101 protein-coding genes and 2 tRNA genes (2 of these 103 only partly in view) are annotated in these 114,498 nt (G+C 67.7%); 56 read left to right on the top strand and 47 right to left on the bottom strand.

Annotated features, from left to right (window positions below; translation table 11 throughout):
* Both C1704_RS03225 and C1704_RS03220 read left to right on the top strand, forming a co-directional pair.
* Positions 1-646: the 3' portion of a hybrid sensor histidine kinase/response regulator gene (locus C1704_RS03225; RefSeq protein WP_104300933.1), read on the top strand. 530 nt of this gene lie to the left of the window's left edge; the window shows 646 of its 1,176 coding nt (coding positions 531-1,176); the start codon falls outside the window, past its left edge; the stop codon is at positions 644-646.
* The gene (locus C1704_RS03220) at positions 643-1,272 is read left to right on the top strand and encodes a response regulator (protein WP_104300931.1); all 630 of its coding nucleotides are present in this window, start codon (positions 643-645) and stop codon (positions 1,270-1,272) included. Before C1704_RS03225 ends, C1704_RS03220 begins: the two co-directional genes overlap by 4 nt.
* Here C1704_RS03220 and C1704_RS03215 read toward each other — a convergent pair.
* The 15 genes from C1704_RS03215 to fliF form a co-directional block, all read right to left on the bottom strand.
* Complete coding sequence (locus C1704_RS03215; RefSeq protein ID WP_104300929.1) at positions 1,245-2,642, bottom strand: putative bifunctional diguanylate cyclase/phosphodiesterase; 1,398 nt, start codon at positions 2,640-2,642, stop codon at positions 1,245-1,247. The genes C1704_RS03220 and C1704_RS03215 overlap by 28 nt on opposite strands.
* Before the next feature lie 24 nt (positions 2,643-2,666).
* The gene (locus C1704_RS03210; RefSeq protein WP_104300927.1) at positions 2,667-3,092 is read right to left on the bottom strand and encodes a hypothetical protein; all 426 of its coding nucleotides are present in this window, start codon (positions 3,090-3,092) and stop codon (positions 2,667-2,669) included.
* Between the two features lie 83 nt (positions 3,093-3,175).
* Positions 3,176-3,937 (bottom strand): flagellar biosynthetic protein FliR, encoded by a 762-nt coding sequence (gene fliR, locus C1704_RS03205; RefSeq protein ID WP_104300925.1) that lies wholly within the window; start codon positions 3,935-3,937, stop codon positions 3,176-3,178.
* A 19-nt stretch (positions 3,938-3,956) separates the two neighbouring features.
* Positions 3,957-4,226 (bottom strand): flagellar biosynthesis protein FliQ, encoded by a 270-nt coding sequence (fliQ, locus tag C1704_RS03200; RefSeq protein WP_104300923.1) that lies wholly within the window; start codon positions 4,224-4,226, stop codon positions 3,957-3,959.
* 16 nt (positions 4,227-4,242) lie between these two features.
* Entirely contained in the window at positions 4,243-5,037 is a 795-nt protein-coding gene (fliP, locus tag C1704_RS03195; protein ID WP_104300921.1) for a flagellar type III secretion system pore protein FliP, read from the bottom strand.
* Positions 5,037-5,369, bottom strand: a complete 333-nt coding sequence (locus tag C1704_RS03190; protein WP_104300920.1) for a FliO/MopB family protein — start codon at positions 5,367-5,369, stop codon at positions 5,037-5,039. Before C1704_RS03190 ends, fliP begins: the two co-directional genes overlap by 1 nt.
* A gap of 140 nt (positions 5,370-5,509) precedes the next feature.
* A complete protein-coding gene (fliN, locus tag C1704_RS03185) occupies positions 5,510-5,959 on the bottom strand; it encodes a flagellar motor switch protein FliN (RefSeq protein ID WP_104300918.1) in 450 nt (149 codons plus the stop codon).
* Positions 5,949-6,953 (bottom strand): flagellar motor switch protein FliM, encoded by a 1,005-nt coding sequence (gene fliM, locus C1704_RS03180; protein WP_104300916.1) that lies wholly within the window; start codon positions 6,951-6,953, stop codon positions 5,949-5,951. Before fliM ends, fliN begins: the two co-directional genes overlap by 11 nt.
* A gap of 37 nt (positions 6,954-6,990) precedes the next feature.
* On the bottom strand, positions 6,991-7,554 hold the full coding sequence (locus C1704_RS03175) for a flagellar basal body-associated FliL family protein (RefSeq protein WP_104300914.1): 564 nt from the start codon (positions 7,552-7,554) through the stop codon (positions 6,991-6,993).
* 150 nt (positions 7,555-7,704) lie between these two features.
* The gene (locus C1704_RS03170; RefSeq protein WP_104300912.1) at positions 7,705-8,841 is read right to left on the bottom strand and encodes a flagellar hook-length control protein FliK; all 1,137 of its coding nucleotides are present in this window, start codon (positions 8,839-8,841) and stop codon (positions 7,705-7,707) included.
* 22 nt (positions 8,842-8,863) lie between these two features.
* Positions 8,864-9,337 (bottom strand): flagellar export protein FliJ, encoded by a 474-nt coding sequence (fliJ, locus tag C1704_RS03165; protein WP_104300910.1) that lies wholly within the window; start codon positions 9,335-9,337, stop codon positions 8,864-8,866.
* A gap of 27 nt (positions 9,338-9,364) precedes the next feature.
* Positions 9,365-10,783, bottom strand: coding sequence for a flagellar protein export ATPase FliI (gene fliI, locus C1704_RS03160; RefSeq protein WP_104300908.1), 1,419 nt, complete (start codon positions 10,781-10,783; stop codon positions 9,365-9,367).
* Positions 10,780-11,499, bottom strand: coding sequence for a FliH/SctL family protein (locus tag C1704_RS03155; protein WP_104300906.1), 720 nt, complete (start codon positions 11,497-11,499; stop codon positions 10,780-10,782). The genes fliI and C1704_RS03155 overlap by 4 nt, the downstream gene beginning before the upstream one ends.
* A 26-nt stretch (positions 11,500-11,525) precedes the next feature.
* Positions 11,526-12,521 carry a flagellar motor switch protein FliG gene (fliG, locus tag C1704_RS03150; protein WP_104300904.1) on the bottom strand — a complete coding sequence of 332 codons (996 nt, stop codon included), beginning with the start codon at positions 12,519-12,521 and terminating at the stop codon, positions 11,526-11,528.
* Positions 12,522-12,552: 31 nt separating this feature from the next.
* Positions 12,553-14,256, bottom strand: coding sequence for a flagellar basal-body MS-ring/collar protein FliF (fliF, locus tag C1704_RS03145; protein ID WP_104300902.1), 1,704 nt, complete (start codon positions 14,254-14,256; stop codon positions 12,553-12,555).
* Between the two features lie 277 nt (positions 14,257-14,533).
* Between fliF and fliE the strand changes: the two genes are divergently transcribed.
* Complete coding sequence (gene fliE, locus C1704_RS03140; protein WP_104300972.1) at positions 14,534-14,812, top strand: flagellar hook-basal body complex protein FliE; 279 nt, start codon at positions 14,534-14,536, stop codon at positions 14,810-14,812.
* 13 nt (positions 14,813-14,825) lie between these two features.
* Here the strand turns inward: fliE and C1704_RS03135 are convergent, their stop codons facing one another.
* The 7 genes from C1704_RS03135 to C1704_RS03105 form a co-directional block, all read right to left on the bottom strand.
* Positions 14,826-15,455, bottom strand: coding sequence for a protein phosphatase CheZ (locus C1704_RS03135; RefSeq protein ID WP_104300900.1), 630 nt, complete (start codon positions 15,453-15,455; stop codon positions 14,826-14,828).
* A gap of 10 nt (positions 15,456-15,465) precedes the next feature.
* The gene (gene cheY, locus C1704_RS03130) at positions 15,466-15,858 is read right to left on the bottom strand and encodes a chemotaxis response regulator CheY (protein WP_104300898.1); all 393 of its coding nucleotides are present in this window, start codon (positions 15,856-15,858) and stop codon (positions 15,466-15,468) included.
* Between the two features lie 39 nt (positions 15,859-15,897).
* The gene (motB, locus tag C1704_RS03125; RefSeq protein ID WP_104300896.1) at positions 15,898-16,872 is read right to left on the bottom strand and encodes a flagellar motor protein MotB; all 975 of its coding nucleotides are present in this window, start codon (positions 16,870-16,872) and stop codon (positions 15,898-15,900) included.
* Positions 16,873-16,884: 12 nt separating this feature from the next.
* A complete protein-coding gene (gene motA, locus C1704_RS03120) occupies positions 16,885-17,748 on the bottom strand; it encodes a flagellar motor stator protein MotA (RefSeq protein ID WP_104300894.1) in 864 nt (287 codons plus the stop codon).
* Between the two features lie 192 nt (positions 17,749-17,940).
* The gene (gene flhC, locus C1704_RS03115; RefSeq protein WP_104300892.1) at positions 17,941-18,477 is read right to left on the bottom strand and encodes a flagellar transcriptional regulator FlhC; all 537 of its coding nucleotides are present in this window, start codon (positions 18,475-18,477) and stop codon (positions 17,941-17,943) included.
* Positions 18,478-18,520: 43 nt separating this feature from the next.
* A complete protein-coding gene (flhD, locus tag C1704_RS03110) occupies positions 18,521-18,850 on the bottom strand; it encodes a flagellar transcriptional regulator FlhD (protein WP_104300890.1) in 330 nt (109 codons plus the stop codon).
* Positions 18,851-19,025: 175 nt separating this feature from the next.
* On the bottom strand, positions 19,026-24,179 hold the full coding sequence (locus C1704_RS03105) for a rhamnan synthesis F family protein (protein WP_170064607.1): 5,154 nt from the start codon (positions 24,177-24,179) through the stop codon (positions 19,026-19,028).
* 467 nt (positions 24,180-24,646) lie between these two features.
* Between C1704_RS03105 and C1704_RS03100 the strand changes: the two genes are divergently transcribed.
* From C1704_RS03100 to C1704_RS03020, 17 genes are all read left to right on the top strand, one after another.
* A complete protein-coding gene (locus tag C1704_RS03100) occupies positions 24,647-25,582 on the top strand; it encodes a flagellin N-terminal helical domain-containing protein (protein WP_104300887.1) in 936 nt (311 codons plus the stop codon).
* Positions 25,583-25,776: 194 nt separating this feature from the next.
* Positions 25,777-26,715: a flagellin N-terminal helical domain-containing protein gene (locus tag C1704_RS03095; protein ID WP_104300885.1), complete on the top strand. Its 939-nt coding sequence runs from the start codon at positions 25,777-25,779 to the stop codon at positions 26,713-26,715.
* 103 nt (positions 26,716-26,818) lie between these two features.
* The gene (gene fliD, locus C1704_RS03090) at positions 26,819-28,207 is read left to right on the top strand and encodes a flagellar filament capping protein FliD (protein ID WP_104300883.1); all 1,389 of its coding nucleotides are present in this window, start codon (positions 26,819-26,821) and stop codon (positions 28,205-28,207) included.
* A gap of 155 nt (positions 28,208-28,362) precedes the next feature.
* Positions 28,363-28,764 carry a flagellar export chaperone FliS gene (gene fliS, locus C1704_RS03085; RefSeq protein WP_336469930.1) on the top strand — a complete coding sequence of 134 codons (402 nt, stop codon included), beginning with the start codon at positions 28,363-28,365 and terminating at the stop codon, positions 28,762-28,764.
* 74 nt (positions 28,765-28,838) lie between these two features.
* Positions 28,839-29,141 carry a flagellar protein FliT gene (locus C1704_RS03080; protein WP_104300970.1) on the top strand — a complete coding sequence of 101 codons (303 nt, stop codon included), beginning with the start codon at positions 28,839-28,841 and terminating at the stop codon, positions 29,139-29,141.
* Positions 29,142-29,192: 51 nt separating this feature from the next.
* Positions 29,193-29,963 carry a flagellar brake protein gene (locus C1704_RS03075; RefSeq protein ID WP_104300879.1) on the top strand — a complete coding sequence of 257 codons (771 nt, stop codon included), beginning with the start codon at positions 29,193-29,195 and terminating at the stop codon, positions 29,961-29,963.
* 99 nt (positions 29,964-30,062) lie between these two features.
* Positions 30,063-31,226, top strand: coding sequence for an EscU/YscU/HrcU family type III secretion system export apparatus switch protein (locus tag C1704_RS03070; RefSeq protein ID WP_104300877.1), 1,164 nt, complete (start codon positions 30,063-30,065; stop codon positions 31,224-31,226).
* 23 nt (positions 31,227-31,249) lie between these two features.
* Positions 31,250-33,328, top strand: coding sequence for a flagellar biosynthesis protein FlhA (gene flhA / locus C1704_RS03065; RefSeq protein ID WP_104300968.1), 2,079 nt, complete (start codon positions 31,250-31,252; stop codon positions 33,326-33,328).
* Positions 33,325-34,908, top strand: a complete 1,584-nt coding sequence (flhF, locus tag C1704_RS03060; protein WP_104300875.1) for a flagellar biosynthesis GTPase FlhF — start codon at positions 33,325-33,327, stop codon at positions 34,906-34,908. Before flhA ends, flhF begins: the two co-directional genes overlap by 4 nt.
* Positions 34,901-35,710, top strand: a complete 810-nt coding sequence (locus tag C1704_RS03055; RefSeq protein WP_104300873.1) for a MinD/ParA family ATP-binding protein — start codon at positions 34,901-34,903, stop codon at positions 35,708-35,710. The genes flhF and C1704_RS03055 overlap by 8 nt, the downstream gene beginning before the upstream one ends.
* A gap of 17 nt (positions 35,711-35,727) precedes the next feature.
* Complete coding sequence (locus C1704_RS03050) at positions 35,728-36,441, top strand: RNA polymerase sigma factor FliA (RefSeq protein ID WP_104300871.1); 714 nt, start codon at positions 35,728-35,730, stop codon at positions 36,439-36,441.
* Between the two features lie 37 nt (positions 36,442-36,478).
* Positions 36,479-37,834: a methyl-accepting chemotaxis protein gene (locus tag C1704_RS03045; protein WP_104300869.1), complete on the top strand. Its 1,356-nt coding sequence runs from the start codon at positions 36,479-36,481 to the stop codon at positions 37,832-37,834.
* 162 nt (positions 37,835-37,996) lie between these two features.
* Complete coding sequence (locus C1704_RS03040; protein WP_104300867.1) at positions 37,997-39,391, top strand: TackOD1 domain-containing metal-binding protein; 1,395 nt, start codon at positions 37,997-37,999, stop codon at positions 39,389-39,391.
* Positions 39,392-39,393: 2 nt separating this feature from the next.
* Complete coding sequence (locus C1704_RS03035) at positions 39,394-40,719, top strand: glycosyltransferase family 2 protein (RefSeq protein WP_104300865.1); 1,326 nt, start codon at positions 39,394-39,396, stop codon at positions 40,717-40,719.
* A gap of 2 nt (positions 40,720-40,721) precedes the next feature.
* The gene (locus tag C1704_RS03030) at positions 40,722-42,833 is read left to right on the top strand and encodes a TolC family protein (RefSeq protein ID WP_104300863.1); all 2,112 of its coding nucleotides are present in this window, start codon (positions 40,722-40,724) and stop codon (positions 42,831-42,833) included.
* Positions 42,830-43,852: an HlyD family secretion protein gene (locus C1704_RS03025; protein ID WP_104300861.1), complete on the top strand. Its 1,023-nt coding sequence runs from the start codon at positions 42,830-42,832 to the stop codon at positions 43,850-43,852. Before C1704_RS03030 ends, C1704_RS03025 begins: the two co-directional genes overlap by 4 nt.
* Positions 43,853-43,953: 101 nt before the next feature.
* A complete protein-coding gene (locus tag C1704_RS03020; protein ID WP_104300859.1) occupies positions 43,954-49,947 on the top strand; it encodes a non-ribosomal peptide synthetase in 5,994 nt (1,997 codons plus the stop codon).
* Between the two features lie 50 nt (positions 49,948-49,997).
* On the opposite strand, the gene C1704_RS03015 is transcribed toward C1704_RS03020, so the two are convergent.
* From C1704_RS03015 to flgA, 3 genes are all read right to left on the bottom strand, one after another.
* Positions 49,998-50,417: a hypothetical protein gene (locus C1704_RS03015; RefSeq protein WP_104300857.1), complete on the bottom strand. Its 420-nt coding sequence runs from the start codon at positions 50,415-50,417 to the stop codon at positions 49,998-50,000.
* Between the two features lie 49 nt (positions 50,418-50,466).
* The gene (flgM, locus tag C1704_RS03010) at positions 50,467-50,769 is read right to left on the bottom strand and encodes a flagellar biosynthesis anti-sigma factor FlgM (RefSeq protein WP_104300855.1); all 303 of its coding nucleotides are present in this window, start codon (positions 50,767-50,769) and stop codon (positions 50,467-50,469) included.
* Positions 50,770-50,863: 94 nt separating this feature from the next.
* On the bottom strand, positions 50,864-51,619 hold the full coding sequence (gene flgA / locus C1704_RS03005) for a flagellar basal body P-ring formation chaperone FlgA (protein WP_104300853.1): 756 nt from the start codon (positions 51,617-51,619) through the stop codon (positions 50,864-50,866).
* A gap of 201 nt (positions 51,620-51,820) precedes the next feature.
* On the opposite strand from flgA, the gene flgB reads away from it, so the two are divergent.
* The 14 genes from flgB (at position 51,821) to C1704_RS02935 (ending at position 67,824) form a co-directional block, all read left to right on the top strand.
* Positions 51,821-52,243, top strand: a complete 423-nt coding sequence (gene flgB / locus C1704_RS03000; RefSeq protein WP_104300852.1) for a flagellar basal body rod protein FlgB — start codon at positions 51,821-51,823, stop codon at positions 52,241-52,243.
* An 11-nt stretch (positions 52,244-52,254) separates the two neighbouring features.
* Positions 52,255-52,671 carry a flagellar basal body rod protein FlgC gene (gene flgC, locus C1704_RS02995; protein WP_104300850.1) on the top strand — a complete coding sequence of 139 codons (417 nt, stop codon included), beginning with the start codon at positions 52,255-52,257 and terminating at the stop codon, positions 52,669-52,671.
* A gap of 23 nt (positions 52,672-52,694) precedes the next feature.
* On the top strand, positions 52,695-53,342 hold the full coding sequence (locus C1704_RS02990; protein ID WP_104300848.1) for a flagellar hook assembly protein FlgD: 648 nt from the start codon (positions 52,695-52,697) through the stop codon (positions 53,340-53,342).
* 37 nt (positions 53,343-53,379) lie between these two features.
* Complete coding sequence (flgE, locus tag C1704_RS02985; RefSeq protein WP_104300846.1) at positions 53,380-54,735, top strand: flagellar hook protein FlgE; 1,356 nt, start codon at positions 53,380-53,382, stop codon at positions 54,733-54,735.
* Between the two features lie 29 nt (positions 54,736-54,764).
* A complete protein-coding gene (gene flgF / locus C1704_RS02980) occupies positions 54,765-55,496 on the top strand; it encodes a flagellar basal-body rod protein FlgF (protein WP_104300844.1) in 732 nt (243 codons plus the stop codon).
* Between the two features lie 14 nt (positions 55,497-55,510).
* Positions 55,511-56,293 (top strand): flagellar basal-body rod protein FlgG, encoded by a 783-nt coding sequence (gene flgG / locus C1704_RS02975; RefSeq protein ID WP_104300842.1) that lies wholly within the window; start codon positions 55,511-55,513, stop codon positions 56,291-56,293.
* Between the two features lie 18 nt (positions 56,294-56,311).
* Positions 56,312-56,986, top strand: a complete 675-nt coding sequence (locus C1704_RS02970) for a flagellar basal body L-ring protein FlgH (protein WP_104300840.1) — start codon at positions 56,312-56,314, stop codon at positions 56,984-56,986.
* Positions 56,987-57,027: 41 nt separating this feature from the next.
* Positions 57,028-58,161 (top strand): flagellar basal body P-ring protein FlgI, encoded by a 1,134-nt coding sequence (locus tag C1704_RS02965; protein WP_104300838.1) that lies wholly within the window; start codon positions 57,028-57,030, stop codon positions 58,159-58,161.
* A complete protein-coding gene (gene flgJ, locus C1704_RS02960; RefSeq protein WP_104300836.1) occupies positions 58,161-59,027 on the top strand; it encodes a flagellar assembly peptidoglycan hydrolase FlgJ in 867 nt (288 codons plus the stop codon). The genes C1704_RS02965 and flgJ overlap by 1 nt, the downstream gene beginning before the upstream one ends.
* 9 nt (positions 59,028-59,036) lie before the next feature.
* Positions 59,037-60,926, top strand: a complete 1,890-nt coding sequence (gene flgK, locus C1704_RS02955) for a flagellar hook-associated protein FlgK (RefSeq protein ID WP_104300834.1) — start codon at positions 59,037-59,039, stop codon at positions 60,924-60,926.
* A 28-nt stretch (positions 60,927-60,954) separates the two neighbouring features.
* Positions 60,955-62,163, top strand: coding sequence for a flagellar hook-associated protein FlgL (gene flgL / locus C1704_RS02950; RefSeq protein ID WP_104300832.1), 1,209 nt, complete (start codon positions 60,955-60,957; stop codon positions 62,161-62,163).
* 52 nt (positions 62,164-62,215) lie between these two features.
* Complete coding sequence (locus tag C1704_RS02945) at positions 62,216-63,421, top strand: EAL and HDOD domain-containing protein (RefSeq protein ID WP_104300830.1); 1,206 nt, start codon at positions 62,216-62,218, stop codon at positions 63,419-63,421.
* Positions 63,422-63,496: 75 nt separating this feature from the next.
* The gene (locus C1704_RS02940) at positions 63,497-67,150 is read left to right on the top strand and encodes a PAS domain-containing sensor histidine kinase (RefSeq protein ID WP_104300828.1); all 3,654 of its coding nucleotides are present in this window, start codon (positions 63,497-63,499) and stop codon (positions 67,148-67,150) included.
* A gap of 62 nt (positions 67,151-67,212) precedes the next feature.
* Positions 67,213-67,824 carry an ANTAR domain-containing response regulator gene (locus C1704_RS02935; RefSeq protein ID WP_245876358.1) on the top strand — a complete coding sequence of 204 codons (612 nt, stop codon included), beginning with the start codon at positions 67,213-67,215 and terminating at the stop codon, positions 67,822-67,824.
* Here C1704_RS02935 and C1704_RS02930 read toward each other — a convergent pair.
* Entirely contained in the window at positions 67,805-69,562 is a 1,758-nt protein-coding gene (locus tag C1704_RS02930) for a sensor histidine kinase (RefSeq protein WP_170064606.1), read from the bottom strand. The genes C1704_RS02935 and C1704_RS02930 overlap by 20 nt on opposite strands.
* Positions 69,563-69,729: 167 nt before the next feature.
* On the opposite strand from C1704_RS02930, the gene C1704_RS02925 reads away from it, so the two are divergent.
* The 5 genes from C1704_RS02925 (at position 69,730) to C1704_RS02905 (ending at position 78,405) form a co-directional block, all read left to right on the top strand.
* Positions 69,730-73,461 (top strand): response regulator, encoded by a 3,732-nt coding sequence (locus C1704_RS02925; RefSeq protein ID WP_104300822.1) that lies wholly within the window; start codon positions 69,730-69,732, stop codon positions 73,459-73,461.
* Positions 73,462-73,465: 4 nt separating this feature from the next.
* On the top strand, positions 73,466-75,706 hold the full coding sequence (locus C1704_RS02920) for an EAL domain-containing response regulator (protein WP_104300820.1): 2,241 nt from the start codon (positions 73,466-73,468) through the stop codon (positions 75,704-75,706).
* A 2-nt stretch (positions 75,707-75,708) separates the two neighbouring features.
* Positions 75,709-77,541 carry a sensor domain-containing diguanylate cyclase gene (locus C1704_RS02915; protein ID WP_104300818.1) on the top strand — a complete coding sequence of 611 codons (1,833 nt, stop codon included), beginning with the start codon at positions 75,709-75,711 and terminating at the stop codon, positions 77,539-77,541.
* A gap of 73 nt (positions 77,542-77,614) precedes the next feature.
* The gene (locus tag C1704_RS02910) at positions 77,615-77,905 is read left to right on the top strand and encodes a type II toxin-antitoxin system TacA family antitoxin (protein ID WP_104300816.1); all 291 of its coding nucleotides are present in this window, start codon (positions 77,615-77,617) and stop codon (positions 77,903-77,905) included.
* A 5-nt stretch (positions 77,906-77,910) separates the two neighbouring features.
* Positions 77,911-78,405, top strand: coding sequence for a GNAT family N-acetyltransferase (locus C1704_RS02905; RefSeq protein ID WP_104300814.1), 495 nt, complete (start codon positions 77,911-77,913; stop codon positions 78,403-78,405).
* Between the two features lie 28 nt (positions 78,406-78,433).
* Here C1704_RS02905 and C1704_RS02900 read toward each other — a convergent pair.
* Both C1704_RS02900 and C1704_RS02895 read right to left on the bottom strand, forming a co-directional pair.
* Positions 78,434-78,521: transfer RNA gene (locus C1704_RS02900), tRNA-Ser, on the bottom strand.
* 28 nt (positions 78,522-78,549) lie between these two features.
* Positions 78,550-79,371, bottom strand: a complete 822-nt coding sequence (locus C1704_RS02895) for a symmetrical bis(5'-nucleosyl)-tetraphosphatase (protein ID WP_104300812.1) — start codon at positions 79,369-79,371, stop codon at positions 78,550-78,552.
* 71 nt (positions 79,372-79,442) lie between these two features.
* Between C1704_RS02895 and C1704_RS02890 the strand changes: the two genes are divergently transcribed.
* Positions 79,443-80,777 carry a hemolysin family protein gene (locus C1704_RS02890; protein WP_104300810.1) on the top strand — a complete coding sequence of 445 codons (1,335 nt, stop codon included), beginning with the start codon at positions 79,443-79,445 and terminating at the stop codon, positions 80,775-80,777.
* Positions 80,778-80,840: 63 nt separating this feature from the next.
* Here C1704_RS02890 and C1704_RS02885 read toward each other — a convergent pair.
* The 7 genes from C1704_RS02885 to C1704_RS02855 form a co-directional block, all read right to left on the bottom strand.
* Positions 80,841-80,916: transfer RNA gene (locus C1704_RS02885), tRNA-Thr, on the bottom strand.
* A 43-nt stretch (positions 80,917-80,959) separates the two neighbouring features.
* Positions 80,960-81,871, bottom strand: a complete 912-nt coding sequence (locus C1704_RS02880; protein ID WP_104300808.1) for a ParA family protein — start codon at positions 81,869-81,871, stop codon at positions 80,960-80,962.
* A 158-nt stretch (positions 81,872-82,029) separates the two neighbouring features.
* Positions 82,030-83,037 carry a class 1 fructose-bisphosphatase gene (locus tag C1704_RS02875; protein ID WP_104300806.1) on the bottom strand — a complete coding sequence of 336 codons (1,008 nt, stop codon included), beginning with the start codon at positions 83,035-83,037 and terminating at the stop codon, positions 82,030-82,032.
* A gap of 26 nt (positions 83,038-83,063) precedes the next feature.
* Positions 83,064-85,736: an aminopeptidase N gene (pepN, locus tag C1704_RS02870; protein ID WP_104300804.1), complete on the bottom strand. Its 2,673-nt coding sequence runs from the start codon at positions 85,734-85,736 to the stop codon at positions 83,064-83,066.
* A gap of 11 nt (positions 85,737-85,747) precedes the next feature.
* A protein-coding gene (gene prfB, locus C1704_RS02865; protein ID WP_104300802.1) for a peptide chain release factor 2 occupies positions 85,748-86,852 on the bottom strand; the annotation gives its coding sequence in 2 pieces (ribosomal slippage) (positions 85,748-86,770 and positions 86,772-86,852; 1,104 coding nt in all).
* 105 nt (positions 86,853-86,957) lie between these two features.
* Positions 86,958-87,872 (bottom strand): alpha/beta fold hydrolase, encoded by a 915-nt coding sequence (locus C1704_RS02860; RefSeq protein WP_104300800.1) that lies wholly within the window; start codon positions 87,870-87,872, stop codon positions 86,958-86,960.
* Between the two features lie 2 nt (positions 87,873-87,874).
* Positions 87,875-89,605, bottom strand: coding sequence for an ABC transporter ATP-binding protein (locus tag C1704_RS02855; RefSeq protein WP_104300798.1), 1,731 nt, complete (start codon positions 89,603-89,605; stop codon positions 87,875-87,877).
* 130 nt (positions 89,606-89,735) lie between these two features.
* Here C1704_RS02855 and C1704_RS02850 point away from each other — a divergent pair, with 130 nt between their 5' ends.
* Together C1704_RS02850 and C1704_RS02845 are read left to right on the top strand one after the other, a co-directional pair.
* Positions 89,736-91,496, top strand: coding sequence for an acetate--CoA ligase (locus tag C1704_RS02850; protein WP_245876357.1), 1,761 nt, complete (start codon positions 89,736-89,738; stop codon positions 91,494-91,496).
* Between the two features lie 8 nt (positions 91,497-91,504).
* The gene (locus C1704_RS02845; RefSeq protein WP_104300796.1) at positions 91,505-92,182 is read left to right on the top strand and encodes an SGNH/GDSL hydrolase family protein; all 678 of its coding nucleotides are present in this window, start codon (positions 91,505-91,507) and stop codon (positions 92,180-92,182) included.
* On the opposite strand, the gene opgC is transcribed toward C1704_RS02845, so the two are convergent.
* Complete coding sequence (gene opgC, locus C1704_RS02840) at positions 92,170-93,297, bottom strand: OpgC domain-containing protein (protein ID WP_104300794.1); 1,128 nt, start codon at positions 93,295-93,297, stop codon at positions 92,170-92,172. The two genes, C1704_RS02845 and opgC, sit on opposite strands and share 13 nt — an antisense overlap.
* A gap of 218 nt (positions 93,298-93,515) precedes the next feature.
* Here opgC and C1704_RS02835 point away from each other — a divergent pair, with 218 nt between their 5' ends.
* Together C1704_RS02835 and C1704_RS02830 are read left to right on the top strand one after the other, a co-directional pair.
* The gene (locus C1704_RS02835) at positions 93,516-94,703 is read left to right on the top strand and encodes a GGDEF domain-containing protein (RefSeq protein ID WP_104300792.1); all 1,188 of its coding nucleotides are present in this window, start codon (positions 93,516-93,518) and stop codon (positions 94,701-94,703) included.
* Between the two features lie 68 nt (positions 94,704-94,771).
* A complete protein-coding gene (locus tag C1704_RS02830) occupies positions 94,772-95,302 on the top strand; it encodes a hypothetical protein (protein ID WP_104300790.1) in 531 nt (176 codons plus the stop codon).
* 13 nt (positions 95,303-95,315) lie between these two features.
* Here the strand turns inward: C1704_RS02830 and C1704_RS02825 are convergent, their stop codons facing one another.
* Both C1704_RS02825 and C1704_RS02820 read right to left on the bottom strand, forming a co-directional pair.
* Positions 95,316-96,143: a universal stress protein gene (locus C1704_RS02825; RefSeq protein ID WP_104300788.1), complete on the bottom strand. Its 828-nt coding sequence runs from the start codon at positions 96,141-96,143 to the stop codon at positions 95,316-95,318.
* 88 nt (positions 96,144-96,231) lie between these two features.
* A complete protein-coding gene (locus C1704_RS02820) occupies positions 96,232-97,050 on the bottom strand; it encodes an acyl-CoA thioesterase (RefSeq protein WP_104300786.1) in 819 nt (272 codons plus the stop codon).
* A 264-nt stretch (positions 97,051-97,314) separates the two neighbouring features.
* On the opposite strand from C1704_RS02820, the gene C1704_RS02815 reads away from it, so the two are divergent.
* Positions 97,315-97,752 carry a BON domain-containing protein gene (locus C1704_RS02815; RefSeq protein ID WP_104300784.1) on the top strand — a complete coding sequence of 146 codons (438 nt, stop codon included), beginning with the start codon at positions 97,315-97,317 and terminating at the stop codon, positions 97,750-97,752.
* 56 nt (positions 97,753-97,808) lie between these two features.
* Here C1704_RS02815 and C1704_RS02810 read toward each other — a convergent pair whose 3' ends face one another.
* From C1704_RS02810 to C1704_RS02800, 3 genes are all read right to left on the bottom strand, one after another.
* Positions 97,809-98,846 (bottom strand): NADP-dependent oxidoreductase, encoded by a 1,038-nt coding sequence (locus C1704_RS02810; protein ID WP_104300782.1) that lies wholly within the window; start codon positions 98,844-98,846, stop codon positions 97,809-97,811.
* A gap of 72 nt (positions 98,847-98,918) precedes the next feature.
* Positions 98,919-99,842, bottom strand: a complete 924-nt coding sequence (locus C1704_RS02805) for a gamma-glutamyl-gamma-aminobutyrate hydrolase family protein (protein ID WP_104300780.1) — start codon at positions 99,840-99,842, stop codon at positions 98,919-98,921.
* 112 nt (positions 99,843-99,954) lie between these two features.
* A complete protein-coding gene (locus C1704_RS02800; RefSeq protein WP_104300778.1) occupies positions 99,955-100,164 on the bottom strand; it encodes a cold-shock protein in 210 nt (69 codons plus the stop codon).
* A gap of 315 nt (positions 100,165-100,479) precedes the next feature.
* On the opposite strand from C1704_RS02800, the gene C1704_RS02795 reads away from it, so the two are divergent.
* The 4 genes from C1704_RS02795 (at position 100,480) to C1704_RS02780 (ending at position 103,771) form a co-directional block, all read left to right on the top strand.
* The gene (locus C1704_RS02795) at positions 100,480-101,502 is read left to right on the top strand and encodes a methionine synthase (RefSeq protein WP_104300776.1); all 1,023 of its coding nucleotides are present in this window, start codon (positions 100,480-100,482) and stop codon (positions 101,500-101,502) included.
* Between the two features lie 16 nt (positions 101,503-101,518).
* Positions 101,519-101,716 (top strand): hypothetical protein, encoded by a 198-nt coding sequence (locus tag C1704_RS02790; RefSeq protein ID WP_104300774.1) that lies wholly within the window; start codon positions 101,519-101,521, stop codon positions 101,714-101,716.
* Positions 101,717-101,785: 69 nt separating this feature from the next.
* Complete coding sequence (locus tag C1704_RS02785; RefSeq protein ID WP_170064605.1) at positions 101,786-102,979, top strand: glycerophosphodiester phosphodiesterase; 1,194 nt, start codon at positions 101,786-101,788, stop codon at positions 102,977-102,979.
* Between the two features lie 63 nt (positions 102,980-103,042).
* Positions 103,043-103,771: a 2OG-Fe dioxygenase family protein gene (locus tag C1704_RS02780; protein WP_104300771.1), complete on the top strand. Its 729-nt coding sequence runs from the start codon at positions 103,043-103,045 to the stop codon at positions 103,769-103,771.
* A gap of 5 nt (positions 103,772-103,776) precedes the next feature.
* Here C1704_RS02780 and C1704_RS02775 read toward each other — a convergent pair whose 3' ends face one another.
* From C1704_RS02775 to C1704_RS02765, 3 genes are all read right to left on the bottom strand, one after another.
* A complete protein-coding gene (locus C1704_RS02775) occupies positions 103,777-106,191 on the bottom strand; it encodes a sensor domain-containing protein (protein WP_245876356.1) in 2,415 nt (804 codons plus the stop codon).
* A gap of 128 nt (positions 106,192-106,319) precedes the next feature.
* On the bottom strand, positions 106,320-107,075 hold the full coding sequence (locus C1704_RS02770) for an SDR family NAD(P)-dependent oxidoreductase (protein ID WP_104300769.1): 756 nt from the start codon (positions 107,073-107,075) through the stop codon (positions 106,320-106,322).
* 17 nt (positions 107,076-107,092) lie between these two features.
* The gene (locus C1704_RS02765; RefSeq protein WP_104300767.1) at positions 107,093-107,566 is read right to left on the bottom strand and encodes a protein-tyrosine phosphatase family protein; all 474 of its coding nucleotides are present in this window, start codon (positions 107,564-107,566) and stop codon (positions 107,093-107,095) included.
* A 119-nt stretch (positions 107,567-107,685) separates the two neighbouring features.
* On the opposite strand from C1704_RS02765, the gene C1704_RS17535 reads away from it, so the two are divergent.
* On the top strand, positions 107,686-108,348 hold the full coding sequence (locus tag C1704_RS17535; protein ID WP_170064604.1) for a hypothetical protein: 663 nt from the start codon (positions 107,686-107,688) through the stop codon (positions 108,346-108,348).
* 63 nt (positions 108,349-108,411) lie between these two features.
* Here the strand turns inward: C1704_RS17535 and C1704_RS17895 are convergent, their stop codons facing one another.
* Positions 108,412-109,341, bottom strand: coding sequence for a Tim44 domain-containing protein (locus tag C1704_RS17895; RefSeq protein ID WP_211286805.1), 930 nt, complete (start codon positions 109,339-109,341; stop codon positions 108,412-108,414).
* Positions 109,342-109,584: 243 nt separating this feature from the next.
* Between C1704_RS17895 and C1704_RS02750 the strand changes: the two genes are divergently transcribed.
* From C1704_RS02750 to C1704_RS02730, 5 genes are all read left to right on the top strand, one after another.
* Entirely contained in the window at positions 109,585-110,445 is an 861-nt protein-coding gene (locus tag C1704_RS02750; protein WP_104300761.1) for a DUF3014 domain-containing protein, read from the top strand.
* A 28-nt stretch (positions 110,446-110,473) separates the two neighbouring features.
* Positions 110,474-111,217: a septum site-determining protein MinC gene (gene minC, locus C1704_RS02745; RefSeq protein WP_104300759.1), complete on the top strand. Its 744-nt coding sequence runs from the start codon at positions 110,474-110,476 to the stop codon at positions 111,215-111,217.
* Positions 111,218-111,263: 46 nt separating this feature from the next.
* Positions 111,264-112,079 carry a septum site-determining protein MinD gene (minD, locus tag C1704_RS02740; protein WP_104300757.1) on the top strand — a complete coding sequence of 272 codons (816 nt, stop codon included), beginning with the start codon at positions 111,264-111,266 and terminating at the stop codon, positions 112,077-112,079.
* 4 nt (positions 112,080-112,083) lie between these two features.
* Positions 112,084-112,344, top strand: a complete 261-nt coding sequence (minE, locus tag C1704_RS02735; protein ID WP_104300755.1) for a cell division topological specificity factor MinE — start codon at positions 112,084-112,086, stop codon at positions 112,342-112,344.
* 155 nt (positions 112,345-112,499) lie between these two features.
* Positions 112,500-112,799 (top strand): flagellar basal body protein, encoded by a 300-nt coding sequence (locus C1704_RS02730; protein ID WP_104300753.1) that lies wholly within the window; start codon positions 112,500-112,502, stop codon positions 112,797-112,799.
* Positions 112,800-112,804: 5 nt separating this feature from the next.
* On the opposite strand, the gene C1704_RS02725 is transcribed toward C1704_RS02730, so the two are convergent.
* Positions 112,805-113,266, bottom strand: coding sequence for a CopD family protein (locus C1704_RS02725; protein ID WP_104300751.1), 462 nt, complete (start codon positions 113,264-113,266; stop codon positions 112,805-112,807).
* 174 nt (positions 113,267-113,440) lie between these two features.
* On the opposite strand from C1704_RS02725, the gene C1704_RS02720 reads away from it, so the two are divergent.
* On the top strand, positions 113,441-113,656 hold the full coding sequence (locus C1704_RS02720) for a hypothetical protein (RefSeq protein WP_104300962.1): 216 nt from the start codon (positions 113,441-113,443) through the stop codon (positions 113,654-113,656).
* Positions 113,657-113,669: 13 nt separating this feature from the next.
* Here C1704_RS02720 and C1704_RS02715 read toward each other — a convergent pair whose 3' ends face one another.
* A protein-coding gene (locus C1704_RS02715) for a glutamine--tRNA ligase (RefSeq protein ID WP_104300749.1) crosses the window boundary here: on the bottom strand, positions 113,670-114,498 show its end. It continues 1,238 nt past the right edge of the window; 829 of the gene's 2,067 nt are visible here — the last part of the coding sequence; its start codon lies off the right edge, out of view — the gene reads right to left on this strand; the stop codon is at positions 113,670-113,672.

The raw sequence follows: 114,498 nt of genomic DNA, 5'->3' as shown, positions 1-114,498 counted from the left end.
TGACGTTGGCGGTTCCTTGACGGCGCTCAAGTTCGACCTGGCCTGGATCGCCCGCCACACCCAGGACCCAGCCGTCCAGCAGCGAGCCCAGTCTGCGCTGGACACCGTGAGCCAGGCCCTGGAGGCCAGCAAGCGCATCATGCACAACCTGCGTCCGGCCATTCTGGAGCAGGGGCTGGTGGCCGCTTTGCAGTGGATGGCGGCCACTTTCGAGAAGCGCACCGGCATCGAAACGCGCTTCCGCTCCAGCCAGGAGCAGCCCAGGCTGCCGGCCGGCGTGCCACTCGTGGCCTACCGCACGGCCCAGGAAGCCTTGACGAATGTTTCCAAGCACGCCCATGCGACGCGAGTGAACGTCGACCTCACGATTGCCGCCGGCGTGCTGTCACTGGAGGTCAGTGACAATGGACGCGGCCTGACACGGACCGACCTGGCCAAGACGCGATCCTTCGGCATCCGTGGGCTGCAGGAGCGCGCCGGCACGGTGGGCGGCTGGGTGGACCTGAGCAGCGGACCCAGCGGCACGACGCTGATCCTGTCGGTGCCTCTGGGCGATGTCGTCAACGGCGAAAACGGCCTGCATGACGCTCCCCGCCTGCATGAGGTACGCTCTGATGACGACCCGACCTTCTGGGGTGAGCTGTGATTGAAGTGATTCTGTGCGACGACCACGCGCTCATACGTCGCGGCATCCGCGACACGCTGTCCGATGCCCCTGACATCGAAGTGGTGGGTGAAGCGGGCGACTACGGCGAGTTGCGGGCCTTGCTGCGCCGCCAGAGCTGTGACGTGCTGGTGCTCGATATCAATCTGCCCGGGCGCAGTGGGCTGGACGTGCTGCATGCGCTGAAGGACGAGGGCTCGCCGGTCAAGGTGCTGGTGGTGTCGATGTACCCCGAGGACCAGTACGCCATCCGCGCCCTCAAGGCCGGTGCGTACGGATATGTGAACAAGGGCGGTGACCCCGCCCAGTTGGTGGCCGCTGTGCGCATGGTGGCGCAAGGGCGCAAGTACGTGACGCCGGACATGGCTCAGATGCTGGTGGAAAGCCTCACCGCCCCCACCACGGAAGCGGCACACGAGAGGCTGTCCGACCGTGAACTGCAGACCCTCACCATGATCGCCTCCGGCAAGCGTCTGTCCGACATCGCCGAGGAACTGACCCTCAGCCCCAAGACCGTGAGTGTCTATCGCGCCCGGGTGCTGGAAAAGCTCGGGTTGAGCAACAACTCCGAGCTGACGGTCTACGCGATCCGCAACGGGCTGGTCTGAGCCCAGTCCCGTGCGGCCGCCAGGGCGTCATGCAAGGCCGCCGGGCGCGCAATGGCGAAGCCCTGGAGGGCATCGTAGCCCATGGCCGCGAGCGGCTCGATCAGTTCTGCGCGCTCCACGCCCTCGGCCACGGCCTGCATGCCCAGTGCGTGGGCGAGTTCCACCGCCGCACGTGCAATCGTGGCGCTGCGGGGCGTGTCGAGCAGCGGACGCACGAAGATCTGGTCCACCTTGATGGCATGCACGGGCAGGTCCTGCAGGTAGCTCAGCGACGAGAACCCGGTGCCGAAGTCGTCGATCGACACACGAACGCCCAGTTCCGCCAGCGCCTCGATCTGCTCACGGGCGAAACGGGGGCTGGACAGGAAGCTGCTCTCGGTCAGTTCCAGTTCGAGCCGGTGCGCCGAGACGCCCGTGCGCTCCAAGGCGTCGGCGATCTTGGGAACCAGGCGCTCGTCCAGCAGATTCTTGGCCGAGATGTTGACGGCGACCGACAGGGCGAGGTGTTCGGGCAGCGACGCAAGGTCGGCCAGCGCCTGGTTCAGCACCCATTGGGTCACGGGGTGGATGTAGGCCGTCGTCTCGATGAAGGGAATGAACTCGGCCGGCTGGACCTCGCGGCCCGTGACGGGGTGGGGCCAGCGGATCAGGGCCTCCAGACCCACGAGGGTGCGCAGCCGGGGGCAGACCTTGGGCTGGTAATGCAGGACGAACTGCTGCTGAGCCACTGCCTGGCGGATGTCGGCCCGCAAGGACAAGTCGCGATGCTGCGGCGTGTGTGCATGGGAGGGCGTGTGCAGGACCACCGAGCGACCCCGCTCACGCGCCAGACGCTTGGCCTGATCGGCTCGCCACAGCAGCGAATCGATGGAGTCCCCAGCCACCGGGCCCACCGCGACCCCCACGCTCAATGTCAGTGACAGGGCGTGGCCGCTGACCTGCATGGGCTCGTTCAGCCAGGCCACCAGATTTTCGAACTGCGCGGTCCAGTCACAGGCCTGACCCCGGTTGGCCTGACACAGGATGACGAACTCATCGCCCCCCAGCCGGTACGCACACGGCGTGGCGGCCATGGGGTTCCATCGCGCGATGCGCGCGGCTACCGCTTGCAGGGTTTCGTCACCAGCGCCATGCCCGAGCTGCTCGTTGATCTCGTGGAAGTGATTGATGTCGAGCACAGCCAGTGCCAGCGTGCCGGCGGGGAGATCGGAGCGCGCCTGCAGTGCATCGTAGAGGGCGCTTCGGTTGCCCAGGTTCGTGAGCGCGTCCACCAGCCCTTCGCCGGCCCGCCGGCTGGTCCCGAGTGCGTTCACCCGATGGTCGAGTTCGGCCAGCGCCAATGGCGTGAACAGCGTGAACAGGTGCTGCAAGGTGTGAACATCCTCCAGCGGTTCTCATGACAGTGCCACCAGCAGGCCGCGGGGGGTGCCGCTGCGATCGACGAGCACCCGGCCTGCGTATCCCTCGATCCCGTGCTCAGCCAGCTCTCTGTCTTGCGGAAACGCCTGCGCGGCGCCCTGAGGGTGCACACACCATCCGCGGCGCACGGTCACGTCGCAGGGCGTTCCCTGGAGCGCGTAACGAAAGTGCGCGGTGGCGCGGCCGCGAAGCCACCCATCGACGACGGTGACGATCGGCTCCCCGCCTTGTGCCGGCAACTCCCCAAGCAGCACGCCGTCCAGTCCCATCAGGTGAGCGAGGGTGGCAGCCAAGCTGCCTTCGCCCGGACCGGCAGCGAGCAGCGCTTCCATGGCCAGGCTCACCCGGGCCAAGGGCGAGGCATCGGCCGGATCGGCAGGAAGGCTTACTGCGGCGGTCATGGGAAGTCGGGAGGCAGCTTGTCCATGCTCGGTTGACCGTTGCAGTCTAGCGGCGAGTGTGACGGTCGGGAGCCCGGAGTTGTTCACTGAAAGTGACTCAATGCACGTTCAAGGGCCATCACGAAGGGTTGCTCCATCATCGGCAGCATCAGGAGCAGGCCCAGCAGGCCCACCGACAGGGTGATGGGAAAGCCGATGGCGAAGATGTTCATCTGCTGGGCCACCCGCGAGATCACCCCCAGCACGAGGTTGGCGAACAGCAGCATGGACATGATGGGCAGGGCGATCCATAGGCCGAGCTTGAAGACCTCGGCGCCCCAGGTGTGAACCTGCAGCATGCGCACGAAGGCCATGGGCTCCGGTCCGACCGGGAACACCTGGAAGCTCTGGATCACGGCCGCCACCAGGATGAGGTGGCCGTTGATGACCACGAAGAGCAAGGCGGTGGTGGCACCGAAGAAGCGGCTCACCGCGTTGGCCGCGCCGCCCTGCGCCGGGTCGAAGAAGGCCGCGAAGCCCAGACCCATCTGCAGGCCGATCAACTCACCGGCGTACTCGACACCGGCAAAGACCAGGCGTACCGCGAAGCCGATGGTGGCCCCGATCAGGATCTGCTGCAGCAGCACCAGCAGGGCCTCGGGGGCGTCCAGCGGGATCGGGGGCACGTCCGGCATCGACACCTGAGCGGCCAGGGCCACGAAGAAGGCCAGCGCGATCTTCACGCGCGTGGGCACAGCCCGCTGGGAGAACACCGGCACCGTCATGAACAGCGCCAGCGCCCGGAAGAAGGGCCAGAGCACCGGCGTCAGCCAGGCGCTCAGCTGGGCATCGGTGAAAGTGAGCATGATTCCCCGGATGCCGGGCTCACTGCACCATGCCCGGGATGCCGGTGATGGTGCGCTGGATGAACTCCACCAGGGTGTTCATCATCCAGGGCCCGGCGATGCCGAGCACGATCACGGCACCCACCAGCTTGGGCACGAAGGACAAGGTGGCCTCGTGGATCTGGGTGGCGGCCTGGATGATGCTGACGACCAAGCCGATGCCCAGGACCGTGAGCAGCAGCGGTGCGGCCAGCATCAGCAGGGTGTAAAGCGCCTGCTGGCCGATGGTGAAGACGTGGGTGGCGTCCATGGAGGCCTCGCGTTGTTCAGGTCACGAAGCTGGCGGCCAGGGACCCGAGCAGCAGGTTCCAGCCATCGGCCAGCACGAAGAGCATCAGCTTGAAGGGCAGGGCCACCAGCACGGGCGAGAGCATCATCATGCCCAGGCTCATCAGCACGCTGGCGACGATCATGTCGATGATCAGGAAAGGGATGAAGATCATGAAGCCGATCTGGAAGGCGCTCTTGAGCTCGCTCGTGACGAAGGCCGGCACGATGACGCGGAAGGGCGCGTCCTGGGCGGTCACCGAGGGGTCGAGCTTGGCAAGCTTGGCAAAGAGCGCGAAATCGGACTCGCGGGTCTGCTTGAGCATGAACTCGCGCACCGGCACCTCGGCGCGTTGCAGCGCCACGTCGAAGTCGATCTGCTGGTTCGAATAGGGCTGGTAGGCTTCGGTGTAGACCCGGTCGATGGTGGGCCCCATCACGAACATCGTGAGGAAGAGCGACAGGCCGATGATCACCTGATTGGGCGGAGCCGACTGCGTGCCCAGGGCCTGGCGCAGCAGGCTCAGCACGATGACGATGCGGGTGAAGCTCGTCATCAGCAGCAGAACTGCTGGAATGAAGCTCAGGGCCGTGAAGAAGAGCAGGGTCTGGATGGGTACCGAATAGCTGGTGCCGCCGGGGCCCTGGCCGATCACGAGCGGCAAGGATCCGCCGGGCGCGCCCGGGGTGGCCTGCGCTAAAGCCGCTTCAGGAAATGCCGACATCAGCGACAGGGCGGCGAGCCCGCCGAAAGCGGCCAGGCGGCGCAAGGTCGGGACGCTGACGAGGTTCATCACGACGCTTTCCGTGCCTTGTTGAACAGGGTCGCAAAGGCGGGTCCCGGGGTCTGTGCTGCCGCCGCCGGCAGGTCTTGCGCGGGCAGCGTGTGCACGGTCTGGATCGACTGCGCGGTGACACCCAGCACCAGCCACTGTCGGGACTCACCCTGGCCGACCTCGACAGTGACCAGGCGCTGCGTCGGGCCCAGTGGGGTGCTGGAGATGACACGGGTGGTCTGCACGCCGCTCATGCCGCCCATGGGCGTGCGCTTGAGCAGCCACAGCGTCAGCGGAATGGCCGCGACGATGAGGGCAAACCAGAGAACGAAGGAGCCGACAGAGGGCATGGCACGTGGAAGCAGTGGGACCGTTGCTGGGCATTGTCGGCAGGCGGCCCAGAGTGCGAAGCCAAGAAGAAAGGGGCCCATGGCCCCTTGCTTTCGGTTTTGATCGGCGGCCTGTGCACGGCGTCACGGCCCCTTGGCCCTCACATGCCCCGGCTGAGCCGACGCATGCGCTCCGAAGGCGTGACGATGTCGGTGAGGCGAATGCCGAACTTGTCGTTGACCACGACCACCTCGCCTTGCGCAATGAGGTAGCCGTTCACCAGCACGTCCATCGGTTCGCCGGCCAGGGCATCGAGTTCGATGACCGAACCCTGGGCCAGCTGAAGGATGTGCTTGATCGGGATGCGGGTGCGCCCCAGTTCCACGGTGAGCTGCACCGGGATGTCCAGGATCATGTTGATGTCGTTGCCCGCGGCATTCGACGTCGTCGGCGTGAAGTTCGTGAACGCGGCCGGCGCCACCTGCTCGGCCGGCGTGGCCATCAGTTCGTCGGCTGCACCGCCGGCGGGCTTCTGCTGGGCCAGGGCGGCTTCCCACTCTGCGGCCATGGCGTCCTGTTCGTCGGTGCTCTGCTGGTTCTCAAGTGACATGGGACTCTCCCAACCAGCCGAAGTCCTGGCCGGTCAACAGTTTTTCGATGCGGATGGCGTAGCGGCCATTGGAGGTGCCGTACTGGCATTCGAAGACGGGAACGCCATCGACCTTGGCCTCGATGGCCGGTAGCAGGTCGAGTTCGAGGAAGTCGCCGGCCTTCAGGGACAGCAGCTGTTCGACCGTGGCCGGGGCGGTGCCGAGCTCGGCCACCAGCTCGACCTCGGCCGCCTGGATCTGGTGCGTGAGCAGCTTCACCCAGCGGCGATCAGGCTCGGCCGAGTCGCCTTGCACGGTGGAATAGAGGATGTCGCGGATGGGCTCGAGCGTGGCGTAGGGGATGCAGAAGTGCACCGTGCCGGTGGTGTCACCCACTTCCAGCGTGAAGGAGGTGGTGACCACGATCTCGCTGGGCGTGGCGACGTTGGCGAACTGCGGCTGCATCTCCGAGCGCTGGTACTCGAGATCGAGCGGGTAGATGCCGTGCCAGGCCTTCTTGTATTCCTCGCGCACCACATCGACAAGGCGGTTGATGATGCGCTGCTCGGTGGGCGAGAAATCGCGCCCTTCAATGCGTGTGTGGAATTTGCCGTTGCCGCCGAAGAGCGAGTCGATGACGGCAAAGACCAGTGTGGGGTCGCACACGATCAAGCCGGAGCCGCGCAGCGGCTTGACCGAGACGATGTTGAAGTTGGTGGGCACCACGATCTCGCGCAGGAAGGCGCTGTACTTCTGCACCTTGATTGCACCGACCGAGACTTCGGGGCTCTTGCGGATGAAGTTGAACAGTCCGATGCGGATGTTTCGCGCGAATCGCTCGTTGATGATCTCCATCGTGGGCATGCGCCCACGGACGATGCGCTCCTGGCTCGCGATGTCGTAGTCGCGGATGCCACCGGAGGGGGCTTCTTCTTCCTCGAGCTTCTGGCTCTCACCGGTGATGCCCTGCAAGAGGGCATCCACCTCGTCTTGCGACAGGATCTGCTGGTTCATCGCCAGGGCTCCATGACGTGACGCGGTGGGGCCTTCATCACTGGATGATGAAGTTCGAGAAATGCACGGCCACGATGGGGTTGTGCACCCGGGCACGCGGGCGACGGCCATCGGCCTGAGCGGCCTCCTGCGCTGCCAGGTCGATGCCCAGCGGCCGCACCGACTCGCGCATGATGTCCATGGCGAGTTGTTCCTTGCCGGAGCGGTCCATCAGCTCCACCGAGGTTTTCTGCGACAGCACCAGCAGGATGTTGCTGCGGATGGCCGGCATGTAGGCCTTGAGCCGCTCGGCCGTTTCCTTGTTCTCGACTTCGAGCGTGACCCCGACCTGGGCATAGCGCTCGGCGTTGCGGTCCGCCAGGTTCACGGTGAAGGTGTCCAGCGGCAAAAAGGTCGGCGTTGCCGAAGAATCGGCTTTGCGAGATGCCTGGGTGGCAGGGGGCGCATCCCAGTCGTCTTCGTCCGCGTGAGCGTTTTTCTTCAGAAGCAGCAGGGCAGCCACACCGGCAATGGCAATCACCACCACCGCGGCAAGGATGATGAGGAGGAGCTTCTTGCCCCCCTTGGCAGGGGCGGCGTCGGCGGCGGCTGCTGCAGACATGACGGTGTCCTTCAATGGCGGGTGCAGGCTCTGGGGCCGCACCGGGAGGTTTGCGGTCGATTATTCGCCCGAGGGCCGCCGAGGAAGCGGCGAATAGCGGTGGTTTTCCGGCCTTGCCGTGAGGTTTCGCCGCAAATGGGCAGGAAGCGCTCAGGCATAGAGGTCCAGCCGGCCGGACGGAAGTCGACCAAGCGGGCGGGTCAGGGCCGTGGTTTCAGCCGACGCCTCGCCCTGGGTGGGGCGCGACCCTGTCGAGGAGGCTTCCTGCGAGGGACGTCGCGGCAGGGTGTCCTGGGACACACCGCCACCGGTCAGCGTGAGGCCTGCACTGTGCAAGGCGGCGGCGAGGTGGGACAGGCTGGCCTCCAGAGCCGCGCGGGTGGCGCTGGCGCTGGCAGCAAAGTCCACCTGGGCCTGCTGTCCGTTCACGGCGATGTGCACGCTCACCGTGCCCATCTCGGCAGGGTTGAGGTGGAGCTTGGCCTCCTGCACGCCCTGCCGGGTGAGCACGGTGATGCTCTGGGCCAAGGCTTCGGGGAAGTCGGGGTCGTGGACCGGGGTGGCCAGCGTCTGCTGGGCCGCCGACGGGGTGGCGGTGGCCCCGGACGCCGCAGCGCTCGCCTGCGTCGGCGACAGGCCCGACACCCAGGGCAAGGGCGTGGCCCCGGGGCCCTCGGCGGCGCGCGAGGGGGTGGAGGTCGCAGCGGGGAGCAGCGGCGTCATGCCCTCCATGAGATCGGCCCCGACCGGCGCTGGGTCCTCCGCAGCAAGGTCGACCAGGGGTTCGGCGGCATCGTGGTGCGCCGAGTCGTCAGCGTCCTTCGTCCGCGCCCCCGAGGCCGGCTTGCCGGCCAGGCCGGCCCCGTGGGCGGCCAGGGCTTCTTCCAGATCGCCGCCTTCGCCGGCAGGCAAGGGCGGCTCGGGCAGCACCAACCACCAGGCACCGGGCAGTTCGCCGCTGACCGGTTCACGCGCTTCCTCGTCTGCCGGTGGTGTTTCGTCCTGGGGCTGTGGTGGGTCGGCGTCGGCGGCGGTGGGCGCGGGCGCAGGTGACGGCGCATCGGCGCGACGCGCGTCGGGGCTCGTGCGCTGGGCCTCGGGGTCTTGAGCCTTCGGCGCGGGCATGGCCCGGGGGGATGTCGCCTGGGGTTGGGCTTGCCGAAGCCAGTGGCTGAAAGCGGTGCCGGAGCCTTCGGGGCGGGGTGCGGCCGTGCTGCGGGCCTCGAGCGTGGCCCCCAGGCCGCCTGCAGAGCCGGTCAGAGGAAAGAGGAGGGAGGTGAGGGACATGTCTCAGAGGCTGCGCAGGAGGTCAGGCGATGGCGAGATCGTTGGAGCCAGCCGCACGCCGGGCCCAGGCGATGCGCGATGCCTGCTCGTCCGTGAGCTTCTGCTCCTGCCGCGAGCGGGCCTTGTCGATTTCGTTCTGACGCCGCTCGATCAGCTTGCGGATGGAGGCGGCGCGCATCTCGCGCTCGCGCAGCACCTGCACAGCCTGGTCGAGGTGGTGCTGGATGCGCTGCACGGCGGCTTGCTGATGAGTACCGGCCTGGTCCAGCCGAGACATGAAGCCGTGGTAGCAGTGCATGATCTGCACCGAGCCCTGCGTCTGGAAGCGCTCGCCCCAGCGCTGCTGGTAATCGCGACGGTAGTCTTCGAGCTGGCGGGCCTGGGATTGGGCCGCTTCCATCTGGTGGCGCAGGCGCAGCACGGTCGATTGGGCCTGGTCGCGGTCCCGCTCGGCCACTTCGAGTGCAAGCATCAGGGGTTGCAGGCTGGGGTGCATGGTGGGGTCCTGTTTCGGGTGTCAGCGTCATCGCGGCGCGATGCAGGCCTTCATCTGGCGCACGCTGTCATCCAGGGGTGCGCGGTCGCGCATGTTCTGCTGCAGCAGCTCGCGGATGGCGGGGAAGGCCTGCACGGCAGCGTCGAGTTCGGCGTCCTGTCCGGGCACATAGGCCCCCAGTTGGAGCAGGTCACGGCTGCGGTTGTAGCGAGCCAGCATCTGGCGCAGGCGGCGGGCGGCGTCGAGGTGTTCTGGGTCGGCCACGTTGTGCATCACGCGCGAGGCCGACTTCTCGATGTCGATGGCCGGGTAGTGCCCCGCTTCGGCCAGTTCGCGGGTGAGCACGATGTGACCGTCGAGGATGGCGCGGGCCGCGTCGGCGATCGGGTCTTGCTGATCATCGCCTTCACTCAGCACGGTGTAGAAGGCGGTGATGGAGCCGGTGCCGTTCAGGCCGTTGCCGCTGCGCTCCACCAGCTGGGGCAGTTTGGCGAAGCAGCTGGGCGGGTAACCCTTGGTGGCCGGGGGTTCGCCGATGGCCAGGGCAATCTCGCGCTGGGCCATCGCATAGCGGGTGAGCGAGTCCATCAGCAGCAGCACGTGCATGCCGCGGTCGCGATAGTGTTCGGCAATGGCGGTGGCGTAGGTGGCGCCTTGCATGCGGGTCAGGGGTGGGGCATCGGCGGGTGCGGCCACCACGACCGAGCGCGCCAGACCTTCCTCGCCGAGGATGTCCTCGATGAATTCCTTCACCTCCCGGCCGCGTTCGCCGATCAGGCCCACGACGATGACGTCGGCCTGGGTGTAGCGTGCCATCATGCCCAGCAGCACCGACTTGCCTACACCGGAGCCGGCGAACAGGCCGATGCGCTGGCCGCGCCCCACGGTGAGCAGGGCGTTGATCGCGCGCACGCCGGTGTCCAGGGGCTCACGCACGGGGTCCCGGTCCATGGCGTTGATGGGGCGGCGTGCCAGCGGCTCGTTGTGAACGTTCTCGATACGCCCTTTGCGGTCCATCGGGCGGCCATGCGGGTCGATCACGCGACCGAGCAGACCATCGCCCATGGGCAGGTGCAGGCTGCGGTCCTCGGTGCGGCGCCAGGGGTGGCTGACCTGACCCAGGCGTGGGGGCGTGATGGGGCTGGCCAGTGGCACCACACGGGCGCCGCTGGCGAGCCCATGCACCTCACCAGTGGGCATGAGGTAGGCTCGGTCGCCCGCAAAGCCCACGACTTCCGCCTGCACCGCAGGCTGGCCTTCCATGCGCACCTCGCACACTGAGCCGACCGGCACGCGAATGCCGGCCGCCTCCAGCACCAGGCCGGCCACCTTGACCAAGGTGCCCTGGGCTTCGAGGCCCAGCGGGGCGGCTGCAAAGGCGCGCAGGTCTTCCAGGTACTGGTGCCAGGCCCCCAGCTTGATGGCCGGGGCGTCGATGCCACTCATGGGGTGTCCTCCTTGGAGGCCGCATCCGGTGCGGGTTGCACCCATTCGTCTTCATGCCCTAAGGCGGCGGCAGCGCGGCGCCACCGGGCCTCGATGCTGGCGTCGATGACGCCGATGTCGGATTCCACGATGCAGCCACCCCGGGTGATGTCCGGGTTGCTCACCAGGCGTGCATCGCGCGCATCGAGATCGAGCTGTCCTTGGGTGGTGAGCAACTGGTGGTCGTCGGGGTGCAGGTGCACGCGGATGTGCCGGGCGGAATGCACGAGAGAACTCAGCGCCTCCTGGGCCACGGCCTCGATGAGCTGGGGGCGTATCGTGAGTTCGCTGCGCACGGCCTGGCGCGCGATCTCGACGGCCACCTGCGACAGGCCGCGCGCCAGCTGCTGCTCCATGGCGTCGAGCTGGGCACGGAAGGCGGCCGCTACGGCAGCCACCTGAGCGGTCACCTGGGCCGCATAGCTTTGCTTGAAGTTCTCGAGGGCGACCAGGCCATCGCGGTAGCCATCCTTGTAGCCGGCCTGCCGCGCTTCGGCGAGCTGGGCCTGATGCTGGGCGGCGCGCTGCTCGGCCGTGGGCTCCGGCGGCGGGGCTGGCGGCACACCGGGGCCATGGCCTGAGGTCTGCTCTTGGCCGGAGAACGAGTCGGGGCTCCACGCAGAGAAGGAGTGCAGCTCCTCGCGAGGGATGAAACGGCTGTGCAGGGGCGTGCCCATGGTCGATGCGGTGCCGGAGATTCAGGTCAGACGAAGCCGTCGTCGCCGCCGGTGGCCAGCACAATCTGGCCTTCGTCGGCGAGGCGGCGCACGATCTTGAGCAGTTCCTTCTGCTCGGCCTCCACCTCGGACAGGCGCACGGGACCGCGCGACTCCAGGTCCTCGCGCAGGGTTTCGGCCGCGCGGGTGGACATGTTGCTGAAGATCTTCTCGCGCAGCTCGGGCGTGGCACCCTTGAGAGCGATGATGAGCGACTCGGTCTGCACTTCCTTGAGCATGGTCTGGATGCCGCGGTCGTCGATCTTCAGCAGATCGTCGAAGACGAACATGTTGTCCATGATCTTCTGGGCCAGTTCGGGGTCGGTCTGGCGGATGTAGTCGAGCAGCGGGCCCTCGATGGAGGAGCCCATCATGTTGATGATCTCGGCCGCCGTCTTGACGCCGCCCAGGGAGGCCTTGCGCAGCTTGTCGCCGCCGGCGAGCACCTTCGAGAGAACATCGTTGAGGTCCTTCAGCGCCGAGGGCTGGATGCCGTCGAGCGTGGCGATGCGGATCATCACTTCATGGCGCTGGCGTTCGACGAAGTGCTTGAGCACCTCGGAGGACTGGTCGTAGTCCAGGTGCACCAGGATGGCGGCGATGATCTGCGGGTGCTCATTGCGCAGCAGCTCCGCCACCGAACCCGGGTCCATCCACTTCAGGCTCTCGATGCCCGAGACGTCGCCGCCCTGGAGGATGCGATCGATCAGCAGATTGGCCTTGTCGTCGCCCAGGGCCTTGCGCAGCACCGACTTGACGTACTCATCCGTGTCGTTGACCAGCATGCTCTGGTCGGACGCATCGTTGGCGAAGCGGTCCAGCACGGTTTCCACACGCTCGCGCGGGATGACCTTCATCTTGGCGATCGTCTCGCCCAGGCGCTGCACCTCCTTCGGCGTGAGGTGCTTGAAGACTTCGGCAGCCTCCTCTTCGCCCAGCGACATCAGGAGGATCGCCGAGTCCTGCAGTCCTTCTTCATCCATGGTCGTGTTCTCGGTGTGGGGCGCAGGCGGCTCAGGCCGCAGCTTCCTTGGTGACCCAGCCGCGCACGATGTTGGCGACAGCTGCGGGGTTGTCCTTGGCCAGCTGGCGCACGGCTTCGAGCTTGTTGCTGTTCATGGGGGCGGCCAGCAAGGGAATGCCGGCGCCACCTTCGCCTTCGTTCAGCGGGGGGAGAACCTCGTTGCCGTCGACGACCGCATCCACCATCTTCTGCGGAGGGGCCGGCGGCGCGGCCACGGCTTTCAGTGCCGGGCGAACGACGCCCAGAATCAGCAACACGGCCAGCAAGGTGAGCGCCCCGGGGATGGCGAACTGGCGTACCAGGTCCAGCATCTCCGGCTGTTTCCACAGCGGCAGCTCCTCTGGCGTCTCCACTTTCGGGGTCTGGAAGGGGGCGTTGATCACCTGGAGCGAATCGCCCCGGTCAGCGGAGAAACCCATGGACTCGCGCACCAGGGTGGTGAGCTTGGCGAGCTCCTCCTCGCTCAACGGCACCTGGGTCGTGCGACCCCGCGCATCGGTCTGGCTGCGGTGGTTCACCACGACGGCAGCGCTCAGGCGCTTGACGGTGCCGGTGGCATTGCGTGTCACACGCACCGTCTTGTCGACCTCGTAGTTGGTGACGGCCTCGCGGCGCATCTGGGTGTTGCCCGCTCCCGCACCATTGGCCCCCTGCAGGGCCTGGGCCGGGCCGTTGATCGGTGCCTGGGCCGGCACTGGCGGCTGGTTGGTGGCAGCGCCGGGCACGCCCGTGGGGGTGGCGGCGTCGGCCTGGGTGGACTCCAGGCTCTGCATGCTGCGCACCGCGGCCGGCTCATTCCCTTGGTTGGGACGGAACTGTTCCGAGGTGGACTCGCTCTGGGAGAAATCGACTTCGGCCGTGACCTGGGCGCGCAGGTTGTCGCGCCCGACCACGGGTTCCAGGATGTCGGTGATGCGGCGCGTCAGCGTGGCTTCGATCTGGGCCACGTACTGGAGCTGGTTGGCGTCCAGTCCCTGGGTCTTGGCGTCCGGCGACTCGGTCAGCAAGGTGCCGTTCTGATCCACGATCGACACGGCCTTGGGTGCAAGCTCCGGCACACTGCTCGACACCAGGTGCACGATGCCGGCAATCTGGGCGCGGTCGAGGCTGCGGCCGGGGTGCAGTTGCACCAGCACCGAAGCCGAGGGCTTCTGCTGTTCACGGAAAAAGCCGTTCTGGTTGGGCAGGGCCAGATGCACGCGAGCGTTGCTCACGGCGGCCAGCGCCTCGATGGAGCGGGTCAGTTCCCCTTCGAGACCGCGCTGAAACGTCAGGCGCTCCTGGAACTGGGTGATCCCGAAGCGGGCGTTGTCCATCAGTTCGAAGCCCACGGTGGACCCCTTGGGCAGGCCGGCTGAGGCGAGCTTGAGCCGCACGTCATGCACGCGGTTGGCGGGCACCAGGATGGCGGCGCCGCCGTCGGCGTGCTTGTACGGCACGTTCATCTGCGAGAGCTGGGTGATGATCGCCCCGCCGTCCTTGTCGGACAGGTTGGCGTACAACACCTTGTAGTCGGGGCGCGAGGACCACATCGACAGCGCCACCACGATGGCTGCCAGGCCGGCCAGGCCCGCACCCAGCAGCAGCTTGCGCTGTGCGGGCAGGGCGTTCAGGCGCTGAACGAATCCCTGAGGGGCCGGTTCGGCGGCCAGGGCGGGGGGCAGGTTCTGCGGCAGAGCGACGGCGTTGTCCATCGTTGGTGTTCCCGAGGTTCCGTGGGCCCCGGGATGGGCGCAGCCGCCATCGGTCCCAGGGTCTCATTGGGGACCGATTATTCGGAGGGGGAGGGGGGAACCAAGGGCAGAAGAAGGGCGCAAACCTGCACCAGTTCACCGCATCGCCGGCGCCTTGCACGCCTACCATCGGCATATCGGCAAGCCAGGCCCGGACTTGAGGCGAGCCTGCAGGAGAGCTTCGATGGACGTACGACTCAAACCCTTCAACTTCCAGCAGGCCCTGGCCAAGAGCGGCATGGTGCTGCCCTCGGACGCCGCCCGGCCGGGCAAGGTGGAGTCGGGCACGCCCGCGGTGGGCTTTTCGCAAGCCTTGAACCAGGCGCTCAAGTCGGTCAGCGCGACCCAGCTGCAGGCCACAGAGATGCAGCGTCAGGTCCAGCTGGGCAATCCGACAGTGTCTCTGGAGGAGACCATGGTCACCATGCAGAAGGCCCAGATCGGCTTCCAGGCCACGCTGCAGGTGCGCAACCGCCTGGTGCAGGCCTACACCGACATCATGAACATGACGGTCTGAAGACCGCCCCGCCTCAGAAGCCCAGGCTGGCCAGCAGGTCGTCGACCTGTTCCTGGTTGGTCACCACGTCGGTGCGGCCTTGCGGGTTGACCACGGGGCCGTTGAGGAAGGTCTGCTCCACCTTGTGCACCTGGTCAGGCGGGGCGGTTTGCAGCAGCAGCTTGACGAGCTGGTCCTCGATGTCGGCGGCCAGCTTCACGACGCGGGCCACCACCTGGCCGGTGAGGTCATGGAAGTCCTGGGCCATCATGATGTCGGTCAGGTGCTGGTCGATGCGGGCCGTGGTGGCCTCGACGTCGCTGACGAAGTTCATCACCCCGCCGCTGGCCACGGCCTTGACCGGGTCGGCGACGATGGCCTGGGCCATGCGCCGCGTCTCGGCCGTGATGTGGTCGTGCTCGGCCTTGGCCTGATCCACGAGGTTCAGCACCTTCTCGGCCGCCTCGCCGGTCTTCTCGGCGATGTAGGTCAGGCGGCTGCGGGCATCGGGCAGGCTGTCGGTGATCTCGCCCAGCTTGGGCATGAAGCCCAGTTGCGCCAGCGTGTCATGCAGGCTGCGGGTCATCTCGCCGATCTGCTGGAACACCTCGGGCGAGGTGGTCAGTGCCGCAGCGGCGTGCTTGGGGTCATGGGCATGGCTCATGGGAGGCTCCTCACTTGCCCAGCTTCTGCATGATCTTCTGGACCTTTTCCTCCAGCGTGGCTTTCGTGAAGGGTTTCACGATGTAGCCGGCGGCGCCGTCCTGGGCGGCACGCACGATGTCCTCCTTGCGCGCCTCGGCCGTCACCATCAGCACCGGCAGGTGCTTGAGCTTGTCATCCTTCTTGATCGCGGCCAGCAGGTCGAAACCGTTCATGTTGGGCATGTTGATGTCGCTGACCACGAAATCGAAGTTGCTGTTCTGCAGCATCTGCAATGCCACGGCGCCGTCTTCGGCTTCCTCGGCATTGTTGTAGCCGATCTCCTTGAGCAGGCCGCGCACGATGCGGCGCATGGTGGAGAAGTCATCGACGATGAGGAATTTCAGGTCGGTGGCGGTACTCATGGGGAGCGTCCTCGCAGGCAAAAGTGGGCGTTCGCTGGCTTATCGGCCGGGCGCCGGAAAACTGAAGTTCTCGCCGACGGGCGGGGCAGTGGGCGTGGGCAGGGCCTCGGTCACTGCGGGGGCCGAGCCGGCCTCGATGTCGCCGCCACGCTCGAAGCGTTCCTCGGCATCCTTGTTCATCACGATGATGCTGATGCGCCGGTTGACCGGGTTGAGCGCGTTGTCCTTGTCCAGCAATGAACTCGAGGCCAGGCCCAGCACCCGCACCACCTGGCCTTCACGCAGGCCGCCAGCCACGAGCTCGCGGCGCGAGGCATTGGCCCGGTCGGCCGAGAGCTCCCAGTTGCTGTAGCCGCGTTCACCGCTGCTGTAGGGAGCCGCGTCGGTATGGCCGGCCAGCGTCACCTTGTTGCTCACTTCCGCCAGCACCTTGCCGATCTCGCGCAGGATGGTGCGCATGTAGTCCTTCACCAGCGCGCTGCCCGAGTCGAACATCGGTCGGTTCTGCTCATCGACGATCTGGATGCGCAGGCCATCTTGCGTGATGTCGATGCGGATTTGTGACCGGAACTGCACCAGGAGCGGGTTGTTCGTGACGGATTGCTCGATCCGCTGCTTCAGTCCCTCCAGGCTGGCCGCTTCCTCGCGGGCAGCCTGTTCCTTGAGCGCCTGCAGGTTGATGGTCTTGCGCTCGGCCTCGATGTCGCCGTTGCGCACCTGGCCGGTGGTGCGAGTGAGATCGGTGCCACCGCCCTTGATCACATGGGAGGCATCGCCCGCACCGCTGCCGCCGCTGAGCAGGGCGATCTTCAGGGGCGACGAGAAGTAGTCGGCAATGCCCTTGCGGTCACCCTCGGTGGTGGAGCCCAGCAGCCACATCAGCAGGAAGAAGGCCATCATGGCCGTCACGAAGTCGGCGTAGGCGATCTTCCAGGCGCCGCCATGATGGGCATGGCCGCCCTTCTTGATCTTCTTGACGATGATCGGCTGCAGTTTCTTGGAATCGCCTGCCATGATGGACCCCGATCAGGCCTTCTTGCCCTTGACGTGGCCTTCCAGCTCCGAGAAGCTGGGGCGTTCGGTGGAGTACAGGACCTTGCGGCCGAACTCCACCGCGATCTGCGGTGCGTAGCCCTGCATGCTGGCCAGCAGGGTGGTCTTGATGCACTGCAGCTCCTTGGTGCCTTCATCGTTCTTCTGCTCCAGCAGGCCGGCCAGCGGCTCGACGATGGCGTAGGCCAGCAGGATGCCCAGGAAAGTGCCCACCAGGGCCGAGCCGATCATGCCACCCAGCACCTGTGGTGGCTGACCGACGGAAGCCATGGTGTTGACCACGCCCAGCACCGCCGCGACGATGCCAAAGGCCGGCAGGCCGCCGGCCACGCGCTGGATGGCGGCCGCCGGGGCATGGGCCTCGTGATGGTGGGTCTCGATTTCGCTGTCCATCAGCGCTTCGATCTCGTGGGCGTTGAGATTGCCCGAAACCATCATGCGCAGGTAGTCCGTGATGAACTCAACGACATGATGATCGTTGCCCACCGTGGTGTACTTCTTGAAGAGAGGGGATTCGTGGGGGGTTTCCACGTCCTTCTCGATCGCCATCAGGCCTTCCTTGCGAGCCTTCTGCAGGATCTCGTAGAGCAGCGCCATCAGTTCCATGTAGCGCGCCTTGGTGTACTTGGAGCCCGACAACAGCTTGGGGATGGCGGCAAATGTGGCCTTGAGCACCTTGGGCTGGTTGTTCACGATGAAGGCGCCAAAGGCTCCCCCCACGATCACCATGGTCTCGATGGGCAGCGCGGCGAGCACGACGCCGATGTTGCCGCCGTGGATGATGAAGCCGCCGAAGATGCAGCCCAGCGCCACGATGTAGCCGATGATGACGAACATGTTGCAGGTCTTTCCTGGTGGGGCCGCGCGCCGCGGAAGATGCCGCAGGCCTCGCGCTTGAACCGGGTTCCCAAGGGATATCGACCTGTGGGCGGCCGACTTGAGGTACACAACATGCCAAAAAAGCACGGGCTCGCGAGGAGCCCGTGATCAAGGCGCCGCGGGGGCGCTCAGGAGGAGACAGCAGGAAACTCAGTGCAGCTGCAGGCCGCCGCTGGCCTTGCCCTTGCCGGCGCGTGCCGGGGGGTTGCACATGCCGCACACGAAATGCTTGGCGATCTCGTGCGGGTGGGTGACGAAATGGCCACCGCACTTCGAGCAGGGCGTCATGGTCAGCATGCCGTTGTCCACGAACTTCACCAGGCGCCAGGCGCGGGTGATCGACAGCTGGGGCTCCAGGCCCTGGGACTGCGTCTGCTCGAGGTAGAGGCGGTAGGCCTTGATGACCACGTCGATCTCGTCGAGTTCGACGGCCTTGTTCAGGTATTCGTGGATGTTCAGAAACAGCGAGGCGTGGATGTTGGGCTGCCAGGTCATGAACCAGTCGGTCGAGAAGGGCAGCTGGCCCTTGGAAGGCGACTTGCCGGCCACTTCCTTGTACAGGCGCAGCAGGCGCTCGTAGGACAGGTCGGTCTCGGACTCGAGCACCTGCAGGCGGGCTCCCAGCTGGATCAGCGTGACGGCGCGTTCGATCTGGCGGGCTTCGGTCAGGATGCTCTTGGTACGCATGGCAGGCTCTCTCGGCGTTCGTGGCAGGGCGGGCAGCGCGGGTTCAGGCGGCTTCCTGATGGCGGCCGGCCATCAGGATGCTGGCGTGAAGGCGGGACGTGGCGTCGTTGGCGGCCGTCTTGCCGTGGTTGGTCAACAGGCCCCAGACCAGATCGTCGTCCATGCGGAAGCGGCACAGCAGGGTGTTGCCCGAGGCCACGCGCATGATCTGGGCCGGGCTGAGCACGGCGATCATGTCGGCGGTTTCCTCGGAGATGCCCAGGCGGAACAGGGCCTCGGCGCGATCGGCGCGGATCAGGTTCTGCGCCAGCATGAGGTAGGACAGGTTGGCTTCGCGGATCTCGGCGAGGATCTGTTCGGTCTGTTGGCTCATGGTCGGCTCCGTTCGTCGGTCGGTTGATTTGCTGTGTCTTCCTGGGCTTGCTTTCGCTTGCACCGTGGGATGAACTTTAGGCAGACCGGAAAAGAGCCGATATCAGGTCCCTTCTGTTCGGCGTGTCGCGGTTTTCGTAGGCCCTTGTCAGGCAACTTCTTACAAGGAAGTCGCCTCAGGGCTGGGTCCAGGCCGCACGCCAGGCGTCCAGCGCAGCACCTTCCAGCATCCAGTGGGCACGCACCTGCTCGCGCAGGGCATCGCCGGCCCGGGCTGCGGCGTTCAGGTCCTGGGTGTGCATGCGGATGGCGTCCACCCATTCCTTGAAGCGGTTCTTCACCCGGGTGACTGGCAAGCCGTCCTCCTGGTAGCAGCGGATGTCGCTGCACACCACGGGGTAGCCGCACACGCCGTACTCGATCAGGCGCAGGTTGCTCTTGCACTCGTTGAAGAGGTTCTGCTCCAGCGGGGCCAGCGCCAGGTCCAGGTCGAGGCTTGCGAGCTTGGCGGGGTACTTGTCGATGGGCACCCCCGCATGCACTTCGTGGACGAAGGGGAGGATCTCGGCCGGACACAGGCCAAAGAAGACCCATTCGACCTCCTCGGCCAGTGCCTTGACCACATCGATGATCAGGGCCAGGTCGCCCGCATGCCCGGCGCTGCCGGCCCAGCCGACACGGGGCTTGCGGCCGCGCAGCCGCTGCGGTGTGAAGCCGGACCACCAGGCGGCGGGCAGCCGGTTCTTGACGATGCGGATGTCGGGGTGCAGGCCCTCGAAGGCCTCGGCCAGGGCGTTGGTGGACACGACAAAGCGGTCCACGTAGCCCAGGCCCTTGCGCAGGGACTTCAGTGCGTCCTTGGGGATGCCCTGGCGGTAGGCACTCTTGAGTGGCAGGTTGGGCAGGTAGTCGTCCAGCTCGTAGACCTTGAAAGCGCGGGAGTAGGCCTTCATGCGACGCATGGCCTCCAGGCGCTGCTCGCCGATCTGGCGTTGCAGCACGATCACGTCGGGGTCCAGTCGCGCCAGCTCGGACGGCAGCAGCGCCGCATCCGTCAGCAGGCCCTCGATCTGGCCGGCCTCGCACAGGGCCTCGAAGGGCTGGATCACCCGGTAGTGCCCGCAACCCCAGCGGTCGGCCATGTGAGCCAGCACCACGGGAGCAGGCCGCCAGGCCAGCGGATGCCAGACGAGGTCGCTGCGGGCCTCGTATTCGAAGCCCTTGCCGCGCAGTGAAAGATTGGGGTTGTAGGCGGGGTCACGGGCGATCTGGGGCAGCCACTTCGCGTACAGCGCGTCCTTTTCGGCGGCGAAGCGCTCCTTGCGGCTGTCCAGGTCGCCCGCGTCGACGAGCTTCTGGCTGGCGCTGCCTTCATGCATCACCAGGGCATGTGGTGTCCACACGTTGAGGTAGCCGGCGGCCGCCAGCTTCAGGCACAGGTCCACGTCGTTGTACGAGACCTTGAAATCGCCCTCGTCGAGGCCGCCCACCTCCTGGTAGAGCGACTTGCGCACCATCAGGCAGGCGGCCGTGAGCGCGCTGTAGTTCTGGTCGACGCGCAGGCGCTGCATGGTGCCATGCGCGTCCATCGCCTCCCCGAGGAAGGGGTGCTCGGCCGGGCCGCGCAGGCCCAGCACCACGCCGGCATGCTGGACCGTGCCGTCCGGATGGAGCAGCTTGGCCCCCACGGCGCCCACCTCGGGGCGCTGGGCGTGGTTGAGCAGGGCGTCGAGCCAGCCGGGCTCGATGATGGCGGTGTCGTTGTTGAGCAGCACGAGGTAGTCGCCGCGGGCCTGCTCGACCGCCAGGTTGTTCATGGCCGAGAAGTTGAAGGGGTGGGGGTAGCGCAGGACCCGCACGCGCTCGTCGCCCATGCCGGCCACGCCGTCCAGCCATTGGCGGGCCTCCTCGGTCTCGCTCTGGTTGTCGACGATCAGCAGCTCGTAGTTCGGATAGGCGGTCTTCTCCAGCAGGCTCTCGACGCAGCGCTGCAGCAGGGGCAACTGGTCACGTGTCGGGATGATGATGCTCACCAGCGGTTGGGCAGCATGGCCGTACTCGATGCGGTACTGCCGGGGCAGGTCCTGGTGCACCCGGGCCTGCGCGTAGCCTCGCGCCTGCAGGTGGCGCTGCAGTGCGGCGCGTTCGCCAGCCTGATCGGCGGCCGATGGGGTGTCGGCGATCAGCAGGGGTTCGGCCACGTGGCCCAGGCCCGCCAGGCCGCCGTGTTCCACCAGGCGCAGCAGCAGGTCGAACTCGGCGGCGTCGCCGAATTGGGCATCCAGGCCGCCCAGTGCCAGGAAATGGTCGCGCTGGAACCACCAGTGCGCGGCCATCGCCGCAGGAAAGCTCAGCAGGAGGTCGAGGTTGAAGTCGGGCCGGAAGGCCGCGCCCAGGGCACCGTCGGCACCGCGGTAGAGCTCGTCGGCATAGACGGCGCGGCATCCTTGCGCGCCGATGAGGTCCAGGGCCAGCACGGTCAGGCCGTTGGGCGTGAAGACCTCGCCGCTGCGGGCCAGCATGATCCAGTCGGCGTCGCAGTCCGCCGCCGCCCGGTTGAAGGCCGCGACGGTCTCCCCGGGCATTGCCGAAGTCAGCCGGGGTGTGCCGGGCAGGGCTTGCGCGTCCAGCCCCGGGGGGATGATCACCGTGACCGTGGTGCGCAGGCCCAGGCGGCGGGCGTGTTCCAGGCTGTTCAGGGTGTCCACCAGGCGCTCGCGCGAGCCGTCGGTGGCCTGCACGATCACGGCCAGGCGCGGGCCGCCCTCCTGGCTCTCCAGCCGTTCGCGGATCTGGTCTTCCTGGCTCGGGGTGAAACGGCGGCTGCCGAGCCACTCCTCCAGGGTCTTGGCGCCCGGCTCCTCGGAGGGGCTGGACAGGTCGGCCGGCAGTGGCGCCACGTCCAGGCCGCACTTGAAGGCCAGCAAGGGCATGAGCCGCTCGAGCGCATGGGCCAGGGTGCCATCCAGCTGCCCGGCTTCGGGTTCGAAATCAGCCGCCTGGATGTCGAGGCGGCGCAGTTCGGCCAGCACACAGCCGCGCATCCAGAACATCGTGCCGGCGGCGAACGCGTAGTCGCCGGCCTCCACCTCGAATCCCAGGCGAGCGGCCCAGAGCTTGAGGGTGGGCAGGTTCTTGGCGTAGCCGGCCGTGTTGCGCAGGCTCACCAGCCACTGGGCCGGTGCCGCCAGCCCCACCTGGGGGTGGCGCTCCAGGTGCTCCAGCAGATCCGCCACCCGGCGGCTGGGGACCAGCGACTGCAGCAGGGAGCGCCGCCAGCGTTCGCCCTGTCCGGGAGACAGGTGGGGAGAGCGCTTGGTGTGGAGCTTGAGCACGTAGTCGTAGCGGTCCAGCGGCTCGGTGCGCAGCAGTTCGATCAGCGGGGCCACGTCGCGCCCCCGGTTCTCGCAGGCCCGGATGCGAGCCTGCGGGAAATCCGCCTGGACCAGCTTGCTCGCCAGGAGGAGCTTGTCCGCGGGTGTCGTGATGTAGAGGTCTGTTCCCTCCGGCAGTTCGGCCAGGGCCTGTGCGAAATCGGCCCAGTATTCCGGGTAGAAGAGATGCAGGACGACCGCCAGGCGGGGCATCCCTTGCCTGCGTTGGCTTGGAGCGATCTGCTCGAGGTCGACCAGGCGCTTGGGGCGTGGAGGGTCGAGCTGTGCAGCCGCTGCAGGATGCGGCATCTGTCCGCGCACGCGCAAGGGGGTTCTGAAATCCTGGGGCTGCGGCTGAAACACCGTGACCGACTTCTGCAGCATGGCCTCGGCATCCAGCAAGGCTTGGAGGTCGCAAGGGCTGTTCAGCAGTTCGCTGGTCGCCCTGGCACTGATCTCTGCGATGTCGGCTGGCACGTCGCCGCGAGGCGCAGCCACGCAACCCACGCGGGTCAGGGAGTGATAGAAGCCCCGGAAGACGACTCGCTCAAGCGGGACGCCTGCACCGTCGACCCACTCAAGATCGATGAGGCGGCCCCGACCCTCGGCATCGATGAGGAAGTTGAAGGGGGTGGCATCGAGGTGGTCGGGCGGCACACACGGGCCATGTGCAGCGGACTGCAACGCAGACATCAGGGGACGGTACCAGGCGACCAGGTCCGCAATGCACCAACCCGCCCGGTTGACCACGGAAAGCAGCCCGTTGAACAAGCTTTCTCCCTCGACCAGAGGCTCTTCTTCGGGAAATCGCATGCCCTCGGGTGTGGGCCCTGCGTGAAGCAGGCGTCGCCGCACCACCACCCCATTCTCGCCTGCCTGCAGGGCGACCTCCTTGCGGTAAGCCTTCCTGCGGCCATCGGAATAGACAAAGGCCAGATCCCGGTCGCCGCCGGTGCGGGGGGCGCTGCGCGCAGCAGCCACCACGAGAAAGGAGTTGGCCAGTTCTCCCAGGAGCCGGTTGTCCGCGAGAGCCAGCAGCGCAGCGTTCTCGGAGAACGTGCGAATGTAGGGCTGGGCCTGATCCGGGGCATGGCAGGTTGACACCAGGTTGCGCAAGACGGCGGCGGGTTGTCCAAGGGCCTGCTCGGTGAGCACGAGGCTGGGCAGTTTGTAGTCAGGGTAGGGATAGTAGAAGTCGGTGCGGGCGAACCCGGCTGCCTGCATGAGCGCTTCCAGTTCGCGCCGGCCGAAGGTCACCGGGGTACGGTCCCCGTACAAGCCGTGGACGCCGTAGAACGGCAGTCCGAGATGATCCTCCGGGGCGCCGGCCAAGTACTTCAATCCCAGCTTGTTCTCGATGGCAACGAGCAGGATGCCATCTTCCTTCAGGAAGCTGCGTGCAAGATCGAGCGCCGTGGCGACGGGATCCTTGCCCGTCAGGAAGGCGCGGCTGTACTCCAGCACGCCGATGAGCGTCACGACGTCGTAGCGCTGGTCAGGCTGAAAGTCCTGGAAGTTGTCGTTGAAAACAGCCACGTTGGGCAGGTCGCGGCAACGCAGGGCCGTGATGGAGGCTCGCCGCGGGCTGCCTTCCACGCAGGTCAGTTCGCAGTCGAGTTCCCCAAGGTAGCGGCTGATGGCGCCACACCCCGATCCCAGTTCCAGGACCCGCTTGCCACGCAGCAGGTGCTCGATGGGGCGCAACAGATTGGCCCGTGCAGCGCTGAGGTGATAGAGCGTGGGCCAGTCGGTGATCTGGCGGACCAGATCGTCCGAGCCGCAGCTCACGTCGGACGACGAGGAGATGATCCCGTGGATGGCCATCTCGACCGCATCGCCGTCGTTGTAACGGAAGGGCGGTGCGTCGGCGCGCCGCATGACCCCCGAGGCCTCGTCGAGCACGTAGGGGTTGTGACCCTCAAAGGGCTGGCGCTGCGGTGTCGGACGGGACGGCATCCGTGAACTCCTGCTGGACATGGATCGTTCGAATGTAGCGGCCTCGACCCGGCCGGCAAGGCGGAATTAGGCAAGGCTTTGTCTGCCAGTTGTGTCGGCAGGCCGCCGTTCGAAGTCGGTACGCCTCAATTTCGCACACGGGGTGCCGATACCGATGCTAGGAGTTTGGGTGGTGTCGAGGAATTGCGTGAGGAAGTTCCTTCTTCTCGCGGTTGACAAAGTCCTAAAGTCGTTCCCGACACATGCCGATAACTCCCTCAACGGGCCCGAGCGATCGGTCACCCGGGGTCCGGGGAACAGCCGGCCGACGGTTCGAACAAGGACGAAAGCCCTTCGATCGCATCCGAGGTGACTGCCGCCGGACGCAGCCAGCGAAAGCTGGCAAGGCATCGGGTCCGAAAGGCCCCGGCGCTGAGGCAAAGCCGGCGTCCATGCCGGGAGTCATTGATCTTGAAGGAGAAATCATCATGACGATGTCCGTCAACACCAACGTCGTTTCGCTGAACGCGCAACGCAACCTCTCCGGCACGGCGTCCTCGCTGGCCACCACCATGCAGCGCCTGTCCTCGGGCCTGCGCGTCAACAGCGCCAAGGATGATGCCGCCGGTCTGGCCATCGCCGAGCGCATGGGCGCCCAGGTTCGCGGCATGAACGTTGCCATCCGCAATGCCAACGACGGCATCTCGCTGGCGCAGACCGCTGAAGGCGCCCTGGGCAAGATGGGCGACATGCTGCAGCGCATGCGTGAACTGGCCGTGCAGTCGCGCAACGCGACCAACAGCGCAGGCGACCGCGACAATCTGCAGAAGGAGTTCTCCGAACTGCAGAACGAAATCGACCGCGTGATCAAGTCGTCGAACTTCAACGGCAAGGCCCTGTTCGACTCGGCTGGCACGGGCTACGAAGCCACCCTGTCGTTCCAGGTGGGTGCCAACACTTCTGCGAATGATCGAATCGACGTGGACTCGGTCAACCTCGCTGGCGCCGCTGCCGAAGGCAGCACGCTGACCAGCGCCTCCACCGCTGACGTTGTGATGGCCACCGTGACGACGACTGCCGCGACTGCGGCGGGCAACGGCATTGCCATCGGCGGCTGGTCGACGGCGCCCTCCGATGTTGGCGCCGAGATCGATGAGGCCATCGAAGCCATCGACTTTGCGCTGACGGCAGTGAACGATCAGCGCGCCACCTTCGGTGCCGTGCAGAACCGCTTCGAAGCCGTGATCCAGACCCTGCAGGTGAGCGTGGAGAACCAGACCGCATCGCGTGGCCGCATCATGGATGCCGACTTTGCGGCCGAGACGGCCAACCTGTCGCGGGCCCAGATCCTGCAGCAGGCCGGCACCACCATGGTTGCCCAGGCCAACCAGCTGCCCCAGCAGGTCCTGTCGCTGCTGCGCTGATCGCTCAAGCGCGAAGCGCCCCCCCAAGCCCGGCCCCGGCCGGGCTTTTTCGTGGCCGGTCGAAATCTGGGGGGCAAATCCCCCCTTTATCGCGCTCTTCCCCGCCAGGTCGCTCTCCCACAATCAGTCTGACCGAATGGGTAGAGCCGGCGCTCAAAGCCGGAGTCAGTCTTGATTCTTGAAGGAGAGCTGCCATGCCTCAGACCATCAACACGAACGTTGTTTCGCTGAATGCGCAGCGGAACCTCAATGCTTCCCAATCCTCGCTGGCCACGGCCATGCAGCGCCTGTCCTCGGGCCTGCGTGTCAACAGCGCCAAGGACGATGCGGCCGGACTGGCCATCGCCGAGCGCATGAACACCCAGATCAAGGGCATGAACGTCGCTGTGCGCAATGCCAACGACGGCATCTCGCTGGCCCAGACCGCGGAAGGCGCCCTGGGCAAGATGGGCGACATGCTGCAGCGCATGCGTGAACTGGCGGTGCAGTCGCGCAATGCCACCAACAGCATCGGCGACCGGGCCAACCTGCAGAAGGAGTTTGCCCAGCTGCAGGATGAAATCGAGCGCACCGTGATGTCCTCGCGCTTCAACGGCAAGGCGCTCTTCAACAGCGGCGACGCCACTTTCGAGGCCACGCTCACCTTCCAGGTGGGCGCCAACACTTCGGCCAACGACCGCATCGACGTGACCTCGGTCAACCTGGCCGGTGTCGCGGCCGAAGGCAGCACCATCACCAGTGCAACGGCATCCGAAGACATTCTCACGACGGCGTTCACGACCGCTGCCACCGACGCCGGAACCGGCATCGCCATCGGCGGCTGGACCACCCTGCCGGCGGATCCGGGTGCCGAGATCGACGAGGCCATCAATGTCATCGATCTGGCGCTGAACGTCGTCAACGACCAGCGGGCCACCTTCGGCGCAGCGCAGAACCGCTTCGAGGGCGTGATCTCGAATCTGCAGACGGCGGCCGAGAACCAGTCGGCGGCCCGCGGGCGGATCATGGACGCTGACTTTGCGGCGGAAACGGCCGAACTTTCACGTGCTCAGATCCTGCAGCAGGCCGGCACGGCCATGGTGGCCCAGGCCAACCAGTTGCCTCAGCAGGTGCTGTCGCTGCTCCAGCGTTAAGAAATTCCGCTCAAGGCCGCTCCCGGGTGGCCGATAACCCGGTCAGGAGCCATGGTCCGCAGGGAACGTCTTGCGATCTGATGGCCCTTGAGGAGAATCTTTGATGGCGACCATCTCGGCAGCGGGGATCGGCAGCGGGCTCGATGTCGACAGCATCGTGTCCCAACTCGTCGCGATCGAGCGGCGGCCCATCGATCTGCTGAAGCAGCAGGCCACGAAGCTGTCGACGCAGCTCTCGTCCTTCGGCTTGATGCAGAGCTACGTGGGCAACCTGCAGTCTGCGGCCAGCCAGCTCACGGGCACCACCCTGTGGGCCAAGACCGCTGCCACCTCGTCCGACGCCACCAGCGTGGGCGTGACCCCTTCGGCCGGCGCCGCGGCCGGCTCCTACAGCATCGAAGTCAGCCAGCTCGCGCGCTCTCAATCATTGGCCACAGGGGCGTATGCCGACAGCGCAACCGTGCTGGGGCAGGGTACCCTGACCTTCACCCGCGGGGATGGCAGCACTGCCGAGGTCGTCATCGGTGCCGACGACACGACGCTGGCGGGCATCCGTGACCGCATCAACGCATCCAATGCCGGCGTCAGCGCCTCGATCGTGAACGACGCTTCGGGCGCCCGGCTGGTGTTCACGGCGACCAGCACCGGCCTGGACGCGGCAGTGACGCGCATCGACGTCGTCGGCGACGCCGGCCTGCAGGCCCTGGCCTTCGAGCAGGGCGTTGGCGGCAGCGTGACCGAAACCCAGACCGCCCGAAATGCCCTGGCAAGCATCAACGGCCTGGCCATCGAGTCGACATCCAACACCCTCACCAACGTGGTCGAGGGCTTGACCCTCACGCTGTCAAGGACCACCACGTCTGCCGTCAACGTGCAGGTGTCGGCCGACAACGAGGCGATGAAGAAGGCCGTGCAGGACTTCGTCAATGCCTACAATGACATCAGCAAGTACCTGGCGAAAGAGACGGCCTACGACGAGGCGACCAAGAAGGCCGGAAGCCTTCAGGGAGACCGCACTGCGATCGGCCTGATCGGCCAGCTGCGCTCCCTCGTGTCCCAGACATCAGGCGCCTCATCGGTGTTCACTTCTCTGTCGAGCGTGGGCGTCGAACTCCAGCGTGACGGCACCCTGAAGCTGAACGAAACCCGCTTCAACGACGCGCTGACGCAGCGCACCGAGCTGGCTCGGGCCTTCTCCAACTCTGACGATGACAACCCCGGCAACAACGGATTCGCTGAACGTTTCCGCCTGCTGACGAATGCCGTTGTGGGTGCCGATGGCCTCCTCACGGCGCGCAGCGAAGGACTGAGGGCAACGATCCGTCGCAATGAGCAGCAGCAGGAACGCTACGAAGACCGCATTGCACTGGTCGAACAACGCCTCTTGCGACAGTACACGGCCCTGGATGCCAGCATGGGGCAGCTCAACAGCCTGAGCAACTATGTGAACCAGCAGATGACGGCCATCAGCAACTGGAACAAGTCCAAGTAGTGTCTCGTCCCGCGCCAGGCATCCAGGGGCCCGCCATGCGGGCCCCCTGCGTTTGAGGGGAAGGCTGGCGGGGATTCCCGTCCATTTGTGTCTCAAGTGACGGACTGCGGCAGCCGATATCCAGGCAGACCCATTCATCAACGCGAGCAATGACCATGTTTGCACCCTTCCGAAGCCAAGCCACTGCCTATGGGCATGTCCAGGTCGAAACCGGCGTTTCCGGGGCCGACCCGCACAAGCTGGTGGAGATGCTGTATGACGGCGCGATCGATGCCATGGCGCGCGCCCGTGGAGCCCTGGCCCGCGGCGACATCGAGGCCAAGGGCAAGGCCATCGGCCAGGCGGTGCGCATCATCGAGGAGGGGCTGCGCGCGGCCCTGAACCACCAGCAAGGTGGCGAGGTGGCGGAGAACCTCAACAACGTCTACCTGTACATCACGGCCCGCCTGACGCACGCCAACCTGCGCAACGACGATGCCGCGCTGCAGGAATGCGTGAAGCTGCTCACACCCATCCGTGAAGCCTGGGTGGCCATGAAGCCCGCCGCGCGCCCCTGAGCGACGTGACCGAGGAACACGACGACATGCTGAACACCGCACGCACCGATTCGAGCGCCGCACGGGAGCCCGCCATGGACGACAACGCGCTGCTGGACTGCTACGAGGCCATCGAGCGCGCCAGCGAGGAAATGCTCGAAGCTGCCCGAGCCGGCGATTGGGATCGCGTGGTGCGCCTGGAAGGAGCCTGCGCGGTGCTGATCTCGCGCCTGAAGCAGGCGGCGGCCGACCGCCAGCTCGACGAGGAGCAGGCCAAGGCCAAGAGCCGGGTGATGACGCGCATCCTGCGCAATGATGCACAGATCCGCAACCTGGCCGAACCCTGGCTGGACGATCTGGACCGCCTGCTGGCCGGTTCCCCGCGTACACTGCACTGAGTGCACGGGGCCGAAGGGCTCCATACGCGCCGCACTGCCAGGGAGGCTGCCATGGAAACGATGCCCATGCCCCTGTCGCCCGACGAGCCCGAGGCCCGCTCGGCACTGGACGACTTTCGCATCACCGAACCCTTCGAGATCCTGTCGCTGCTGCGCCAGATGCAGGAGCACCACTCGCTCATCACCATCGCCACACCCCGCGGGGCGAGCTTCGTGACCACCATCTTCGAGGTCAACAAGGCCAAGGGGGTGGTGCGTTTTACCGTCGATGCCCATGAGCCCCAGCTCGAACGTGTGCTGGATTCGGACGAAGTCGTGGGCGTGGGCTACCTGGACAGCGTCAAGATACAGTTCGATCTGGACGGCCTGGTGCACGTGCACGCCGGCCAGGGCCAGAGCGCGCTCAACGGCCGTCTGCCCAAGGAGCTGTTCCGCTTCCAGCGCCGCTCCAGTTACCGGGTGCGGCCCCTGGTCAAGTCGGGTCCCTCGCTGCGCCTGCGGCACCCGGCCATGGAAGACGTGTGGCTGGACCTGCGCGTCATCGACGTGAGCCTGGGCGGCATCGCCGTTTTTGTCCCCGACAACACGCCCCTGATCGAGCCGGGCACCCTGATCACCCAGACCCTGATCGAACTGGACGACGACACCCGCTTCAATGCCAGCCTGCGCGTGGCCCATATCACGGGGGTCAACGACACGGCCAAGGGCGTGCGCATGGGCTGCGAGTTGGAAGGCATGAGCGGTGAGTCGCTGCGCGCGCTGCAGCGTTTCATCGACCAGACCCAGAAGCAGCGCCGCCTGATGGCCCTGGACGGCTCCTGAGCCGCCCCCTGCGCGAACTGGCGGGATTTCCCCCGCTATTCCGGCTCAAGTTTGCAGCCGGCCTTTCCACAATGGCGATGACGCAATCTGCCCATCGCCATGTCGAACGACGCCCAAGACCGCAACCTGCCAGCCACCGAGCGGAAGATCCGCAAGGCGCGCGAGGACGGCCAGGTCGCGCGCTCGCGTGACCTGGGGCATTTCCTCATCGTGGCCGGCGGCATTGCCGTGGTGATGGTGGCCAGCCCCTGGATGACGGGCTGGATGCTCGATCTGATGGCCAGCGAGCTCCGCTTTGGCGCGACCGACCTGCAGCAGACGGCCCGCATGGGGGAACGTCTGACAGGCGCCGTGGCGAAGTTCCTGGCCGTGACGGTGCCCCTGGGCATCGTGGTGGCGGGTGTGGCCACGCTGGGGGCAGTGCTCTCGGGCGGATGGAACTGGACCATGAAGGCCATGGCCCCCAAGTTCTCGAAGATGAACCCGATCAAGGGCCTGGGCCAGTTGTTCTCCAAGGACAATCTCATCCAGGCGCTCAAGGCCAGTGTGCTGGCCATCATCCTGGGCGCCATTGGCGCGCTCTATCTCTATCGCCAGCTTGACGCCTTTCCGGCGGTGCTGGGGGTGGCGTTGCCGGCTGCAGTCGGGCGCGCCACGGAACTCATCGTTTGGGGCGTGGCCCTGCTGCTGCTCGCGCTGGGCGCTTTCGCAGCGATCGACGTGCCCTTGCAGCGTCATCTGCTCAAGAACCGCCTCAAGATGAGCCATCGCGAGGTGAAGGACGAGCACAAGGAGCTGGAGGGCAACCAGGAGGTCAAGGCCAAGGTCAAGGCGGTGATGCGCGAGGCGGTGAAGCGCCGCATGATCGCTGCGGTCCCCAAGGCCGATCTGGTGGTGATGAACCCGACCCACTATGCCGTGGCGCTCAAGTACGACGACGCACTGATGGGTGCGCCGCGCGTGGTGGCCAAGGGGGCCGACCTGCTCGCCCTGCGCATCCGCGACGTGGCCAAGGATGCCCAGGTGCCGGTGCTGCAGGCCCCCATGCTGGCCCGTGCCCTGTACGCCCACGCCGAACTCGACCGCGAGATCCCTGCTGCCCTGTACGCCGCCGTGGCGCAGGTGCTGGCCTATGTGTACCAACTGCGCGCGGCCATGGCGGGCCAGGGGCCCATGCCGGGCGAGCTGCCGGCGCTGCAGGTGCCCGAAGAACTGGACCCCCATCACGGCAAGACGAGCGCCGGGACTGCCGAGGCTGAATGATGAACAACGCTTCCAATGCTGCCATGCTGCGACCGCTCCAGGACCTAATGGGGGGCATCCCGCTGAAGGTGCTGGCCGCGCCTTTGCTGGTGGTGATGATCCTGACCATGATGGTGCTGCCCCTGCCGCCCTTCATGCTGGACCTGCTGTTCACCTTCAACATCGCCTGTGCGCTGATGGTGATGATGGTGTCGGCCTACATGGTGCGCCCGCTGGACTTCGCCGCCTTCCCCGCGGTGCTGCTGCTCACCACGATGCTGCGCCTGTCGCTCAACGTAGCGTCCACCCGGGTGGTGCTGCTCGATGGGCACACCGGCACCGGGGCCGCCGGACAGGTGATCGAAAGCTTCGGCCATTTCCTCATTGGCGGGAACTTTGCCGTGGGCCTGATCGTGTTTGCGATCCTGGTGGTGATCAACTTCGTGGTGGTGACCAAGGGCGCCGAGCGCATTGCCGAGGTGGGCGCGCGCTTCACCCTGGACGCCATGCCGGGCAAGCAGATGGCCATCGATGCCGATCTCAATGCCGGCCTCATCGATGAAAAGGAGGCCAAGCGCCGCCGTGCCGAGGTGGGCGAGGAAGCCGAGTTCTTCGGCTCCATGGACGGTGCCTCCAAGTTCGTGCGGGGCGATGCGATCGCCGGCATCCTGATCCTGATCATCAACATTGTCGGCGGCCTGGTCATCGGCATGGCTCAGCATGGGTTGGGGGCTGGCGAAGCGGCCAACTCCTACATCCTGCTGGCCGTGGGCGACGCACTGGTCGCGCAGATTCCGGCGCTGCTGATCTCCATCGCCGCTGCCATGGTCGTGTCGCGCGTGGGCAAGGAGCATGACGTCGGCACGCAGATCACCGGGCAGGTGCTCAACTCGCCCAAGGCCCTGGGCATCACGGCCGCCGTGATCGGCACCATGGGGGTGATCCCCGGCATGCCGCACGTGGTGTTCCTGGGCATTGCCAGTGGCCTGGCCTATGCCGCTTACCGGGTTCACCAACGGCAAGAGCGCGCCAAGCTGCAGGCCCAGCACACGCCGGCGGCAGCCCAGCAGGCCAGCCCGAACGCCGAGGCCACCTGGGACGATCTGCAGCCCGTGGACATCCTGGGCCTGGAGGTGGGCTACCGCCTGATCCAGCTCGTGGACAAGGACCGCCAGGGCGACTTGCTGGCACGCATCAAGGGCGTGCGCCGCAAGTTCGCGCAGGACGTGGGCTTCCTGCCGCCTTCGGTGCACATCCGCGACAACCTCGAGCTCAAGCCCAGCGTCTACCGGATCACCCTGCGTGGCGCCGTGGTGGGCGAGGGGGAATGCTTCCCCGGCATGTTCCTGGCCATCAACCCCGGACACGCCAGCACGCAGCTCATCGGCACTGCCACCACCGACCCGGCCTTCGGTCTGCCCTCGGTGTGGATCGACGAAGCACAACGCGAAAGCGCCCAAATGGCCGGGTATACGGTGGTTGATTCCTCGACCGTGGTGGCCACCCATCTTTCACACTTGATGCAAGTCCATGCCGCCAAGCTGCTCGGACGCACGGAGGTGCAGCAGCTGGTGGATCACGTGACGAAGTTGGCACCCAAGCTCATCGAGGACGTGGTACCTAAGGTGGTTGGGATTCCCACATTGCAGAAAGTGCTTCAGATGCTGCTGGAAGAGTCGGTGCACATCCGCGACATGCGCACCATCGTCGAGACCCTTGCCGAACATGCTGGCACCGTCACCGATCCTGGTGAACTGGCGCGCCGCATCCGTGTCAACCTGGCCCCGGCGATCGTCCAGCAGATCTACGGCCCGGTGAAGGAGCTCGACGTGATTGCCATCGAGCCCGAACTGGAGCGCCTCGTCACGCAGGCCCTGACCTCGCCGCACGGTGCCACGCTCGACCCCGGCGTGGCCGACCATCTGACCCAGTCGGCCGCACGTGCCAGCAAGAAGCAGGAAGACCTGGGTGTGCCGGCCTGCCTGCTGGTGCCCGACGCCATCCGCCCGACCCTGGCCCGGCTGCTCAAGCGCGCCGCTCCTCGGCTGGCCGTGCTGGGCCACAGCGAGATTCCTGACACTCACACCATCCGCATCGGCTCCGTGATTGGAGGCACCGCATGAACGTCAAACGCTTTGTCGCGAAAACCTCGCGAGACGCCCTGGTGCAGGTGCGCCAGGCCTTCGGCGAAGACGCCGTGATCCTGTCCACCCGTCCTTGCAAGGAAGGCGTGGAGGTGCTGGCGATGGCCCCGGAAAGCGTGGCCGCACTGGAGACCTTCAACGAGCCTGCGTCGGCCGCGCCGTCGCGCAAGGCGGCTTCAACGGCGCCCAAGGCCAGGCCAGCGCCCCCCCAGGCACCGCAGGCCGCTGGGCAGGCCGTCGCCAAGGACGTGGAGCAACTGGCCATGAGCACGTTGTCCTTCCAGGACTATGTGCGCGAACGCATGCTCAAGCGCCGCCAGGCCGCCCTGCAGCAGCAGGCCCAGACGGCTGCCGCGGCGACGCACCCGACGTCGCTGGCGGCTGGCAGTGCGGCTCCCGTGGGCAAGGCGCCTGCCAGCCTGCCGCTGGAGCAGCGCCTTGCCGAGCGTGCGGCCCAACGCAAGGCCGAGCGCCTGGCCCAGGAGGCAATGGCCCAGCCTCCGGCCCCCGCCATGCGCACCCCGGCGCCTGTGGCCGCCACTCAGGCCGTGCCTGCGCTGGCCGACGACGCGGCCTGGACGGCGCCGGCACCCGCCGCAGCCCCTGCAGCCGAAGGCCGCGCGATGATTGCCGAACTCCGTGAGATGAAGGGCCTGATCGAAGAACGCTTCGGTGCCCTGGCCTTCATGGAGAAGATGCAGCGCAACCCGGCCCAGGCCCAGCTCACCCAGAAGCTCCTGGACTGTGGTTTTTCGCCGGCCCTGATCCGCAAACTGGCCGCCCACACGCCGAATGACGGCGGTGACCTCAATGCCTGGGTGTCCGGTGTGCTCGAGCGCAACCTCATCACCGGGGAGAACGGCCCGGCCCTGGAGGATGAGGGCGGCGTGTACGCCCTGGTGGGCTCCACGGGCGTGGGCAAGACGACCACCACCGCCAAGCTCGCGGCGGCCTTTGCCGCCAAGTACGGCGCCTCCAATCTCGGTCTGGTCACGCTCGACGCCTATCGGGTCGGCGCTCACGAACAGCTGCGGGCCTACGGCCGCATCATCGGCGTGGCCGTGCACACGGCCCATGACCGTGCGGCGCTGGAAGACCTGCTTGAGCTGCTGTCCTCCAAGAAGATGGTGCTCATCGACACTGCCGGCATTGCCCAGCGCGACAGCCGCACCCAGGAGCTGCTGGAGATGGTGAGCCATCGCAGCATCCAGCGTCTGCTGGTGGTGAATGCCGCTGCCCAGGGCGAGACGATCGAAGATGTGCTCATCGGTTACCGCGCGAACCAGTGCAAGGGTGTGCTGCTGTCCAAGATCGACGAAGCCGTGAAACTCGGCCCCGCACTCGACGCCGTGATCCGCCACAAGCTGCCGGTGCTGGGCGTGGCCAATGGCCAGCGCGTGCCGGAAGACTGGCACCGCATGTCGGCCCAGGCCCTGGTGCATCGCGCGTTGCGCGGCGGCGGCAGTGCCGCCTACCGCCTCGACCGCGACGACGTGAACCTGGTCTTCACGGCACCGCCTGCTGCGCGTGCTGGCCAGATGGGGGCTGTGCATGTCTGAACGCGCCTTCGATCAGGCACACGGCCTGCGCCGGCTGTTTGCTCACCACACCGTGCACCTGCTGCCGGTGGCCGCCAATCCGTATGCACCGGGCGCCCATGTGCTGCTGGAGGGGCTGTGCCAGGGCTTTGCCGCGCAGGATCTGCACACCCTCGTGGTGGATGCTGCGCCCAGCCCCTACACCACCGGCGTGGACGTGGCCGAGGCCATCGCGCGCGACCTCGATCTCGGCCAGTGGATCGACGAGCTCGATGCCCACACCTCGGTGCTGGCCGCCAGCCCGACGCTGGCCTGGTTCGGTGAGGAGCCCGGTTCGGCAGATCTGCTGTTCGAAACCTTGCGCGAGGCCGCCCCGAGTGCCGATGTCATTGCTTTCCATGCGGACGCAGCCATCCTGAGCGGCCTCTTTGCCAACCGCCGCGTGCGTCCGCTGGTGCTCACCAGCGACGATCCGGCCAGCCTGACCGAAGCCTATGCCGCCATCAAGATCCTCCTGCAGTACGCCGGCATCGGCGAGCATGCGGTGGTGATGGATCTTGCGGCCCCCACGCTGGGCGTTCCCATGGCGGCCACGCGGCTGGCGCGCTGCGTCCAGGATTTTCTCGGCGGCACGGTTCACCTGGCCGCGCTGACCAGCACGGCGATGCAGTCCGAGACCGAGCTCGCACAGGCCCTGCATCTGCTGTCGACCACCTTGCTGCATCACGCCTTGCCGTTCTCGGTGCAAGGCGGCGATGGCGACGACTGGTCCGGCCCCGCTCTGCGGGCGCAGGCCAGTGCTGCCCATCACGCGTTCAACTGAACCCGGAGCGCTCCCTCATGTACACCGCCAAAGGCCGTCTCGACAACAACGCGATGCTGCAGCAGTACAGCCCGCTCGTGCGCCGCCTGGCGCACCAGATGATTGCCAAGCTGCCGGCGAACGTGGAGATCGACGACCTGATCCAGGTCGGGATGATCGGCCTGAACGATGCGCTCAGCCGCTTTGACACGGGGCAGGGCGTTCAGTTCGAGACCTTCGCCACCCAGCGCATCCGCGGCGCCATGCTCGACGAGCTGCGCGGCGCCGACTGGATGAGCCGGGGCAGCCGCAAGCAGCAGCGCTCCATCGAGGCAGCCGTCCACAAGCTGGAGCAGAAGCTGGGCCGCGCGCCCATGGAAAGTGAGATCGCCAAGGAGATGGGCATCAGCCTGTCCGAGTACCAGGAACTGCTGGGCAAGGTGCGTGGCACCCAGCTCGTGTACCTGGAAGACATGAGTGGCGATGACGGTGACCAGGACTACCTGGACCGTCACGTGGCCGACAAGGAAGCCGATCCGCTGAGTCAGCTCAATGACCACCGCCTGCGCGCGGCACTGGTGGCCGCCATCAAGACCCTGCCCGAGCGCGAGCAATACGTGATGAGCATGTATTACGAGCAGGACATGAACCTGAAAGAAATCGCCGCCGTGCTGGGCGTGACGGAATCGAGGGTGTGCCAGCTGCACAGCCAGTCGATCGCACGCCTGCGCGTGAAGCTGCGCGAGTGGTAGGACGCCCACCTTGGCGCCCAGATCGAGGAGACTGAAAATGCTGTCTTTGTTCCGTGGTCGAGAGGGCCAAGGCCCTGCCCAGGAGGTATCCACCTCAACGCCCTCGCCTGGCATGGACGCCAAGGCCTTGATCCAATCACTGCAAAAGGAGACCTCCGGCCTGGGCCGAGAGGCGGCCGAGGTGCGCGGGGTGCTGGATGACAGCATCAAGGGGGCCGAGCGGCAGCAACAGGCGGTGGCCACCCTGGCCGGGCACCTGCAGGCGATCGTCAAGTCCCAGGATGGCATCAGCGAGGTCACCGGGCACAGCCTTCAGTCGGTGGCCAAGGCGCGCGGGGCGGTGGAGGACGTGGGCCGCGAAGTGGCAGGTGTCGTCGATACTCTGCGCGAAGTGGCGGAGGCTGCCCAGCAGATCACGCAAATCGCCATGCAGACCCGTCTGGTGGCCTTCAATGCATCTGTCGAGGCCAAGCGTGCCGGCGAGGCCGGGCGCGGCTTTGGCGTCGTCGCCGATGCCGTGAAAGACCTGGCCGCCAAGGTGGAGGCCTCGTCCAAGCAGATCATGGGCACCGTGGGCACGCTGGACTCGCGCATCGGCACCCTGGCGCGCGAGATCCGCAGCGATGGTGCGGATGGCTGGCAGGGCGCCTTCCACGTGGCGTTGGCCGAGGTGGAGCAAGGCGTGGACCGCATTGCCCAGGCCGCCGCCCACAGCCGCCAGCTCAGCCAGGGCATGAACGAGGAGATGGCGCTCATCGAGCGCGAGACCCGCGGCGCGGCACAGGCCCTGCAGCAGGCGATGGCACGCAGCGAGTCCTTCCTGAAGGTGAGCGAGCACCTGATGGAACTCACCGCCGCCAGCGGCATCGAAACCGAGGACACCCCCTACATCCAGGCGGCCCAGCAAGCGGCCGCACAGATCAGCAAGCTCCTGGAAGATGCCGTTCGCACCGGTTCCATCAGCGCCACCGATCTGTTCGATGAGCACTACCGTCCGATCGCCGGCACCAACCCGCCGCAGGTGGAGACCCGGTTCGTGGGACTGGCCGATCGGCTGTTCCCGCAGGTTCAGGAAAAGCTGCTCGAACTCTCGCCCAAGGTCGTCTATTGCATCGCGGTGGACCGCAATGGCTATGTGCCCACCCACAACCGCAAGTACTGCCAGCCCCAACGCCCCGGCGACGTGGTGTGGAACACGGCGAACAGCCGCTATCGCCGCGTCTTCAACGACCGCACCGGCCTGGCGAGCGCCCGCAACCGCCGACCCTTCCTGCTGCAGACCTATCGCCGCGACATGGGGGGCGGGCGCTTCGTGCTGATGAAAGAAGTCTCTGCGCCCATCCTGGTGGACGGGCGGCACTGGGGAGGGTTGAGGCTGGCCTACCAGTTCTGATTCGAGTCAAAAGGGCGCAGATGGCGCCCTTTTCCGTGATGGATCGCACAATTGGCCTGAGGCGGGCCCCCTCATGTAGGCGGTAAGCGGGAGAAGGGCGTTCAATACAATTAGACACAAATTCTGAAAGATTTCCCTTGACGGAGTCGTTGGAGCTGATCTTTGTTCACTGACTTGCTCGCCGCTTCGGCCGACGAGACCCGCCGCCTGCACGTGGCCGTCCTGCGGGGGCCTCGTGCATCGGACCCGTCCACCCGTGGCGCCGCCTATGATTCATGGGAGGCCTTCACGGCCGCGGGGGTGGAGGCATTGGCGTTCTACCTGACCGGGTGGGACGATGCCGGGCGGCGCGCCCTGGTGGAGCAGATCCGCCGATCGGCCTGGTGGGACCGCCCCGTGTGGTCGGAGGAGGCTGGGGCGGCTGCATCCTGGATCGACGGGGAAGGCCGCGTGGAGCAGGCGCGCCAGGCCGGTGAACGCGCCCTGGCCGTGCGTCGCACGCTGGGGCTGGACCCCGCTGGCCTGCACTTTGATGAACGGGTGCTCTACTTCCTGGCGCAGCGCGATGGGGCCGAACTGGCGCCGGTGTGCGACCGGCACAGCCTGGCGCTGTACCGACACCCGGTGATCGAGCTGCTCGCGCGCGAAGGCGAAGATGCCGGCGCCGGCGTCGTGGCCCTGATCCGGCGCGGGCTGCTCGAGCCTTCCCGGCTCATCGACCGAACCCGCCACTGCCGGGGTTGTGGCAGCGCCCATCTGCACTATCTCGACGTCTGCCCGCACTGCAGCAGCATCGAGATCCACAAGTCGCTGTCGCTGCACTGCTTCACCTGCGGGCATGTGGCGCCCGAGGCCGACTTCCGTGGCGACACCGGCCTGAGTTGCCCCAAGTGCGCGGCGCGCCTGCGCCACATCGGCGTGGACTACGATCGCCCGCTCACCCAGCTCGCCTGTGCCAGCTGCCACCATGTGTTTGTCGAGTCGTCCGTGGTGGTGCGCTGCCTCGATTGCGCGACCACCGCCGAGCCCAGCGAACTGGATGTGCGTGAGGTGAGCGCCTTGCGGCTGAGCGCCCATGGCCGTGCGGCGCTGCGCGCCGGCCAGGTGAAGGAGTCGATGGCCGCGCTGGACAGCGCCAACTATGTGGTGCCCGCCCAGTTCCGCCAGCTGGTGGACTGGGCCCTGGCCGCGCAGTCGCGCCATGCCGAGATGCGATTCGGGCTGATGATGGTGGAGTTCCTCAACTCCGCCGAGTTCGTCGAGCGCCACGGTGCGGCGCGGGCCTATCTGATGCTCGACGAATTCGCGCGCCGCCTGCACGAGCTGCTGCGCACCTCCGACGTGAGCACGCGCACGGCCGAGGAGCGCTTGTGGCTCTTCCTGCCCTTCTCGCATGCACCCGGCCTTGCGGCGCGGGTGGAGGCCCTGCTGGCGCAGCAGGCCGGAACAGATCCCGACGCCTCGCTGCGCGCGCGCATCACTTGCCTGGCCGCCCCAGAGGACGTGCGCCCCGGCGATGATTGCGAACGCCTGATGCAGCGTCTGGCAGAAGCCTGAGCATGTGGGACCAGGCCGTCCATGCCTTCGGTACGCTCATCCTGTCGACCAGCGAGCAGGGCTGGCTGGAGATCGCCCTCAAGTTCTTTCCTTTCGTCCTGCTGCTGGAGCTGCCGCTGTACCTGCTGGTGACGGCCGGCATCGTGCGCTTCGGCCTGCGCGAGCACCGGCCCGACCGCCAGCGTGAGCGCTATCCGCGTGTGTCCTGCCTCATCACCTGCTATTCGGAAGGCGAGGATGTGCGCAAGACCATCCACAGCCTGGCGCAGCAGGACTACCCTGGTCACATCGAGATCATCGCGATGATCGACGGTGCCGTGCAGAACCGTGCCACGCTGGAGGCTGCACGGCGTGCGCAAGACCTCGTCGAAGGCGTGCCGAGGCGACGCCTCGTCGTGTTGCCCAAGTGGCAGCGTGGCGGGCGGGTGTCGGCTCTCAATGCCGGCCTGCAGATGGCCACGGGGGAGGTGGTGATGGCCCTGGACGGCGACACCTCCTTCGACAATGACATGGTGCGCCATGCCACGCGGCACTTCGATGACCCGCGCGTGGTGGGCGTGGCCGGCTGCCTGCGCGTGCGCAACGCCAAGAGTTCACTCGTGGCGCGGCTGCAGGCTCTGGAGTACATGCTGTCCATCGGTGCCGGCAAGACGGGCTTGTCGGAGTTCAACCTCGTCAACAACATCTCCGGTGCCTTCGGGGTGTTCCGCACCGCCTTCATCCGCAACCTGGGCGGCTGGGATGCCGGCACGGCCGAAGACCTGGACATGACGCTGCGCATCAAGCAGTACTTCGGCCGCCACCCGGGCCTGCGCATCGTCTTCGACCCGCACGCGGTGGGCCACACCGACGCACCGCACACCTGGATGGGCTTCTTCCGCCAGCGTCTGCGCTGGGACGGTGACCTCTTCTACCTCTACGTGCGCAAGTTCCGCCACAACCTGCGCCCCAGGCTGCTGGGCTGGCCGAACTTTCTGTTCGTCACCTTCAACGGCCTGTTCCTGCAGGTGGTGATGCCCTTCATGATCGTGGCCTACACCGGGTTGCTGTTCTGGACGCTGCCGGCCGGGGCCGTGCTCGGGATCCTGGGCTTCGTGTACCTGGTGTATCTCGCAGCCCTGCTGCTGTTTTTCCTGCTCTACGTGGTGGTGGTGTCCGAACGCCCGCGGGAAGATCTGGGTTATCTCGGGTTGGTGTGCCTCTTTCCGCTCTTCGCCTTCGTCAACCGTGTGCACTGCTCGCTGTCCACCCTGCAGGAAGTTTTCCTGAAGGCGCACCTCGATTCCTCGATGGCGCCGTGGTGGGTGCTGCGCAAGACCAAGTTCTGACCATGCAGCTGCTGCGTCTCCTCACAGCCATGACCCTCTCAGCCCTGGGCTGTGCCGTTGCGGCCTCGGAGCCCTTGCCGCTGCCCGCGCTGGAGGCGGCTGCCGTCGAGCATGCCCTCGCCGTGCGGCTGAGCGAGGCCGAGCTGGCTGGCCGGCGCCAGGGGCTGGAGGCCGTGCGGGCCCAGGACGGGCCGCGCCTGCAGGCGGGTGCCGGGCTGGCCCGCGTGCGCGAGCCCGTGACCGACACGGCCGTGCGCCGCTACGAACGCGGCCAGGCCCAGGTGGGCCTGCGCTGGCCCCTGCTGGGCAGCCGTGAAGCCGCGCAGCGCGCAGTGGACGAGGCCGATGTGGCGCTGGCCGTGGCCCACCTGCAGGTGGACGAAGCCCAGGCGCTCGTGCGCCAGCAGGTCCGCCGCAGTTATCTCGACCTCGTGGCCGCCCGCCAGCGGGCCAGCGCTGCACGCGCCTGGCTGGGCAGCCAGGCGACCGTCGCGCAAGCCCTCGCCCGGCGCGAGGCCGCCGGGCTGCTTCTCGGTGCCGATCACCTGGCCTATCAGACCCAGGCCGACACGGTCGAGCGCGATCTGGCCCGGCAGGACGTCATCGCCCGCAACGCCGCGCGTGAATTGCGAGCCTGGGCGGGCGCGGCGGCGCAGGGGGTGGACGAGACGGCGCGCGAGCTGGCCTGGCCGAGCTGGCCACAGGCATGCCGCAGCCGCGAAGCACTTCGCGCGGCGGCTGAAGCGCAACCCGCGGTGGCCCGGGCGCGGCTCGAAGGCGAGGCCGCCCGCCGCGCGGCGCAGCGCGGGCGGCTCGACGGCATCGAGGCCGGGGTCACCCTGTCGCAGAGCCTGAGCCGTGACGTGGGCGGCAGCGGGGGATACAGCAGCTTCGTGGGCGTGGATGTGAGCCTGCCCCTGCAATGGCGCCGCTGGAACGATGCACGCCAGGCCCAGTCGCTCAGCGCAGCCGAGCAGGCCGAAGCCCGGCTGGCGATGGAGCGTGAGCAACAGGCGCTGGCGCTCGACCGTGCGCTCGACGAGCTGGCCCTGCGCGAACGGGAGGTGGAGATCTACGCCCGACGGGTGAGCGCCGCCCTGGAGGCCTGGCGCATCGCCCGACTGCGCACCCAGGCGCTCGAAGGTGACGGATACGAGCGCGCCGTGCAGGCCCGCTATGCGCTTTACCAGGCGGTGATCGAGCATGTCGATGCCCGTGCCCGGGCCCATGGTGCCGAGATCGAATTGCTGGCCTGGGATCCGTCCTGCGGCAGCCCCTTGGTCGGAGAGAGGGCTCCGGGGGAGGATGTGCTGGCGGCGCTGTCCCTGGTGCCGATGACGCCGATCGTGCCGATGGCACGACCGGCGACGGGCCCGATGGGGTGGTATGTGTGGGATGGCGAATCGCTGCTGGCACACCCCGATCGGCTGACCCGGCTGCCGCCGTCCACGGGGCGTCTGCTGTTGTCGTGGCGGTCTGCCACACTGGACCGCGTGGCACGCGAGCCATCGCAGCAGGTGGCGCTGCGATCGCTGCTGGGCCAGCTTCGTGAGCGTGGCTGGCGGGTCGAATGGCTGCTCGGTGAGCCCAGCTGGGTGCGCCCCGACCGTCGCGCCGATTTGCTTCAGCTGCTGCGCCGCTTCGGTGACTGGCCCTTCGACGCCCTGCACCTGGACCTCGAGCGCAGCCAGTTGCCTGCGCAAGATCAGGGGATGTGGGATGTGTGGGTGATCGACACGCTGAGGGCGGTGCGGGAGGCCACCGCCTGGCCCTTGCACCTCACCACACATTATCGTGAACTCACCGAGGCCCGACTGGGTCAGAGGCTGCTCGATGCTGGCGTCAGCGAGGTCACGGCCATGGTCTATGTCACCCGCAGCGAGCGGGCGCTGCAACTGGCGCGGCAGGCGCTGGATGCAGCTCCAGCCGGACTGCAGGTGGCGCTGGCCTGGAGCATGGAGCCGGAACTCGACGAGCAGCACAGCCACTTCCAGCGCGGCCGGGCCGCCGCTCTCGCGCGTTGGCAGGCGTGGCACCGATCGCTGTCGAGCCACCCGCGCTACGCGGGCTGGGTCGTGCAGTCCCTTGAACACTATCTCGATGCCGCTCCATGAAGATCCGCTTCGACGCCCCGCCCGGCGCAGGCCAGGACCCCACCGGTGTGGCCGTGCGCTACGCCGCGGCCAAGCGTCAGGTACCGCGCTGGCGCTGGTACCTGTTGCTGGCCCTGGTGCTGGCGGCGCCGACCTACCTGGCGCTGCGCTTCCTGGCAGGCCTGCTGTGGGCGCAGGTGCCTGCCACCGTCGTGCTCGAACAGAGTGTCGTGCGGGTGCCGTCGGCCGGCGTGGTCGCGCAGATCGCGGCCGTGGGCGACCGGGTGCCGGCCGGGGCTGCGGTGCTGCGCATGCAGGCGCCGGTTCAGGACACACCGACGGCGTCGTTGGCGACCACCCCCCCCCTGGCTTCGCAGGCGAACGCCGGGCAGTCGTCGGCACGCGAACGGGCGCTTCGCCAGGCCGTGAGCCTGGCCGCCCAGCAACTCCAGCTGCGGCGCGACCGACTGGTCCGCATGGAGGCCTTGGCTGCGCAGTCGGCCGCCACGCGTCCGGAAGTGGAGGCTGCCCGTGTGCTGTGGCTGCAGGCGCAGGGCGAACTCGGTCGCAGCCAGGCGGAACTGGCCGAGCATCTTGCAGCACAGACGGCGCGGTCCGCGGCGTCTGCACCTGCAGCGACACCGGCTGCCTTGCCCCGCGCTGCTGAGCTTCAGGCGCCTTTCGAGGCGCGCGTGGCCCAGGTCTACCTTCACGCCGGAGAATGGCAACCCGCAGGCACCGAGGCCCTGCTGCTGCAGTCCACCGCTCCTGCCCTGGTGCAGGCCTACGTGGAGCCCGCAAGGGCCTCGCGTGTGCAGCCAGGGCGCCGCGCCACCTTGCACTTTGCGGATGGTCACCGCGCACCTGCCGAGGTGATTGAGATCATTTCCCACGTCGAGCGACTGCCGGCCGAGCGCGTCTCCCCGCTGTCGCCGCGCACACCGTCACTGCTGGTGAAGTTGCGTCCGCTGCAGCCGCTGCCCGAACATCTGCGCATCCATGCCCTGCCGCTGGATGTGCGATTCGACGGCTTGTGGTAACTCGTGACACCGATGCCCCCCAGGGCATGGGGATGTCATTGCGCCGTCACTGACGGATCATCGCGGTTCGGGGAGGGGCATGCGTCCTCCTCTGGACGTTCATGCCTGCTGCCCCTATTGACACCTTCGCGCCTCTGCGTCTCACACCGTCCCCTGCTCCTGATGGCATCAGCCGACTCGGCGATCTCGTGTGGCGGCGTGCGCTCGACCAGCCCGATGCCCTGGCCTACGCGTGGCTCGATGACGACGGGGGCGTCGCACAGACCTGGACCTTTGCAGGGTTGCAGGCCAGCGTGACGCCGCTGGCCCAGGCTTTGCAGGCGTATGCATTGCCGGGTGAGCGGGTGGTGCTGGCTTTCGAGGGCGGGCCCGACACCATCGAGTTGTTCTGGGCCTGCCTGGTGGCTGGCATCGTTCCGGTGCCCGCGCCGGCGCCGGACCGGCGACTGGGGGAGCGTGGCTGGGAGCGGCTGCAAGGCATCGCCCGCGATGCGCAGGCCGTGCTGGGTGTGTGTGCCGACGGTGGAGATGAGGTCGGGGCCTCGGGCACCGGTACACGCTGGATCACGGCCGCCGCCTTGCGGCGCAGCGCGGGTACGCCGGCCGAAGCGCGGGACTTCCAGTCGCAGCCCGCAACGCACGCGCCGGCCTACCTCCAATACACATCGGGCTCCACACAAACCCCCCGTGGGGTGGTGCTGACCCACGCCCAGGTGCTGGCCCACTCCCAGGCGCTGGCGCAGCGCTTGCGGGAGCGCGTGGCGGGGGTGCGCATCCTGAGCTGGCTGCCGTGGTTCCACGACTACGGTCTGGTGCAGGGCCTGATCCAGCCGCTGTACATGGGGGTCCCGTGTTTCCTGATGTCGCGTGCGGCCTTCATGCGCCGCCCGCTGCGCTGGCTGGAAGCGGTGGCGCGCCATCGCATCACAGTCACTGGGGCGCCCGACTTCGCCTATGCGGCCTGCGCAGCCGAGCGCCGGCGCCGGCCGCAGTGGACGGCCGATCTCAGCAGCTGGCAGCTGGCCGTCTGTGGGGCCGAGCCGGTGCGCTCGCGCACCCTGAGCGACTTCAATACCGCCTTCGAGGCCAACGGCTTCCGTCCACAGGCCTGGGCGCCGGCCTATGGACTGGCGGAGGCCGTGCTGACCGTGAGTCTGCCGCCGTGGTGCGAAGCCCCTGTGCTGAAGACCGTCTCGAGATCAGCGCTGGAGCAGGGGAGGGTGAGCCTGCGCGAACCCGGTGAGCCCGACACACAGATCCTCGTGTCTTGCGGAACTCCGATCGACGCCCTGGAGGTGCGCGTGGTGGACCCGCAACACGGCATGCCGGTGGGCGAGGGCCGGGTGGGCGAGCTCTGGGTGCGCGGACCGAGTGTGAGCCAGGCCTACTGGGGGCAGCCGCAGGCCAGCGCCCAGACCTTCGCGGCGCGCCTCGCCGGCTCGGAGGATTCGCAGGGCTGGCTGCGCACGGGGGACCTGGGCACCCTCATCGATGGGGAGGTGTTCGTCACCGGGCGCCTCAAGGACCTCATCATCGTCGCCGGTCGCAATCTGCATCCGTCCGACCTCGAAGCCCGGGCGGCCATCGCGCATGCCGCCGTGCGCCCGGATGGCGTGATGGCCTTCGGTGCGGACGACGGCCATGGCCGAGAGGCCGTGGTCCTGCTGGCCGAATGCCGCGGCCAGCCGAGCCCTTCGCGCACGCGCGAAGTCCGCGAAGCCCTGCGAGGGGCGGTCTCGTCGGAGTTCGAGGTGGATGTGGCGGATGTGGTGCTGCTGCGCAGCGGGAGCCTGCCACGCACCTCCAGCGGCAAGCCGCAGCGTTCTGCCGCCCGGCAGCGCTACCTGAGAGATCGATGGGCCGGGGTGGCCTGGGCTTCCGGCGCTCCCGAGTCCGAGTTGGACGGCGCCGCATCCATCCCTCAGGCGCTGCGCGAGGCGTGGGAGGCCGTCCTGGGCCCGGGGAGTGCTGAGGATCCGCAGGCCAGTTTCTTCGCGCTGGGCGGTGATTCCCTGAGTGCCACCCAGCTGGTGTCCCGGCTGCGGGGCCCGGCGGGTGCCGATCTGCCGCTGAGGGCGATCTTCGAAACCCCGACGCTCGCCGGTCTTGCGCGCCAGTGGACCGTGGCCGGCCAGGCAGGGCCGTCGCCGATGCAGGCCTGGGGACACCGTGCGGTGCAGCCCGTGCTCTCGTATGCCCAGGAGCGCATGTGGTTCATGCAGCAGCTCGCGCCGCAGAGCACCGCCTACCACATGCCCCTGGCGATCCGGCTGACGGGGCGTCTCGACCGCCCTGCGCTGGAGGCTGCCTTTGCCGAGATCGTGGCGCGCCACGACATCCTGCGCACCGTGTTCATCCAGGACGAGCAGGCCGTGCGACCCCGGGTGCAGCCTCAGCTGTCGATGCCGGTGCAGGTCGTGCCGCTCTCGGAGGGCATCACATCGGTGCACGATGCGGCTCTCCAGGCCGAGCTGGCCCGTCTGGCGGCCGAGCCCTTCGACCTGAGTCATGGCCCTCTGATGCGCGTGCACCTGCTGCCGCTGGGTCACGAGGAGGCCGTGCTGCTGATCGTGCAGCATCACCTCATCGGAGATCAATGGTCTTTCGCCGTGCTGGCCCGCGAACTGAGTGCGGCCTACGGGCGGCACCTGCACGGCCGCCCCTCGCCCGTGGCGCCGGCGTCCTGGCAATACGCCGACTTCGCCGCCTGGCATCGCCAGTGGTATGCCGGTGAGCGGCATGACGAGGAACTGGCCTACTGGCGCGAGCAGCTGGCCGGCCTGGAACTGGCTGAACTGCCCACCGATCACCCCCGCCCCGCGCGGCAGGGCTACCGCGGCGCGCGGGTGAGGGCGCCGCTGGAGCCGTCGCTGATCCGCGCGCTCACCGAGCTGGGGGCGCGGCAGCGGGCCAGCCTGTCGATGGTGATGATGGCCGTGTTCAAGCTGCTCCTGCACCGCCATACCGGGCATCGCGACCTTGCGCTGGGCGTGCCCATTGCCAATCGGCATCACCTGGCCACCGAAGACCTGTTGGGCACCTTTGTCAACACGCTGGTGCTCCGATCGGTGCTGGACCCGCGCCTGCCGTTCAGCGAGTGGCTGACCCAGGTGCGCCAGACAGCACTGGACGCGTATGCCCACCAGGACATGCCGTTCGAGCTGCTGGTGCGCGAGCTGGGCCTGCCACGCGACAGCAGCCGCTCGCCCTTGTTCCAGGTGCTCTTCAACGTCGTCAACGCACCACTGGGCACTCTCGAGTTCGACGCGCTTCAGTGGGAACGTGTGGACTTCGACCGGCAGGCCACCCAGTTCGACCTGACCGTCACGGTGGATGCCGAGCTGGACCGCTCGATTGTCTTCGAGTTCGCGACCGACCTTTTCGATGCGTCGCGCGTGGAAAGGCTGCTCGACCACTACCTGCGCCTGCTGGCCGCCGTGGCGTCGTCGCTGGACACGCCGGTGTGCGAGCTGCCGATGATGTCGCCGGCGGAGCAGCATCAGCTGAACGCCTTGGCGATGGGGCCCTCACGGCCGTTGCCGGCGCCGGATGTCTGGTCGCTGCTTGCGCCGTCCTTTGTGGCCCATGCGGACGCCACGGCGGTGGTCTGCGGGGGGCAGACGCTGAGCTACCGCGCACTGGCCCAACGCAGCGCAGCCATCGCCCAGACCTTGCACCAGCGGGGCATCGGCCTGGGCCACCGGGTGGGCCTGTGCTTCGATCGTGGCCTTGACCTGGTGGCCGCGGTGCTCGGCGTGCTGCGCAGCGGGGCAGCTTATGTGCCTCTTGATCCGACCTATCCCTCCCAGCGACTGGCCGACATGGCCGAGGATGCTGCCTTGTCGTTGCTGCTGGTGGACGCCACGCGCCCGCAGTGGGCGGCCGATCTTCCCGTTGTCGCGCTGAGGTCACTGACACCCGGAGACGGGCGATCGTGGACGCCGCCCGACCCGGGGAGCTTCGACGCAGCCTACGTGATCTACACCTCCGGGTCCACGGGCCGCCCGAAGGGGGTCGTGGTCGCTCACCATGGCGTGGTGAACTTCCTGGCCAGCATGCGCGACACCCCGGGCATCGAGGCGACCGATCGCTGGCTGGCGGTGACGACGCTGAGCTTCGACATTGCCGTGCTGGAACTGCTGCTGCCGCTGACGGTCGGGGCCTGTGTGATCCTCGCCTCCCAGGAGGAGGCCGCCAGCGGCGCCGAGTTGCGCAGGCTCATCGACGTTCACCGCATCACCGCGCTGCAGGCCACGCCATCGCGATGGCAGATGCTGATCGACGCCGGATGGTCCGGCACCGCTGGGCTCAAGGCGCTGGTGGGGGGCGAGCCCTTGCCGCACGAACTGGCGGCTCAGCTCATCACCCGCGCCGCCGAGGTATGGAACATGTACGGCCCGACCGAAACCACGGTGTGGTCCACCTGCGCGCGCATCAGGTCGGCACGGCGCGAAGAGATCCACATCGGGCGCCCCATCCACAACACCGAGGTCTGGGTGCTGGACGACCAGCGCCACCCTTGCCCCCTTGGCGTCGCAGGGGAGCTCTATATCGCAGGGCAGGGCGTCGCGCGGGGCTACTGGCAGCGCCCGGACCTCACGGCCGAGCGCTTCGTCCAGTGGTGCCCGGGGTTCGACCCATCTGCCCGTCGGCTGTACCGCACGGGCGACCGCGTGCGCTGGCGCGCCGATGGCCATCTGGAGCACCTGGGTCGACTGGACGACCAGATCAAGCTGCGCGGCCACCGCATCGAGCCGTTCGAGATCGAGGACGTGCTGGCCAGCCATGACCGCGTGTCGCGCGCAGTCGTGATGCGCCGAGAGGACCGACCTGGCGATGTCCGTCTGGTGGCCTACATCCTCAGCGACGAACCCGCGGCCGAACGGGATGACCTGCGGGATGCCCTGCGGGCCCGGCTGCGTGAGCGACTGCCCGATTACATGCAGCCGCAGCATCTCGTCTTCGTGGACCACCTGCCGGTCCTGCCCAACGGCAAGCTCGATCGCAAGAGCCTGCCGCCCCCCGCGGACGATGTGTCAGGGGGGGAGTCGAGCGTGCTGCCTCGCAACGGCGCCGAACAGGCGCTGTGGACGCTGTGGACCGAGGTACTGGGGCACCGGCAGTTCGGTGTGCATGAAGACTTCTTCGATCTGGGCGGCCACTCGCTGCTGGCGGCACGCCTCGTGCACCGCATCGAGGCGGAGCTGGGCCTGCCCTGCAGCCTCGCCCAGCTGTTCGCCCATCCGACCGTGGCGCTGCTCAGCCAGGCCCTGGACACCCAGCGGCGTGTGGAGGCCGCCAGCATCGTCTGCCTGCAGCCGCGGGGCACCGAACCGCCGCTGTACTGCGTGTGTGGCGTGCACATCTATCAACCGCTGGCCGAGCGCCTGGCGCCGCACACACCGGTCTTCGGCCTCTTCGTGCCGGCAGAACTCGGATTCCTGGATGCGCGCAGCGATCCGTTGCGAGCGGCCGTGACGGTGGAGCAGATCGCGGCAGACTACGTGCGTGTGCTGCGCGAGCACCAGCCGGACGGCCCCTACCGGCTGGCCGGCCTGTCCTTCGGTGGGCTGCTGGCCTATGAGATGGCGCAGCAGCTGCGCCAGCAGGGTGACGAGGTGCAGTGCGTGATGCTGTTCGACACGAGCTGCCCCCAGGGGCGCTGGGCGCTCGCGGGCCGCTGGCTGCGCTGGCAGTATCAGCGATTGTCCTCGCAAGGCTGGGCCGGCCTGTGGCGCGCGGGCGCCAGGCGCCTCGGTCAGCTGCGCACCCTGCTGGCCCCCCGGTTAGGGCCGATGCACCGGCTCGACGCTGATGCACGCGAGGACCTGGCCCAGGCTCACGCACGCGATCGCATCTATCAGCGCGCCAGGCGTCTGTACCGCCCGCGCGAGCTGACGGTCCCGGTGCTGCTGGTGCGCGCCAGTGATTCGCCCTCGCCGGACCCCGACCTCGGCTGGCACCATTGCGTCAGGAGGCTCGACCTGTGTGTCGTGCCGGGCGACCACCTGAGCATCTTGCAGCCGCCCGGCGTGGATCGACTCGCTTCCCACCTGCGGCACACGCTGCAGCACCTCGGCAGCGGCACCCCATGAAAAACGCCCCGCGCGGGCGGGGCGTCAGGTTTGCGGTGCCGCTCCAGGGATCAGGCGTGGATGGAGCCCCGGCTGTGGCGTGCGGCATTGCCGTAGGCCGAGGCACCCGGCGCGCCCCGATAGACCACCTCGGGGCTGCGCGGCATCAGCACGTCCATCGCGCGGTCAAGCGCTGCGGTGGCGCGCGAGAGGCTCTCGCGCTGCGCAGCCACGGCCCCGGTGGCCTGCACGAGCCGCTGGCGCAAGGCCGGGTTGACGGCTGCGCCGCTGCGGGCGGCCAGGCTGAAGCCGTTCACCGCCTCGGTGAGCGCCCGGTGGAGTTCGCTGGCGCAACGCTCCATGGCCGCTGCATCGCGCGCCATCAGGGCCTCGCCGAGCGCGAGAAGACGCGACTCCACGGCAGCCACGGCGGGCTCGAGATGGGTGGCGTCGGTGGTCGGTGCAACGAGGGCAGGGGCGTGCGCGCGCATCGGTGGGCGAGTTCCGTGTCGGGTGAAACGAGGGTGCAAAGCCGCCGGCTCAGCGGCGCTGGAGCAGTTCCTGGGCGTTGGCGATGAGCTTGTCGGCGATGGCCTCGGCGTTGGGCTTGAACGTGCCGTCGGCGATGGCCTGGCGGATCGCGGCCACCTTCTCGGCGTCGAATTCGGGCGTGCTGGCCATGAGGCCGGCAGCGGTGCTGGACAGCTTCACGGTGGCACTTTCGCTGGAGGTGGAAGCACCCGCCGTCGGAGAGCCCGCGGCGGTCGGGCGCGCCTCGGCCGCGGCAGGACGGGCCTGGCCGGCGGCTAGGGCAGCGGTGTCTGGGGTGTGAACGATCTTCATGACCTGCTCCTGGACCGGGTCCGGTCCGACATGATCGGCTTATCGACCTTTGGACGGACAACTTGAGCCTGGCATCCGGAAATGTTACGTTCTTTCACAAATTCACCTCCAGCACCCCTTCGGCACGGGCCACGCCGGTGACGATGCGACCGTTGTCCGTGCGCACCCGGGCCGTCCGGCCGGCCAGGCCGGGCGTGAGCGCCCGGCCCTGGCTGCTCACGGCAAAGCCTTTGCCGCGCGCAATGACACGCACGGTATCACCGCTGGCAAACCACTGTATCGGCCGCAGATGGCTTTCTCTCAAGGGCTGATCGGCGTGCAGGGCGCGGGCCAGCATCCGACCGTCCAGTTCTGCGGGGTTGGTGACCACGGGAGAGCGCTCGGCGGCCCAGTCGGCCTCCCGGGTCGTGAGCAGGGACGGCTGCAGCTCGGTGCCGGCAGGCAGCGGGCTGACAGCCACCACCACGGGACCGAACACGCGCACCGTCACCGGCAGGAAGACATTCCAGCGCGTGGGTCCTTCCAGGCAGCGCACCCCGATGCGGGTGCGGCCCCAGGCTTGCATGCCCGGGGGCAGGTAGGGCTCCATGCGTGCACACGGCGCCAGGCGCACCCGGCTGTCGAGCGCGCCCACCTCCACCTCGATGCGGGTGGCCTGGGGTGCGGGCTGGCCCGCGGCGGCTGACAGTTGCTGATGGTGGGCCTGTGCCATCGAGCGCACATGGGCTTGCAGATCGAACTCGACCTCGGCGGCTGCCGCTCCCAGGCAGACACACGCAGCCAACGCGAGCAGGCCCGCCGCGGCCAGGCGGCGGGGGATGCGGAGCGATGGCGGGCGAGTGTGGGTCATGGGGCGTGAGGTGTGATGGGCTGCACTGTAGGCCGGAGAGACGGCGGGCAGGGGAGGGAATTGGCCGCGTTTTGGGCCGCTATTCCCGCTAATGTTGGACCGGCCCCGGCAGAACAATGGCCTCCAACCTGCCGGCCCTGCATCCCCACCGGGTTGCCGAGCCGGACGCCGCGCCCCGCATGGGCGCACAGGAATGGCGCCATGTTCGACCGACTCACCCAATCGCTGAATTTCCAGTCCGAAGCCCTGGTGCTGCGGGCCGAGCGCCAGCGCGTGATCGCCAGCAACATCGCCAATGCCGACACGCCGGGCTATGTGGCGCGCGACATGGACTTCGCCGCCGCGCTCAAGCAGGCCACGGCCGGACAGGGCGGGGCGGCTGCGTCGCATGCGCCTCGTGTGGTGGCCACCACCCACGCCGGCCACATCGGTCCGGCGCCGGGTGTGCGCGTGGCCAGCACGCTCAACTTCGCGCGGCCAGCGCAGACCAACCTGGACAGCAACACCGTGGACATGGACCGCGAACGCGCGAACTTCGCCGACAACGCCGTGCGCTACGAGGCCACGCTGCGCTTCATCAACGGCAGCGTGCGCACCATGCTCAGCGCCATCACCGGACAGTGAGGGAGAGCCCCATGTCGATGTTCAACATCTTCAACATCTCCGGCAGCGCGGTCAGCGCGCAGTCGCAGCGGCTGAACACCGTGGCCAGCAACCTGGCCAACGCCGACACCGTGGCCGGCCCCGACGGCCAGGCCTACAAGGCGCGCCAGGTGGTGTTCCAGACCGTGCTGATGGGCGCCCAGTCGGGCGATGCCTCGGCCGCCGGCGTGAAGGTGGCCCAGGTCACCGAAGACCAGACCCCCGGGCGTCGGGTCCACGATCCGGCACACCCGCAGGCCGATGGCGAGGGCTATGTGACCTACAGCAACGTGAACGCGGTGGAGGAGATGGTCAACATGATCTCTGCCTCGCGTTCGTATCAGAACAACGTCGAGGTCATGAACACGGCCAAGAGCCTGCTGCTCAAGACCCTGCAGATGGGCCAGTGAGCCCGGCTTTGTGAAGGCAGATCATGAACCTTGCCAGCATCAACGGTAGCGGCACCAACACGGCCAACGGCATCTCCACCAAGAACGAGATCGGCGCACAGGATCGCTTCCTGAAGCTGCTCGTGGCGCAGATGCAGAACCAGGATCCGCTCAACCCGCTGGACAACGCCCAGGTCACCAGTCAGATGGCGCAGATCCAGACCGTGACCGGCATCGAGAAGCTCAACGGCAGCCTGGAGATGATGTCTTATTCATTCAACCAGGCGCAGGCCCTGCAGGGCGCGGCCCTGATCGGGCGCGACGTGCTGGTCTCGGGCAACCACATGAACGTGGTCGAAGGCGAGGGCCGCGCGGCCTTTGAGCTGCACGGCGACGCCGACCTGGTCAACGTCGAGATCACCGATGCCTCGGGCCAGGTGATCGACCGCCTCAGCCTGGGGGCGATGGGCAAGGGCCGGCATCACTTCTTCTGGGCGCCCGAAGGGGGCACCGATCTCTCGCAGGTGAAGTTCAAGGTCACGGCCTCTTCGGGCAAGACCGAGATCCCCGCCGACACCTTCGCCCGCGAGACCGTCGGCGCCATCAGCACCACGGCCAACGGCCTTGAACTCGACCTCTTCAGCGGCAAGACCGTGGCCTACAACAAGGTCGCGGCCGTCGTCTACCACTGAAGCGCTTCCATTTCCTCACGCACAAGGACACCGCACCATGGGCTTCCAGCAAGGTCTTTCCGGTCTGAACGCCTCCAGCAAGAACCTGGATGTGATCGGCAACAACGTCGCCAACGCGGGCACCTTCGGGGCCAAGTCCTCGCGTGCAGAGTTCGCCGACATGTATGCCGCCGCGATGAACGGCACCGGCGCGAACAACATCGGCATCGGCGTGAACCTGGCCGCCGTGGCCCAGCAGTTCACGCAGGGCAACATCACCACCACCGAGAACCCGCTGGACCTGGCCATCAACGGCGCCGGCTTCTTCCAGGTGGCCGATGTGGCGAGAGACCCCAACGCGGCGCCCAATACCGCGCCCACGATGGACGGCCCGCCCATGTACACCCGCAACGGCCAGTTCAAGGTCAACCGCAACGGCTACATCGAGAACAACCAGAAGCAGGTGCTGCTGGGCTACGTGGCCGATGCCAACGGCGTGATCGCACCGCAGCAGGCGCGCCCCATCCAGCTGCCCACGGCCGGCATCAACCCGCAGGCCACCACCGGCATCGACCTGGAGTTCAACCTCGACTCGCGCTCGGCCATCACGGTGCCGGCCACCGGAGGCATCAATTTCAACGACCCCACCACCTTCAACAATGCCACCTCGGTGACGTTGTTCGACGCAATGGGCCAGGATGTGGCGGTCACCTACTACTTCCAGAAAACGGCTGCCAACACCTGGGACGTGTACGCCACGGCGAATGGCAATTCGCTGATGACCAACGGCGCTGGCGACGCGATGCCGGTGGCCACCATCAACTACCCGCCCACCTCGGGCGGCAACCCCACGGCGGGCGGTGGCGGCTCCATCGCCTACTACATGGGTGGCGGCGGCACGTCGCTCGATGGGCGCATCCCCATCGACGTGCCCGCCACGGTGCGTCCGGACGGCAGCTCCACGCTGCCCATCGCCGGCATCCAGCTCAACATGGGCAACTCCACGCAGTACGGCACGACCTTCGGCGTGACCGACCTCACGCAGAACGGTTTTGCCGCCGGGCAGCTCGTGGGTGTGAGCATCGACAACAGCGGCGTCATCATGGCGCGCTTCTCCAACGGCCAGTCGCGCCCGGCCGGCCAGATCGAACTGGCCACCTTCCGCAACCCGCAGGGCCTGCAACCCCTGGGCGGCAACATCTGGGCCGCCACCTATGCCTCCGGCGACCCGACCGTCAGCACCCCGGGCTCGGGGAACATGGGGGTGCTGCAAGCCGGTGCCCTGGAAGAATCGAACGTGGACCTCACCGCCGAGCTGGTGAACATGATCACCGCCCAGCGCGCCTACCAGGCCAACGCCCAGACCATCCGCACCCAGGACCAGGTGCTGCAGACGCTCGTGAGCCTGCGCTGATCCCCCACGCCTGAGACGCAGGAGCTTCCATGGACCGCATGATCTACCTGGCCATGTCTGGCGCCAAGGCCACGATGCAGCGCCAGGACGTCCTCGCGCACAACCTGGCCAACGTGTCCACCACCGGCTTTCGCGCCGAGCTGCAGGCCTTCCGGGCCGTGCCGGTGCGTGGCGATGGCGCCAGCACCCGCGTCTATGCGCTCGAAACCACCACCGGCTACGACGCGGCTCCTGGTCCGGTGCAACACACCGGCAGGGCGCTGGACGTGGCCCTGCAGGGCAACGCCTGGTTGGCGGTCCAGGCCCTGGACGGCACCGAGGCCTACACCCGTGCCGGCTCGCTCACCGTGGCGGCCGACGGCACGCTGATGACCCAGGGCGGCCTCGTGGTGATCGGTGATGGCGGCCCCGTGCAGGCACCGCCCAATGCCCAGCTCAGCATCGCCCCCGACGGCACGATCAGTGCACGCAACCCGGACGGCCAGACGGTGCCCGTCGCACGCCTGAAGATGGTCACCCCAGAAGCCCCGCTGCAGCGCGGCCTCGACGGATTGTTCCGCGACGCCGCCGGCGAGGAACTGCCGGCCGACCCCAATGCCCGCCTGCAGGACGGGGCGCTGGAAGGCTCGAACGTGAGCGCCATCGAAACCATGGTGGCCATGATCTCCGCCGCCCGCCAGTTCGAGCATCAGATGAAGATGCTCAAGACGGCGGAGCAGAACGAAAACGCGTCGGCCAAGCTGCTGTCGACCAACGCCTGAAGGAGCCCCTCGCCATGATGCGTTCCCTGTGGATTTCCAAGACCGGCATGGAAGCCCAGCAAGTTCAGCTGGACCATGTCTCGAACAACCTCGCCAACGTGGCCACCACCGGCTACAAGCGCTCCAACGCGCAGTTCGAGGACCTGATCTACCAGAACCTGCGCCAGAGCGGCGCCAACACCGCCGAACAGGCCCAGTTGCCCACCGGGCTGCAGGTGGGCCTGGGCACGCGTGCCGTGGCCACCGCGCGCAGCTTCGCCCAGGGCAGCCTGCAGCAGTCCACCAACCCGCTGGATGTGGCGATCAATGGCAATGGCTTCTTCGAGATCCAGCTGCCGGACGGCACGTCCGCCTACACCCGCGACGGCTCGTTCAAGACGGATGCCAACGGCCAGCTGGTCACCAACAACGGCTTCCTGGTGGCGCCGGGCATCACGATCCCGCCCAACACCAGCACGGTCACGATCGGCGCCGGTGGCGTGGTCACCGCCGTCGTGCCCGGCTCGGCCCAGCCCGTGCAGCTGGGCACGCTGCAATTGGTGAGCTTCGTCAACCCGGGCGGTCTGGAGCCGCGCGGACAGAACCTTTACGTCGAGACGGCCGCCTCGGGCGCACCGGCCGCGGGCGTGCCGGGCAACGAAGGCCTGGGTACGCTGCAGCAGGGCTTTCTCGAAACCTCCAACGTCAACGTGGTGGAGGAGCTCATCGGCATGATCCAGACCCAGCGGGCCTACGAGCTCAACTCCAAGGCCATCCAGACCTCCGACCAGATGCTGCAGCGCCTGGCGCAGCTCTGATCCTGCCTGCAAGGACCCATGATGCGACGCCTGATCTCCTGCGGCTTGGCGATGGCCACTGGACTGCTCACCGGTTGCCAGACCCTGGCGCCCAAGGTCGAGATGCCCGACACCATGACGGCCCGGCCCCAGCCCGTGGCCTACGCCCCGGCCAACAATGGCGGCCTGTTCCAGACGGCCAGCTACCGTCCGCTGTTCGAGGATCACCGCGCCCGCCTGGTGGGCGACAGCCTCACCGTGAACATCGTCGAGCGCGTGCAGGCCAGCCAGCGCTCGGCTTCCACGGTGGAGAAGAGCGGCAGCATCAGCGGCGGCGTGACCGCCTTGCCCGGCATCAACCCCAACTCCTTCGGCCGCGCCAGCGTCGGCGGCAGCTCCGAGAACAGCTTCTCCGGCAAAGGGGGGACCGAGGCAGCCAACAACTTCACCGGCACCATCAGCGCCACCGTGCTGGAGGTGCTGCCCAACGGCCACCTCGTCATCGGTGGCGAAAAGCAGATCGGCCTGAACCAGAACGTCGAAGTGATGCGGTTCACGGGCCGGGTGGACCCGCGTGCCATCCAGCCGGGCAACGTCGTGAATTCCTCACAGATCGCCGATGCGCGCATCGACTACCGCGGCCGGGGCCAGCAGGCTGAAGCGCAGGGAATTGGCTGGCTCGCACGCTTCTTTTTGAGCGTTCTCCCCTTCTGATCGCGGCCAACAATGTCCTCAAGATTTGAGGACACTGGCCGATGAACACCCCCTCTGACCGATTCCTGCGCATGGCGATCGCGCTGGCCGCCCTGGCGGCCAGCACCGCCTTGTGGTGGCCCCTGCCGGCCCAGGCGCAGCGTATCAAGGAAGTCGCCTCCGTGCAGGGGGTACGTCCCAACCAGCTCATCGGCTACGGTCTTGTCGTGGGCCTGGATGGCACCGGCGACCAGACCACCCAGACCCCCTTCACCGCCCAGAGCATCGCCGCGATGCTCCAGCAGATGGGCGTGACCGTCCCGCCGGGCGTCAACATGCAGCTCAAGAACGTGGCGGCCGTGATGGTCACGGCCCAGCTCCCGGCATTCGCGCAGCCCGGGCAGGCCATCGACGTCAACGTGGCATCGCTTGGCAACGCCAAGTCACTGCGCGGCGGCATGCTGATCGCCACGCCGCTCAAAGGGGCCGACGGCAACATCTACGCGCTGGCGCAGGGCAACCTCATCGTCGGGGGGGCTGGAGCGTCGGCCGGCGGCAGCAAAGTTCAGGTCAACCACCTGAGCGCCGGGCGCATCCCTGCCGGGGCGACGGTCGAACGCAGTGTGCCCACGCCCCTGCACCAGGGCGAGTTCCTGCAGCTCGACCTGAATGCGGCCGATTTCCACACGGCGCGCCAGGTCGCCCAGGCCATCAACCGCGCCAAGGGTGAAGGGGTGGCCGAGGCCATGGATGGACGCACCGTGCGCGTGCGCGCGCCCCAGTCGCCCGGCGAGCGCGTGGCTTTCCTGGCCGATATCGAGAACCTCCCCGTGCAGGGCGCCGCACCGGCGGCCAAGGTCGTGCTCAATGCCCGCACCGGCTCCATCGTGATGAACCAGGCCGTGACCTTGCTGCCGGCCGCAGTGGCCCACGGCAATCTCTCGGTCACCATCAGCTCCACACCCGTCATCAGCCAGCCGGCTCCGTTCTCGCGCGGCGAGACGGTGGTGGCCGAGCAGGCCGACATCCAGATCAGGCAGGACGGCGGCTCGCTCATCGAGGTGCCGGCCGGCACCAAGCTTACCGACGTCGTGCGTGCGCTCAACTCCCTGGGGGCCACGCCCATGGACCTGCTGGCCATCCTGCAGGCCATGAAGGCCGCAGGCGCCTTGCAGGCCGAACTCGAGGTGATCTGATGAACAGCCCCCTGGCGTTGCAGCACGGCCTGTCCGGCGATGTGAAGTCGCTGGACACGCTGCGCGCGCGCGCCAGCCAGGACCCGCGCGCGGCGGTCAAGGAAGCCGCGCGCCAGTTCGAGGCGGTGTTCATGCAGGAACTCATCAAGAGCATGCGCGCCACGACGATGAAGTCCGGCTTCACCGACAACGCCGGCTCCGACATGGGCACCGACCTGCTCGACCAGCAATACGCGACCACGCTGGCGGGCCTGCCCGGCGGCCTGGCCGACATGATCGCGCGCCAGCTCGAGCGCAACATGGGGCTCTCCAGCACCCCGGTGAGGCCATCCGCGCCGGGCCCGGTGGCCTCCCGCCCCCTGCCCACGGCCCTGGCCGCCCCGCGGGTGGCCGGACCCCAGGGCGAGTTCCTGCGCGAGCACTGGGATGCGGCGCAGATCGCCTCCCGCGAGACCGGCATCCCCGAGCACTTCATCCTGGCCCAGGCGGCCCACGAATCGGGCTGGGGCCGCCGCGAGATCAGGAATGCCGACGGAACCTCGTCGCACAACGTCTTCGGCATCAAGGCCACGGGCGGGTGGCAGGGCAAGGTTGCCGAGGTGACCACCACCGAATACGTGAACGGCCAGCCGCGCAAGATGGTGCAGAAGTTCCGCGCCTATGACTCGCTGCAGGAGGCCTACCGCGACTATGCGCGCCTGATCAAGAACAACCAGCGCTATGCCCGTGTCATCGAGCAGGGCCACACCGCGCAGGGCTTCGCGCAGGGTCTGCAGGACGCCGGCTATGCCACCGACCCCGCCTACGCCGACAAGCTCACGCGGGTCATCAACACCACCTTGCGGCTGCAGCGCGCCACCAGTTAAGGACCCCTCATGAGCGGACTCATCAGCCTGGGCACGCGCACGATGTTCGCCGCGCAGGCACAGCTCAACACCACGGCGAACAACATTTCCAACGCCAACACGCCGGGCTATTCGCGCCAGACGGTGCAGCTTGAAACCGCGGGGGGGCAGTTCACCGGGGCGGGCTTCTTCGGCAAGGGCGTGAACATCTCCACGGTGCAGCGCGCCCACAATGCCTTTCTCAGCGCCGAAGCATCGAACACCGCCGCCGTGGCTGCAGGCGATGCCGCGAGGCTGGACTACCTGCAGCGCATGGAGCAGGCTTTTCGCATGGGGGAGTCGGGCCTGGGCTTTGCGGCCGGACACCTGCTCAACGCGTTCGTGGACGTGGCCAGCAATCCGTCGGATTCATCGTCGCGCCAGGTGGTGTTGTCACGGGTGGAGGAACTTGCATCCCGGTACCGCTCGGCAGCCGGAGAACTGACGGCGCTGCAGCAGGGCATCACCCAGGATCTGAAGACCTCGATCGCCACCGTCAACGAGCTGACCAAGCGCGTGGCCGACCTGAACCAGCAGATCGCACGGGTCAAGGGGCTGGGGCACGAACCCAATGACCTGCTCGATCAGCGCGATCGCCTCATCGGCGAGATCAGCCAGTTCCTGCAGGTGACGCAGATTCCGGCGCCCGATGGCACCGTGGGTCTCTTCATCGCCGGCGGGCAGCGCCTCGTGCTGGGCAACGATGCCTTGCCGCTCACGCTCGTGGCCGATCCTTACGACAACAGCATCCTGCGTCTGGGCCTCCGCGAGGGCGGCGTGGATCGCCCCCTGGTGGAAAACAGCCTGGGTGGCGGCACGCTGGCCGGCATGCTGCGTTTCCAGAGCCAGGATCTGCCGGCGGCGATCAACCAGGTGGGGCGCATGGCCGCCGTGCTGGCGGCCCGCCTGAACGAACAGCAGGCCCTGGGTTTCGACCTCAATGGCAATGCCGGTGGGCCGCTGCTGAGCACAGGGTCGCCTCGCACCCTGCCGCATGCGGCCAACACCGGCACCGCTCAGGTGACGGCCACGATCACAGGCGCCACAGCGCTGGAGGCCAGCGATTTCGAGCTGCGCTACCAGGGCGGTGCGTGGCAGCTGCGTCGCATACCCGACGGCGGCTGGGCGGCCTACACACCGGGCACCGAGGTCGCGGGGGTCACCCTCGCGGTGCCGGCCGGCGCACCCGCCGAAGGGGATCGATTCCTCATCCAGCCTGTGCGCTTTGCCGGCACCGACCTGCGCGCCGCGCTCACCGATCCGAACGGCATCGCCGCCGCGTCGCCGGTGGCCGCGGTGGTCGATCCGGCCAACCAGGGCACCGTGGGCGTCACGACCCTGCTGCCCAAGCAGGCCGATGCCAACCTCGCCCAGCCGGTCCAGATCGTCTTCACCTCACCGACCACCTTCACCATCGTCGGACCCGTGAGCGGAACTCCCAGCACCACGCTGGTGCCGGGCGAGCCGATCCGGATCAACGGATGGGAGCTGACCCTCAACGGCGTGCCGCAGGCCGGTGACCGCATCGACGTGGTCTCCACCGCGGCGGTTTCCGGTGCGCTGGCCAGCAACAACGGCAATGCCCTGGCCCTGCTGGGTCTGCGCGATGAGCCCATGGTGCGTGGTGAGACCATCGCCAACGCCTACGCCAGCGTGCTCGCCGATGTCGGCATCCGCGTGCAGGGGGCCAAAGCCTCTGCTGACATGTCCAAGGCCATCGCCCGGGATGCCCAGGCTGCGCGCGACAACCTGTCGGGCGTCAACCTGGACGAGGAGGCTGCCCGGCTCATCCAGTTCCAGCAGGCCTACCAGGCCGCCGCCAAGGTGCTGCAGGTGGCCCAGCAAGTCTTCGACACCATCTTGCAGACCGCCGGCCGCTGATCCTGTCTGACCGACCCGAGACCACACCATGCGCATCGCCACTGCCAGTGCCTACCAGGCCGCGATCCAGAACCTCCAGGACCGTCAGCTGGACCTCACCGACGCCCAGGTCCGTCTCACCAGCGGCAAGCGCGTCCTGCGCGCCAGCGACGACCCGACCGCCGCAGCCCGGGCCGAGCGGGCGCTGGCCACGACCGAGCGAGCCACGGTGTCGCAGCGGGCTGTGGAGTCCAGCCGCACGGCCATGACCCTGGCCGAGAGTGCGCTGGGCGATGCGGTGGGCCTGCTCCAGGCCGCCCGCGAATCGCTGGTGGCCGCCGGCAACGGCACTTACACCGCGGCCGAACGACAAGGCCTGGCCCAACAGCTCCAGCAGTATCGCGACCAGCTGCTGTCCATCGCCAACCGGCAGGATGGCGCGGGCAACTACCTGTTCGCGGGACAGGGGGCTGCAGGAGCGCCTTTCATCAACACCCCGGGCGGGGTGCAGTTCACCGGCATCGGCGGGGCCGTATCGGTGGCCTCCGGCGAGGTGCTGCCGGCCACTGTCGATGGCCAGATGACCTGGATGAGTGCGGGCACGGGCAACGGCGTCTTCGAGACCCAACGCACCGCCGTCAGCGGTGCGGCCTGGATCGATTCAGGACGAGTGACGGACCCTGCCCAGGTGCAGGGGCTGCGGTATGACGTGACCTTCAGCGTGGCAGCGGGCGTGACCACCTACAGCGTCCAGCCCCGAGACCCCGGCACAGGCACCCCGGTGGGGGGGGCCATCACGGGGCCTTACACCTCTGGCGCTGCCATTGCGATCGACGGCATCTCTTTCAACATCAGCGGCACACCCGCTGACGGAGACGAGTTCCGCATCCTGCCCAGCGAGCCCTCTCTGAGCGTGTTCGAAGCCCTGGACCGGGCCATCGCCGGTCTGCGCAACGGCAACGCCATCCCCGCCGAGGTGGTGCAGACCACGACCGACGGACTGCGCAACGTCGACTCCGTGCTGGGTCGCCTTCAGAGCGTGCGCAGCGCCGTGGGCGACACCTTGAACCGCATCGATGGGGTCGAGGATCGTCTGTCCTCCATCAAGCTCGCGGCCCAGGTAGATCGCTCGAATGCGGAAGATTTGGACATGGTGCAAGCTATTTCCGACTTCCAGAACAAGCAAACCGGCTACGATGCGGTCCTCAAGACCTACGGCACGGTCCAGCGGATGAGTCTGTTCCAGTATCTGGGCTGATCCTTCGCGGGGCGTGCCGGCCCAAACACTGCATCGAACCCTGCCGCTGCCCATGGACAACGACGTTCTGCGCAACATTGCGCTGAGCTACTCTCCGATGGTGGACCGTAACCGCAAGGTCACGGCCACCCGTCTCACGGTCTCATCCCTGCGCACCCAGGAGGCGCTCAAGGCGGACCACCTGCTTGCGGCCATCGCCGAGGTCTGGCCCGAGGGCGGTCAGCCTGTCTCGCTCAACATCATGAGTGAAACGCTCCTCAATGACCTGCTGCGCGCCAAGCCGCTGTCGTCGGTCATGGTGGAAATCCCGTCCTTCATCGCCTGCGACCCGGCCAATACCGAGGTCATCGCGCAGCTGCACGCCAACGGGAACACGCTGCTGTTGCATGGTCGCCCTCCGTCGCTGCTGCCGCGCGAGATCCTGCCGTGCTTCAAGCATTCCATCATCGACCTGGCAGACGACCGCCGCAAGAACGAGATCCCCGGCCATGTCGAGCCCGGGGTGGTGCGTTCCATGGGCTTCATTCAGAGCAACGTGCGCACCGTGGCCGAGATGGAGAACAGCTTTGCCCGCGGTGCCCTGGCCATCCTGGGCTGGCCCATCGAGGACGTCACCAGCACCGAGAGCCCGGCGGCCAGCCGTGCCGGCCAGCCAGACATGGCCGTGCTGGTCGAGCTCATCCGACGGGTGGACGAGGGCGAAGACATCGACAAGCTCGAGGTGGTGCTCAAGCGCGACCCCACGCTGGCCTACCAGCTCATGCGCTACATCAACTCGCCGGCCTTCGGCCTGTCGGTGGAGATCGGCTCCTTCCGTCACGCCATCATGATGCTTGGCTACAAGCGTCTGAAGCGCTGGCTTGCCCTGCTGCTGGCCACGGCCAGCAAGGACGCCAACATGCGCCCGGTGATGTTCGCCTCGGTGCGCCGGGGCATCTTCATGGAGCAACTGGTGGCCCACACGGGGGATGATGAGACCCGCGGTGAAGTCTTCATCTGCGGCGTGTTCTCCCTGCTGGACAAGCTGTTCCAGAAGCCCTTCGGCGAGCTGCTCAAGACCATCCCGGTGCCCGAGCGGGTCTACCAGGCCCTGGTTGAAGGTGAAGGTCCGCACCACCCCTATCTTGAGCTGGCGCGAGCGGTCGAAACCGAAACCGCGCCGGTGATCAACGAATATGCCGAGCATCTGCTGATGAGCCTGCAGGAAGTCAACCGGGCCGTGCTCGGTACCTTGACCATGGCCAATCAGCTGGAGTGAAGCCGCGCGCCCCCTGAGCCGGGGGGAGGGTGGGGCTCATCACAGGCGCCCGGGCCTGCTCTACACTGGGGCGCGATGAGCGCCGTCAATGCCAACCCGCCCCCCCAGGTGGCGGTCGACTTCGAGTTGCACACCGACCCGGGGCTGTGGCTGGACAAGGCTGGCCGTGTCGAGGCGGCCAACGCCGCAGCGCTGGAACGCCTGCGTGTGGCGCCGGGCGGGACGGTGCAGTCGCTGGTCGGCGCCTTGGGGCTGGGGGCCGTGCAATGGGTGCTGAGCCAGCTCCGGCAGGGCGGGCGGCAGCCGCCGGCCCAGGGGCCGCAGCCCTGGATGCTGGGGCCTCGCGTCATGCTGGCGGGTGGGCAGGCCGTGCGTGTGGCGCTTTCTCAGCAGCCGTCCCGGCGTTGGTGGCTGAGGCTGAGCCTGGCGCAGGCCATGGAGCGCTCCGCGCCGCCCCCGGCGCCAGCATCGGCGGCCGACGTTCCCGCGCTGGGCGAACTGCGCCGCATGTTCTGGGACTCTCCCTTTCCGGCCACCGTCCAGGACGCCCAGTTGCGTCTGGTGGATGTGAACCAGGCGCTGATCGACTACACCGGGTTTCCGCGGGACTACCTGATCGGGCTCGACCCTCTCGTGCTGCTCCATCCCGAGGACCGCGATGCCCAGCGCCTGAGCCGCCAGCAGCTCAGCCTGGCGCTGGGCGAGGGGGAGGAAGCGTCCGCCTTCTCGCAACGCCGACTCATCGATGCGAAAGGGCAGACCCGCTGGTACCGGGCAGTCACCCACCTGGTGCGCGGCGCGGCAGGTGCCAACCCCTGGCGGTTTTCCGTGCTGCAGGACTGCACGAGCGAGCATCTGGCCCGCGAAGCGGCCGAGCGCTCCGTGACCGAACTCGGGCATTGGTTCGACCTCACCCCGGTGGGCATGATGCTCTTCGACGAGGACGGCCTGATCGTGCGGGCCAATACGGCGCTGGCCCAGCTGGTCGGGGAGCTCCCGAGTTCGCTGGTTGACGTGCACGACAGCTTGCGCGAACTGCTGGGCTGGTACAGCGGCGGACCGCTTGCCGGCCTGCATCCGGGCAGCGCGCCTGTGCATCGCCATGGCTGGGTCGAGCACCCCGGCGGTGAGGAGCGGGCTTTGCGCGCGGTGGTGCGCTGCCTGGAAGCCCACCGGGGGCGGCGCCGTTTCATGTGTGTCATCGAAGACCGGACGGCCGAAGACGAGCTCGACCGGGCCCAGTCGCAACTGGGTGCGTTGGTCGAGACCGCCCATGCCGGGCTGGCGGTGTTCGATGATGAGCGAGGCCGTTTTGCCCCGTCGGGCGCGGCGGCCAGCGGACAGGTGCTGCCCTCCAGCCAGCTCAAGGCCATCAGCCGGGAACTCGTGCGCTCAGACACCCTGGCCGAGTTCGACCGCGTACAGCGCGCGCTTCGCAGCGGCGAACGCACCGAGGCCCGCTATGCCATCGTGCATCCCGAACTGGGCCTGCGCTGGCTGCTCACCCGCGTTGAGCCCCGTGTGCTCACCTCGGGCAAGCGCAGCACGTCGGTGGTCACCCTGGATGTGACCGATCAGCACCAGGCCCAGCAACGCAACGACCGCCTGCTGCGCGAACTCACCACCATCCTGGAAAGCACTTCGGCCGGCATCGCCTACCTGCGAGGACAGACCCTGCTGCGCTACAACCGGCAGTTCGAGCGCCTGCTGGGCCTGGATGGTGGCGCCACGCTCGAGCCGCGCCTGGGGGAGTTGCTGGTCGATGCCGGCCAGGAGCAGGATCTGGCCGACGAGGCGCTCAACACGCTGGCCTCGGCCGGCCAGTTCGAGACCGAGATCGAGGTGCGTCTGCCCGGCCGCGAGGCGCGCTGGTGCGCCCTGTCGATGCGACGGATGGACAGTCCCGGCCCCGAACTGGAGTCCATCGCGGTGCTGTCCGACATCACCCGGCTGAAGTCCCAGCAGATGGAGCTCGAGGCCGTGGTGCGCGACCGCGAGCTCATGTTCAGCCTGTCTGATGTGGGCATCGTCTTCCTGCGTCACGGTCGCGTGCAGCGCGCCAACGAGGGCTTCAGCCTGCTCAGCGGCTACTCGCTGGACGAACTCGAGCAGCGTCCCGAGTCGTCGTTGTTCGACGCCGAGTGGGACCCCGCCGGGCGTGACGACGCCGAGTCGCGCGCGCTGGTCGAGGTGGGCCACTGGACGGGCGAACGCGTCCTCAGCCGCAAGGATGGGCGCCTGCAGTGGGTGCAGGTGAGCAAGCGGCTGGTCCGGCCAGGTCACCCCGAAGGCGGCGTGATCGCCTCCTATGTGAACGTCGATGCCCGTCACAGGGCCGAGCAGGCGCTCGTCACCCAGGCCGAGCGCACCCGGGCCATCCTGGATTCGGTGTTCGTGGGCATCGTCACGGTCGGGCCGCATGGCATCGAATGGATGAACCGGTCGGCCCGCCGCATGTTCGGCGGGGAACTGGGCGATTTCGCGGGCAAGCCCATGAGCGTCGTGGCCGCCGAAGATCCGTCTCATCCCTTCCGCGACCAGGCACTGCTGGCCCGGCTCGACGAAGGACAGACTCACAACTTCGAATGCGAAGTGGCAGCCTTGGATGGACGGCGCTTCTGGGTCGTGGGCAATGCCGTGGTCACTGGGGCGCACGCCCTGGGAGGCCGCGAGCTGACCTTCGCCCTGCTGGATATCGACAGTCGCCGCCAGGCCGAACGCCGCATCGCCCAGGCCCAGGCCTCGCTGCAGCGCATCATCGAGCTGGCGCCTCTGGCCATCACGCTGCGGGACGCCCGCACGCTCAAGGTGCTGCAGATCAACCAGACGGCGGCCGACATTGCCGAGCGCCGCATTGACGAACTGGTCGGCACCACACCCGAAGACATCTACGGCGACCGGGCGGCCGCCCAGTTCCGCGCCGACATGGAGGAAGCCTTGCGCAGCGAAGGTGTGACGCACAAGGAATACCGTGTCCGGGTGAAAGGGCAGCCCACGGTGTGGGATGCGCGGTTCGTGCCCCTGGCCCAGCCGGGCGAATCGCCCGACCAGCTGCTGCTGGTGGCGGCCAACGTGACCGAGCAGCGGGCAGCCGAAGAGGCCCGGCTGGAGGCGGCGATCGCCCAGCGCGAGCTGCTGGTGAAGGAAGTTCACCACCGCATCAAGAACAATCTGCAGGGGGTGGCGGGTTTGCTTCAGCAGATCGCCCAGCGCAAGCCCGAGATGGCCGGCCCGATCAGCGAGGTCGCCGGCCAGGTCCAGGCGATCGCCCATGTGTACGGCCTGCAGGTGGGAGCCTCAGGGCCACTGCGCCTTCACAAGGTGGTCGAGGCCATCACGGGCTCGGTGCAACGCACCTTCGACCGCAGCATCGTGCTCAGCGTGGCGGGCGATGGTGCACAGCAATGGGTGCTGCCCGAGGCCGAGTCCATTCCCATTGCCCTCACGCTCAACGAACTGCTCACGAACGCCGTCAAGCACAGCCTGGCTGGCGACATCCATTGCCACCTGCAATGCGAGCCCGATGTGGTCACGATCGACGTCAGCAACCCGGGCACCCTGCCGCCCGGGTTTACCCTGGATCAGGTGCCCGCCGGGGTGTCCGGCCTGGGCCTGATCCGTGCCCTGTTGCCTCGGCGCAGCGCCCGTTTCGCCCTGGAAGGCGGCGATGGTGTGGTGCACGCCACAGTCCGGCTGATTCCTCCGGGGGTGTCGCGTCTGATGGCGTGATGCCGGGCTGTAGTTGGACGACAATACACTTTTGCGATGTTGCCGGCAGCACAAGGGACAGCGTGACGAACAAGGGCAAGATCCTCGTGGTCGATGACGACCGGCTGGTGCTGGCCACGCTCACCCATGGCCTGTCCCAGGCCGGCTATGAAGTCATCGATGCCGACAACGGCGACGATGCCATCCTGCTGGCCCGCCAGCACCGTCCCGGCCTGGCCCTGCTCGATATCCGCATGGAGGGCAAGAGCGGATTCGACGTGGCCGAGTACCTGCGCGCCTCGCTGCACACCCCCTTCATGTTCCTGTCAGCCTTCTCGGACGATGCCACGATCGAGAAGGTCAAGGAACTCGGTGCAGTGGCCTACCTCGTCAAGCCGCTGGACATCCGGCAGATCGTCCCGGCCGTGGAGGCCGCCTTTGCCCACCAGCAGTCCCATCGTGTGGAGCCGGTCGCTCCGGCCAACGATCCCGGCCGCCCGGCCGGAGGGGACGATGAGGCCCTGAAGGATGTCGTTGCGATCGCCGTGGGCATCGCCATGCACCGTTTCTCGCTCGATCGCCGTCAGGCGCTGGAGCGGCTGCGTCGCCAGGCCACCCATGAGGGTCTGAGCCTGGACGAGCAAGCCCGCCGTTTCGTGGCGGCGCTCGAAACCCTCAGCGCGCCGGGCGCGTGAGGGGGGCGGCAGTGGCCGCCTCGTTCAGCGTGAAGTAGAAGCACGCCCCCGCTCCCACCTCCGATTCGGCCCAGATCTGCCCACCGTGACGGCGCACGATGCGTTGCACCGTGGCCAGGCCCACGCCGGTGCCGGGGAAGTCGTTGGCACTGTGCAGGCGCTGGAACACGCCAAACAGCCTGTCTGCAAAGCGCATGTCGAAACCCGCGCCGTTGTCGCGCACGTGGTACACGCAGCGCCCGGTGTCCTGGCGGGCACCCAGCTCGATGCGTGCGGGGTCCGAGCGGGCCGAGTACTTCCAGGCATTGCCCAGCAGGTTCTCCAGCACCACACGCATCAGCGTGGGGTCGCCCTGCACCACGAGGTTTTCCTGGATGTGCACCTCGACACGCCGTTGCGGCGCCTGGCGGCGCAGATCTTCCACGATGTAGTGGGCGAGCTGGCTCAGGTTCACGGGTTGGGCCGCGATGGGCTTGGCCGTGAGCTGCGACAGGGCCAGCAGCGCATCGATCATGCCGTTCATGCGCGCCGCGGCCCCCAGCACCCGGTCGAGGTGGTCGTTGCCGATGCGGTCCAGCGCGTGGGCGTAATCCTCCTTGAGGATCTTGGCAAAGCCCTCGACCACGCGGATGGGCGCGCGCAGGTCGTGAGAAACCGTATAGCTGAACGATTCCAGCTCGCGCTCGACCGCGAGCCGCTCCGCCTGGGCGGCTTCATCGGCGGCAGAGGCCGCCGGGGTGCATACCACCAGCAGAGCCTTGCGCTGGGATCCCCCATGCTCAAACAGGAAGGGCTCCACTCGCATCTCCCAGCGGCGGGCCATCTCCGGCGACTCAGCATCCTGGGGGGGCGTCGGTTGTCCCAGCGCGGACAGCAGGGGTTGCACAGGCCATGACGCCACGCTGCGCACGGTGGCCAGCAACTCCTGCCCGGGCAGCAGCGCCGCCGACTGGCCGATGCATTGCGCCGCCCTTTCGTTGACGTGCCGGATGCGGTAAGGGGCTCCAGCGCCTTCAGCGGCTTCGGCCAGCAACACGGCGCTCGGCACGGTGTCGAGCAGGTGCAAGCCGATCTGGCGGTCGAACTGGAGTTCCACGCGGGCCGAGACGTCGCGGGCCGTCCCCAGGTAGCCGGTGAAGCGGCCCTGCTCGTCGAACCGCGGGCGACCACTGAGCAGCCACAGGCTGGTGCGGCCCTCGGGCTCGTTTCGGTGGGTGGGCAGGCCGGTGAACGGGCGCTGTGCGTCGAGCATGCCGCGGTAGGCCTCCCAGGTGCCCGCCTCACTGACAAAGTCTTCCCACAACGGCCGTCCCAGCCGGGACTGCACCTGCCACTGGCCCGCGGGAGCCTGAGGGGGCGGTCGCAGCCGTGTCAGACGGTGGGAGGGGTCGGTTTCCCAGTACCAGAACGGCAGCAGTTCAAGCAGTTCGCGGTGCTGGGCGCGGGCACGCTGCTCAGCCTTTCTCGCCGCTTCGTGTCGTTGCACGAACCACCAGGCCAGGGCGCCATTCAGGGCCAGACCGATGGCGAGCACCATCAGCAACAGATCGGAGCCCACGACCGCCCGCACGCCCTCGGCCCAGGACGCATGCACCCAGGCTGCACCGGCAAGGCTCAGGCCAAGCCAGATCAGGGTCAATGCGGCGCCCAGGCCGGCCGCGAGCAACAGATGGACGGCCTGGACGGACGGCGGGCGCGTGGCGGGGAAGGGGGCGGGTGCGGCAGGCCGTTCGCTCATGGCCGGCATTGTAAGGACGTGTTTTTGCCAACTGTTTCTCGTTTCTCCCGGTTCCCCGCAAGCTTGGGGCCTCAGATGCCCGAACATCGGCCCTCAAGTCGCCGCACCGCGCGCCGAAGACCTGACAAGTGCCTTCCCACGGATGGGAGGGTCCGCCCATCCTGCCCATGACGACTTCTGCCGTCCGCCCCGCCGCTTTGCCGTTCGACCCCGTCACGGGGCCGACGCCGGCGCATGCTCAGACCCTGCCGGAGGCGCTGGTCGAGTGCGTTCTCGCAGCCAAGAGCCTGGGCGCGGCTCTGGAAGCCGTGGCCCGGCACCTGGCGCAACACTGGCAGGCCACGGGCTGGAGCCTGTGGCGGGTGGACGACTGGAACGGCTCCACCGGGCTCATCTATCCGTGGGAAGAGGATGCCCGTGAGGCCCACCATCACGTGGATCTCAGCTTGTTGTCCACCGTGCGGCACGATGATGCGCAAGCCGGCGAGGCCATCGCTCGCCACGCGCCGCTGCGGGCAGCCGATCAGAGTGCCCTGTGGTTGCCCGTGTGGAGCGACGAAACGCCGGTGGCCGTGATGCATTGGCAGGGCATGGCCGCCATGGACGACCCTCAGGCGGAGCGTTTGCTCGATCTGGCATCACGCCAGCTGGGTTTGCTGGCGCGTGCCGAAGTGGCGTGCAACGGCCTCGCCACCCACATGGAACACCTGCGCCGTCTGACGCTGGTGGCAGCGCACGCCACCAGCGGCGTGATCGTGGCCGACACCGACGGGCGCATCGAGTGGGTCAACGACGGGTTCACGCGCATCACCGGCGTGCCGGCCGACCATGCGGTGGGCTGCGAGGCCTGGGAGTTGTTCCAGCTGGGGCCCTCGCCCGAGGCGGCGGCGCAGCGCCTCAAGCGCGCCGTACAGGCCCGTCGTCCCTTCCGCCTGCAGTACGAGGCCGAGCGGCCTTTGCCGGGTGGCGCCACCGAGCCCTACTGGGCCGAGATCGAGGCGGCCCACGTGCTGGACGAACACCGCGCGCGTTTCGTCTATCTGGGCATCCTGACGGACGTCACCGAACGCCAGCGCCACACCGAGCAGATCGAGCGCGAACGGCGTTGGCTCGATACCTTGATCGAGCACCTGCCGGTGAGCCTGTTCGTGATCAACCCCACCGACCTGCGCGTCATCCAGGTCAATCGCCAGGCCGAGCGTGAATTCGGCCTGCGCCGCGAGGACCTGCTGGGGCTGCCCCCGGCCGAGGCCTACGGCCATCGCCTGACCGAACTGCTCGTGCCCTCGGTCCGGCGCGCGCTGCGCGACGAGTCCTGGATCGAGGACGATGTCACCTGGACCACCCGCCAGCGGGGAGAGCGCCATCTGAATGTGCGCTACCTCACCCTGCGCCAGAACGACGGGGCGCCCCACGCCTTGCTGGTCGTCGCGCGCGATGTGACCGACAGCCGAAGGGCTCAGGCTGCCCTGCTCGAGTCCGAGGCCCGTTTCCGGGAGTTCGTCGATACCGTGGACGACCACGTCTTCATCACGACCCCAGACCGGCGCAGCTACGACTACCTCGGCCCACGCCTGTATCACTTCTGGGGGGTGACACCCCAGGAGCTCACGGTGGATCCAGCCCGCGCCTACGCGCGCATTCCTCCCGAAGACCGCGCGGCGATCGAGCGGCGACGTGAGATGGAGGAGCAGTTGCTGCCGACGGACGTGGTGCACCGCGTCATCCACCCTGACCGCGGCCTGCGCTGGATGCGCACGCGCACCCGCAGCCAGCGGCGTGCCGACGGCAGCGTGTGCGTGCATGGCATCACCACCGACGTGACGGCCGAGCACGAGCGTGAGCAGGAGTTGCAGCGCGCGCGGGACCAGGCCGAGTCGGCCAGCCTGGCCAAGAGCCAGTTCATGGCCAACATGAGCCACGAGATCCGCACGCCGATGAACGGCATCCTGGGCATGACCGAGCTTCTGCTGGGTACGGCGCTGTCCGAAAAGCAGCGACGCTTCGCGCAGGCCGTCTACCGTTCGGGCGAGAACCTGCTGGAGATCATCAACGACATCCTCGACTTCTCGCGCATCGAGGCCGGCAAGATGGAACTGGCGCGCAGCGACTTCGTGCTGCGCTCGGTGGTCGAGGACACCCTGGAACTGATGGCGCCGCGCGCCCACGAGAAGCGGCTGGAGCTGACCTTCCGCGAGGCGCCCGGCGTGCCGCCGCTGGTGCACGGCGATGCCCTGCGCCTGCGCCAGGTGCTGACCAACCTCGTGGCCAATGCCATCAAGTTCACCGAGTCCGGCGAGGTGGTCGTGGACCTGGAGGCCCGGGACGCGCCCGAGGATCTGGGCCTGGCCCTGGAGCCCGACCAGAAGGCGGTGCTCCTGTCGTTCACCGTGCGCGACACCGGCATCGGCATCGAGCCCGACGTGCTGCCCCGGCTCTTCAGCGCCTTCACCCAGGCCAACAGCGGGACGGCCAAGCGCTACGGTGGCACGGGCCTGGGCCTGGCCATCTCCCGCCAGCTCGTGGAACTGATGGGCGGCAAGATCGACGTGCGCAGCCTGCCGGGCGTGGGCTCCGCGTTCAGTTTCACCGTCCCGGTGAGCGTGTCGCCCTTCTCGAATGCGGCCGCCGAGCTCGACGCGCTGGACATGCCCAGCCTCAGGCTGCTCGTGGTGGAGGATCACGAGACCAACCGGGCCGTGCTCGAGAACATGCTGGGTGCGTGGGGGCTGCATGTGACCTGCGCGGTGGACGGTCAGGACGCCCTGGAGGTCATCGAGCGCGAAAACCGCGAGGGCCGGCACTTCGATCTTGCGCTGGTGGACATGCAGATGCCGCGCCTCAACGGCGTGCAGTTCGCGCGCGTCCTGCGCGACAGCCGCCCCGAACTGCCCACCAAGCTGATCCTGCTGTCGTCGGTATCCTCGCCGGACGACGTCCGTCTGGCGCACGAGGTGGGCTTCCAGCGCTATCTGGCCAAACCGGTGCGCAAGGTGGAACTGCGTCAGGCCATCCTGGGGGTGTCCAGCGGCCCGGCGCGGACGTCCGCACCCGCCCCCCGTTACCCGCACCGCGTCCTGGTCGTCGAGGACAACCCGGTCAACCAGGAAGTGATCCAGCAGATGCTACGCCGCCTGGGGTGCCAGGTGCACATCGCCACCTCGGGACTGGAAGGGCTGCGCAGCTTGTGCGAACATCGCTTCGAACTGGTGCTGATGGACATCCAGATGCCCGGCATGGACGGTGTGGAAACGCTCAGGTGGTTCCGGCGGGGTCCCGGCGGCCGTTTTGCCTTCGTCACCCCCTCCCAGACGCCCGTCGTGGCCGTCACCGCCAACGCCCTGGGGGGCGATGAAGAGCGCTTCCTGGACCTGGGCTTCAACGACTATCTCTCCAAGCCCTTCCGGCAGAACCAGTTGCTGGCCGTGCTCGCCCGCTGGCTGCCCGAAGCCGAGCCGCTGGCGGCCATGGCGCCCGAGCCGACGGCCCCTCAGCCCGATACCTCGCTGCCGGAGACCCGCATGCGCACCCCGGACCCCAACATCTTCGACCCGCAGGCCGTCCAACGCCTGCGCGATCTCGATCCCAAGGGCGAGAACCAGCTTCTGGACCGGCTGTTTCGCACGTTCGAGGCCTCCCTGCAGCGCCTTATCCCCCAAATGGTGGAAGCCCACGAAGTGCGGGATATGGCGACAATCCGGCTGACGGCCCACACGCTGAAGTCGTCCTGCGCCAGCGTCGGGGCTTTGAAGCTGTCGGCACAATGTGCCGATATCGAATCCGTGATCCGAAGCGGGTCCGCTGAGCCGCTGGACGAGCGCATCGTGGCCGTCCGGGACGAAACCGACCGCGTGCTGGAAAGCCTGAAGACCTACTTGCGAGACGTGCCGACCACCTGACCCCATGAGCTACGCCGCGCCCTCCGACGACATCGACCTCGAGCAGCCCAAGGTGCTGCTGGTCGACGACGACGAGGTCAACCTGCTGTTGACTTCGATCGCGCTGCGCGAGCGTGGCTTTGCGATCACCGAGGCGTCCAGCGGCGAGAAAGCCCTGCGCATGCTGGCCGACTGGTCGCCCGATGTGATCGTGCTCGACGCCATCATGCCCGGCATGGATGGTTTCACCACCTGCCGCGAGCTGCGGGCGCTGCCGGGCTTCCATGCCACACCGGTGCTCATGCTCACCGGGCTCGACGACGACGCCTCCATCACCCGCGCCTACGAGGCCGGAGCCACCGACTTCTTCGTGAAGTCCACCCAGTGGAGCCTGCTCTCAGGCCGGCTGCGCTACCTGTTGCGCTCCTCGCGCACCCGGCAGGCACTCGAGCGCAGCAAGGCCCAGCTGGCCCGCGCCCAGGACCTGGCCCGCATGGGCAGCTTCGACTGGCACGTGGACAAGGGCACTCTGGCCCTGTCGGTGGAAGGCCTGCGTGTGTTCGGTCTGGGGCCCGGCGACCACATGAACCTGCGCGACGTGCTGCACATGGTCCCGGCCGACGAACGCAAGGGGTTCATCGCCATCCTGCGCGAGGTGCTGCGCCACAACACCGTGCTGTGCACCGACATCCCCGTCAATCTGGTGGATGGCCGCCAGCGAGTCGTTCACGTCGAGGCCGAGCCGGAGTTCGACGAACACGGCAACCTCAGCGTGTACAACGGCATCGTCCAGGACGTGACCGACCGGCGCATTGCCGAGGACAAGATCAAGCACCTGGCCAACTTCGACTCCCTCACCGGACTGCCGAACCGGCGCCAGATCATCTGGCGGGCCGAACGTGCCATCGAGCATGCCAAGCAGCTCCATCACGAGGTGGGCCTGCTGCTGATCGACCTCGACCGCTTCAAGATCATCAACGACACCCTGGGCCACGCGGCCGGCGACGAGCTCCTGATGGAGGTGGCGCGCCGCCTGCGCGCCTGCGTCCGCCACTCCGACCAGGTCATCGATGCACCGCTGGATGCCCTGGGGTCGCGGGCCCACCGCACGCTGGAGGCCGTCGGGCGTCTGGGTGGCGACGAGTTCGTGGCCTTGCTGCCCGAAGTGGGCGGGGAGCGCGATGCGCAGCGGGTGGCCCAGCGCATCCTGGAGGCCTTGCGCGAGCCGGTGCTCGTGGGGGGGCAGGAGTGCTTCGTCACGGCCAGCGTGGGCATCGCGCTGTTCCCGCGCGATGGCACCACGGTGGCCGACCTGCAGCGCAACTCCGACGTGGCGATGTACGCCGCCAAGAACCAGGGTCGCAACGCTTCCGCCCTCTACTCGCCCGAGCTGGCCGGCATGGGTCGCGAGAAGCTCGAACTCGAGTCGGCCCTGCACAAGGCCCTGGAGCGCGGCGAGCTTGTGCTGCACTACCAACCCAAGATCGACGTGAGCACCGGCACCATGACCGGCGCCGAGGCGCTCATGCGCTGGCAGCGCGGCGACCAGCTCATCTCGCCGGCCGACTTCATCCCCTTGGCCGAGGAAACCGGCCTGATCGTTCCCATGAGCTACTGGGCGCTGCACGAAGCGGCCCGTCAGGCTCATCAGTGGGAGCGGTCGCTGGGCATGCCGCTGCCGGTGGCTGTCAACCTGCCCAGCCGCATGTTCCTGCGCACCGACCTGATCGACAGTCTTCAGGCCCAGCTGGCCGAACTCCAGGCACCAGCCTCCTGCCTGCAGCTCGAGATCACCGAAACCGGCCTGATGAAGGATCTCCAGAACGTCATGCCCTCGCTCAAGCGGTTGAACCAGCTGGGCCTGGAAATCTCCATCGACGATTTCGGCACCGGCTACTCGTCGCTGGCCTACCTCACCACGCTGCCCATCGGTGAGCTCAAGATCGATCGCTCCTTCATCCGCGATCTGGGCGCCCGGCCGGAGAGCGTGGCCGTGGTGACCGCCATCATCGCCTTGGCGCGGTCGCTGGGCCTGCGCGTGATCGCCGAGGGCGTGGAGACCATGCTCCAGATGGAAGTGCTCAACCGCCTGGGCTGCAGCGTCATGCAGGGTTTCCTGTTCAGCCGGCCCTTGCCTGCGGCCGATCTGGAGTCATGGCTGCGCCAGACCGTGCTGCCGCGCAAGGCTCCATGGATCAGCAACACGGGCAAGGGCGAGACGCTGCCGTCAGCGCCTCGGTCTCAGACCACCCGGGTGGCCGGCTGAGCATGAGCACCTCCCCCCAGCCCACCCAGCCCGCGCCACTGGGCGGTCCCCAGACGCCTGCCCAGCTGGCCAAGGCGGCGCTGCGCCGACTTGCGCTGGAGCGCCTGGAGCCCACGCCCGAGAACTATCTCAAGGCCTATCGCACCGAGGCCGGCGAGCCCGTCCCGGAGGTGACGATGCCATTGGCCGTGCAGCGGCTCGTCGAGCGGCTGGCCCAGCGCCTGCCCGATGCGGGGCCTCTGATGGAGGCAGTGGCCAAGGGGCGCTACGACCAGGCCGAGCGCTGGCTGGCCACGGTGGCACCGGCCGCCGGCAGCTCCGACGCCAACACCTGGGCCCAGCTCATCGGCCGCCTCGTCAAGGGGGTGGAGCGTGGCGGACGTCAATGGACCAGCGCCCGCAAGAAGGACAGCCTGCAGCGCGTGCTCGCCGGCAGCCGCAGCGACCCGGGGCGTCTTCAGCAGCGCCTCTCCCAGCTGGTGGCAGGCTGGGACAGCGACACCGCCGGCGACACCCCGGACGTGCTCGATGATCCGGTCCTGGCCGAGGCCATGGCCTCCGGACCCGCCCCCCTGCTCACGCAGCCGGCCCCGCTGGATGAGCCATCCCGGCCTGAATCCCCGGCGGGTGAGGGCGAGGGCCTGGGTCCCACCTGGGCCGAGGTGGTGGCGGATCTGGCGCAGGCCATCGCGGCGGCGCTGCCCGACGACGACCCGCGTTGCACCCGCCTCAAGGCCCGCCTGGCCGACCTGCTGGCCCCGCTGGCCGAACAGCCCGACGACGACCTGGCGGCCGACTGGCGAGGCTGGGCCGCAGACGCCCAGCGCCTGACCGAACACCGCCAGCACCTCACCGAACAGTTGCGGGGGCTGTGCGACGAGCTCAGTGCCAGCCTGGGCGACCTGGCGGAAGACGGCAGCTGGGTGCAAGGGCAGAGCGAGATGATGCGCGCGCGACTCCAGGAGGGGCTGACCGCGCGCACCGTTCGCTCGGTGAGCCACCTGTTGCACGCCACCCGCGAGCGCCAGGGCGAGATCAAGGCCGAGCGGGCGCGCTCGCGCGACATGCTCAAGCAGCTCATCAACAGCATGGTGCAGCGCATCGGCGAACTGGGCGCGCGCACCGGCAGCTACCAGAGCAGCATGGACCGCTACGTCCAGGTCATCCAGCAGGCCGACACCCTCGAAAGCCTGGCTGGCGTCGTCAAGGAACTGGTGGACGAAACCCGCAGCGTGCAAAGCGCGGTGCAGGACACCCACGAACAGTTGCGCACCGAACACGCCCAGGCCGAGGCCCTGCAGACCCGCGTGCGCGAGCTCGAAGCCGAGCTGCAGCGCCTGTCCACCGAGGTGTCCACCGACCAGCTCACCGAAATCGCCAACCGCCGCGGCCTGATCCAGGCCTTCGAGGTGGAACATGCGCGCATGCAGCGCCAGGGCGGTGAACTGGCCGTGGGCCTGCTCGACATCGACAACTTCAAGAAGCTCAACGACACCCTGGGCCACCAGACCGGCGACGAGGCGCTGAAATTCCTGGCCAACCACGTCAAGCAGGCCCTGCGTCCCATGGACACCGTGGCCCGCTACGGCGGCGAGGAATTCGTCGTGCTGCTGCCCCAGACCACCACCGAAGAAGCCAGCGTCGTGCTCACGCGGCTGCAGCGCACGCTCACCGCCAACTTCTTCATGCACAACGAGCAGCAGGTCTTCGTGACCTTCTCGGCCGGCGTCACTCTGTTCCGCCCCGGCGAGCGACTGGAAGAAACCCTGGACCGCGCCGACGAGGCGCTCTACGAGGCCAAGCGCACGGGGAAGAACCGGACCTGCGTGGCGTGACCCCGAAGGGGGGTGTAATGACTTCGTCGTTACGGCGTGTTATTGTGTGGACCTGAGACCTCAGAGACCGCGCATGACCACCGCCAGCACCACTAAGACACGCCGGGACACGCTGAATCTGCGCATTCCGCCGGCCGAGCGCAACCTGATCGATCGTGCCGCGGAGTCGGCCGGCAAGACCCGCACGGACTTCATCCTGGAAGCCGCACGCCGCGCGGCCGAAGAGGCGCTCCTGGATCGCGCCCTGATGGTGGTCAGTCCCGAGGCCTATGGCGAATTCCTGAAACGGCTTGACCGCCCGGCACAGCCCAACGAGCCGTTGCGGCGGACGATGCGCAGCAAGGCACCTTGGCGCACCGCCTGAAGCGGATGCTGCGCGCCCCCGAACCGTTCACTGCAGACCACGACATCGACGGCTTCGATTGCGGAGTCCCGTCGCTCAACCAATGGCTCGCACGCCGCGCGGCGGCGAACCAGGCCAGCGGCGCCTCACGCACCTTCGTCGCGTGTGATGGCCACAAGGTGGTCGGCTACTACGCCCTGGCGTCCAGCGCGGTCGCCCCTGCGGCCGCCCCCGGCCGCTTTCGTCGCAACATGCCCGATCCTGTCCCGGTCGTTGTGCTCGGGCGGCTGGCCGTCGCCACAAGTCATCGAGGGCAGGGGCTTGGTCGCGCACTCTTCCAGGACGCCGCATTGCGCGTCCTCCACGCCGCCGACGCCATCGGCATCCGTGGCCTGGTCGTCCACGCTTTGTCTGAAGAGGCCAAGACCTTCTACCTGCGCCTCGGCCTGGAAGAATCGCCGCTCGATCCGATGACGCTGATGGTGACGGTCGCCGACCTGAGGGTTGCGGTGGGGCCGTGACGTTAGCCAGCACGGTCAATGCTCATTCTGGCGGAAGCGGTGAGATTCGAACTCACGAACGGTTGCCCGTTGCCGGTTTTCAAGACCGGTGCAATCGACCACTCTGCCACGCTTCCGAGAGGGATTCGATTCTAGCGCCGCCCTCTATTCGGGGCGTTGGGCCGGCTCGCAAGCCACCTGAATGACTTCGCGCCTTCCGCCGTCGATGCGAACCGCAGTGAGCTGGCCGCCCCAGACGCAGCCGGTGTCAATGGCCAGCAAGTCCGGGCGGTTGATGAGGCCGAGCGTGGACCAGTGGCCGAAGGCGATGGGCGTGCCGGCGGTGCGGCGTCCGGGGGCTTCAAACCAGGGGAAGTAGCCGGCCGGGGCGGCGTCCAGGCCTTCCTTGGTGGCGAACTCCAGGCGGCCGTCCGCTGTGCAGTAGCGGATGCGGGTGAAGGTGTTGATCACGAAGCGCAGGCGGTCGTGGCCGGCGAGGTCGTCGTGCCATTGCGCCGGATCGTTGCCGTACATCACCTGCAGGAACTCGCCCAGCGCGTCGCTGCGCAGGTGTGCCTCGGCCTCGGCGGCCAGGGCCAGGGTCTGGGCGGCGTCCCACTGCGGCACCACGCCCGCATGCACCATCAGCCAGCCATGAGCCTGCACCGCCAGCCGCTGCTGGCGCAGCCAGGTGAGCCAGGCCTCGCGGTCCGGTGCGTCGAGGATCGGGCCCAGCGTGTCGTTGCGATGGGGCTTGCGCACCCCATGGGCCACGGCCAGCAGGTGCAGGTCGTGGTTGCCCAGCAGGCAGGTGGCCGACTCTTCGAAGGAGGCCAGGCGCCGAAGAACATCCAGCGAACGCGGGCCCCGGTTGACGAGGTCGCCCAGGGCATAGAGGCGGTCGCGTGACGGGGAAAAATCGATGTCGGCCAGCAGCCGGTCCAGGGCATCGCAGCAGCCCTGCAGGTCGCCGATGAGGTAGATCATGGCCCCGATTCTGCTACGCTCCCTCACTCCTGTAACAACTCACCCCGTCGGCAGCGCCTGCGGGGGGCCGCATGGACGTTGCGATACTGACCTTCCTCATCGTGCTCAACGGCGCCTTTGCCATGTCGGAGATGGCGCTGACGGCGGCGCGCAAGGCACGCCTGCAGGTGTTGGTGGAAAGTGGGGCATCGGGGGCCCCGGCGGCGATGGCGCTGCACGAGAATCCCACCAAGTTTCTGTCCACGGTGCAGATCGGCATCACATCCATTGGCATCCTCAACGGCATCGTGGGCGAGGCGGCCTTTGCCGTGCCGCTGGCCGAGTGGATGGTTGAGGACTGGAGCCTGCAACCCACGGTGGCCAGCGTCGTTTCGACCGGCTTCGTGGTGGTGGTCATCACCTTCCTCACCATCATCTTCGGTGAGCTGGTGCCCAAGCGGCTGGGGCAGATGTACCCGGAGACGGTGGCGCGCCTCGTCGCTCGGCCGATGGAGTGGATTTCGCTGGCCGCGCGCCCATTCGTGGTGATGCTGTCGTGGGCGACCGGTACGGTGCTCAGACTGCTGGGCATCACCGATCAACCCAACCGGTCCGTCACGGAAGAAGAGATCGCCGCCAGCCTGGAGGAAGGTCTGGATGCCGGCGTGATCGAGGCGCACGAGCATCAGATGGTGCGCAACGTGTTCCGGCTGGACGAGCGACAGATCACGTCGATGATGATCCCGCGTGGCGACATCGTCTGGCTCGATGCCGAGGCGCCCGTGTCCGAGGCGCTGGCCCGGATTGCCGAGGCCGAGCATTCTCGCTACCCCGTGTGTCGGGGCGGTCTGGACGACGTCATCGGCATCGTCACGGCCCGCCAGCTGCTGCAGCAGATGGCGCAGGGGCAGGACATCAGCCTCACCGATCACCTGCAGGCGCCGGTCTTCGTGCCGGAAACGCTGACGGGCATGGAGTTGCTGGAGAGTTTCCGCGCCTCGACCATGCAGATGGTGTTCGTGGTGGACGAGTATGGCGAGATCCAGGGCGTGATCACCCTGCAGGACGTGCTGGAGGCCATCACGGGCGAGTTCAAGACGGCCGAGCCCGAGGACGCCTGGGCCGTGATGCGCGAAGACGGTTCGTGGCTGATCGACGGTCTCATCCCAGTGCCGGAGCTGAAAGACCGGCTGGGGCTGAAGGAACTGCCGGAGGAGGACCGCGGGCGCTACAACACCCTGGCCGGCATGGTGATGCTGATGCTGGGCCGTCTGCCGCAGACGGCCGACGTGGTGCAGTGGGGCGGCTGGCGCTTCGAGATCATCGACATGGACGGCAAGCGCGTGGACAAAGTGCTGGCGACGAAGCTGCCCGAAGACACGCTCGCCGACGAGGTGTTCGGAACCGAACCGCGAAGGCAGGGCTGAAAACCCTGTTCTGCCATAAGACAAAGGGCCTGACGTGCGTCAGGCCCTTGTGCTGGGTGTGTCTGGTGCCGGTGACCGGATTCGAACTGGTGACCTTCGCATTACGAATGCGCTGCTCTACCAACTGAGCTACACCGGCGACAGCCTTCCATTATAGCCATGGAAAACCCGCTCGGGGAAGACTATGGGTTGCGCTGCAGGAAGCGAGGGAGGGACAGGAGGTCTTGCCACCAAGCGCCTCGACGGACGGGGGCCGCAGCGCTGGCCAAACGCGGCTTGTGACGCAGTTCGTCCATGTGGGCGGCCAGCCGGGACGCGCTTTCCTCGGCGCTGCCGCCATGGCGGGTGGTGGCGCGGGCGGTGGCGGTGGGGCGGGGCGAGTCGGCGGTGGCGATCGGGCGGACCGGCTGCAAGGGCATGTCCTCCGGGGAGCTGACCGGCGCCGGGTTCAGGAACACCGGCTCCAGCCAGTCGAGGATGGGGGCCCATTGCTGCATGTCGGCCTCGGCCTTCGAAGGCGGCAGGTCGAACAGGGTGAGCCCGTGCTCGATGCAGCGCACATAGGCCTGGGTGTCGCGCAGCACGCCCAGGAAGGGCAGACCGCGGTCGTCGGCCCATTGCCGCAGCACGTCGCCGGCCTTGGTGCGCGCATCCACACGCATGCCGACCACGGCGAGCTTGCAGCGCCCGCTGGCCACACGCGGCAGGTTCATGAGCTCGGCGTGGCATTGGGCGGCCGAATCGCGGTCGAAGACGGAGTCGCACAGCGGCATGACGATGGCGTCAGCCGCCATCACCACGCGGGCGAGGTCGCTGTCCTTGAGCCCCCCGGGGGTGTCGAGGATGAGGTGCCGGATGCCTGTGGGCGGACGCAGCACGTTGCGGGCATCGACCACCCAGCTGGTGATCGGGGCGCGCTGGCGAGGCAAGGTCTGGGTGCTGCGCAGACGCAGCCAGGTCAGGGTGGACTGCTGGCGGTCCACGTCGCCCAGCATGACGGGGATGCCCCGGTTGGCGCAGTGGGCGGCAAGGTGTGTGGCCAGTGTGCTTTTGCCACTGCCTCCCTTGCGATTGACGACCGCCACGACCGGCATGAGATTCCCCTCGCACCCGACCTTGCACCCGGCGGGTGCAGCGTTGTGGATTGTCAGCGGCCGGGGTGCTGCAGAAAACGGCAACGTTGTGCGGTCGCCACAACGTTGCGTGGATGCCGGGCCTTTCGTGACTTCCGCACTGGCCCGGCGGGTCGGCGTCAGCTGTCGCGGTGGTAGGCGGTGACGCGCTCAACCTCGTTCTTTGATCCGAGGATGACGCTCACACGCTCGTGCAGCTTGGTGGGTTGGATGTCCAGGATGCGCTGGTGGCCATTGGTGGCTGCACCGCCGGCTTGCTCGACGATGAAGCTCATGGGGTTGGCTTCGTACATCAGCCGCAGCTTGCCGGGCTTGTCGGGCTCGCGTTTGTCCCAGGGGTACATGAAGATCCCGCCGCGGGTGAGGATGCGGTGTACGTCGGCCACCATCGAGGCGATCCAGCGCATGTTGAAGTCCTTGCCGCGCGGGCCGTCCTTGCCGGCCAGGCATTCGTCGATGTAGCGCTTCACCGGCGGGGCCCAGTGGCGCATGTTGCTCATGTTGATCGCGAATTCCCTGGTGTCCTCGGGGATGGTCACACCATCCTGCGTGAGCACCCACGAGCCTTGCTCCCGGTCGAGCGTGAACATGGCCACGCCGTCACCCACGGTGAGCACCAGGGTGGTCTGGGGCCCGTAGATGCAGTAGCCGGCTGCGGCCTGCTTCGAGCCGGGCTGCAGGAAGTCCTGCTCGCTCACGCCGGCGTGGGCGTCGTCCTTCTTCAGCACCGAGAAGATCGTCCCGATGCTCACGTTGACGTCGATGTTCGACGAACCGTCGAGTGGGTCGAACATCAGCAGGTACTCGCCCTGGGGGAAGCGGTTGGGTACCAGGTAGATGCCATCCATTTCCTCCGAAGCCATGGCCGCCAGGTGGCCGCCCCATTCGTTGGCCTCGATCAGCACCTCGTTGCAGATGACGTCGAGCTTCTTCTGCACCTCGCCCTGCACGTTCTCGGTGCCGGCGCTGCCCAGCACGTCGCCCAGGGCGCCTTTGTTGACGCTGATGGCGATGCGCTTGCAGGCGCGTGCCACCACCTCGATCAGCAGGCGCAGCTGTGCAGGAATGTGGCCGTGCATGCGCTGCTGCTCGACCAGGTACTGGGTCAGGCTGACTCTCTTGCCCATGTCGTGTTCCTCGAAGTTCTGCGAAATCAGTCGGCGAGCGCGCGGGTGACGATCTCGCGCACATCGTTGCTCAGCTCGGCCCGGGCGGCCACGCGCGCAATGGCTTCGCGCGCTGCGCTTCGGTAAGGCTCGGCGAGCTGCTTCCAGCGGTCCATGGCCCGGGCGACGCGGGCGGCCAGCTGCGGGTTGATGGCGTCGAGCTCCAGCACGCGATCGGCCCAGAACACATACCCGGCGGCGTCGGTGCGGTGGAAGGCGGCCGGGTTCATGAAGCACAGGGCGGTGATGAGGCTGCGGGCCCGGTTGGGGTTGCGCAGCGAGAAGTCGGGGTGCGAGAGCAGCTGACGGGCCCGAGCGAACACCCGGCCGTCCTTTTCGCTGGCGGCGGCCTGCAGCGCAAACCACTTGTCGATCACCAGGGCCTCGTCGCGGAACAGGGCATGGAAGCGCTGCAGCGCAGCTTCGGCCAGTTCGGCGTGACTGTTCACCAGCGCGCTGAGGGCGCCCAGGCGGTCGGTCATGTTGGTGGCGTCCTTGAAGCGCTGGTAGGTGCGGCCCGGCCACACCGGGTCGTGCGTGACCGAGGCTCCCAGGCACAGATAGGCGAGCGCCAGGTTGGCCAGGGCGCGCTGGCCCGCCGACACGGGGTCGGGCGAGTAGCCGCCACGCACCTGGTGGGTCTCGAAGGCCCATTCCCAGTCGTGGTGCAGAGCCTGGGCCAGCTGCAGTCGCGCGGCTTCGCGCACCTGGTGGATGCGCTGCGGATCGACCTCTTCGAGCTGTTCGGCCAGATAGCCCTCGCTGGGCAGGGTCAGCACCAGCTCCTTGAAGGCGGCATCGAGTGTCGGATGACGCAGGACGCTGCGCATGGCCTCGATGTAGGCCGCATCCAGGTGCAGGGCCTGGCCGGTCCGGATGGCGCCCAGCAGACGGTTCAGTGCCAGTCGCTGCCCGGCCTCCCAGCGGTTGAAGGGGTCGGCGTCGTGCGCCAGCAGGTGCAGCAGGTCGGCATCGCTGAGGTGGTCTTCCAGCAGCACGGGGGCGGAGAAGCCGCGCAGCAGCGACGGGACCGGTTCGACATCGAGGCCCGTGAACTCGTAGCGCTGGCGTTCTTCGTGCAGGACGAGCACCCGTTCCGTGCCCACCGGGGCGTCTTCCCCCACGAGTTGCAGGGGCAGGTGCTCACCTCGCGGGCCGATCAGGCCCATGGCCACCGGGATGACCCAGGGCTCCTTGGTGGGCTGGCCGGGCGAGGGCAGGCCCTGCTGGGAGAGCTCCAGCGTGTAGGTGCGCGCATCGGCGTTGTAGTGGCCGCGGGCCTGCACGCGCGGGGTGCCGGCCTGGCTGTACCAGCGCTTGAAGATGGCCAGGTGGGTGGCCAGCGCGCTGCCCGGGTTGGCGTCGGCGATGGCCTGGGCGAAGTCGTCGCAGGTCACGGCCTGGCCGTCGTGGCGCTGAAAGTACAGCGTCATCCCTCTGGCAAAGCCGTCGCGGCCCACCAGGGTCTGCATCATGCGCACCACCTCGGCGCCCTTGTCGTAAACGGTCGCGGTGTAGAAGTTGTTGATCTCGACGTAGCTGTCGGGCCGCACCGGGTGCGCCATGGGGCCGGCGTCCTCGGGGAACTGGTGCTGGCGCAGCGTGCGCACGTCCTCGATGCGCTTGACGGCCCGGGCGCTGGGGCTGTGCACCAGATCCTGGCTGAACTCCTGGTCGCGGAAGACGGTGAGCCCTTCCTTGAGCGAGAGCTGGAACCAGTCACGGCAGGTGATGCGGTTGCCCGTCCAGTTGTGGAAGTACTCGTGGCCCACCACGCTTTCGATGCCGGCGTAGTCCGCATCGGTGGCGGTGGCCGGGTTGGCCAGCACGTACTTGGTGTTGAAGATGTTGAGGCCCTTGTTCTCCATGGCCCCCATGTTGAAGTCGCTCACCGCCACGATCATGAAGCGGTCGAGGTCGAGCGAGAGGCCGAAGCGCGCTTCGTCCCAGGCCACCGAGGCGATGAGCGAGTTCATCGCGTGTTCGGTCTTGTCCAGGTCGCCCGCGCGCACGTACACCTGCAGCAGGTGCTCGCGGCCCGAGCGGGCGCGGATCTTCTGTTCGCGGCACACCAGGTTGGCAGCCACCAGGGCGAAGAGGTAGCTGGGCTTGGGGTGGGGGTCCACCCACTTCGCGTAGTGCTTGCCGCCGTCGAGCGTCCCTTGCTCGACGAGGTTGCCGTTGGACAGCAGCACGGGGTACTTCGTGGCGTCGGCCTTGAGCGTGACGCTGAAGGTCGCCATCACGTCCGGGCGGTCGAGGAAGTAGGTGATGCGGCGGAAGCCCTCGGCTTCGCACTGCGTGAAGAAGCCGCCGCCCGAGGTGTACAGGCCCGAGAGCTGGGTGTTCTTCTCGGGCGCGCAGGTGGTGCGCACCTCCAGCGTGAACGGCGTCTCGGGCAGGTTGTCCAGCACGAGTTGCTGGTTCTCCACCCGGAAGGACACGGAGTCTCCGTTGACCAGCACGCGCGTGAGGTTGAGTTCCTCGCCGTCCAGGCGCAACGCCTGGGCCGCCACGGCCGGGTTGCGCTCGACCTGCATGCGGTTGACGACCAGCGTCTTGGCCGGGTCGAGGTCGAATGTCAGGTCAACGCTGCGGATCCAGTAGGCCGGCGCGGTGTAATCCTCGCGGCGGATCAGGGGGGAACTGCCTTCACGCATGGTCTTCTTTCTCAGATGCCTTGTTTGAGGCTGGCCTCGATGAACGCATCCAGGTCGCCGTCCAGCACCTTCTGGGTGTTGGAGATTTCGACGTTGGTGCGCAGGTCCTTGATGCGGCTCTGGTCGAGCACGTAGGAGCGGATCTGGTGGCCCCAGCCGACGTCGGTCTTGCTGTCTTCGAGCTTCTGCTGTTCGGCCATGCGCTTGCGCATCTCGTGCTCGTACAGGCGCGAGCGCAGCATCTGCCAGGCCTCGTCGCGGTTGCGGTGCTGCGAGCGGTCGTTCTGGCACTGGACGACGATGCCCGTGGGGATGTGCGTCAGGCGCACCGCGGAATCGGTCTTGTTGATGTGCTGGCCGCCCGCACCGCTGGCGCGGTAGGTGTCGGTGCGCACGTCGGCAGGGTTGATCTCGATCTCGAAGGAGTCGTCCACCTCGGGGTAGACGAAGACGCTGGCAAACGAGGTGTGCCGACCGCCGGCGGAATCGAAGGGGCTCTTGCGCACCAGGCGGTGCACGCCGGTCTCGGTGCGCAGGTAGCCGAAGGCATAGTCACCCTCGACTTTGATGGTGGCGCTCTTGATGCCCGCCACATCGCCCTCGGACTCCTCCATCACTTCGGTCTTGAAGCCCTTGCGCTCACAGTAGCGCAGATACTGGCGCAGCAGCATGCTGGCCCAGTCGCAGGCCTCGGTGCCGCCGGCACCGGCCTGGATGTCGATGAAGCAGTTGTTGGGGTCGGCCGGGTTGCTGAACATGCGCCGGAACTCGAGCGCCTCGACGTCGTGCGCGAGCGATGCGGTCTCGGCCTCGATGGCCTGCAGGCCGTCATGGTCGTCCTCGGCCTTGCTCATCTCGTAGAGCTCAAGGTTGTCCGACAGCTCGCGCTCCAGGCGGGAGATCGTCTCGACCACAGCCTCGAGCGCCTTCTTCTCGCGACCCAGTTCCTGGGCGTGCTTGGGGTCGTTCCAGACAGCGGGGTCTTCCAGCGCGGCGTTGACCTCGCTCAGGCGGATGGACTTGTGTTCCCAGTCAAAGATACCTCCGTAGATCGGCGGTGCGCTGGCGCAGGTCTTCCAGGGTGGTGCCGATGAGGTTGATGCGTTCTGCTTCCATGGTGCTGTCCTTGTTCGTGCGGGGCGGGGAGGCGCCAAGGCCGGCCCGACGCGGCTGCTGCCGCGAAAACGGGCATTTTCGCACGGGAGGCGGTGCTGGCGGCGTTCAGGCCAGGAAGGCGTCGAGGTGGGCGGCCAGGGCTTCGGGCTGGTCGTGGTGCAGCATGTGACCGGCGGGGGAAAGCACCCGCCGCTCGAGCTGTTTCACCACCTGGAGCCGGGATTCGAAATCGGCGCGTGGGTAGCGGTCGCCCCACCACTTGGCCACGTCGGTGCGGTCGCCTTCCACCCACAGCACCGGCGCGGCGATGGCGGCCCAGCAGGCCAGCACCTCGTCCTTCTGGTAGAGCACCGGGTTGCGGCGCTTGTGGGCGGGGTCGCCCAGGATCTCCCATTGACCATCCTCCCGCTGTCGCGCCCAGTGCGGAGCGAGCCAGTCGGCGAACTCGGGTCGCAGCAGGGGGTTGTTCTTGCGCAGGCGCTGCGCCACGGCTTCCAGGCTGGGATAGGGGCGCAGTTCCTGCGGGGTCTTGAGTTCATCCAGCCAGGCAGCGTAGTTCTTCGGCGCGCTGGTGGGCCGGGTGGCGGGCAAACCGAAGCCTTCGAGGTTGACGAGCCGACGGACGCGCTGGGGTCGGATGCCGGCATAGAGCATCGCCACATTGCCACCCATGCTGTGGCCCAGCAGGTCCACGGCCTGGTCGGGCAGCAGGTGGTCCAGCAGGGTGTCGAGGTCGCCGAGGTAGTCGGGGAACCAGTAGCTGTCGGCCCGCGGAGCCTCGCTTTGTCCGAAGCCGCGCCAGTCGGGGGCGATCACGTAGCGCTGCACGGCCATGGCATCGACCACGAACTGGAAGGAGGCGCCCACGTCCATCCAGCCATGCAGCATCACCAGGGCTGGCGTGTCCGGCGTGATCCACTCGGGTGAGCCCCAGCGGTGCACGTGGTAGCGCAGGCCGCGGATGGGGATCCACGCCGGGCGGGAGGGACGGCGGGCAACGTAAGGGTTCGACGGGGTCACGCTCACTCCATCGCCTGGGCGCGCACCATGCCGGCGTAGAGCCCGCCCTGGGCCATCAACTCGTCATGGCGACCGGACTCGACCACCCGTCCGTCGGAGAGCACATAGATGCAGTCGGCGTTGCGCACCGTGCTCAGACGATGGGCGATGAGCACCAGGGTCTTTTCGCCGTGCCACTGCTCGATGGACTGCTGCACGATGCGCTCGGACTCGGTGTCGAGTGCCGAGGTGGCCTCGTCGAAGACCCAGATGCGGGCGTCCTTGTAGAGTGCTCGCGCGATGGCCAGCCGCTGGCGCTGACCGCCTGAGAGCTTGCTGCCGTTGGCGCCGACGTTGGCGTCCAGGCCCTCGGGCTGGGCCTGCACGAAGTCCCACAGGTTGGCTGCCCGCAGGGCGGCCTCGATGCGAGGGCGATCGGGCGCCTGGGCGTAGGCCACGTTCTCGGCAATGGAGCCGTCGAAGAGCACGATGTCCTGCGACACCACGGCAAACTGCCGGCGCAGCGAGGTCTTGCGGATCTCCTGGATGTCCAGGCCGTCGAGCTGGATGCGGCCGCTGCTGGGGGCCACGAAGCCGAGCATTGCATTGACAGCGGTCGTCTTGCCCGAGCCGGAGGGGCCGACCAGCGCGATCGTGCGGCCGGCCGGAATATGCATCGTCAGGTCGCGCAAGGCGGGCTGCTCGCTGCCAGGGTAGACGATCTGCACCTGGTCAAAGCGGATGTCGCCGCGGCACTGGGCCGGGTCGAGCTCCCGTGTGCCAGGGTCGGGCTCAGCCGGAGTGTCCATCAGCTCGAAGCAGGCCCGAGCCCCGATGAGGCCGCCGATGATGGGTTGCATCACGTCGGTCAGATGGCGCATCGGCGAGATGGTCATCAGCAAGGCCGCGATGAAGGCCACGAACTCGCCCACGGTGGCTTCGCCGCGGTGGGCCTCCACCAGCGCGAGCGTGAGGATGATCGCCACCCCCAGGCTGGCGACCACCTGGGTGAGCGGCGTCATGGTGGCCGCAGCCGCCACGTTCTTCAGCGTAGTGCGGCGCAGCCGCTGCGCCTCAGCGTCGAAGCGCTTGCGCTCGAACTCCCCGGCGTCGAAGGTGCGCACCACGCGCCACGCCCGCGAGATGTCATCGACGATGCGCACCAGGCGGATCTGCGACTCGTAGGCCTGCGTGCCCACCGAGAGCACGCGCCTTTGCACCTTGCGCACCACGAAGGCCAGCAGGGGCATGATGATCAGCGACAGCAGCGTGAGCTTCCAGTTCAGGTAGACGAGGTAGCCCAGCAGCGCGAAGAAGGTGGTGCCGTCACGCAAAGCCGTGGTCAGGGCGCGCGACAGCGAGGCGGTGGCCGTCTGCGGGTCGTTGATGACCTTGGCCGCGGCCACGCCCGGGCTCATGCGGTTGTACAGGCTCGCGTCGGCGCGCATGACGGCGCGCATGAGGTCGGAGCGCAGCGACAGCACCGCGTGCGACACCGACCAGTTGAAGAGATAGGTGCCACAGAACGCCAGCAGGCCCCGCACGGCGAACAGGCCGATGACGGCCAGCGGCACCACCCACAGCGGGAAGCCCAGCTCGGCCTTGAAGCCGCTGTCGAGCAGCACCTTGAGCAAGGCCGGCACCAGGGGCTCGACGGCCGCTGAAAGGAAAAAACAGACCACGCCCAGGCTCACCCCCGCCTTGTGGGGCAGAACATAGCTCAGCAGACGCTTGGCAACGGTTTTCAGGCTCATGCAGGTCGAGTCGGGGCGGGCGCGAGGGGGCATTGTGCCTTGACCGGGGGCGGGGCCGGGGCAAGTCCGAGGTGCAGCCCGCCCGCAGGGCTGGCACCATCGACCCAGCTTGCAGCCTCAGGATTCTTCCGTGACACGCTCCCGACCGTCCTTTCTTTCCGACACCCACACCCGCCTGCACACGGGATTTCGCTGGCAGGTGCCGCCGTCGTTCAACATCGCCCAGGCCTGCTGCCGCCGTTGGGCAAAGGACGGAGGAGGGCGCACAGCCATCGTCTATGAACATGAATCTGGCCGGCGGGACACGCTGAGTTATGCCGATCTGCTGGCCCAGGCCAACCGGCTGTCGCATGCGCTGGAGCGGCTGGGCGTGCAGCCGGGCGACCGCGTGGCCCTGGTGATGCCGCAGCGCCCCGAGACCGCCATTGCGCACATGGCGGTCTACCAGATGGGCGCGGTGGCGATGCCGCTGTCCATGCTCTTCGGGCCGGAGGCCCTGGCCTACCGCCTGTCCCACAGCGAGGCGGTGGTGGCCATCGTGGATGAGACCTCGATCGCGAACCTGCGTCAGGCGCGTGCCGAATGCCCGGCGCTGCGCCACATCGTGGCCGTGGGTGACGCCTGCGGCCAGGGTGATGTCGACTGGGAGGCGGCGCTTGCCCGTGAGTCGGCCCTCTATGTGGCGCAGGCCACCCGGGCAGACGATCCGGCCGTGCTGATCTACACCAGCGGCACCACGGGCCCGCCCAAGGGAGCGCTCATTCCGCACCGGGCGCTGATCGGCAACCTGCCGGGCTTCGTGGCCAGCCAGAACTGGTTTCCCCGCGAAGGCGACGTCTTCTGGTCACCGGCCGACTGGGCCTGGACGGGAGGGCTGATGGATGCGCTGCTGCCCACGCTCTATTTCGGCCAGCCCATCGTGGCCTACCAGGGCCGGTTCAGCCCGGAGAAGGCCTTCGAGCTGATGGAGCGCTACAAGGTGACCAACACCTTCCTCTTCCCCACCGCCCTCAAGGCGATGATGAAGGCCGTGCCTGCGCCGCGCGAGCGCTACCGGCTGGCGCTGCGCGCCATCATGAGCGCCGGCGAGGCGGTGGGCGACGCGGTGTTTGCCTATGGCCGGGATCAGCTGGGCGTGACGATCAACGAGATGTTCGGCCAGACCGAGATCAACTACATCGTCGGCAATTGTGGCGAGTTCGTGGATGCTGCCGGGCGGGTTCACCCGGGCTGGCCAGCCAAGCCGGGCAGCATGGGCCGGCCTTACCCGGGCCACCGCGTGGCGGTGATCGATGACAACGGTCAGGTCTGCCCGCCGGGCGTGCCGGGCGACGTGGCGGTGCACCGCCGAGACATCCATGGCGATCCCGACCCGATCTTCTTCCTCGGCTACTGGAAGAACGAGGAGGCCACGCGCGCCAAGTTCACCGGCGATCCCGACGACGCCTGGTGCCGCACCGGCGACACCGCGGTGATGGATGAAGAGGGCTACCTCTGGTACCAGGGGCGCAGCGACGATGTGTTCAAGGCCGCGGGCTATCGCATCGGGCCCAGCGAGATCGAGAACTGCCTGGTCAAGCACCCGGCCGTGGCCAACGCGGCCGTGGTGCCCAAGCCCGACCCGGAGCGTGGGGCAGTGGTCAAGGCCTATGTGGTACTGGCCCCCGGCCATGTGGGGGGCGCAACCCTCGTTGAAGACCTCCAGCAGCACGTGCGCGGGCGGCTGGCGCCCTATGAGTACCCCAAGGAAATCGAGTTCATCGAGGCCCTGCCGATGACCACCACCGGCAAGGTGCAGCGGCGGGTGCTGCGTCTGCAGGAAGAAGAACGGGCTCGCCACGTCGCGGCGCGGGGAACCGGTGGACGCATCGGCGATCCCAGCCCACAATGATCCGTGTGATGCGCTTGAAGACCCGGCTCCGTCTGGCACTCGCCCTCGTCGGCCTGACCGTGGGCGGGGCGGTGCACGCACAGGAGGCTCCCGTGGCGGGCCCCTGGGCGGCCAGCTTCGCGGCCTTCGACGCCGCGGATCAGGCTCGGCCGCCCCCGGCGGGGGGCGTGGTGTTCGTCGGCAGCTCCTCGATCCGCCTCTGGGAAGGGCTGGAGGAGGCCTTCCAGGGGCCGCCGGTGGTGCTGCGAAGAGGCTTCGGCGGGTCCACCCTGGCCGATTGCGTGGCGCATCTCAAGCGGCTGGTGATTGCCTATCGTCCTCGCCAGGTGGTGGTGTACGCCGGCGAGAACGACCTGGCCCAGGGGCGTCGCCCCGAGGAGGTGGCCGAGCGCTTTCGGGCCCTCGTGGAGGGCTTGCGCGCCGACCTGCCCGAGGTGCGCATCGCTTACATCTCCATCAAGCCCAGCCCGGCGCGCGTGCACCTGCTGCCGGAAGTGAAGGAGGCGAACCGGCAGCTGAAGGCCCTGGCGGCCAGCTACCGGGACGTGGAGTTCATCGACGTCTTCCATGACATGCTCGATGAGCAGGGCCTTCCGAGGGCGACGCTGTTCGCCGGGGATGCCCTGCACCTGAATGCCTCGGGCTATGCCCTGTGGCATCAGCGCCTGGCAGACTACGTCCGCTGACCGGCCCACCGTGGTGCCGGCGGATCGGTGGGTCGGTCCGCGCTGGCGTGGGCCACCACCGTGAGCGCGGCAAAGCAGGCGGCCAGCAGGCTCAGGTCGACCCACAGGGCCCGTTCGGCCGTGGGTTCGCCCACCAGCGCCAGGGCCAGCAGCACCAGCACCAGGTGGGCACAGAACACCGGCAGTGAGGCGGCCCCCAGGTTCTGCAGCCACGTCATCGGCGGCAGACGTCGCGCGAGGGCCGGGCCGTAATGCAGGGTCAGCACCAGCAGGGCGAACAGATTGAGCAGGCGCAGCGGCCCGAGCTGCCATTTGCTGAACAACAGGTTCAGCCCGGGGTCCCCCGGAAACGGCACCTGGCCCACCCCATGCCGCCACAACAATCCGATGCCCGCGACGACCACGGCCACCCGGACCAGCCACGCCGGCATGGTCGGCAAGGGCTCACCGCCCGCCTGGGTCGCTCCCATCCACAAGCCCAGCACCCACAGGAACTGCCATGCGTACATGGCGAAGGCCCCGGTGGCCTCCGGCGGCACGGTCAGGCCGGTGGCGTCCGTCACGGCGCGGTACAAGGCATCCCCCAGGCCGAACTGCGCCAGCAGCCACAGCATCACGCTGATCGCCAACACCCCGCCCCAGCCCCGCGCGAGGGCATGGGCCAGCACCCAGGGGCTGACCAGCATGAAGAGCACGTACAGGGGCAGGATGTCGAGCAGGGGCGGCTCATAAATCAGCAGCAGGCTGCTCCACAGCGCGGTGACGGGCTCGGCCAGGTAGAACGACAGCAGGTTGGTGATGGCCGGCTGGTCGATGCGCAGGCCCAGCAAGGCGATGACGGTGAACAGGAACAGCAGCATGGCGGCCTGGCAGGCGTAGATGAGCCCTGCGCGGCGCACGAAGGCGGTGCGCATGGCGGGCAGGCCATCACGCAGGCCCCGGCGGGTATAGACCAGCCCGGCCATGTAGGCCGACAGCAGAACGAAGCCTTCGGCCGCAGAAACGAAGCCCAGCGGTTGACCGGTCGGGCCGGCCCAGCGTGTGGGCAGATGGGTCAAGGTCATCAGGACCAGCATCAGCCCGCGCAAGGCATCCAGTTCCCAGCGGCGATTCACGGCGTACAGACTCCAGGCAATTCGCTGCAGTCTCGCCTGAGCGGCACGGCGGGCGCCGTCGGCGCTCTGGCGGCAGCTGTGTCGGTGGTGTCTGACGCCACGGAGCGCGAAGCGTTCCCACGTGTGACCGATGTCGCGGTCCGCAGACAAATGGGCCGCCTTTTGGCGACATTCCCGCGCCAGCTCAGGGGCCGTGCGGAGTGACAATAGCTTCACCCATGGAACTCCTGGACATCCGCACCCTTTTCATGGCCGATGCCTTGGTCGGGCTGAGCCTGGCCAGCGTCGTCTTCGTGGCGCGATGGGGGCTGCCCTCGCAGGTCCGGGGCGTGTGGGTGTGGGCCGCGGGGGATGCCGTCGCGGCGGTCGGTCGAGCGCTGTTCGTCGTGCGAGACGAGTTGCCACAGATGCTGGGCATCCTGGTGCCCAACTCCCTGCTGCTTGGGGGCTTTCTCCTTCATTACCTGGCGTTGCGACTGTTGTTCGATCGGCGGGTGCCGATCGGATGGATGGCGGTGGCGCCTGCGGTGATCGTGGGATCCTTCGGGGCTGCGGCCGTGTTCAACGCCCCGTTCTCGGTGCGCGTCGTGCTCTTCACGCTGCTGGCCGTGGCTCTGTGTCTGGCCTGTGCGGCCGTGGCGTGGCAGGCGCGGCAGCGTTCCATGGGGGCGCGGGTGATGGTGCTGGCCTTCCTGCTGATGGCCGCGATGGCCTTGCTGCGGGTCGTGGGGGGCACGGCGCCGGGAGTCACCGACGTCTTTGCCATGTTTGCCGGCCAGCATGTGTCTGTCCTGGGCGCCATCGTGCTGCAGATTGCCATCACCGTGGGCTATCTGCTGTGCCTGAACGAGACGCTTCGGCGCGAGTTGGAGCGTCTGTCGGGCACGGACATGCTGACCGGTGCCTACAACCGCCGTGGTCTGCTGGCCGAGATGGCCCGCGACCTCGACCGCGCACGCCGACTGGGGCATCCCGTGTCGCTCGTGATGTTCGATATCGATCACTTCAAGCGGGTCAACGATGAGCGCGGGCACCCCGTGGGGGATCTGGTGCTCACGGCGTTCGCCGAACTGGTGACCCGGCGCATGCGGTCCACTGACCTGCTGGCCCGCTATGGGGGCGAGGAGTTTGTTCTGGTGCTGCCCGGGGCGACGTCCGAGGAGGCCAAGCTGGTGGCCGACCGGGTACGCAGGGAAGTGCCGGCGGCCGCGCTGGCCCCGGGACTGGACGGCATCACGGTCAGCGCCGGTGTGGCCTGCTCCGACGAGCCCGGCCTGGGGCTTCAGGCCCCATCGTTGATTGCCGCGGCCGATCGCCGCCTGTATGCGGCCAAGCGCACCCGCAATGCGGTCGTTGCCCATGACGACGGCCCGGGTGGCCCTGTACCGCTGAGCGCAGCCGCCTGAGCCGCTGCAGCAGGCTGGACGAAATCCCGCGCCTGAGCGAGCATCTGGGCTTCGCCAACGGAGAGCCCATGGATTTCGTGAAGGAAATCGAGCGCTTGCAGCGCGAACAGAGCCGGAAGCTGGGGCTCAAGGACGCCAACGCTCCCGGTGCGGTCATGCCGCCTTTGGCGCCCGACCCGGCTTCGACCCCTGCCGAGGAAGCCGGCACCGTGCGTCAGCGCGCATCGGCATCGAAGCCCGGCCCCTCGGGGGCGGCGCCGGGGGCGAGTGCAGCCCGCGGCGCAGCGGCGGTTGTGGCGGGCATGGCCTTGCTGGTGCCGGTGGCCATCCTCGTGGGCTTTGCGCTGTCGGGTCTCGGCGACGCCTGGGACGGCGAGTATCTGTACCCCATCGAGGCGCTGTTCGTCGTCGGTCCGCTGGTGCTGGCCGCGGCCGTGCTGCAGGTGCGGCGCCAGATCGTGAGTGCCGTGCGGGCCGGGCGCACGGCAGCCCCGAGCGGGCCACGCGTGCCCTGGCTGGTGCCCGTGCTCGGCGCACTGGTGATGGCGGCCATCGCCCTGTCGAGCGTCTTTCCCCGCGGAGTGCCGTTGGGCTACTGAGGCCGCTGGCGGGTCAGTGCGACAGGACCACCGGGATCGTCATCTGGGTCAGCAGCGAACGGGTCGCACCGCCCAGCACCCATTCGCGCAGCCGCGAGTGACCGTAGCCACCCATCACGAGCAGGTCGCTGCCACGGTCTGCCGCATACGACAAGAGGGCATTGCCCACGTCGATCACCTTCGGCTCACGCGAGGCCGAATGCCGCACGCCATGGCGGGTGAGCCAGGCCGAGAGATCATCAAGCTGGGCCGTGCCGGCTGGTGTACCCGCCTCTTCGAACACCACCACGTCCACATGGCCCGCCGCCTGGAGCAGCGGCATGGCATCGGCCACCGCCCGCGCGGACTCGCGTGTGGGCTTCCAGGCCAGCAGGATGCGTTGGCCACAGGTGGCTGGTGCACCGATGTAGGGGACGACCAGCACGGGCCGCCCGGACAGCATCAGCACCTGCTCGGCCAGCGCCCCCCCGGCGGTCTCCAACAGATCGTCGGGGTGGTGCTGTCCCACCACGACGAGATCGCTGCAGCGGCCGTGCATCACGACCGCGGGTGCACTGTCCTGTTCCTCGATCACCGCGTGCGCGCTGCGCAGCCCCTGTACCTGCGTGCGGAACCGCTTGGCCGCCTCCTCTGCGCGGCGTCGCAGGTGGTCCATCGACAACTGCACATAGTTGGGCGAGCCCATGGCCATGCCCACGTCCACCGGCATCTGCACCCAGCCCGTGGGTGCAAGGCCCGTGAGATGCGCGTCGAACCGCCGGGCGAGGTCGCATGCCAGGGCCACACGGGCTTCGCAGGCAGGGCTGGTGTCGAGGTGAACCAGCATTTGGCGGATGTTCATGGGGCCTCCGGATCCGGCGTTGCAGTGGCCTGATTCTGCGCAGGCCACGGCCCGCGGGCTTGATCTGGCTCAAGCCGGGCGGTCCGCCTCAGCCGAACACCGCCACCACCTGGGAGCCCAGAGCAGCCAGGCGGCCGTCCGGGCTCCACAGGTGGGTGCTTTCGCTGACATAGCCGCCAGCGCCGGCGTGCGTGTCCTTGTCCACGCGCCACCACCCGGTCGAGGCCGTCGCGGCATCGGGCAGCGCATGAGACTGAAGCTCCAGCGACCATGACACGGAACTCGCCGGGGTCGGGCCATGGAAGCGGCTCAGCGCAGGCGTCGGTGCAGCATCGGCCAGCATCACCGCCAGCAGCTCGGCATCCACCCCCTGGGCGTCATGCAGGCGCAGGTGGATGCGCGAGTGCCAGGTGTCCGTGCCCGAGAACGGTGGGGCCCCCTCGGCCCAGCGGAAATCCACATGCTGCGTGAAAGCGGGGGCAAGCCCCGGCACATAAGGTCGCCCGATCGACGCGTCAGGATCGAGCGCCACCTCGGGACGGCGAGGATCCAGCGTGGGCAGGCGGGTTTCGCGTCCGATGCCGAACACGCCCACCAGCACGGCGGCCACCTGCCCCGCCTGCGTCACCTGAGCCTGGACCTGGCGCACGTTGCGGCCCTCACGCAGCAGGTGCACGCACACCTGCACCTCGCCTGCAGCCACGGGAGCGATGAAGTTGGTCTGCAGCGCACGCAGCGGCCATTCGGCGCCCGCCACATCGCGCATGGCCTCCACGCCATAGACGGCGATCAGACCGCCAAAGGCGGTGCGCCCTTGCTGCCAGTCCGGTGTGAGGGGCAGCGTGACGGTAGCGTCCTTGCGGTGGCGCTGGGTCAGCAAGCGGGAGAGGGGCGTGGGCGTGTCCATGAAGCCGGTCCTGAGCGTTGACGAGAGGCAATTATCGAACGATCGTTCGATTTTTATGTCGCCCAGGCGTCATATGTACCCAATCGTTACGGCTGTCGGCCCTGGCTGACAGCGGGTCCGAGTCGCTTCCGACAGTCGCGGCAATGGGGCCTTCCTAAAGTTCCGACAACCGCATCGCTTCGATCGGTCCGAGTCGCCAGGGCTCTCGGCCCAGGTGACATCAGCCGCCCAGCGCGGCACAGACGACTTGAAAGGAGAAACGCCATGAAGAAGACCGCCATCCTTGCCGGCACCGTGATCACCGCCCTGGCCCTGGTGGGCTGCGGAAAGTCGGAGGAAGAACTGACCCTGGGCCAGCGCGCCGACACGAACATCGCCCAGGCCGAGCAGTCCATGCGCGACATGGGTCAGGAGGCCCGTCAGGGCATGGAGCGTGCCGGCGAGGCCATCGGCGAGCAGGTGGAGCGTGCCGGCGATGCCATTGGCGATGCCGCGATCTCGGCCCAGGTGAACGCCGCACTCGCGAAGGATCCGCAGCTCAGCGCACTCGACATCGACGTGGACACGACCGCCGGTCGCGTCAAGCTCAGCGGGACGGCCCCCACACCCGAGGCACGCGACCGAGCCACCCAGCTTGCGGCCAGCGTGAGCGGTGTGCAGAGCGTGGACAACCTGCTGCAGGTCGAAACGCGTCAGCAATAAGCCCGCAGGGCGGCACTGAACGGCCGGTGAGCCCTGTGGGCCACCGGCTCTTTGCGTCAGGCCGCATCGTCGTCGGCCACCTGCAAGACCAGTTTGCCGAAGTTCTCGCCGTTGAAGAGCTTGAGCAGCGTCTTGGGAAAGTTGTCCAGGCCGCGCACCACGTCTTCGCGTGAGCGCATGCGGCCCTCACGCAGGTAGCCCGCCATCTCGGCGATGGCCTGGGGGTAGCGGTCGGCGTAGTCGAACACCACCATGCCTTCCATGCGGGCACGGTTCACCAGCAGTGACAGATAGTTCTTCGGACCGGCCACCGGCGTGGTGTTGTTGTACTGGCTGATGGCGCCGCAGATGATGATGCGGGCCTTGCGGTTGATGCGCGTGAGCACGGTGTCGAGGATGTCGCCGCCCACGTTGTCGAAGTAGATGTCCACGCCTTGCGGGCAGTGCTCCTTCAGGCCGGCACGCACATCGCCGCCCTTGTAATCGATGCAGGCGTCGAAGCCCAGTTCGCGCACCACCCACTCGCACTTGGCCGGTCCACCGGCGATGCCCACGACGCGGCATCCCTTGATCTTGGCGAGCTGCCCCACCGTCTGACCCACGGCGCCCGCCGCACCCGACACCACCACGGTTTCGCCAGCCTTGGGCTGGCCGATGTCCATCAGGCCGAAGTATCCAGTCATGCCCGGCATGCCCAGCACGTTGAGCCACTGTGTCCAGCTGCCGGCCCGCAGATCGATGCGGGCCAGGCCCGCCCGGCGCAACTCGTTCTCGGCGAACAGCGCATACTCCTGCACGCCCAGGCTGCCGGTCACGGCATCGCCGACGGCAAAGGCCGGGTTGTTCGAGGCCACGACGCGGCCCACGCCGCCGGCGCGCATGACTTCCCCGATGCCCACGGGCGGGATGTAGGACTTGCCCTCGTTCATCCAGCCGCGCATGGCCGGGTCGAGGGAGAGGTAGAGCGTCTTCACCAACACGCCGCCCGGGCCGGGTTGGGCGACGGGTTCGGTGGTGAACTGCCAGTTGGCATCGGTGGGCAGGCCGACCGGGCGGGCGGCCAGACGGACCTGGTGGTTCATGGGGGTGCTCATGGCGTCTCCTGGTGGACCGGGCTCAGGGCCCCGGAAGGCGGCAATGAAACCACGGACGGCCCCGGCTTGCCGTCACCTTGGCGACGCAGGCGGGGGCGCTGGCGGAGGTAGCGCTGCGGCGGCGTCGCGGTCGGCCTGCAGGCGCAGCGGGGCGCGCGGCTGACGGCGATCAGGGCAGGCGGGGTCGTCGAGCTTGCGCATCGCGGTCTCGGCGGCCACGTTGAGGAAATCCAGCATGATGGGGGCACTGTCGATCAGGGTGCGACGATCCTGGTGGAACTCGGGATGCCACTGCAGACCGCGGGCGTAGCCGTCGCCGGTCCAGCGGATCGCTTCGACCACACCGTCCAGCGAGGACACTGCCTCCACCACCACTTGCTTGCCCAGCTGGTCCACGGCCTGGTGGTGGATGCTGGTCACGCGCAGCTGGGTCGATTTCGGGTACAGCTGGGCCAGCTGCGAGCCCTGCAGGAAGGTGATGTCGTGCTCGAACTGGTCGTACAGCTCGGAGTCGACGTGGCGATGCGTGTTGGGGCACTGCGTCTGCAGGTCCTGGTAGAGCGTGCCGCCAAAGGCCACGTTGAGCAGCTGACAGCCGCGGCACACGCCGATCACCGGCTTGCCCTGGTCGAGGAAGGAGCGCAGCAGGGCCAGCTCGTAGCGGTCACGCACCGGGTCTCCGCTCCAGCGCGGGTCGATCGGTTCCTGGCCGTAGGTCTGCGGGGCCACGTCGGCACCGCCTTGCAGCACCAGGCCGTCGAGTTCGGCCACGTATTCGTCCACCGACAGGTGCCGGGCGGCACGGCGGCTGTCTTCGGCCACGGCCGGCACCATGAAGGCCATGGCGCCGTGTTCCATGATCCAGTGGGCGAGCGATTGCTCCAGGTACTGCAGGGTCTTGTTGCGAAACCCCAGCTCGGGAGGCACCTGGTAGAGAAGACGCGCCGAGATGCCGATGCGCAAGGGCCGCGTCGGAAGAGGCGAGTAGCGAGTCATGCGTGATTGTGATGCCAGCCTTGCAGCCCCGGTCAAGCCGGGGGATTGCAAGCGGCGAAAAAAAACCGCAGCAGATGCTGCGGTTTCTTGGTCGGGCGAGAGCCCGAGGGGCTCACAGCGGGCGGATGTTGGCCGCTTGCAGGCCCTTCTGGCCTTGCTTGACTTCGAATTCGACGCGCTGGTTTTCCTGCAGCGTCTTGAAGCCGGTGCCCTGGATGTCACGGAAGTGGGCGAACAGGTCGGCGCCACCGGCGTCCTGGGCGATGAAGCCATAGCCCTTGCTTTCGTTGAACCACTTGACGGTGCCGGTTTGGGTGCTCATGGAGCTTTCCTTCAAATAAAAATGGATAAAACAAGGCAGGCGCGCACAGCGTGCACGATGCACCTGCAGGAAACACTCAAGAGACGGAACCCGGGGGATTCAAACGAGGCTTGTGCGGGCATGCCCGGACAAGACGGGGAAGACCTCAAAGACCGACGGTCTGGCGTGTACCTGAACCTGACTGTACACCATTCGCACCGTTCGTGGGCGCGATGGGCGACTTTCGCCATTTCGGGGGGAAAACCCGGTGCATCGGCCCCGCGGCCGGGCTAACGTGACATGTTGTTCTTTCCGGACGTTCCAGTGGAGACGTTGATGTTTGAAACCACCATTGCCGGCAGCCTGCCCAAACCCGACTGGCTGGCCGAAACCCACAAGCTCTGGCCGCAGTGGCGCGCCCAGGGCGAGGCCCTGAAGCAGGCCAAGCTCGACGCCACGCTCCTGTGGATCAAGGCTCAGGAGGATGCGGGCCTGGATGTGGTGACCGACGGCGAGCAGTCGCGTCAGCACTTCGTCCATGGGTTCCTGGAGCAGGTCGAAGGCATCGACTTCGAGCACAAGGTGAAGATGGGCATCCGCGACAACCGCTACGAGGCCATGGTGCCGCAGGTGGTGGGGCCGCTGCGCCTGAAGGGGCGGGTCCATGCGGACGAGGCCCGATTCGCTCGGGCGCACACGAAGCGCAAGCTCAAGTTCACGCTGCCCGGTCCCATGACCATCGTCGACACGGTGGCCGACCGCTACTACGGCGACAAGGTCAAGATGGCCATGGCCTTTGCCGAGCTGCTGAACCAGGAAGCCCTGGCCCTGCAGGCCGACGGTGTGGACATCATCCAGTTCGACGAGCCGGCCTTCAATGTGTACATGAAGGAAGTCAATGAATGGGGCATCCGTGCGCTGGAGCGCGCGGCTCAGGGGCTCGCCTGCACGAAGGCGGTGCACATCTGCTACGGCTATGGCATCCAGGCCAACATCGACTGGAAGAAGTCGCTGGGCGAGGAATGGCGGCAGTACGAGCAGATCTTCCCGGCGCTGGCATCCAGCAGCATCGACCAGATCAGCCTGGAGTGCTACCACTCGCATGTGCCGCCTGACCTGATGGGCCTGCTCAAGGGCAAGGACGTGATGGTGGGCGTGATCGATGTGGCCAGCGACACGGTCGAAACCCCGGAGGAAGTGGCCGACACCATCGGCCGCGCCCTGCAGTTCGTGCCCGCACGCCACCTGCTGCCGTGCACCAACTGCGGCCTCGCGCCCATGGACCGTCACGTTGCTGAGCGCAAGCTGCGCGCCCTGGCCGAAGGTGCGGCGCTGGCGCGCCAGCGCTACGGTGGCTGAGGCATCATCGGGCCCCATGAAGCTGTCTCGCATTTTCCAGCCCCGCAATCCGCTCTTCTGGCTGATGCTGGCCTTCAGTGTCCTGTCTTCGGTGTGCGCCTGGGCCTTGCGCGCCATGCCGCTCACGACGCTGGGGCTGGTGCTGGTCGGCAGTGTGGGGCTGGCCAATGCGCTCATCAGCCTGGCGCTCACCTGGCGCCTCATCCGGGATTGACGGCAACGCATCACGATCCCGTCATACGCCCGGCCTATCGTTCGCGCCATCCAACCGAGGAGAACGCGCATGACGACACAACGACGCACGGTCCTGATGAGCCTGTGGCTGCTGGGGGCTGCAGCCCTCCTGCCGGCCACCCCGGTGCAGGCCCAGGGCCCCAAGGGGCCAGGACGGGCGGGCCAGGCCGAGCCCCTGGTGATTGCCCACCGCGGGGCCAGCGGCTACCTGCCCGAGCACACGCTGGCGGCCTACTGGCTGGCCATCGAACAGGGGGCCGACTATGTGGAACCCGACCTGGTCATCACCAAGGACGGGGTGCTGGTGGCTCGCCACGAAAATGCCATCGCCATCCTCAACGCCGATGGTTCGGTGCGCGAAGCCACCACCGACGTGGCCGAGCGGCCGGAGTTCGCGGCGCGCCGGACCACCAAGATGATCGACGGCCAGGCCATCACGGGCTGGTTCACCGAAGACTTCACACTCGCCGAACTCAAGACCCTGCGAGCGCGCGAGCGCATCCCCCAGCTGCGGCCGGCCAACACCCGCTTCGACAACATGTTCGAGGTGCCCACCCTGGAAGAGGTGCTCCAGCTGGTGGAACAGGCCAACGAGCGCCGCCGCCAGCAGGCGAAGGAGGCCGGTGGCAAGGGCAAGGCAACTGCGTTCCGTCCCATTGGCGTGTACCCCGAGACCAAGCACCCCACCTACTTCCGCAGCATCGGCCTGCCGCTGGAGGAGCCGCTGGTCAGGGTCCTGCACAAGTACGGCTACCGCCACCCGGATTCCCCGGTCTTCATCCAGTCCTTCGAGGTGGGCAACCTGCGCCAGCTGCGCCAGATGACGCGTGTGCCGCTGGTGCAACTGCTCAGCGCCAGCGGACGCCCCTACGACTTCGTGGTGAGCGGCGATCCGCGCACCTATCGGGACCTGGCGCAGCCCGCCGGCCTGGCCGAGATCGCCACCTACGCCCAGGGCATCGGCGCCAACACCAACCTGATCATCCCGTTGGTGAGCGGCCGCCTGGGCACGCCCACCACACTGGTGCGCGATGCCCACCAGGCCGGCCTGGTGGTGCACGGCTGGACCTTCCGCGCCGAGAACCAGTTCCTGCCCAACGACTTCGACGTGGGTGACGACCCGCGCGGCCTGGGCGACATGGGGGGCTGGGTGCGCGCCTTCCTGCAGCAGGGCATGGACGGCTTCTTCACCGACCAGCCCTATGAAGGCCGCCTGGCCCGCGACGCCCATATCGGGCGCTGAGCCAGCGGGGTGAACGCCTCGGCGCTACAGTGAAGGGCTTGCGAGCCCCTCATTGAACGCCCGATGCTGTTGCCCCCACCCCTGACGCCGCCCACCCTGGTGGGCGATGCCCTGCGAGAGCGTGGCTTTGCCGTGCTCGATGCCGCCGGCCTGGCCGCCCTGAGCGGTGTGGGCGAAGGCGGCTTTGCCGACCTGGCGCCGCTGTGGAACGACCTCCCGCCCGACGCCTACCTGCGTGACGGCGGGCGCTATCGACGGCGGCGGCACGCCTGCCTCGTGGCTGACGGCGACCGGTTGACCGTGGCGCCGCACCGGGCGCACTGGCAGCCCGTGGAGTACAACGCCCTGCACGGCGGGCTGGAGCGCTGGTTCGAGCCGGTGGCGCCGCAGATGATCGAGGCGACGGCCTTCCGCCGCATGGTGCACGCCCTCGCCGCATGCGCGAGCGAACTCAAGGGCGCTCAGCCCTGGTACGTGGAAGTCCATCAGTTCCGGATCGACACCACCGATGGGATCGGACGTCCCACGCCAGAAGGCGCCCACCGGGACGGCGTCGACCTCGTGGCAGTCGTGCTGGTGGACCGGCACCACATCAAGGGCGGTGAGACCCGGGTGTTCGAGGCCCACGGCACCCATGGCATCCGGTTCACGCTCACAGAACCCTGGTCGGTCCTGCTGTTGGACGATGCCCGCGTCATCCACGAGAGCACGCCGATCCAGCCGCAGGGCGAGGCAGGTCACCGGGATACCCTGGTGCTGACCCTGCGCGCCAATGGCTTCCAGGGCCCCTGACCGCGTCAGTGCCGGGGGGCGTGCCGCTGGCGGAGCAGCCAGTCTTCGAAGGCGTCGCGAGGAAGGGGCAGGGTGATGACTTCGCCCTGCAGTTCCTCGCAGCCATGGGCCGCAAGGAAATTGCGCTGGGCGGATGTCTCCACGCCCTCGGCGACGACGGCATGCCCCAGGTTGTGCGCCATCTGGATGATGGCGCGGGCGATGGCCGCTGAATCGACAGCCACCGGCAGGTCCTTGACGAAGGAGCGGTCGATCTTCACCTTGTCCACCGGTAGTTCGCGCAGGTATCGCAGCGAGAAGTACCCGGTGCCGAAGTCATCGACCACGATGGTGGACCCCAGGGCCTTGAGTCGCGACAGGCGACGCTTCACCTGGGGCACGTCGTTCATCAGCAGGCGTTCGCTGAGCTCGAACTCCAGCCAATCGCCCCGTGCCTCCTCCTCGGTCAGCAATTGCTCGATGCCTTCGACAAAGCCCGACGCCTGGAACTGCACCGCCGAGAGATTGACGCTGATGCGCACGTCGGTCAGTCCTTCGGCGCGCCAGCGCCGCGCCGTTTTCAGGGCCTCGCGCACCACCCAGTGTCCGATGGGCAGCATGAGCCGCTGCTCTTCGGCCACGGCGAGGAAGTCGCCAGGCATGAGCAGCCGGCCATCGGGATGTTGCCAGCGGATCAGGGCTTCGACGCTGCTCAGGGCACCGTCGATCGCGCGCACCTGGGGCTGGAAATGCAACCGGAACTGGGACTCGGCAAGCGCCTGAGACAGCTGGCTTTCCAGTTCGAGTGCCTCGTAGGCAGCGCTGGCCAGCGCCGGATCGAAGAAATGGTAGGTGGCGCGGCCATGTCCCTTGGCCTGGTACATGGCGCTGTCTGCGTTCATGATCAGTTCGCCGGGCGACTGGGCCTGGGTGGGGAAGAGCGCAATGCCGATGGACGGCGTGACGCTCAGCCATCGGGCATCCACCTCGACGGGGCGCTGGATGGCATCCAGGAGCTTGCGCGCAACGTCTTCCACATCGCCGCGCTGCTGAACGCCGCCCAGCAGCACCATGAACTCGTCACCACCGAACCGGGCGACCCGGTCGCTGGCCCTCAGGCTGTCGGTGATGCGCTGCGCCACGGTCTGCAGCAGCTTGTCGCCGGCCAGGTGGCCGAGCGAGTCATTGACCCGCTTGAAGTCATCGAGATCCACGAAGAGCAGCGCCAGGGATTCGCCGGTGCGTCGCGCGAGCGCCATGCGCTGATCCAGGTGCTCCATGAACGACATGCGGTTCGGCAACCCGGTGAGGGCGTCATGGTGCGCCAGATGGTGGATGCGGGCCTGGGCGGCCTGTCGGTCGCGGATGTCACGCACGATCGACATGCGCAGGCGTTCGCCGTTGCGCATCATCGAACGACCGATGAACTCCACGGGAATGCGCTGGCCGTCCCGGTGGATCAACTCGCTTTCGTAGGTGGCGTCCTGCGCCGCGGCGAGCAGCGCCAGGACCTTGGGGTGATACTCCGGTGGAACGAAGTCGAGCGCGTAGCGGCCGATCAGTTCGTCACGGCTGCGGCCGGTCAACTCGCAGATCGGCTGGTTGACGTCCTCGATGATGCCGTTGCGATGAAAGACGACCCCTTCGGCGCTGGCCTGCATGAAGCGCGCCATGCGCTCTTCCGACTCCCTCAGAGCCTGCTCGGACTGGCGCTGCTGGGTGACGTCGGTGATCAGCACCAGGGCGGCCAGCGCGTTGCCCGCGGCGTCCAGATGCGGCATGAGGTTGACCTTGATCCACTGGGCTGAGCCGTCCGGGCGGACGACACGGCGCTCATAGCTGATGGTGCGGTGCTCCCGCAGCATCGCTTCCACATGCGGCTGGATCTCCCGCGCAGCCTGCTCGCCGATCACCTCGGCAAAAGTGCGGCCGATGATGGACTGCTCATCCCAGCCGAAGCCCTGGGCATAGGTCCGGTTGGCGAAGATGCAGCGAAAGTTCTCGGCATCGTAATAGGCCAGGGCCGAAGGCACGTTGTCGGCCAGCAGGCGCAACTGCTCGGCCTGCGTGCGCGCTGAGTGCATGAGCGCCGACACGTCGTGCAGGAGGCAGACGTAGTGCTGGGCCACGGGATCCCAGTGCGCCACGCAATCGACCCACAGGTCCTGTCCGTCCCGACGACGCAGGGTCAGCTGATGCGAGAAAGAACGCTGGCCAGCCAGGGCCGTGTGCAAGGCTTCTCGGGAAGCGGGCTCAAGGGTTGCGTCCCAGCCGGAGCCTCGGGCCGGATCGAGCGCCGTGCCGGTGGCCTCGGCGTAATCCTGGCTGATGAACAGGCCCTGCCCCTCGGGCGTCAGCACCAGCACCATGCCGGGGATGCGCTGCCACAGCACGCTCGCATCGACCAGCGGGGCGACCAGGGGGAGGGGGTCGGTGTGCATCGGGGGCCTGTGTCTGCCTGTCGGCATCGACGGCATGATAGGCCCCGGCGCCGCCGACGCCCAGCCCTCAGGCCTCCCCCAGGGGTGGGAAACGGCCTCCCCCTTGAGGGGGAGGCGCGGAGTCGGGCTCAGGCGTCGCGCACGTCGGCAACCGGGCTGACCCCGAAGTCGTGGCGGGCCAGGTAGGCCAGCAATCGACGGGCCGCGTCATCCGGCGTGCTGAGCTGCCCCTGGACTTGAAGCTGCACGAAGCGTCCCCGGTCCGGGAAGCCGGCGGGGTCGCTGCCACGCAATTGAACCTGCATGTCCGTGTCGATCACCCCCGGGGCCAGGGACACGATGCGCGCGCCGTGTGGCAGGGCGGCTTGCTCGAGGGCCACGCTGCGGGTGAAGTGGTCCATGCCGGCCTTGGCCGCGCAATAGGCAGCACTGCCCGCCATCGCGCGGCGACCGAGGCCGGAGGAGACATTGAGCACCTTGCGCGGCGCCGTCCAATGCCGTGTCGCATCCAGGAAGGCCGACGTCAGCAGCATGGGCGCCTCCAGCCCCACCCGCAGGGCGTTGGATACGTCAGCGTCGTCGCTGTCTTCCAGCGCCCCGATGCGGGAGATCACGCCGGCATTGTTGATGAGCGTGGCACTCGCGCACGCGGCTGGATCGAACGTACGCAGCCAGGCGCGCAGACGCTCCGCCGCGGCGGGCGCGTCGGCCAGATCCTGGGTCCACTGCTCGCACGTGCACCCGCACGCCTTGGCTTGCGCAGCCAGGTCGGCTTTGATGCTGCGAGCGATGCACAGCAGGTGATGGGAGGGCGACAGGAGCTGCTGCGCGAGGGCCAGGCCCAGGCCGCGCGAGGCGCCGGTGAGGATGTAGAGGTGGGGCATGTGCGGAGTCCGGGAACTCAGAACCAGTCGACCAGGCCCGACTGCTGGGCGTTTTGCGGATTGGAGCCGGCGGCGATGACCTGCTCGAGGGCCTGGTCGCGAGAACAACCCAGCTGCTTGAGGATGCAGGCGGCTACCGTGCCGGTGCGGCCGATGCCCGCAGCGCAATGCAGCAGCACCGATTCACCCGCGCGCAGGCCATCGGCCAGCCCCTGGATGCGATCGCGGTAGGCGGCCTCGTCGAGCGGCAGACCGAAGTTGCGCATCACGAGCTGCTCCCATCGGCAAGGAAGTTCCCCCTGCCCGATCGCCTGGGCGTAGGGGGGTGCCAGCGACGCCACTTCGTCCAGGCTGGTCAGGCAGACAACGCGGTCCAGGCGATGGCGCGAGGCCTGCGCCAGGAAGTGGCTCCAGGGCTCGAACCGTCCCGGCATGGCATCCAGCCAGAGCCGGCCGGGGATTCCCGGGGGCAGGGTGAGCAGGCGGAACATGGTGGACGTTGTCAATCGATAAACCCTTCATTGTGCCGCTGACGCACGGGTTCGCGCGTGACTGTCCCTATCATGGGTCGTTCATCCCCTCAACCCCAACTCCCGAGGAGACGCCCACGATGGCCTACACCCGTGCCCAAGCCCGAAAGCTGCTCACTGCGACCGAGTTCGATCTGTTCGAGCAGACCACCGGCCCCGCATTGAAGACCCTGACACTCGCCCGCCTTCGCAGCAAGCTGGGTCGTGCACGCCAGTTGCGCGACAAGTTCCAGGACCTGTATCGGCGCCAGACCGTCGCGCTGCGAGGCAGTGCGCGTGCCGGTGCGGCGGCTGCCAACGAACGAACCCAGGCCAAGGCCGTGATCTTCGGGGAAGTGCTCGCGCGGGTTCAGGCCCAACTGGGCAAGGTGGAAGCTGCCGCCGCCAAGGCCGCCGCCACAAAGAAGCCTGCCGCGAAGAAGGCCGTTGCGAAGAAGGCTGCCGCCAAGAAGCCCGCAGCCAAGGCGCCTGCAAGGAAGACGGTCAGCCTGACCCAGGCCGTGAAGAAGGCAATGGCGAAGAAGGCTCCGGCCTCCAAGAAGGCCGCCCCCAAGAGCAAGAAAGCGGCATCGGGCCAGGCACCTGCTGCGACCAAGTCCTTGGCAACGACTCCGAAGCCGCGGAAACAACCAGCTGCCGCTGCGCGGGGCCCGGCGCTCAAGACGCCCCGCAACCAGGCCATCAGTGCGCACGTGGGGGCGCGCAACCAGCGTGCCCAGGCGCGTCGTGACAACCGCGGGTAGCCCAGCAAAAAGAAGAAAGGGCGGCCCCAGGGCCGCCCTTTTCCATGTCAGACAGGCTGCGCGTCAGTGCATGGCGTTCTGGGTGATGCCCGCAATGGCCCACTCGCGGCTGTCATCCAGCGGCTTGACGAAGTGCCAGACCTCGTCGAAGGATTCTGCCGGGGCTTCCGCCGCCTCGCGGATCAGGCCGTGGAAGCGCACGCTCACCACCTGCTGCCCGTCTTCCTGGGCAACGTCGATCACCTGGGCATCGAGCTGCAGCACGTCGGTCTGCTGCGCAGCCCCTTGGCGGTCATGCAGGTCCAGTCGGACCGCGGCGAAAAGCTCGGGGGTGGTGAACTTGCGCAGGTCGTCCAGGGCCCCCGCATCGTTGGCGGCTTGCATGCGGATGAAGAGCATCTTGGCGATGCGCTCGAAACCTGCGGCGTCGAAGTCCGCCGGCAGGGCCTGGGCCTGTGGTGCCATGACGGGCTGAGACGCCGCGGGCGAGAAGGCAGGCGAGGGTGCCGCAGTGCCGGCAGGCCCCTGAGGCTGCCAGCCCGTCGTGCCACCGGCTGCGGACGCTCCGGCATACTGCATGCCGCCTCGTGCCGGCTGAGGTGCCATGCGGTTCATGATCCAGCGGATGGCGACAAAGGCCACGATGGCCAGCAACGCCAGCATCATGAAGTTGGCCAGACCCTCGCCAAAGCCCAGATGGCTGGCCAAGGCCGCCAGACCCAGGCCCGCAGCCAAGCCCGCGATCAGACCCATCCAGGAGCGTTGGCCGGCCGCAGCAGCGCCGCCAGCGGCCTGGCTGGGGTTGGTGGCGGTGTTGCCCGGCTGCTGGGCCGGTCGCGCCGGGGTGGTATCGGCCGGGCGGGGCGGGGGCGCCTGGCGCTGCATGCCCGCTGAGCCGCCGCCACCAAAACGGCGGGCCTCGGCCTCCACCGGGGCAAAGCCCAGCCCGACACCGGCCACTGCCATCGAAAGTGCAACCAGGACTGCTTTCAAGCCGATCTCCTTGTGTTCTGCATGCGTGAAACGGCGAACCTGACGTCCGCGACCCTGCATTCGACCAAATCCAGGCCCGTGGGTTCACCAAATCCCCAGAAGGTGAAGGAATTGCCGGTGGGGATTGACAGCGTCACGACTGTTACTTCCGGATAAACCCCAGCGCGGCGCAGGGCTGGGCTGGCCGTCGCGACCCGGGGCGTCCACACTGTCCACCGACACGTGCACCTTTGGAGGACGCTCATGCAGTCTCGATGGACGAGCTGGGCCGTTGGCGCGCTCGTGGTCGTGTTCCTGGCCGCAGCGGCTTGGCTGGTGTGGCAACGGGTGGCCCCGCCGACGGCGCCCGCAGCTCAGGCACCTGCGGTGCAAGCGGCACCTGCCGCAACGCAGCCGCCGGGCACCGCCCAGACGCCGGCCGTTCGCCACCCGGTGGACGAGCTTGCGGTGGCTGTACCGCCTGCCGCGTCGGCGCCCTCGGCGCCATCGGCCGGCGATCCGGTGCTGGACGGCCTGATGACCCTGCTCGGACGCGAGGCCTTGCTGCGCTTCGTCAACACCGACGCCTTCGTGCAGCGGGTGGTGGCCACGGTGGACAACCTGGCGCGCGACCAGGCGCCGTCCCGGCTGTGGCCGGTGGTCCCGGCACCCGGGCGCCTGGAGCTGGACACGCGCGATGGTCAGAGCGTGCTGGCGGCCTCGAACGCGGCCCGCCACGAGCCCTACGTCCGCGTTGCCGAGGGGGTGGACCTGAAGTCGGCAGCGGCCTGGTACGTCCGGCACTACGCGCGCTTCCAGTCGGCCTACGAGGACCTGGGCTTTCCGGGGCGCTACTTCAACGATCGCATGGTGGAGGTGGTCGATCACCTGCTGGCCACCCCCGAGCCGGACGGGCCGGTGGCCTTGCGCCTGCCGGAGGTCCGGGGGACCGTGCCCCCGGCCCGGCCCTGGGTGATGTACGAATTTGCCGATCCACAGCTCCAGCACCTGTCGGCGGGGCAGAAGCTGCTGCTGCGCCTGTCGCCTGACCAGCGCGCACGGCTGAAGCTGCGGCTCGCGCAGTGGCGTGAGCTGGTGACGGCTCGTGCGGGCACCAGCCGTTAAACTTTGCGCCTTTTGCCAAGGCTTGTCGATGGCTGCGATTGCCGGTACGTCCCTGCCCGCCCTGTTCGAGTTGCGCAGCGCCTCGCTGACGCTGGAGGCCCTGCTGTTGCGCACGCGTGACCTCGCTGCACTGCGCCAGTCGCTCGAGGAGCACCTGGGTGCCACACCGGGGGCTTTCGATGGTGAGCCGGTGCTGCTGGATCTTGGGCCGGCACCCGAGGAAGCGCCGGCGCTCGACCTTCCCGCGCTGGTGGCGATGCTTCAGGCGCACCGCCTGCGCCCGGTGGCGGTGCGTGGGGGGACGTCGGACGACCTCCGGGCGGCGGCAGCGCTGGGCCTGATCGAAGCCCCCGAGACTTCCGGGGCGCGCGAACCGCGCACCGTGTTCAAGGAGGTGGTGCACGAAGTGCGCGTCGAGGTGCCGGTGGAGGTCCCGGTGGAAGTGCCCACGCTCGTCATCGACAAGCCGTTGCGCTCGGGCCAGCAGGTCTATGCCAAGGGGGGCGACCTCATCGTGCTGGCCGCCGTGAACTTCGGCGCGGAAGTGATCGCCGATGGCCACGTGCACGTGTACGCACCCTTGCGCGGCAAGGCCATTGCGGGTGCGCGGGGGAACACCGAAGCGCGCATCTTCAGCACCTGCCTCGAGCCCGAGCTGGTGGCCATCGCCGGCACCTACCGCACCACCGAGACGCCGCTGCCCGCCGAGGTGCTGGGCAAGCCGGCCCAGATCCGCCTGGAAGGCGATCGGCTCGTCTTCCAGCCCGTGTGAGCTTCATCCAACGTTTCACCATCTTCAGACACAAGGACTGCCTTCCATGGCCAAAATCATCGTGGTGACCTCCGGCAAGGGGGGCGTGGGCAAGACCACCACCAGTGCCAGCTTCGCGTCAGGCCTCGCGCTGCGTGGCCACAAGACCGCCGTGATCGACTTCGACGTGGGCCTGCGCAACCTCGACCTCATCATGGGCTGCGAGCGGCGCGTGGTCTATGACCTGATCAATGTCATCCACAAGGAGGCCAACCTCAACCAGGCGCTGATCAAGGACAAGCAGTGCGAGAACCTCTTCGTGCTGGCGGCCTCGCAGACGCGCGACAAGGACGCACTCACGCACGAGGGCGTCGAGCGGGTGCTGGCCGAACTGGAGGAGATGGGCTTCGAGTACATCGTCTGCGATTCGCCAGCGGGCATCGAAACGGGCGCCCTGATGGCCATGCACTTCGCCGACGAGGCCCTGGTCGTGACCAACCCCGAGGTGTCCTCGGTCCGCGACTCCGACCGCATCCTGGGCATGCTCAACTCCAAGACCAAGCGTGCCATCGACAAGCGCGAGCCGGTGAAGGAGCACCTGCTCATCACCCGCTACAACCCGAACCGGGTGGAAGGCGGGCAGATGCTGTCGCTGGAGGACATCCACGAGATCCTGCGCATTCCGCTGATCGGCGTGATCCCCGAATCCGAGGTCGTGCTCAATGCCTCCAATCAGGGCGTGCCGGCCATCCACATGCAGGGCAGCGACGTCTCCGAGGCCTACAAGGACGTGGTGGCCCGTTTCCTGGGCGAAGACAAGCCCATGCGCTTCGTCGAGGCCGTCAAGCCGGGCTTCTTCAGGCGCCTGTTCGGAGGGAAGTGACATCATGGGCTTCCTCTCCTTCTTCCTCGACAAGAAACCCAGTTCCGCGAGCACGGCCAAGGAACGCCTGCAACTGATCCTGGCCCATGAGCGCAACGGCCGCAGTCGCAGCCCGGACTACCTGCCCGAGCTGCAGCGTGAGCTGATGGCGGTGATCTCGAAGTACGTGTCGGTCAACCCCGACGACATCAAGGTGCATCTGGAGCGCCAGGACAATCTGGACGTTCTGGAAGTCAAGATCGAGTTGCCTGAAACCAGTCGCTGACCGGGAGTGCATCGTCTGGGCCTGCGCGGCTGGCGCAAGCCCGGCAGGCGAGCCGCCGGCAATCCTCATGATGTGTGCAGGAACGCACACCTCGAGCCTCTGTATGGCAGCTGGCTGAGCACGATCATCCGAAGCCGCCGTAAGCTTCGAGGGTGATGAACAGCCTCCCCGCCATCGCCTACTCGGGCCTGCAGGCCGCTTCTGCCCAGTTGGGCGTGGCCGCGCACAACATCGCCAACGACCAGACGCCGGGCTTTCGTCGTCAGCAAGTGGTGCAGGAGGCGCAGGCCTCGGGCGGGGTGCAGGCCACGGTGGTGCCGGCCACGGTGCCGGGCATGTCGCTGCCTCAGGAAGTGGTGCAGCAGATGGTGGCGAGCTACGCCTACAAGGCCAACGCACTGACGCTGCAGACGCACCAGCGCATGGTGGGCAGCCTGCTCGACACGCAGGCCTGACGGGGTCAGAGCACGCGGCCGATCGTCGCGATCCCGTACACCGCCACGCCCAGACCCAGATTGACTGCCACCAGGCGCCGGATGCCGTCCAGCGCCGGCGCAGCCGCTTTCCACTCGCTGGAGGCCACCGCGCGCTGCAGGCGGGGATAGGCCGCCCATCGGATGTGGCCGAACACAGCCATCATCACCAGCCCGAGCGTGAACATCGCATGCACGCTCCAGTGGGCTGCACCGAAGCCGCCACGCCCGAAGACCATGGCCAGACCGGTGACGAGGATCACCACGATGGCCGCTGTGACGCCGTCGAAGAAGCGCCCCAGGGCTGCGGTCATGAAGGGCAGGCGCTGGGGCGGATCGAGCCGGGCCACCGCCGAGGGTCTCACGGCGAAGTGCATGCAGGCCATGCCGCCCACCCAGAAGGTGGCGGCCAGAAGGTGGAGAAAGAGGAGCGAGGCATACAGGGTCATGGCATTGATCCCGGTGTGAGGAGCGTCACGGACATTGTTGCAGCGTGTCAGGCAACTTCCTACGACCGGGATGGAAGGCGGCCGACCCCTCGCATGGGGGAAGGAGCAGTGAAGACCGGCCGAGGCGCGACTAGATTGAAGACATCAGGCCATGCCGTTTGGGAGATGCTCACCATGGATGCCGTTCTTGAGATGCAAAGACCTGCCGCGTGTTTCCAGTTGCGCTTCCAGTCGCTGTTCCATCCTGGTCGGGGGCTGTGTTTTCCCTGCGATGAACAGGGGCACGTGGACCTCGATGCACTGAGCGATCGTGCGCGCGAGAACTACCTCTATGCTCGAGCCGTGATCGGCCGGGAGTATGCAGTCCCCGCTGTGGTGCCCGCGATGTGAGAGTGCCCGGCAGTCACCGGGCCCAGGAGTCTTTCAGCCCGGTGATGCGGTTGAACACCGGCTGGCCTGCGGTGTGGTCGATACGGTCGGTACAGAAGTAGCCGTGACGTTCGAACTGGAACTTCTCGTCAGGTTCGACCTGGGCCAGTGAAGGCTCGATGAAGGCCTGGATCACACGCTTGCTGTGCGGGTTGAGCGAGGCCTTGAAGTCCTTGCCGCCCGCGTCGGGGTGGGGATCGGTGAAAAGGCGGTCGTACAGCCGTACCTCGGCGGCGAGCGCTTCATGCGCGGCGACCCAGGTGATGACGCCTTTGACCTTGATGGCGTCCGCGCCTGGCGTGCCGCTCTTGGTGTCAGGCAGCACGGTGGCCAGCACGGCAGTCACTTCACCGACAGCGTTTTTCTCGCAGCCCGTGCATTCGATGACGTAGCCATACTTCAGGCGCACCTTGTTGCCCGGGTAAAGCCTGAAGAAGCCCTTGGGCGGCACTTCCGCAAAGTCCTCGCGCTCGATCCAGAGTTCCGGCCCCAGGCTGAAGCTGCGTTGGCCCAGCTCGGGGCGGTGGGGGTGGGCAGGCGCGGCACACGGTTCGCGGTGGGCCTCGCTGCCGAACACCTCGGCCCAGTTCGTCAGGCGCAGCTTCACCGGGTCCAGCACGGCCATCGCCCGGGCCGCTTTACCCTCCAGATCGTCGCGCAGGGCGATGTCCAGCGTGCCGTAGTCGATCCAGGAGTCGCTCTTGCTCACGCCGATGCGTTCGCAGAAAAGCTGGATCGCCTCGGGGGTGTAGCCACGGCGACGCAGTCCCACGATGGTGGGCATGCGTGGGTCGTCCCAACCG

Source organism: Caldimonas caldifontis (genome assembly GCF_002930615.1).
Taxonomy (GTDB): domain Bacteria; phylum Pseudomonadota; class Gammaproteobacteria; order Burkholderiales; family Burkholderiaceae_C; genus Caldimonas; species Caldimonas caldifontis.
This window is presented reverse-complemented; position numbering and strand designations above follow the sequence as displayed.

Coding starts and splice junctions, on each gene's coding strand:
- C1704_RS03210 (WP_104300927.1), bottom strand. CDS start 3,092: ATGACCGCCGCAGTAAGCCTTCCTGCCGATCCGGCCGATGCCTCGCCC.
- fliR (WP_104300925.1), bottom strand. CDS start 3,937: ATGCTCACTTTCACCGATGCCCAGCTGAGCGCCTGGCTGACGCCGGTG.
- fliQ (WP_104300923.1), bottom strand. CDS start 4,226: ATGGACGCCACCCACGTCTTCACCATCGGCCAGCAGGCGCTTTACACC.
- fliP (WP_104300921.1), bottom strand. CDS start 5,037: ATGAACCTCGTCAGCGTCCCGACCTTGCGCCGCCTGGCCGCTTTCGGC.
- C1704_RS03190 (WP_104300920.1), bottom strand. CDS start 5,369: ATGCCCTCTGTCGGCTCCTTCGTTCTCTGGTTTGCCCTCATCGTCGCG.
- fliN (WP_104300918.1), bottom strand. CDS start 5,959: ATGTCACTTGAGAACCAGCAGAGCACCGACGAACAGGACGCCATGGCC.
- fliM (WP_104300916.1), bottom strand. CDS start 6,953: ATGAACCAGCAGATCCTGTCGCAAGACGAGGTGGATGCCCTCTTGCAG.
- C1704_RS03175 (WP_104300914.1), bottom strand. CDS start 7,554: ATGTCTGCAGCAGCCGCCGCCGACGCCGCCCCTGCCAAGGGGGGCAAG.
- C1704_RS03170 (WP_104300912.1), bottom strand. CDS start 8,841: ATGTCCCTCACCTCCCTCCTCTTTCCTCTGACCGGCTCTGCAGGCGGC.
- fliJ (WP_104300910.1), bottom strand. CDS start 9,337: ATGCACCCCAGCCTGCAACCCCTGATGCTTGCACTCGAAGTGGCCGAG.
- fliI (WP_104300908.1), bottom strand. CDS start 10,783: ATGAGTGGCATCGACGCCCCGGCCATCAAGCTGGGGGCCTGGCACCAG.
- C1704_RS03155 (WP_104300906.1), bottom strand. CDS start 11,499: ATGGGCACGCCCCTGCACAGCCGTTTCATCCCTCGCGAGGAGCTGCAC.
- fliG (WP_104300904.1), bottom strand. CDS start 12,521: ATGGATGAAGAAGGACTGCAGGACTCGGCGATCCTCCTGATGTCGCTG.
- fliF (WP_104300902.1), bottom strand. CDS start 14,256: ATGGACAACGCCGTCGCTCTGCCGCAGAACCTGCCCCCCGCCCTGGCC.
- fliE (WP_104300972.1), top strand. CDS start 14,534: ATGGTGCTGCCCTCGGACGCCGCCCGGCCGGGCAAGGTGGAGTCGGGC.
- C1704_RS03135 (WP_104300900.1), bottom strand. CDS start 15,455: ATGAGCCATGCCCATGACCCCAAGCACGCCGCTGCGGCACTGACCACC.
- cheY (WP_104300898.1), bottom strand. CDS start 15,858: ATGAGTACCGCCACCGACCTGAAATTCCTCATCGTCGATGACTTCTCC.
- motB (WP_104300896.1), bottom strand. CDS start 16,872: ATGGCAGGCGATTCCAAGAAACTGCAGCCGATCATCGTCAAGAAGATC.
- motA (WP_104300894.1), bottom strand. CDS start 17,748: ATGTTCGTCATCATCGGCTACATCGTGGCGCTGGGCTGCATCTTCGGC.
- flhC (WP_104300892.1), bottom strand. CDS start 18,477: ATGCGTACCAAGAGCATCCTGACCGAAGCCCGCCAGATCGAACGCGCC.
- flhD (WP_104300890.1), bottom strand. CDS start 18,850: ATGAGCCAACAGACCGAACAGATCCTCGCCGAGATCCGCGAAGCCAAC.
- C1704_RS03105 (WP_170064607.1), bottom strand. CDS start 24,179: ATGCCGTCCCGTCCGACACCGCAGCGCCAGCCCTTTGAGGGTCACAAC.
- C1704_RS03100 (WP_104300887.1), top strand. CDS start 24,647: ATGACGATGTCCGTCAACACCAACGTCGTTTCGCTGAACGCGCAACGC.
- C1704_RS03095 (WP_104300885.1), top strand. CDS start 25,777: ATGCCTCAGACCATCAACACGAACGTTGTTTCGCTGAATGCGCAGCGG.
- fliD (WP_104300883.1), top strand. CDS start 26,819: ATGGCGACCATCTCGGCAGCGGGGATCGGCAGCGGGCTCGATGTCGAC.
- fliS (WP_336469930.1), top strand. CDS start 28,363: ATGTTTGCACCCTTCCGAAGCCAAGCCACTGCCTATGGGCATGTCCAG.
- C1704_RS03080 (WP_104300970.1), top strand. CDS start 28,839: ATGGACGACAACGCGCTGCTGGACTGCTACGAGGCCATCGAGCGCGCC.
- C1704_RS03075 (WP_104300879.1), top strand. CDS start 29,193: ATGGAAACGATGCCCATGCCCCTGTCGCCCGACGAGCCCGAGGCCCGC.
- C1704_RS03070 (WP_104300877.1), top strand. CDS start 30,063: ATGTCGAACGACGCCCAAGACCGCAACCTGCCAGCCACCGAGCGGAAG.
- flhA (WP_104300968.1), top strand. CDS start 31,250: ATGCTGCGACCGCTCCAGGACCTAATGGGGGGCATCCCGCTGAAGGTG.
- flhF (WP_104300875.1), top strand. CDS start 33,325: ATGAACGTCAAACGCTTTGTCGCGAAAACCTCGCGAGACGCCCTGGTG.
- C1704_RS03055 (WP_104300873.1), top strand. CDS start 34,901: ATGTCTGAACGCGCCTTCGATCAGGCACACGGCCTGCGCCGGCTGTTT.
- C1704_RS03050 (WP_104300871.1), top strand. CDS start 35,728: ATGTACACCGCCAAAGGCCGTCTCGACAACAACGCGATGCTGCAGCAG.
- C1704_RS03045 (WP_104300869.1), top strand. CDS start 36,479: ATGCTGTCTTTGTTCCGTGGTCGAGAGGGCCAAGGCCCTGCCCAGGAG.
- C1704_RS03035 (WP_104300865.1), top strand. CDS start 39,394: ATGTGGGACCAGGCCGTCCATGCCTTCGGTACGCTCATCCTGTCGACC.
- C1704_RS03030 (WP_104300863.1), top strand. CDS start 40,722: ATGCAGCTGCTGCGTCTCCTCACAGCCATGACCCTCTCAGCCCTGGGC.
- C1704_RS03025 (WP_104300861.1), top strand. CDS start 42,830: ATGAAGATCCGCTTCGACGCCCCGCCCGGCGCAGGCCAGGACCCCACC.
- C1704_RS03020 (WP_104300859.1), top strand. CDS start 43,954: ATGCCTGCTGCCCCTATTGACACCTTCGCGCCTCTGCGTCTCACACCG.
- C1704_RS03015 (WP_104300857.1), bottom strand. CDS start 50,417: ATGCGCGCGCACGCCCCTGCCCTCGTTGCACCGACCACCGACGCCACC.
- flgM (WP_104300855.1), bottom strand. CDS start 50,769: ATGAAGATCGTTCACACCCCAGACACCGCTGCCCTAGCCGCCGGCCAG.
- flgA (WP_104300853.1), bottom strand. CDS start 51,619: ATGACCCACACTCGCCCGCCATCGCTCCGCATCCCCCGCCGCCTGGCC.
- flgB (WP_104300852.1), top strand. CDS start 51,821: ATGTTCGACCGACTCACCCAATCGCTGAATTTCCAGTCCGAAGCCCTG.
- flgC (WP_104300850.1), top strand. CDS start 52,255: ATGTCGATGTTCAACATCTTCAACATCTCCGGCAGCGCGGTCAGCGCG.
- C1704_RS02990 (WP_104300848.1), top strand. CDS start 52,695: ATGAACCTTGCCAGCATCAACGGTAGCGGCACCAACACGGCCAACGGC.
- flgE (WP_104300846.1), top strand. CDS start 53,380: ATGGGCTTCCAGCAAGGTCTTTCCGGTCTGAACGCCTCCAGCAAGAAC.
- flgF (WP_104300844.1), top strand. CDS start 54,765: ATGGACCGCATGATCTACCTGGCCATGTCTGGCGCCAAGGCCACGATG.
- flgG (WP_104300842.1), top strand. CDS start 55,511: ATGATGCGTTCCCTGTGGATTTCCAAGACCGGCATGGAAGCCCAGCAA.
- C1704_RS02970 (WP_104300840.1), top strand. CDS start 56,312: ATGATGCGACGCCTGATCTCCTGCGGCTTGGCGATGGCCACTGGACTG.
- C1704_RS02965 (WP_104300838.1), top strand. CDS start 57,028: ATGAACACCCCCTCTGACCGATTCCTGCGCATGGCGATCGCGCTGGCC.
- flgJ (WP_104300836.1), top strand. CDS start 58,161: ATGAACAGCCCCCTGGCGTTGCAGCACGGCCTGTCCGGCGATGTGAAG.
- flgK (WP_104300834.1), top strand. CDS start 59,037: ATGAGCGGACTCATCAGCCTGGGCACGCGCACGATGTTCGCCGCGCAG.
- flgL (WP_104300832.1), top strand. CDS start 60,955: ATGCGCATCGCCACTGCCAGTGCCTACCAGGCCGCGATCCAGAACCTC.
- C1704_RS02945 (WP_104300830.1), top strand. CDS start 62,216: ATGGACAACGACGTTCTGCGCAACATTGCGCTGAGCTACTCTCCGATG.
- C1704_RS02940 (WP_104300828.1), top strand. CDS start 63,497: ATGAGCGCCGTCAATGCCAACCCGCCCCCCCAGGTGGCGGTCGACTTC.
- C1704_RS02930 (WP_170064606.1), bottom strand. CDS start 69,562: ATGAGCGAACGGCCTGCCGCACCCGCCCCCTTCCCCGCCACGCGCCCG.
- C1704_RS02925 (WP_104300822.1), top strand. CDS start 69,730: ATGACGACTTCTGCCGTCCGCCCCGCCGCTTTGCCGTTCGACCCCGTC.
- C1704_RS02920 (WP_104300820.1), top strand. CDS start 73,466: ATGAGCTACGCCGCGCCCTCCGACGACATCGACCTCGAGCAGCCCAAG.
- C1704_RS02915 (WP_104300818.1), top strand. CDS start 75,709: ATGAGCACCTCCCCCCAGCCCACCCAGCCCGCGCCACTGGGCGGTCCC.
- C1704_RS02910 (WP_104300816.1), top strand. CDS start 77,615: ATGACCACCGCCAGCACCACTAAGACACGCCGGGACACGCTGAATCTG.
- C1704_RS02905 (WP_104300814.1), top strand. CDS start 77,911: ATGCTGCGCGCCCCCGAACCGTTCACTGCAGACCACGACATCGACGGC.
- C1704_RS02895 (WP_104300812.1), bottom strand. CDS start 79,371: ATGATCTACCTCATCGGCGACCTGCAGGGCTGCTGCGATGCCCTGGAC.
- C1704_RS02890 (WP_104300810.1), top strand. CDS start 79,443: ATGGACGTTGCGATACTGACCTTCCTCATCGTGCTCAACGGCGCCTTT.
- C1704_RS02880 (WP_104300808.1), bottom strand. CDS start 81,871: ATGCCGGTCGTGGCGGTCGTCAATCGCAAGGGAGGCAGTGGCAAAAGC.
- C1704_RS02875 (WP_104300806.1), bottom strand. CDS start 83,037: ATGGGCAAGAGAGTCAGCCTGACCCAGTACCTGGTCGAGCAGCAGCGC.
- pepN (WP_104300804.1), bottom strand. CDS start 85,736: ATGCGTGAAGGCAGTTCCCCCCTGATCCGCCGCGAGGATTACACCGCG.
- C1704_RS02855 (WP_104300798.1), bottom strand. CDS start 89,605: ATGAGCCTGAAAACCGTTGCCAAGCGTCTGCTGAGCTATGTTCTGCCC.
- C1704_RS02845 (WP_104300796.1), top strand. CDS start 91,505: ATGCGCTTGAAGACCCGGCTCCGTCTGGCACTCGCCCTCGTCGGCCTG.
- C1704_RS02835 (WP_104300792.1), top strand. CDS start 93,516: ATGGAACTCCTGGACATCCGCACCCTTTTCATGGCCGATGCCTTGGTC.
- C1704_RS02830 (WP_104300790.1), top strand. CDS start 94,772: ATGGATTTCGTGAAGGAAATCGAGCGCTTGCAGCGCGAACAGAGCCGG.
- C1704_RS02825 (WP_104300788.1), bottom strand. CDS start 96,143: ATGAACATCCGCCAAATGCTGGTTCACCTCGACACCAGCCCTGCCTGC.
- C1704_RS02820 (WP_104300786.1), bottom strand. CDS start 97,050: ATGGACACGCCCACGCCCCTCTCCCGCTTGCTGACCCAGCGCCACCGC.
- C1704_RS02815 (WP_104300784.1), top strand. CDS start 97,315: ATGAAGAAGACCGCCATCCTTGCCGGCACCGTGATCACCGCCCTGGCC.
- C1704_RS02810 (WP_104300782.1), bottom strand. CDS start 98,846: ATGAGCACCCCCATGAACCACCAGGTCCGTCTGGCCGCCCGCCCGGTC.
- C1704_RS02805 (WP_104300780.1), bottom strand. CDS start 99,842: ATGACTCGCTACTCGCCTCTTCCGACGCGGCCCTTGCGCATCGGCATC.
- C1704_RS02800 (WP_104300778.1), bottom strand. CDS start 100,164: ATGAGCACCCAAACCGGCACCGTCAAGTGGTTCAACGAAAGCAAGGGC.
- C1704_RS02795 (WP_104300776.1), top strand. CDS start 100,480: ATGTTTGAAACCACCATTGCCGGCAGCCTGCCCAAACCCGACTGGCTG.
- C1704_RS02790 (WP_104300774.1), top strand. CDS start 101,519: ATGAAGCTGTCTCGCATTTTCCAGCCCCGCAATCCGCTCTTCTGGCTG.
- C1704_RS02785 (WP_170064605.1), top strand. CDS start 101,786: ATGACGACACAACGACGCACGGTCCTGATGAGCCTGTGGCTGCTGGGG.
- C1704_RS02780 (WP_104300771.1), top strand. CDS start 103,043: ATGCTGTTGCCCCCACCCCTGACGCCGCCCACCCTGGTGGGCGATGCC.
- C1704_RS02775 (WP_245876356.1), bottom strand. CDS start 106,191: ATGCACACCGACCCCCTCCCCCTGGTCGCCCCGCTGGTCGATGCGAGC.
- C1704_RS02770 (WP_104300769.1), bottom strand. CDS start 107,075: ATGCCCCACCTCTACATCCTCACCGGCGCCTCGCGCGGCCTGGGCCTG.
- C1704_RS02765 (WP_104300767.1), bottom strand. CDS start 107,566: ATGTTCCGCCTGCTCACCCTGCCCCCGGGAATCCCCGGCCGGCTCTGG.
- C1704_RS17535 (WP_170064604.1), top strand. CDS start 107,686: ATGGCCTACACCCGTGCCCAAGCCCGAAAGCTGCTCACTGCGACCGAG.
- C1704_RS02750 (WP_104300761.1), top strand. CDS start 109,585: ATGCAGTCTCGATGGACGAGCTGGGCCGTTGGCGCGCTCGTGGTCGTG.
- minC (WP_104300759.1), top strand. CDS start 110,474: ATGGCTGCGATTGCCGGTACGTCCCTGCCCGCCCTGTTCGAGTTGCGC.
- minD (WP_104300757.1), top strand. CDS start 111,264: ATGGCCAAAATCATCGTGGTGACCTCCGGCAAGGGGGGCGTGGGCAAG.
- minE (WP_104300755.1), top strand. CDS start 112,084: ATGGGCTTCCTCTCCTTCTTCCTCGACAAGAAACCCAGTTCCGCGAGC.
- C1704_RS02730 (WP_104300753.1), top strand. CDS start 112,500: ATGAACAGCCTCCCCGCCATCGCCTACTCGGGCCTGCAGGCCGCTTCT.
- C1704_RS02725 (WP_104300751.1), bottom strand. CDS start 113,266: ATGACCCTGTATGCCTCGCTCCTCTTTCTCCACCTTCTGGCCGCCACC.
- C1704_RS02720 (WP_104300962.1), top strand. CDS start 113,441: ATGGATGCCGTTCTTGAGATGCAAAGACCTGCCGCGTGTTTCCAGTTG.